Origin of the sequence: Paenochrobactrum gallinarii (assembly GCF_014205685.1) — a bacterium.
Classification (GTDB): domain Bacteria; phylum Pseudomonadota; class Alphaproteobacteria; order Rhizobiales; family Rhizobiaceae; genus Paenochrobactrum; species Paenochrobactrum gallinarii.
Map to the genome: position 1 here is coordinate 288,157 of NZ_JACIIU010000001.1, position 115,343 is coordinate 403,499.

The 115,343-nt window shown below is 49.7% G+C and carries 103 protein-coding genes, 1 tRNA gene, 2 other RNA genes and 2 pseudogenes (2 of these 108 only partly in view); 39 read left to right on the top strand and 69 right to left on the bottom strand.

Annotated elements, in window-relative coordinates; all coding sequences use genetic code 11:
- The 6 genes from FHS77_RS01375 to FHS77_RS01400 all read left to right on the top strand — a co-directional run.
- Window positions 1-15: the final stretch of a hypothetical protein gene (locus FHS77_RS01375; protein WP_184218876.1), read on the top strand. It extends 357 nt beyond the left edge of the window; only the last 15 of its 372 coding nucleotides appear in the window; the start codon falls outside the window, past its left edge; the stop codon is at window positions 13-15.
- A gap of 133 nt (window positions 16-148) precedes the next feature.
- A complete protein-coding gene (gene secD, locus FHS77_RS01380) occupies window positions 149-2,674 on the top strand; it encodes a protein translocase subunit SecD (RefSeq protein WP_184218879.1) in 2,526 nt (841 codons plus the stop codon).
- Between the two features lie 103 nt (window positions 2,675-2,777).
- On the top strand, window positions 2,778-3,740 hold the full coding sequence (locus tag FHS77_RS01385; protein ID WP_184218882.1) for a lysylphosphatidylglycerol synthase domain-containing protein: 963 nt from the start codon (window positions 2,778-2,780) through the stop codon (window positions 3,738-3,740).
- Between the two features lie 186 nt (window positions 3,741-3,926).
- Window positions 3,927-4,487, top strand: a complete 561-nt coding sequence (locus FHS77_RS01390) for an alpha/beta hydrolase (protein ID WP_184218885.1) — start codon at window positions 3,927-3,929, stop codon at window positions 4,485-4,487.
- Between the two features lie 251 nt (window positions 4,488-4,738).
- On the top strand, window positions 4,739-6,394 hold the full coding sequence (locus FHS77_RS01395) for an alpha/beta hydrolase (RefSeq protein ID WP_184218888.1): 1,656 nt from the start codon (window positions 4,739-4,741) through the stop codon (window positions 6,392-6,394).
- 15 nt (window positions 6,395-6,409) lie between these two features.
- A complete protein-coding gene (locus FHS77_RS01400) occupies window positions 6,410-7,159 on the top strand; it encodes a class I SAM-dependent methyltransferase (protein WP_184218891.1) in 750 nt (249 codons plus the stop codon).
- Here the strand turns inward: FHS77_RS01400 and FHS77_RS01405 are convergent, their stop codons facing one another.
- From FHS77_RS01405 to FHS77_RS01415, 3 genes are all read right to left on the bottom strand, one after another.
- Entirely contained in the window at window positions 7,160-7,345 is a 186-nt protein-coding gene (locus tag FHS77_RS01405; protein ID WP_184218894.1) for a hypothetical protein, read from the bottom strand.
- Between the two features lie 189 nt (window positions 7,346-7,534).
- On the bottom strand, window positions 7,535-9,091 hold the full coding sequence (locus tag FHS77_RS01410; protein ID WP_184218897.1) for a TerC family protein: 1,557 nt from the start codon (window positions 9,089-9,091) through the stop codon (window positions 7,535-7,537).
- A 456-nt stretch (window positions 9,092-9,547) separates the two neighbouring features.
- Entirely contained in the window at window positions 9,548-10,225 is a 678-nt protein-coding gene (locus tag FHS77_RS01415) for a DedA family protein (protein WP_184218899.1), read from the bottom strand.
- Window positions 10,226-10,723: 498 nt separating this feature from the next.
- Here FHS77_RS01415 and FHS77_RS01420 point away from each other — a divergent pair.
- The 3 genes and pseudogenes from FHS77_RS01420 to FHS77_RS01430 all read left to right on the top strand — a co-directional run bounded on the left by FHS77_RS01420 (window position 10,724) and on the right by FHS77_RS01430 (window position 12,067).
- Window positions 10,724-10,799: transfer RNA gene (locus FHS77_RS01420), tRNA-Lys, on the top strand.
- Between the two features lie 139 nt (window positions 10,800-10,938).
- The gene (locus tag FHS77_RS01425; protein ID WP_184218903.1) at window positions 10,939-11,496 is read left to right on the top strand and encodes a P-loop NTPase family protein; all 558 of its coding nucleotides are present in this window, start codon (window positions 10,939-10,941) and stop codon (window positions 11,494-11,496) included.
- A 7-nt stretch (window positions 11,497-11,503) separates the two neighbouring features.
- Window positions 11,504-12,067: pseudogene (locus tag FHS77_RS01430) on the top strand (AAA family ATPase).
- On the opposite strand, the gene FHS77_RS01435 reads toward FHS77_RS01430, so the two are convergent.
- On the bottom strand, window positions 12,064-12,273 hold the full coding sequence (locus FHS77_RS01435; protein WP_184218906.1) for a hypothetical protein: 210 nt from the start codon (window positions 12,271-12,273) through the stop codon (window positions 12,064-12,066). The pseudogene FHS77_RS01430 and the gene FHS77_RS01435 sit on opposite strands and share 4 nt — an antisense overlap.
- 161 nt (window positions 12,274-12,434) lie before the next feature.
- Between FHS77_RS01435 and FHS77_RS01440 the strand changes: the two genes are divergently transcribed.
- Window positions 12,435-12,734 carry a helix-turn-helix domain-containing protein gene (locus FHS77_RS01440; RefSeq protein ID WP_184218909.1) on the top strand — a complete coding sequence of 100 codons (300 nt, stop codon included), beginning with the start codon at window positions 12,435-12,437 and terminating at the stop codon, window positions 12,732-12,734.
- Between the two features lie 53 nt (window positions 12,735-12,787).
- Here FHS77_RS01440 and FHS77_RS01445 read toward each other — a convergent pair whose 3' ends face one another.
- The gene (locus tag FHS77_RS01445; RefSeq protein ID WP_184218912.1) at window positions 12,788-13,267 is read right to left on the bottom strand and encodes a nucleoside deaminase; all 480 of its coding nucleotides are present in this window, start codon (window positions 13,265-13,267) and stop codon (window positions 12,788-12,790) included.
- A gap of 220 nt (window positions 13,268-13,487) precedes the next feature.
- Between FHS77_RS01445 and FHS77_RS01450 the strand changes: the two genes are divergently transcribed.
- Together FHS77_RS01450 and FHS77_RS01455 are read left to right on the top strand one after the other, a co-directional pair.
- On the top strand, window positions 13,488-14,024 hold the full coding sequence (locus FHS77_RS01450) for a hypothetical protein (RefSeq protein WP_184218915.1): 537 nt from the start codon (window positions 13,488-13,490) through the stop codon (window positions 14,022-14,024).
- A 165-nt stretch (window positions 14,025-14,189) separates the two neighbouring features.
- Complete coding sequence (locus FHS77_RS01455; protein WP_184218918.1) at window positions 14,190-14,633, top strand: universal stress protein; 444 nt, start codon at window positions 14,190-14,192, stop codon at window positions 14,631-14,633.
- A 58-nt stretch (window positions 14,634-14,691) separates the two neighbouring features.
- On the opposite strand, the gene FHS77_RS01460 is transcribed toward FHS77_RS01455, so the two are convergent.
- The 6 genes from FHS77_RS01460 to FHS77_RS01485 all read right to left on the bottom strand — a co-directional run bounded on the left by FHS77_RS01460 (window position 14,692) and on the right by FHS77_RS01485 (window position 21,446).
- Window positions 14,692-15,606, bottom strand: coding sequence for a PhzF family phenazine biosynthesis protein (locus FHS77_RS01460; protein WP_184218921.1), 915 nt, complete (start codon window positions 15,604-15,606; stop codon window positions 14,692-14,694).
- Window positions 15,607-15,728: 122 nt separating this feature from the next.
- Window positions 15,729-16,439 (bottom strand): NUDIX hydrolase, encoded by a 711-nt coding sequence (locus FHS77_RS01465; protein ID WP_184218924.1) that lies wholly within the window; start codon window positions 16,437-16,439, stop codon window positions 15,729-15,731.
- Between the two features lie 220 nt (window positions 16,440-16,659).
- A complete protein-coding gene (ilvC, locus tag FHS77_RS01470) occupies window positions 16,660-17,679 on the bottom strand; it encodes a ketol-acid reductoisomerase (protein ID WP_184218927.1) in 1,020 nt (339 codons plus the stop codon).
- A 62-nt stretch (window positions 17,680-17,741) separates the two neighbouring features.
- Entirely contained in the window at window positions 17,742-18,416 is a 675-nt protein-coding gene (locus FHS77_RS01475) for a TetR/AcrR family transcriptional regulator (RefSeq protein ID WP_184218930.1), read from the bottom strand.
- Between the two features lie 134 nt (window positions 18,417-18,550).
- Complete coding sequence (locus FHS77_RS01480; protein ID WP_343060927.1) at window positions 18,551-20,470, bottom strand: potassium transporter Kup; 1,920 nt, start codon at window positions 20,468-20,470, stop codon at window positions 18,551-18,553.
- A 235-nt stretch (window positions 20,471-20,705) separates the two neighbouring features.
- The gene (locus tag FHS77_RS01485; protein WP_184218936.1) at window positions 20,706-21,446 is read right to left on the bottom strand and encodes a pyridoxine 5'-phosphate synthase; all 741 of its coding nucleotides are present in this window, start codon (window positions 21,444-21,446) and stop codon (window positions 20,706-20,708) included.
- Window positions 21,447-21,625: 179 nt separating this feature from the next.
- Between FHS77_RS01485 and FHS77_RS01490 the strand changes: the two genes are divergently transcribed.
- The gene (locus FHS77_RS01490) at window positions 21,626-22,018 is read left to right on the top strand and encodes a SpoIIAA family protein (protein ID WP_184218939.1); all 393 of its coding nucleotides are present in this window, start codon (window positions 21,626-21,628) and stop codon (window positions 22,016-22,018) included.
- Window positions 22,019-22,020: 2 nt separating this feature from the next.
- Here the strand turns inward: FHS77_RS01490 and FHS77_RS01495 are convergent, their stop codons facing one another.
- The 5 genes from FHS77_RS01495 to miaA all read right to left on the bottom strand — a co-directional run bounded on the left by FHS77_RS01495 (window position 22,021) and on the right by miaA (window position 27,468).
- Window positions 22,021-23,148, bottom strand: a complete 1,128-nt coding sequence (locus FHS77_RS01495; RefSeq protein ID WP_184218942.1) for an ATP-dependent DNA helicase — start codon at window positions 23,146-23,148, stop codon at window positions 22,021-22,023.
- A 59-nt stretch (window positions 23,149-23,207) separates the two neighbouring features.
- Window positions 23,208-23,804, bottom strand: a complete 597-nt coding sequence (locus tag FHS77_RS01500) for a LysE family translocator (protein ID WP_184218944.1) — start codon at window positions 23,802-23,804, stop codon at window positions 23,208-23,210.
- 76 nt (window positions 23,805-23,880) lie between these two features.
- Window positions 23,881-24,453 carry an acetolactate synthase small subunit gene (gene ilvN, locus FHS77_RS01505; RefSeq protein WP_184218947.1) on the bottom strand — a complete coding sequence of 191 codons (573 nt, stop codon included), beginning with the start codon at window positions 24,451-24,453 and terminating at the stop codon, window positions 23,881-23,883.
- Window positions 24,454-24,470: 17 nt separating this feature from the next.
- The gene (locus tag FHS77_RS01510) at window positions 24,471-26,276 is read right to left on the bottom strand and encodes an acetolactate synthase 3 large subunit (protein ID WP_184218950.1); all 1,806 of its coding nucleotides are present in this window, start codon (window positions 26,274-26,276) and stop codon (window positions 24,471-24,473) included.
- A gap of 304 nt (window positions 26,277-26,580) precedes the next feature.
- Window positions 26,581-27,468, bottom strand: a complete 888-nt coding sequence (gene miaA / locus FHS77_RS01515) for a tRNA (adenosine(37)-N6)-dimethylallyltransferase MiaA (RefSeq protein ID WP_184218953.1) — start codon at window positions 27,466-27,468, stop codon at window positions 26,581-26,583.
- Between the two features lie 15 nt (window positions 27,469-27,483).
- Here miaA and serB point away from each other — a divergent pair, with 15 nt between their 5' ends.
- On the top strand, window positions 27,484-28,383 hold the full coding sequence (serB, locus tag FHS77_RS01520; RefSeq protein WP_184218956.1) for a phosphoserine phosphatase SerB: 900 nt from the start codon (window positions 27,484-27,486) through the stop codon (window positions 28,381-28,383).
- Window positions 28,380-28,955, top strand: a complete 576-nt coding sequence (locus tag FHS77_RS01525; RefSeq protein ID WP_184218959.1) for a GNAT family N-acetyltransferase — start codon at window positions 28,380-28,382, stop codon at window positions 28,953-28,955. Before serB ends, FHS77_RS01525 begins: the two co-directional genes overlap by 4 nt.
- 84 nt (window positions 28,956-29,039) lie before the next feature.
- Here the strand turns inward: FHS77_RS01525 and FHS77_RS01530 are convergent, their stop codons facing one another.
- From FHS77_RS01530 to FHS77_RS01560, 7 genes are all read right to left on the bottom strand, one after another.
- On the bottom strand, window positions 29,040-30,584 hold the full coding sequence (locus tag FHS77_RS01530) for a Do family serine endopeptidase (RefSeq protein WP_374786191.1): 1,545 nt from the start codon (window positions 30,582-30,584) through the stop codon (window positions 29,040-29,042).
- A gap of 350 nt (window positions 30,585-30,934) precedes the next feature.
- On the bottom strand, window positions 30,935-31,120 hold the full coding sequence (locus FHS77_RS01535) for a DUF2065 domain-containing protein (protein ID WP_184218965.1): 186 nt from the start codon (window positions 31,118-31,120) through the stop codon (window positions 30,935-30,937).
- Window positions 31,121-31,138: 18 nt separating this feature from the next.
- Window positions 31,139-32,098, bottom strand: a complete 960-nt coding sequence (hflC, locus tag FHS77_RS01540) for a protease modulator HflC (RefSeq protein WP_184218968.1) — start codon at window positions 32,096-32,098, stop codon at window positions 31,139-31,141.
- 1 nt (window position 32,099) lies between these two features.
- Window positions 32,100-33,221 carry an FtsH protease activity modulator HflK gene (gene hflK / locus FHS77_RS01545; protein ID WP_184218971.1) on the bottom strand — a complete coding sequence of 374 codons (1,122 nt, stop codon included), beginning with the start codon at window positions 33,219-33,221 and terminating at the stop codon, window positions 32,100-32,102.
- Between the two features lie 190 nt (window positions 33,222-33,411).
- Window positions 33,412-33,936 (bottom strand): dihydrofolate reductase, encoded by a 525-nt coding sequence (locus FHS77_RS01550; protein ID WP_184218974.1) that lies wholly within the window; start codon window positions 33,934-33,936, stop codon window positions 33,412-33,414.
- Window positions 33,933-34,727 (bottom strand): thymidylate synthase, encoded by a 795-nt coding sequence (locus FHS77_RS01555; RefSeq protein WP_184218977.1) that lies wholly within the window; start codon window positions 34,725-34,727, stop codon window positions 33,933-33,935. The genes FHS77_RS01550 and FHS77_RS01555 overlap by 4 nt, the downstream gene beginning before the upstream one ends.
- A gap of 141 nt (window positions 34,728-34,868) precedes the next feature.
- Window positions 34,869-35,183: a DUF2853 family protein gene (locus FHS77_RS01560; protein WP_184218980.1), complete on the bottom strand. Its 315-nt coding sequence runs from the start codon at window positions 35,181-35,183 to the stop codon at window positions 34,869-34,871.
- A 195-nt stretch (window positions 35,184-35,378) separates the two neighbouring features.
- On the opposite strand from FHS77_RS01560, the gene ssrA reads away from it, so the two are divergent.
- Window positions 35,379-35,743: a transfer-messenger RNA gene (gene ssrA, locus FHS77_RS01565) on the top strand.
- Between the two features lie 14 nt (window positions 35,744-35,757).
- On the opposite strand, the gene FHS77_RS01570 is transcribed toward ssrA, so the two are convergent.
- Complete coding sequence (locus FHS77_RS01570; protein WP_184218983.1) at window positions 35,758-36,975, bottom strand: multidrug effflux MFS transporter; 1,218 nt, start codon at window positions 36,973-36,975, stop codon at window positions 35,758-35,760.
- A 350-nt stretch (window positions 36,976-37,325) separates the two neighbouring features.
- On the opposite strand from FHS77_RS01570, the gene FHS77_RS01575 reads away from it, so the two are divergent.
- The 3 genes from FHS77_RS01575 to FHS77_RS01585 are packed head-to-tail and all read left to right on the top strand — an operon-like array spanning window position 37,326 to window position 38,374.
- A complete protein-coding gene (locus FHS77_RS01575) occupies window positions 37,326-37,898 on the top strand; it encodes an SspB family protein (protein WP_184218986.1) in 573 nt (190 codons plus the stop codon).
- A gap of 30 nt (window positions 37,899-37,928) precedes the next feature.
- Window positions 37,929-38,129 carry a DUF4169 family protein gene (locus FHS77_RS01580; protein ID WP_184218989.1) on the top strand — a complete coding sequence of 67 codons (201 nt, stop codon included), beginning with the start codon at window positions 37,929-37,931 and terminating at the stop codon, window positions 38,127-38,129.
- Window positions 38,126-38,374 (top strand): ribbon-helix-helix domain-containing protein, encoded by a 249-nt coding sequence (locus FHS77_RS01585; protein WP_184218992.1) that lies wholly within the window; start codon window positions 38,126-38,128, stop codon window positions 38,372-38,374. The genes FHS77_RS01580 and FHS77_RS01585 overlap by 4 nt, the downstream gene beginning before the upstream one ends.
- Window positions 38,375-38,382: 8 nt before the next feature.
- On the opposite strand, the gene FHS77_RS01590 is transcribed toward FHS77_RS01585, so the two are convergent.
- Together FHS77_RS01590 and FHS77_RS01595 are read right to left on the bottom strand one after the other, a co-directional pair.
- Window positions 38,383-42,129 (bottom strand): AsmA family protein, encoded by a 3,747-nt coding sequence (locus FHS77_RS01590; RefSeq protein WP_184218995.1) that lies wholly within the window; start codon window positions 42,127-42,129, stop codon window positions 38,383-38,385.
- Window positions 42,130-42,253: 124 nt separating this feature from the next.
- Entirely contained in the window at window positions 42,254-43,048 is a 795-nt protein-coding gene (locus FHS77_RS01595; RefSeq protein ID WP_184218998.1) for a glycosyltransferase family 2 protein, read from the bottom strand.
- A gap of 248 nt (window positions 43,049-43,296) precedes the next feature.
- Between FHS77_RS01595 and FHS77_RS01600 the strand changes: the two genes are divergently transcribed.
- Together FHS77_RS01600 and FHS77_RS01605 are read left to right on the top strand one after the other, a co-directional pair.
- On the top strand, window positions 43,297-45,828 hold the full coding sequence (locus FHS77_RS01600; protein ID WP_184219001.1) for an ATP-dependent helicase: 2,532 nt from the start codon (window positions 43,297-43,299) through the stop codon (window positions 45,826-45,828).
- 185 nt (window positions 45,829-46,013) lie between these two features.
- Window positions 46,014-47,390, top strand: coding sequence for a dicarboxylate/amino acid:cation symporter (locus tag FHS77_RS01605; protein ID WP_184219004.1), 1,377 nt, complete (start codon window positions 46,014-46,016; stop codon window positions 47,388-47,390).
- A gap of 73 nt (window positions 47,391-47,463) precedes the next feature.
- Here FHS77_RS01605 and FHS77_RS01610 read toward each other — a convergent pair whose 3' ends face one another.
- Window positions 47,464-47,955 carry a CreA family protein gene (locus tag FHS77_RS01610; RefSeq protein WP_184219007.1) on the bottom strand — a complete coding sequence of 164 codons (492 nt, stop codon included), beginning with the start codon at window positions 47,953-47,955 and terminating at the stop codon, window positions 47,464-47,466.
- Between the two features lie 85 nt (window positions 47,956-48,040).
- A complete protein-coding gene (locus FHS77_RS01615; RefSeq protein ID WP_184219010.1) occupies window positions 48,041-48,709 on the bottom strand; it encodes a DapH/DapD/GlmU-related protein in 669 nt (222 codons plus the stop codon).
- Between the two features lie 224 nt (window positions 48,710-48,933).
- Between FHS77_RS01615 and FHS77_RS01620 the strand changes: the two genes are divergently transcribed.
- From FHS77_RS01620 to FHS77_RS01630, 3 genes are all read left to right on the top strand, one after another.
- The gene (locus FHS77_RS01620) at window positions 48,934-49,518 is read left to right on the top strand and encodes an SCO family protein (RefSeq protein WP_184219012.1); all 585 of its coding nucleotides are present in this window, start codon (window positions 48,934-48,936) and stop codon (window positions 49,516-49,518) included.
- Between the two features lie 74 nt (window positions 49,519-49,592).
- Window positions 49,593-50,450 (top strand): 50S ribosomal protein L11 methyltransferase, encoded by an 858-nt coding sequence (locus FHS77_RS01625; RefSeq protein ID WP_184219015.1) that lies wholly within the window; start codon window positions 49,593-49,595, stop codon window positions 50,448-50,450.
- 18 nt (window positions 50,451-50,468) lie between these two features.
- On the top strand, window positions 50,469-52,301 hold the full coding sequence (locus tag FHS77_RS01630) for an aminopeptidase P family protein (protein WP_184219018.1): 1,833 nt from the start codon (window positions 50,469-50,471) through the stop codon (window positions 52,299-52,301).
- 64 nt (window positions 52,302-52,365) lie between these two features.
- On the opposite strand, the gene ligA is transcribed toward FHS77_RS01630, so the two are convergent.
- The 25 genes from ligA to FHS77_RS01755 all read right to left on the bottom strand — a co-directional run bounded on the left by ligA (window position 52,366) and on the right by FHS77_RS01755 (window position 81,476).
- Window positions 52,366-54,525 carry an NAD-dependent DNA ligase LigA gene (ligA, locus tag FHS77_RS01635; protein WP_184219021.1) on the bottom strand — a complete coding sequence of 720 codons (2,160 nt, stop codon included), beginning with the start codon at window positions 54,523-54,525 and terminating at the stop codon, window positions 52,366-52,368.
- 96 nt (window positions 54,526-54,621) lie between these two features.
- Window positions 54,622-56,301 carry a DNA repair protein RecN gene (recN, locus tag FHS77_RS01640; RefSeq protein WP_184219023.1) on the bottom strand — a complete coding sequence of 560 codons (1,680 nt, stop codon included), beginning with the start codon at window positions 56,299-56,301 and terminating at the stop codon, window positions 54,622-54,624.
- A 13-nt stretch (window positions 56,302-56,314) separates the two neighbouring features.
- A complete protein-coding gene (locus FHS77_RS01645) occupies window positions 56,315-57,178 on the bottom strand; it encodes an outer membrane protein assembly factor BamD (RefSeq protein WP_184219026.1) in 864 nt (287 codons plus the stop codon).
- 330 nt (window positions 57,179-57,508) lie between these two features.
- Window positions 57,509-58,378, bottom strand: a complete 870-nt coding sequence (gene lpxC / locus FHS77_RS01650; protein ID WP_184219029.1) for a UDP-3-O-acyl-N-acetylglucosamine deacetylase — start codon at window positions 58,376-58,378, stop codon at window positions 57,509-57,511.
- Window positions 58,379-58,659: 281 nt separating this feature from the next.
- Entirely contained in the window at window positions 58,660-60,393 is a 1,734-nt protein-coding gene (gene ftsZ / locus FHS77_RS01655) for a cell division protein FtsZ (RefSeq protein ID WP_184219032.1), read from the bottom strand.
- An 82-nt stretch (window positions 60,394-60,475) separates the two neighbouring features.
- Window positions 60,476-61,798 carry a cell division protein FtsA gene (gene ftsA / locus FHS77_RS01660; RefSeq protein ID WP_184219035.1) on the bottom strand — a complete coding sequence of 441 codons (1,323 nt, stop codon included), beginning with the start codon at window positions 61,796-61,798 and terminating at the stop codon, window positions 60,476-60,478.
- Window positions 61,795-62,727 carry a cell division protein FtsQ/DivIB gene (locus FHS77_RS01665; protein WP_374786185.1) on the bottom strand — a complete coding sequence of 311 codons (933 nt, stop codon included), beginning with the start codon at window positions 62,725-62,727 and terminating at the stop codon, window positions 61,795-61,797. The genes ftsA and FHS77_RS01665 overlap by 4 nt, the downstream gene beginning before the upstream one ends.
- The gene (locus FHS77_RS01670; RefSeq protein ID WP_184219041.1) at window positions 62,715-63,641 is read right to left on the bottom strand and encodes a D-alanine--D-alanine ligase; all 927 of its coding nucleotides are present in this window, start codon (window positions 63,639-63,641) and stop codon (window positions 62,715-62,717) included. Before FHS77_RS01670 ends, FHS77_RS01665 begins: the two co-directional genes overlap by 13 nt.
- 280 nt (window positions 63,642-63,921) lie before the next feature.
- Complete coding sequence (gene murB, locus FHS77_RS01675; RefSeq protein ID WP_184219044.1) at window positions 63,922-64,902, bottom strand: UDP-N-acetylmuramate dehydrogenase; 981 nt, start codon at window positions 64,900-64,902, stop codon at window positions 63,922-63,924.
- A 4-nt stretch (window positions 64,903-64,906) separates the two neighbouring features.
- The gene (gene murC, locus FHS77_RS01680) at window positions 64,907-66,313 is read right to left on the bottom strand and encodes a UDP-N-acetylmuramate--L-alanine ligase (protein ID WP_184219047.1); all 1,407 of its coding nucleotides are present in this window, start codon (window positions 66,311-66,313) and stop codon (window positions 64,907-64,909) included.
- Window positions 66,310-67,437: an undecaprenyldiphospho-muramoylpentapeptide beta-N-acetylglucosaminyltransferase gene (murG, locus tag FHS77_RS01685; protein ID WP_184219050.1), complete on the bottom strand. Its 1,128-nt coding sequence runs from the start codon at window positions 67,435-67,437 to the stop codon at window positions 66,310-66,312. The genes murC and murG overlap by 4 nt, the downstream gene beginning before the upstream one ends.
- A gap of 9 nt (window positions 67,438-67,446) precedes the next feature.
- A complete protein-coding gene (gene ftsW, locus FHS77_RS01690; RefSeq protein WP_184219053.1) occupies window positions 67,447-68,595 on the bottom strand; it encodes a putative lipid II flippase FtsW in 1,149 nt (382 codons plus the stop codon).
- A complete protein-coding gene (gene murD, locus FHS77_RS01695) occupies window positions 68,595-69,998 on the bottom strand; it encodes a UDP-N-acetylmuramoyl-L-alanine--D-glutamate ligase (RefSeq protein WP_184219056.1) in 1,404 nt (467 codons plus the stop codon). Before murD ends, ftsW begins: the two co-directional genes overlap by 1 nt.
- A 9-nt stretch (window positions 69,999-70,007) precedes the next feature.
- Window positions 70,008-71,090, bottom strand: a complete 1,083-nt coding sequence (gene mraY, locus FHS77_RS01700; RefSeq protein WP_184219059.1) for a phospho-N-acetylmuramoyl-pentapeptide-transferase — start codon at window positions 71,088-71,090, stop codon at window positions 70,008-70,010.
- Window positions 71,091-71,136: 46 nt separating this feature from the next.
- Window positions 71,137-72,564 (bottom strand): UDP-N-acetylmuramoylalanyl-D-glutamyl-2,6-diaminopimelate--D-alanyl-D-alanine ligase, encoded by a 1,428-nt coding sequence (locus tag FHS77_RS01705; RefSeq protein ID WP_184219061.1) that lies wholly within the window; start codon window positions 72,562-72,564, stop codon window positions 71,137-71,139.
- Between the two features lie 2 nt (window positions 72,565-72,566).
- On the bottom strand, window positions 72,567-74,027 hold the full coding sequence (locus FHS77_RS01710) for a UDP-N-acetylmuramoyl-L-alanyl-D-glutamate--2,6-diaminopimelate ligase (RefSeq protein WP_184219064.1): 1,461 nt from the start codon (window positions 74,025-74,027) through the stop codon (window positions 72,567-72,569).
- A gap of 66 nt (window positions 74,028-74,093) precedes the next feature.
- Window positions 74,094-75,857 carry a peptidoglycan D,D-transpeptidase FtsI family protein gene (locus FHS77_RS01715; protein WP_184219066.1) on the bottom strand — a complete coding sequence of 588 codons (1,764 nt, stop codon included), beginning with the start codon at window positions 75,855-75,857 and terminating at the stop codon, window positions 74,094-74,096.
- A 2-nt stretch (window positions 75,858-75,859) separates the two neighbouring features.
- Window positions 75,860-76,258, bottom strand: a complete 399-nt coding sequence (gene ftsL / locus FHS77_RS01720; RefSeq protein ID WP_184219068.1) for a cell division protein FtsL — start codon at window positions 76,256-76,258, stop codon at window positions 75,860-75,862.
- Window positions 76,259-76,262: 4 nt separating this feature from the next.
- On the bottom strand, window positions 76,263-77,312 hold the full coding sequence (gene rsmH / locus FHS77_RS01725; RefSeq protein WP_184219071.1) for a 16S rRNA (cytosine(1402)-N(4))-methyltransferase RsmH: 1,050 nt from the start codon (window positions 77,310-77,312) through the stop codon (window positions 76,263-76,265).
- Window positions 77,313-77,600: 288 nt separating this feature from the next.
- An RNA gene (gene rnpB, locus FHS77_RS01730) (RNase P RNA component class A) lies at window positions 77,601-78,024 on the bottom strand.
- Window positions 78,025-78,150: 126 nt separating this feature from the next.
- Window positions 78,151-78,783: a lytic transglycosylase domain-containing protein gene (locus FHS77_RS01735; protein ID WP_184219074.1), complete on the bottom strand. Its 633-nt coding sequence runs from the start codon at window positions 78,781-78,783 to the stop codon at window positions 78,151-78,153.
- 322 nt (window positions 78,784-79,105) lie between these two features.
- Window positions 79,106-79,906 carry an N-acetylmuramoyl-L-alanine amidase gene (locus FHS77_RS01740; protein ID WP_184219077.1) on the bottom strand — a complete coding sequence of 267 codons (801 nt, stop codon included), beginning with the start codon at window positions 79,904-79,906 and terminating at the stop codon, window positions 79,106-79,108.
- 12 nt (window positions 79,907-79,918) lie between these two features.
- Window positions 79,919-80,626, bottom strand: coding sequence for a J domain-containing protein (locus FHS77_RS01745; RefSeq protein ID WP_184219080.1), 708 nt, complete (start codon window positions 80,624-80,626; stop codon window positions 79,919-79,921).
- 50 nt (window positions 80,627-80,676) lie between these two features.
- Window positions 80,677-81,045 (bottom strand): antifreeze protein, encoded by a 369-nt coding sequence (locus tag FHS77_RS01750; protein WP_184219084.1) that lies wholly within the window; start codon window positions 81,043-81,045, stop codon window positions 80,677-80,679.
- Between the two features lie 170 nt (window positions 81,046-81,215).
- The gene (locus FHS77_RS01755; protein WP_184219087.1) at window positions 81,216-81,476 is read right to left on the bottom strand and encodes a hypothetical protein; all 261 of its coding nucleotides are present in this window, start codon (window positions 81,474-81,476) and stop codon (window positions 81,216-81,218) included.
- A gap of 221 nt (window positions 81,477-81,697) precedes the next feature.
- Between FHS77_RS01755 and FHS77_RS01760 the strand changes: the two genes are divergently transcribed.
- From FHS77_RS01760 to FHS77_RS01770, 3 genes and pseudogenes are all read left to right on the top strand, one after another.
- Window positions 81,698-82,531: a glycoside hydrolase family 25 protein gene (locus FHS77_RS01760; protein WP_184219090.1), complete on the top strand. Its 834-nt coding sequence runs from the start codon at window positions 81,698-81,700 to the stop codon at window positions 82,529-82,531.
- Window positions 82,532-82,654: 123 nt separating this feature from the next.
- A pseudogene (locus tag FHS77_RS01765) lies at window positions 82,655-83,895 on the top strand (lytic murein transglycosylase).
- Between the two features lie 20 nt (window positions 83,896-83,915).
- Window positions 83,916-84,851, top strand: a complete 936-nt coding sequence (locus FHS77_RS01770; protein ID WP_184219092.1) for an AEC family transporter — start codon at window positions 83,916-83,918, stop codon at window positions 84,849-84,851.
- A 447-nt stretch (window positions 84,852-85,298) separates the two neighbouring features.
- On the opposite strand, the gene metF is transcribed toward FHS77_RS01770, so the two are convergent.
- Window positions 85,299-86,201 (bottom strand): methylenetetrahydrofolate reductase [NAD(P)H], encoded by a 903-nt coding sequence (gene metF / locus FHS77_RS01775; RefSeq protein WP_184219094.1) that lies wholly within the window; start codon window positions 86,199-86,201, stop codon window positions 85,299-85,301.
- 119 nt (window positions 86,202-86,320) lie between these two features.
- Window positions 86,321-87,289: an ArsR/SmtB family transcription factor gene (locus FHS77_RS01780; protein WP_184219097.1), complete on the bottom strand. Its 969-nt coding sequence runs from the start codon at window positions 87,287-87,289 to the stop codon at window positions 86,321-86,323.
- A gap of 193 nt (window positions 87,290-87,482) precedes the next feature.
- Between FHS77_RS01780 and FHS77_RS01785 the strand changes: the two genes are divergently transcribed.
- Together FHS77_RS01785 and FHS77_RS01790 are read left to right on the top strand one after the other, a co-directional pair.
- Window positions 87,483-87,803: a DUF2293 domain-containing protein gene (locus tag FHS77_RS01785; protein ID WP_184219100.1), complete on the top strand. Its 321-nt coding sequence runs from the start codon at window positions 87,483-87,485 to the stop codon at window positions 87,801-87,803.
- A 102-nt stretch (window positions 87,804-87,905) separates the two neighbouring features.
- Window positions 87,906-88,820 (top strand): metallophosphoesterase, encoded by a 915-nt coding sequence (locus FHS77_RS01790; RefSeq protein ID WP_184219103.1) that lies wholly within the window; start codon window positions 87,906-87,908, stop codon window positions 88,818-88,820.
- On the opposite strand, the gene FHS77_RS01795 is transcribed toward FHS77_RS01790, so the two are convergent.
- The 4 genes from FHS77_RS01795 to FHS77_RS01810 form a co-directional block, all read right to left on the bottom strand.
- Complete coding sequence (locus FHS77_RS01795) at window positions 88,806-89,414, bottom strand: hypothetical protein (RefSeq protein ID WP_184219106.1); 609 nt, start codon at window positions 89,412-89,414, stop codon at window positions 88,806-88,808. The two genes, FHS77_RS01790 and FHS77_RS01795, sit on opposite strands and share 15 nt — an antisense overlap.
- Window positions 89,415-89,585: 171 nt before the next feature.
- Window positions 89,586-91,298, bottom strand: coding sequence for a 2-isopropylmalate synthase (gene leuA / locus FHS77_RS01800; protein ID WP_184219109.1), 1,713 nt, complete (start codon window positions 91,296-91,298; stop codon window positions 89,586-89,588).
- 367 nt (window positions 91,299-91,665) lie between these two features.
- The gene (locus FHS77_RS01805; RefSeq protein WP_184219112.1) at window positions 91,666-92,574 is read right to left on the bottom strand and encodes a cation diffusion facilitator family transporter; all 909 of its coding nucleotides are present in this window, start codon (window positions 92,572-92,574) and stop codon (window positions 91,666-91,668) included.
- A gap of 219 nt (window positions 92,575-92,793) precedes the next feature.
- A complete protein-coding gene (locus tag FHS77_RS01810; RefSeq protein ID WP_374786192.1) occupies window positions 92,794-94,971 on the bottom strand; it encodes an anthranilate synthase component I in 2,178 nt (725 codons plus the stop codon).
- 63 nt (window positions 94,972-95,034) lie between these two features.
- On the opposite strand from FHS77_RS01810, the gene FHS77_RS01815 reads away from it, so the two are divergent.
- A complete protein-coding gene (locus tag FHS77_RS01815; RefSeq protein WP_184219118.1) occupies window positions 95,035-95,451 on the top strand; it encodes a hypothetical protein in 417 nt (138 codons plus the stop codon).
- A gap of 265 nt (window positions 95,452-95,716) precedes the next feature.
- Here FHS77_RS01815 and FHS77_RS01820 read toward each other — a convergent pair whose 3' ends face one another.
- Window positions 95,717-96,679 (bottom strand): small ribosomal subunit Rsm22 family protein, encoded by a 963-nt coding sequence (locus tag FHS77_RS01820; RefSeq protein WP_184219121.1) that lies wholly within the window; start codon window positions 96,677-96,679, stop codon window positions 95,717-95,719.
- A gap of 20 nt (window positions 96,680-96,699) precedes the next feature.
- On the bottom strand, window positions 96,700-97,971 hold the full coding sequence (locus tag FHS77_RS01825) for a DUF2333 family protein (protein ID WP_184219124.1): 1,272 nt from the start codon (window positions 97,969-97,971) through the stop codon (window positions 96,700-96,702).
- A 503-nt stretch (window positions 97,972-98,474) separates the two neighbouring features.
- Between FHS77_RS01825 and FHS77_RS01830 the strand changes: the two genes are divergently transcribed.
- From FHS77_RS01830 to choV, 3 genes are all read left to right on the top strand, one after another.
- Window positions 98,475-99,374 carry a choline ABC transporter substrate-binding protein gene (locus tag FHS77_RS01830; RefSeq protein ID WP_374786193.1) on the top strand — a complete coding sequence of 300 codons (900 nt, stop codon included), beginning with the start codon at window positions 98,475-98,477 and terminating at the stop codon, window positions 99,372-99,374.
- A 106-nt stretch (window positions 99,375-99,480) separates the two neighbouring features.
- Complete coding sequence (choW, locus tag FHS77_RS01835; protein ID WP_184219130.1) at window positions 99,481-100,314, top strand: choline ABC transporter permease subunit; 834 nt, start codon at window positions 99,481-99,483, stop codon at window positions 100,312-100,314.
- 4 nt (window positions 100,315-100,318) lie between these two features.
- Window positions 100,319-101,359 (top strand): choline ABC transporter ATP-binding protein, encoded by a 1,041-nt coding sequence (gene choV, locus FHS77_RS01840; protein ID WP_184219134.1) that lies wholly within the window; start codon window positions 100,319-100,321, stop codon window positions 101,357-101,359.
- 175 nt (window positions 101,360-101,534) lie between these two features.
- Here choV and FHS77_RS01845 read toward each other — a convergent pair whose 3' ends face one another.
- The 5 genes from FHS77_RS01845 to FHS77_RS01865 all read right to left on the bottom strand — a co-directional run bounded on the left by FHS77_RS01845 (window position 101,535) and on the right by FHS77_RS01865 (window position 106,832).
- Entirely contained in the window at window positions 101,535-102,386 is an 852-nt protein-coding gene (locus FHS77_RS01845) for a dipeptide ABC transporter ATP-binding protein (RefSeq protein ID WP_184219136.1), read from the bottom strand.
- On the bottom strand, window positions 102,383-103,234 hold the full coding sequence (locus tag FHS77_RS01850; protein WP_184219138.1) for an ABC transporter ATP-binding protein: 852 nt from the start codon (window positions 103,232-103,234) through the stop codon (window positions 102,383-102,385). Before FHS77_RS01850 ends, FHS77_RS01845 begins: the two co-directional genes overlap by 4 nt.
- A gap of 2 nt (window positions 103,235-103,236) precedes the next feature.
- Window positions 103,237-104,145 carry an ABC transporter permease subunit gene (locus FHS77_RS01855; protein ID WP_184219140.1) on the bottom strand — a complete coding sequence of 303 codons (909 nt, stop codon included), beginning with the start codon at window positions 104,143-104,145 and terminating at the stop codon, window positions 103,237-103,239.
- A 7-nt stretch (window positions 104,146-104,152) separates the two neighbouring features.
- On the bottom strand, window positions 104,153-105,160 hold the full coding sequence (locus FHS77_RS01860; protein ID WP_184219643.1) for an ABC transporter permease subunit: 1,008 nt from the start codon (window positions 105,158-105,160) through the stop codon (window positions 104,153-104,155).
- Between the two features lie 67 nt (window positions 105,161-105,227).
- Window positions 105,228-106,832, bottom strand: a complete 1,605-nt coding sequence (locus FHS77_RS01865) for an ABC transporter substrate-binding protein (protein WP_184219142.1) — start codon at window positions 106,830-106,832, stop codon at window positions 105,228-105,230.
- Window positions 106,833-107,213: 381 nt separating this feature from the next.
- Here FHS77_RS01865 and FHS77_RS01870 point away from each other — a divergent pair, with 381 nt between their 5' ends.
- From FHS77_RS01870 to FHS77_RS01880, 3 genes are all read left to right on the top strand, one after another.
- Window positions 107,214-107,978 (top strand): HugZ family pyridoxamine 5'-phosphate oxidase, encoded by a 765-nt coding sequence (locus FHS77_RS01870; protein ID WP_184219144.1) that lies wholly within the window; start codon window positions 107,214-107,216, stop codon window positions 107,976-107,978.
- Between the two features lie 138 nt (window positions 107,979-108,116).
- Complete coding sequence (locus FHS77_RS01875; RefSeq protein ID WP_184219146.1) at window positions 108,117-108,452, top strand: ArsR/SmtB family transcription factor; 336 nt, start codon at window positions 108,117-108,119, stop codon at window positions 108,450-108,452.
- A 160-nt stretch (window positions 108,453-108,612) separates the two neighbouring features.
- The gene (locus tag FHS77_RS01880) at window positions 108,613-109,434 is read left to right on the top strand and encodes a TrmH family RNA methyltransferase (protein WP_184219148.1); all 822 of its coding nucleotides are present in this window, start codon (window positions 108,613-108,615) and stop codon (window positions 109,432-109,434) included.
- A 148-nt stretch (window positions 109,435-109,582) separates the two neighbouring features.
- On the opposite strand, the gene mnmA is transcribed toward FHS77_RS01880, so the two are convergent.
- Window positions 109,583-110,779 (bottom strand): tRNA 2-thiouridine(34) synthase MnmA, encoded by a 1,197-nt coding sequence (gene mnmA / locus FHS77_RS01885; protein ID WP_184219150.1) that lies wholly within the window; start codon window positions 110,777-110,779, stop codon window positions 109,583-109,585.
- 423 nt (window positions 110,780-111,202) lie between these two features.
- Here mnmA and sciP point away from each other — a divergent pair, with 423 nt between their 5' ends.
- A complete protein-coding gene (gene sciP / locus FHS77_RS01890) occupies window positions 111,203-111,478 on the top strand; it encodes a CtrA inhibitor SciP (protein WP_184219152.1) in 276 nt (91 codons plus the stop codon).
- A 508-nt stretch (window positions 111,479-111,986) separates the two neighbouring features.
- Here the strand turns inward: sciP and FHS77_RS01895 are convergent.
- Entirely contained in the window at window positions 111,987-112,376 is a 390-nt protein-coding gene (locus FHS77_RS01895) for a flagellar export protein FliJ (RefSeq protein ID WP_184219155.1), read from the bottom strand.
- 457 nt (window positions 112,377-112,833) lie between these two features.
- Between FHS77_RS01895 and ctrA the strand changes: the two genes are divergently transcribed.
- Window positions 112,834-113,532, top strand: coding sequence for a response regulator transcription factor CtrA (gene ctrA, locus FHS77_RS01900; protein WP_184219158.1), 699 nt, complete (start codon window positions 112,834-112,836; stop codon window positions 113,530-113,532).
- A 190-nt stretch (window positions 113,533-113,722) separates the two neighbouring features.
- Here the strand turns inward: ctrA and chpT are convergent, their stop codons facing one another.
- Complete coding sequence (chpT, locus tag FHS77_RS01905) at window positions 113,723-114,364, bottom strand: histidine phosphotransferase ChpT (RefSeq protein ID WP_184219161.1); 642 nt, start codon at window positions 114,362-114,364, stop codon at window positions 113,723-113,725.
- 450 nt (window positions 114,365-114,814) lie between these two features.
- Between chpT and FHS77_RS01910 the strand changes: the two genes are divergently transcribed.
- A protein-coding gene (locus FHS77_RS01910) for a DUF1134 domain-containing protein (RefSeq protein WP_246431201.1) crosses the window boundary here: on the top strand, window positions 114,815-115,343 show its 5' portion. 2 nt of this gene lie beyond the right edge of the window; the window shows 529 of its 531 coding nt (coding positions 1-529); its start codon is at window positions 114,815-114,817; only part of the stop codon is in view: it crosses the right edge, with 1 base visible at window position 115,343.

Here is a 115,343-nt window from a genome sequence, read left to right on the forward strand (position 1 = left end):
TTTTTCGCGCGGTAATTATTCTTCTGTACTAACCGTTCAAGCAAGCCTGACACGTTTTTCTGACAATTGTCATTCATTCAAGCTTGCAGCCACCCATAAGCTGTTATCCTGAACCGTTCAGGCTGACAGCCCTATCCGGATAAAAACTATGCGCACATCCAAATGGGCCATTGCCTTTTATAGTCTGATCGTCCTGATCGGGCTTATTATTGCATTGCCTAACTTCTTTACCCAGCAACAGCTTGATGCAATGCCAAGCTGGTTCCCTAAAAGACAAGTCACACTTGGTCTTGACCTTCGCGGCGGCTCCTATCTTGTGTTGGAAGTTGATGCAGCAGGTTTGAAAAAAGACCGTCTGCGTTCCATGCTTGATGATGCGCGTTCAAAACTGCGTTCAGAACGTATCCAGCCACAGTCCATCCGCATTGCCGGTGATTCTGTAGTGGTGGTTATCCCTGATGCAGATACCCGCCAAAAGGCAGACACAGCACTGCGTACGCTGATTACTCAGGTTAACTCCAACAGCTTTGGTGCTGCGATCAACGATATCGAAGTTGTTCAGTCAGACAACCAGATCCGCCTTAATATGACGGAGGCAGGCTTCCAGTATCGTCTGGATGCCGCACTGCAACAGAGCCTTGAAATCATTCGCCAGCGTGTGGATCAGGTCGGCGTTGCCGAGCCTTCCATCCAGCGTGTTGGCGCTGACCGCATTGTGGTTCAGCTTCCAGGCTTGCAAGATCCGGCACATTTGCGCCAGTTGCTTGGCTCCACCGCAAAAATGACTTTCCATATGGTCGCTGATGCTCCGGTTAATGACACGCCGCCTCCGGGCGTTTCCATCCTCCCTGATGCAAAAGACGGCATGCAATATCCGATCGAGGATCAGGTTGCACTCAGCGGTGAGCGTCTGACTGATGCCCGCGCCGGTTTTGACCAGCGCACCAATGAACCAATTGTCTCATTCCGGTTCGATTCTCTGGGCGCACGACAATTCGCCGAAATCACCACAAAAAACGTTAATCGTCCTTTTGCCATCGTGCTTGACGGTAAAGTTTTAAGTGCGCCGGTTATCCGCGAGCCGATCACCGGTGGCTCAGGCCAGATCAGCGGTAATTTCACGGTTGAAGAATCCGTGGTTCTGTCTGCACTTCTGCGTGCCGGTGCGTTGCCTGCACCTCTCACCGTGATTGAAGAACGCACCGTTGGCCCTGATCTTGGCGGCGATGCCATTAAAATGGGTCTCTACACGGGTATTGCCGGCTTCTTGCTCGTTGCCGTCCTGATTATCGCTCTTTATGGTGTATGGGGGCTGATTGCCAATGTGGCACTCATTCTGCACACTATCTTGACCCTTTCAGCACTCAGCCTTCTTGGTGCAACGCTGACCTTGCCGGGTATTGCCGGTATTATTCTGGGTATTGGTATCGCCGTTGACGCTAATATTCTGATTAACGAACGCATTCGCGAAGAAACCCGTAAGGGTATGGGAGCGATGGCCGCTCTCGATAAGGGCTTCAAAATTGCCTATTCCACCATTGTGGATGCCAACGTCACCACTTTGATTGCCACTATCCTGCTATTTATGTTCGGCACGGGGCCCGTACGCGGCTTCGCAGTCACTATGATGCTGGGCATTGCCATTTCCATGTTCACCGCGATCACCATCGTACGTGTCATCATGGAATGGGTTGTTCGCCGCCGTAAAATCAAAGTGCTGAATATCCAGCCAGTTATTACTTTCGTACCTGAAAACACGAACTTCAAATTCATGAAGGCTCGCTTCTTCGGCATTGGTGTTTCTATTGTACTGTCGCTTACCTCGATCGGCTTGTTTATTGCACCGGGTTTGAATTACGGCATCGACTTTAAGGGCGGCATTCAAGCGGAAATAATTACCTCGCAGCCTGCCGATCTGGCACAATTGCGCTCAACGCTCACCGATTTGAAACTCGGTGAAGTCGCGCTGCAAACAGCCGGCAGCCCAAACAATGTACTGATCCGCCTGCAGCGTCAGGATGGCGGCGAAGAAGCTCAGTCAGTAGCCGTTGCCAAAATGCGTGAAGCGGTTCAGACGCTTTATCCGGATGTGAAAATCGAACGTACAGAAGTTGTGGGGCCAAAAGTCTCCGGCGAACTGGCACGCTCCGGTATCATTGCGGTTGTTCTGGCAGCCATCGCGATGCTTTTCTATATTTGGTGGCGTTTCGAATGGTATTTTGCTGTGGGTGCGATTACCACTCTGGTGCTGGATACCACCAAGCTCGTCGGCTTCTTTGCGCTGATGCAACTTGATTTCAACCTTACAGCCATTGCTGCCCTCCTCACCTCCATCGGATACTCCGTCAACGATAAGGTGGTGGTATATGACCGTATGCGCGAGAATATGCGCCTCTACAAATCCAAACCACTGCGTGAAATCATTGATATGAGTATCAATCAGGTGCTTGTCCGTTGTGTTTACACCTCGATGACCACCTTCCTCGCAATGGCTCCAATGGCAATTTGGGGCGGCAGTGCTGTCGAAAACTTCGCCCTGCCAATGCTGTTTGGTATCTTTATCGCAACCAGTTCTTCCATCTTCATTGCAGCACCAATTCTGCTGTTCTTGGGTGACTGGTCGATTAAGCGTCAGAAAAAGGCTGAACAGGATCAGGCTGCTATTGCATCCTGATTTGATATCCGCGGGGCTGAATTAATCCTCAGCCCCGCCACAATTTAAGAATTTATGTTCGGGAGGGGAAATAGATGATTGTTATGAAATTGGCGAGCAGGGCATGAAATTTAAAGACTATATATGGCCGGTCATCGGTCTCATTGCTGTCGTTGTATCTGCATGGCTGCTTTATAAAGAATTGCGCAGTATTTCGCTGGATGATGTCATAGACAGTCTCTATGCCATCCGCGTTCATCACTGGGTTCTGGCTGCGGCTTCAGCGCTTGTCGCTTATAGTTCGCTGGCCGGTTACGATCGTATCGCGCTTTTACATCTGCATCGCAAAATTTCGTGGATTTTCATCGCCCTTTGTTCTTTCACCACTTATGCCCTCTCCCACAATATCGGCGCTTCGGTTATATCGGGTGCAGTGGTGCGTTATCGCGCTTATTCCTCACAAGGTCTGCCGGGCAGCGAAATCGCAGTTCTGATTGCCTTTTGCTCCTTCACATTTATTCTCGGCGTCATCATGACATCCAGCATCGTCTTGCTGCTGGAGCCGCATATTCTGCAACGTTTTAGTGAAGATCTTCCGCCACATCTGGCCGTCGGCATCGCCATTGTTATGCTGGCTTTTGTGCTTCTTTATGTTTTTGGCAGCTGGCTGCAACTGCGCCCGCTCAAAATCGGCAAGTTCCGCCTTGAATATCCGCGTTTAAGCGTTGTTGCCCAGCAATTAATTGTAGCACCTGTCGAACTCATCGGCGCGGCTGGTATCATTTATTTCGCACTTCCTGAGGCTGGAAATCCGGGCTTTTTGATCGTGCTTGGTATTTTTCTGGTGTCTTTTTCTGCAGCTCTGATTTCCCATGCACCGGGCGGCCTCGGCGTGCTGGAGCTCGTTTTCATGACCGGCCTACCAGATATGGATCCCGCCGATGTGCTGGCCGCCTTAATCGTCTTCCGCCTGCTTTATCTGCTCATTCCCTTTGGCTTGTCACTTATTGTCGTACTGGTATTTGAGAAATCACAATTTTCCAAAAGCTACTACAAAACACAAACACCTGAAAAACACGATCATTAAACCACCTTCTTTCGAGCCGTATATTCAAAACACCTTTAATATACGGCTCAATAGAATATAATTTAATTATTTTACCAATTATTAGTTTTATAATCCTTATTTACCCCAGCAAATCCCCCTAGAATGAAATCATAATTCAACAACCAATATTTTTGGCTGTGTATTTTTCATCCAGAGGGTTAAGACATGTCGGCTACTTTAATTATTCCCGGTTTCAAGGGATCTGAAGCAGGTCACTGGCAGCGCCAATGGCTTGAAGATGATGATAACGCACAAATTGTCGAGCAGGATGACTGGCATTATCCGGTTCTCTCCGAATGGCTTTACAAGCTGGAAGCAAAACTGGTTGAAAATCCGGGCGCTGTGCTTGTTGCCCATAGTTTGGGCTGCATTCTGGTCAGCCATTTGAGCGGCCGCCCTGCTGCCTCTCATGTGGCAGGTGCGCTGCTGGTGGCACCCGCTGACGCAGAAACCATGGCAAAAAAGGATGCTCGTTTTGCAAGTTTTGCGCCATTGCCGCGTGAGCAGCTAAGCTTTCCGTCCATCGTGGTAGCGAGCCGCAATGACGAATATATGAGCTTCAATAAGGCACAAGCCCTGTCAAAACTGTGGGGTACCGGTTTTATTGATCTGGGTTTTTCCGGCCACATCAATCCCGCCAGTGGTTTTCATCATTGGCCGGAAGGTGCCATTCTGGCGGCAGGCCTTCATAATGCGCAACCAGAACAGCAATTGCGTGCCGGTTAAAACTTGTGCTGTCCGGCGGATAAAACAAACTGCCGGACACCATCATATTATCTGATAATAATAATCCAACACATCAGCCCTACCCCATTGCAAGCGCTGCTTTTTCATGTCAATTCACGTTTGTGATGACAAAACAGAGCAGATTACGCTTGGCAAACACGCACTAAGCACCGCTCCTGTTCTTTATTATATGCATTGTCGTTTCGGCTTTAAGTGCTGTCAATAAGACCAAATGCAACAAGGGGTGTGCGATGCGCCATTGGCTCTTAAGACTCTGGAACTCGTTTAATGCAATCGGGCTGCTAATCGGCACCCTGTTTTTTGCCGCTTCGCTAACCCCGAGCCTGTTGCCGCGCACCTATGTCATGCAAGGTCTGCTGTCAGGTGTAACACTTGCTGCCGGTTATGGTCTGGGCGTATTTTTTACAGCCCTCTGGATCAAGCTGGAATTGCCACGCTTCCAACCGAAAGTCCGCCGTTTCTTGAAAATCACCGGCAGTTCTTTCTGTATACCCGTACTGATTATTTTTCTATGGCGCACCGCCGAATGGCAAAATTCGATCCGTGCTTTAATGCAGCTAGAACCGGTGGAAACAGCACATCCGTTTTATGTCGCGATTATCGCCTCGATCAGCTTCACATTTTTAATCGGCATTGCACGTTTATTTAAATGGGTAATGCATATTTCCTCACGCAACGCACAGCGCTTTGCGCCAAAACCTATGGCTTATCTGCTTGGCGGTTTCATCGCTGTCACCATCTTTTGGAGTGCGGGCGAAGGTATCTTATTCCGCGGCGCCCTGCATTTGGCCGACTCCTCCTTCCGCGCACTTGATGAGATGATGGAACCGGATACCGCCCAACCGCTTGATCCGCTTAAAACCGGCAGCAAAGCATCGCTTGTAGCTTGGCGCGATCTTGGCCGTGAGGGGCGCGAATATATCGCCAATGCGCCAACGCAAGAAGATATCAGCGCTTTCCGCCATCAGCCGGCACTGGAGCCTATCCGCGTTTATGTTGGCCTGAATGCTGCTGACACGGTCGATGAACGCGCTAAACTTGCCTTAAAAGAGCTCATTCGCGCAGGCGGCTTTGAACGCTCCTCACTGGTGGTTGTCACCCCGACCGGCACCGGCTGGGTGGATGCCGAAGCAATGGATCCGGCTGAATATTTGCTCAATGGTGATGTCGCCAGTGTTGCCGTCCAATATTCTTATCTGGCGAGCTGGCTGTCGCTGTTATTTGAGCCCGATTATGGCAGTAAAACCGCACGCGCTTTATTCCGTGAAGTTTATGGCCATTGGACAAAACTGCCTAAAGACAAACGCCCGAAACTCTATCTTTATGGTTTGAGCCTTGGCGCATTAAGCTCCGAACGTTCGGCAGAATTGTTTGAAGTGATTGGCGACCCTTATCAAGGCTCGCTATTGGCCGGTCCGCCATTTCCAAGCAGTGTCTGGCACGCGATGACAGAAGCCCGCAATCCCGACAGCCCGTCATGGCTGCCGGTTGTGGGGGATGGTTCCTATGTGCGCTTTACTGCGCAAAAAGATGCGCTTGACCACGCTGCGGCACCTTGGGGGCCAATCCGCACCGTTTACTTGCAATATGCCAGCGATCCGATTGTATTTTTTGAATATTCGTCGCTCTATAGCAAGCCGACATGGATGGACGATCCGCGCGGGCCGGATGTTTCGCCGGAATTTCGCTGGTATCCGGTTGTCACTTTCCTGCAACTGGCGCTTGACCTTGCTATGGCAACCACAACCCCCATGAGCTACGGTCATGTTTATGCCGGAGAACATTACATTGATGGTTGGCGGGAAGTGCTTGATCTGCAAGATTGGAACACGGACGATTTAAAGCGTCTCAAAGAAAAATTCAGAGCCGATCGCGGCTCATTATAATATCTGAGTGAAAATATGAATAATCTTTATGGCCGCCTCGCCTCATGGGTCTATGAAGTTGATAAGCCAATCGGCAAATCATTTGGTGATGTCGAATTTTACCGTGACTGCCTGAAAGATATTGATGGCCCGGTGCTGGAACCAGCCGCCGGCAACGGCCGCATTCTTATTCCACTGCTGGAAGCCGGTATTCAAGTTGATGGCTATGATCTGTCACAAGATATGCTTGATTTATGCGAACAAGCACTGGAAAAACGCAATCTCAAAGCGGATTTGAGCAAAGCCGCCTATGATAACTATCAGGCAAAGCGCCAATATTCTGCACTCATCATTCCGGCCGGTTCTTTTCAGTTAATGACAGACACAGCAGAGATTGAGCGCGCCGTGCAGAATTTTGCCTCATCCCTCAAACCTGGTGGCAAACTGATTGTCGATATTTATCCGCGTCTTGATGAGGAAGAAAAACCGCGTGTGCGCCACTGGCAGGTTGGTGACGATCTGTTGGTTCTAAGCGAAACGCCTTATTCAATTGATTATTTCGCACAGAAAACTGTTTCACAATTGCGCTATGAACACTGGCACAAAGGCGAACTGCTCAAAACGGAACTGGAGCTTTTCAGCCTGCGCTGGTGGGGTGTTTATGAGTTTGAACTGCTGCTCAGACAGGCAGGCTTTCAACATATCAAACGCTCAGCAGACTACCAATATGGCGTCGAGCCAACAGATGGCTCATCATGCGTGACATTTGAAGCGGTGATTGAATAGTCACCAGATGCCGCGGTGCTTCCAGCACCAAAGCATATGTTCTTCACTTGGATTTTCACGGCGTTGCTTTCGTCGTTCAACTTCTTCTGCACTGGCTTTCAGGCGGGCAATTGCGCGCATCACAGCACTGTTCTGCAATGCCTGCAAGCCCAAAGCTTCATGAAAAAACGACGATAAAGGACGCATGAATCCCCTCAAAACTCATGAGTAATTAAGAGCGAACCTGCGGTTTTTGCCCGCTATTAGAAGCATCTGCCGCAGGTTAACAAGTTCTTAATCATCATAGTTTTCCGGCTTTTTGTCAATAACCCCACTAATTTTATCGATTTCATAACAGTGGTTTTACAAAAAAAGCCGGAAAATCAAAGGCTTCAATTATTCGTATTCTGAAGCAACCGGTGTGATGCGCACCTTGCCGACATGGCGTCCGTCCATGCTGACAATTTCAAACAGTAAATTATCAGCTGTGATTTTCTCGCCACCTTGCGGCAGATGTCCCAGATGCCAGATCAGATAACCTGCCAATGTGGTGTAACGATCATCTTCATCCACCAGATCACGACCAACAACACCGCTTAAACGACGAATATCGCTGAAACCATCTGCCAGCCAGCCACTGCCATCTTCAAGACGGCTCATCGAGCTTGTTTCATCCTCATCAGGAAATTCACCCGCAATAGCTTCCAGAATATCGGCTGGTGTCGCCACACCTTCAAACGAACCATGCTCATCCACAATCAATGCCATCTGAACCGGTGATGCACGCAATTGCTCCATCACCCGCAAAACATTGGCATTTTCATGTACGACCAATGGCTGTTTGATGTGTTTTTCCCAATTGATTATTCCGTTTTCACTCAAATCAATCAACAGATCTTTGACCAGTGCCACCCCCTGAAATTCATCAATGAAACCATGGGCTACAACCACGCGTGAATGATTAAGATTCTTGATCTGCATAAGGATTTTTGCCTCGTCCTGATCCAGATCAAGCCATTCAATTTCATTGCGCGGTGACATGATTGAGCGCACAGGACGCTCACCCAAATCCAACACCCCGCGGATCATTTCCTTTTCTTCCGGACGGAAAACATCACTTGCCGCCGTATGTTGGGCAATCACATCCACGGTTTCGGACAAGGCATCATCGCCACGGCCACCACCCAGCAAACGCAACACCGCTCCGGCAGTACGCTCACGCAAGTCATTGGTCGTAACCAGTTTTTCACGGTTGTGACGTGCCATCTGGTTAGCAGCTTCGATCAGTACCGAGAAGCCGATAGCTGCATAGAGATAGCCTTTCGGAATATGATAGCCAAAGCCTTCGATTACTAAGCTAAAACCAATCATCAGCAAGAAACCGAGACAGAGGATAACCACTGTCGGATGGCGATTGACAAAATCCATCAGCGGGCGCGATGCAACCATCATCACCCCCATCGCGATAATAACGGCAATGATCATCACCGAGAGATGCTCGACCATACCAACTGCGGTAATCACACTATCGAGCGAGAAAACGGCATCCAGCACAACAATCTGCGCAATGACCTGCCAAAACACGGCATGACCAATGCGGCCGCTCTCATGTTTGTTTCCGCCTTCAAGCCGCTCATGCAGCTCCATCGTGCCCTTGGCCAGCAAGAAAGCACCACCCAGCGCCATGATCAGATCACGGCCGGAGAAGGAGAAACCAATCGCGCTGAACAGAGGCTGTTTCAGCGTCACAATCCAGGAAATTGAAGCAAGCAGCACTAGACGCATTAGCAATGCAAGCGACAAGCCCAGCAAGCGGGCACGATTGCGCTGATGCGGCGGTAATTTATCAGCCAGAATGGCGATAAACACCAGATTATCAATACCAAGTACAATTTCCAGCAAAATAAGGGTCGTAAGCCCCAGCCATGCGTTTGGGTCTGCAATCCATTCCATGGCTGTTAAATCCTGCCGTAGCGGTTACGAGGGGAAGAGTACCGGATGCTTTGCGCCGGCACGTGAGACAATTGACTTGAATAATACGCAGCATTATCCGCGCATTGCTGCGGTGAAAACCACGCACGCAAAACAGCCGGCAACCATAATAATGCCTGCCCGCTTCCAAGGAAACTCAATTTTAAAGGAGAAATGCGCAGGTTAACATCAAATGCAACCTGCCTACTTCGCGGTAAAGATTCGTCAGAACTATCGTCTGGCATAAAGCGTAACACACCTTAAAATTTCAGGAAAAACAGCAAATTTAAGTACTTATCTTCCTTAAAAGAAGCAGAAAACGGTTATCACCGCTGTTGCTGCAACTGATTTTCCATAGGCTCCGGCACTATTGCCGGAGTTCGTATTATGAATAGTCGGCCTGTCACAATCAAGACCTGACCATGAAAATGACTTCACTTATTCAGAGCCGGTCTTTTCAGGCGTAGATTTGCGCAAACCACGTTTGCGCTCACTACGTGGCTGGTTCTTGAAATTTTTGACTGCAAAAACAGAAAAAACTGTGGTGACAACTGTAATAATAACGGTCAGCCAGATCATTGAGCTGCCATTCATATGCGACAAGACTCCGGCGCTGCGTGCAGCCAGCCAGCCCGGCAAGAACATTGCCGGCGCCCATACTACAGCCGATAAAATATTGGCTGCCTGAAAGCGCTTCTGATCCATTGACATAATGCCTGCAACAAGCGGCACAGTGCAGCGCACCGGACCAAAGAAGCGACCTAAAAACACTGCCCAGAAACCATAACGGCGGAAGAGCAAACGCGCGCGGGCTACACCGCTACGATGCTTATTCAACGGCCATTTATGAATGATGCTGCGGCCGACCCACCAGCCGAGAAAATACGAAATAATATCGCCTAAAACCGCGCCGACAATTGCACCGATGATAACAGGAATAGGATCGATCACGCCTGTGCCGATCAGGCCACCTATTAACAGCATGATTGCTGTTGCGGGGAAAAACATACCAATAATGGCCAGTGATTCACCAAACGAGATAATCCCGACGATAGGCCCCGCCCATTCTTTGTGCGCAGAGATAAAATTTCCCAGATCGCCAATAATGCTTTCCATACAGCCCTCAATGCATACAGCCCAAACGCGTGCTTTGAGTGCACTATCAGACAAATATCACGTTTACCTGACACAAACACAAAAATCACCCGATGCTCGGGCTGAGAATCATTCAACATTCGCTATATAAGCACCAAAGTTTAAAAACCTGAGCGATTTATATCGCAAATCACGCCTGTTTTTTCTGCAGACGGTTTTATATGGCATTCTGCATAAACCCTTACAAGCAGCTTAGAAAATAAACTTTAAATAGTTTAAGACTCACAAGCGCTGCATGACTGTTATAAGCTGGCTTTAAAATATTTTTCAGCAGTTACGATATCTATTTTATTAAAAATGTCATCCCAACAGGCAGTTTTGAGACAGATGCACGCTTAGTTTTCAAAAAAATATCAATCATCTGTCAAAAAATGCAAAAAAATGAAAGCTGAGGGTAGACAGGCTAAAAACATGTGTTTATAGAACCGATCACTTCTTGAGGCTGCGGCCTTGATGAGTGGGTGCGTAGCTCAGTTGGTAGAGCAGCTGACTCTTAATCAGCGGGTCACAGGTTCGATCCCTGTCGCACCCACCAAGCTTATCTAAGACATTGACAATCAACCGGCTCTGCCGGAAACTATTACTTACACATCGGATTGTAATCCTTTGTCTTTATATTCCCCCTGTCTTTCGCAATCGCCCTATATGTAACCGCATATTTTACATGGTGTATTATGCTGCCTTTAAAGTCTTTAGGGGAGCGAATTGTCATTATCGGCCCCTCCAACGCTGGTAAATCAACTTTAGCTGTCAGCATCGCACAGAAAGTTAATGCGCCTGCAATCCATCTTGACCAATATCATCACCTGCCCAACACAAATTGGCAAAAGCGCCCCGATGAAGAGTTCAGAGCCCTGCATGATCAAGCTATTTTAGCAGATAAATGGGTGATGGAAGGCAATTACAGCCAGTTGATGCCACAACGTATGGAGCGGGCAACTGGCGCCATACTGCTAACATCAAACCGCTGGTTGCGGCTTTACCGTTATTTCAAGCGCACACTCATTAATAATGCTGATCGTGCAGGACACTTGCAAGGCGCGCATGATAGCGTCAAACGGAGCATGATCGATTGGATCATATTCAAAACCAAAGACAGCGACAAAAAATACGCCAAACTATTGCAGGCATCCAGACTTCCTCTCGTGGAAATACACTCAGCCAAAGAGCTTAACGCACTTTACCAAACGTGGAATTTAAGCCGCGGGCATTGCATAACCCAACAAAAATAGATTTTTCATGAACCACATCTCAGATCAATTCATCATTCTGACCGGTGGCCCCGGAGCCGGAAAAACCAGTCTTTTAGAGAACCTCAAGAAAGAAGGGTTTCAATGTTCCGATGAGGCCGGCAGAGGAATTATCCAATCTCAAAACCTGATCAATGGCCCATTTCATCCATGGCTCGATCCGAGCGGCTTTGCCTAGCAAATGCTAGGTTGGGAAATGCGATCATGGCATATGGCAGAAAAAGACGAGCTGCCCGTTTTCTTTGATCGGGGCGTTCCCGATATTATCGGTTACCTGCACTTATCTGGACTGACGATCCCTCAGCATATTTTGAGAGCCGCAGAGCACTACAGATATAATCGTAAGGTTTTCATTCTTCCGCCGTGGCAAGAAATTTATGTTCAGGATGCCGAACGTAAGCAAAATTTTGATGTGGCGGTCAGCACCTATCAAGCCATGGTTAGAACCTATACTGATCTTAGCTATGAATTGATCGAGGTTCCCACCGGCACTATTGAATCACGCACACGCTTTATTCTTAACCAGACAGCTGCAATTTTTGGCGCATTTTAAGTTTGTTTACCTGCCATATAGCCAACCCAGATCAGTAATAGTCCGATGGCAGTGGGAATATAAAATACAATCACCGCCCAGTCAGAAGTGAATTCCAGACATTCAAAAATGCCTGCATTGCACCAAAAATTGCTCAAATAATAAAAGTAAAAAATGCTGCACGCACAGATGATCAAGCCAAGTGCAATTAAAATAATTCGGATCATCAAAACTCCAGCACAGCAATGACTATTTCGCGATGTAAGCGCAATAATAGCTTGAAATTACACGCAGCCCTAGCAAGATTATAAAAAAGGCGGAACCAAGCCGGTTTTCAATCATTACAATAACAGACATGAATCATTTCAATAACCGGAAGGAGATCCCAATGATAACCGGCCCGCTTTGCCGTGCAGCACGCGCCTTAACAGAAATCTCGCGCGACAGATTAGCATCTGTTTCCGGTGTGGATACCAAAATCATCGAGCATTTTGAACGCCAATTGGACACCCCCGATGATGCCACGATTGAAAAGCTGCAAGAAACACTGGAAAATTTAGGTGCAGTCTTCATCCCTGAAGACACACGCGGCGTCGGTGTACGCCTGAAATTCACCGCCTCTGAAACAAAGCGCCTGTCAACGCTTGAAAGCGAAGGCGGCATCGTCCGCCCAGATGATGTCCCTTGATCGGCCACCTCCAAAGCGCCCCTTTCGGGGCGCTTTAAAATTAAATCAACACCTCATTTTGCGCTATGAAAGCGAATATGCAATTCGCGCACCTGACTGGCAAAAGGCTCAACCGGCCCTTCAACTACAGTATCGCTGATTACATCAGTTATACGTAATGGCTTCACTTTTCCTGCCTTCACGCCAAGTTCGGACAGCCAGACGACCAATTGCTCAGTGGAACTGGCATAAACAATCCGGCCAAGCTGTGCCCAGCCATGCGCCGCGGCACACATCGGGCAATGTTCGCCTGATGTATAAACTGTTGCACCCTGACGTTCTGCCAAAGTCATGTTTTGCCCTGCCCAGCGCGCAATCGCAAATTCAGGATGCTGAGTGTGATCTCCGGCTGCCACATGATTGTGATCTTCAAACAGAATTTTACCTTCCGATGAAACCAGCACAGAGCCAAATGGCTCGTCGCCCGCATCAACCGCAGCCTTTGCCAGCTCCACACAGCGCTGAAGAAATTGATGATCTTTTTCCGTAATCATGTCAGTTCCCTTTCCCATCCATGTGCAGGCACAGTTTTTCATCAAAAAAACGCGGCATGCATAATTCTGCCGCAGTCATCTATTTCATTAAATGAAACAAAATCAATTTTTTAGCTTGAAGTATATAATTGCTCATTGAATAAATTATATTCAATAGATTTATCATTAATAAAAGTGATAAATTGAAGCGTGCATCAACTGAACGGAAAGGAATTTAATAATGGCCATTACCCGTAAAGATGAAGATCGTGCCCTGAATAAAGATGAGCTTGAGCTTGTTACAAAATCTCGTCATCCGGAGCTTCAAGACCTTTCTGATGCCGAGCTTAAATCTTTGATTAAACTGATGCGTGAGCGCCGGGAAAAAGCAAAAGGAGCAGCCAACCAGCGCCGTCGTGAAATGAAAGGGCGCAGCAGCCCGCGGGGGGCAACGGCCTCGACAGCAGATGACGGTTCACGTTTGAAAGTTCGCGTTCTCGCCATGGCCATGAGCCGCCTGAATGCAGAAAACCAACGCCGACAGCAAATGGCCGCTCATCTTGAGCTTGTTGCCAATGCCGAACATGCATTAGAGCTCAAAAAAGCAGCCGCAGACAGCAAAGTGCCTTTCAACACCCGCCATGCTCATAAGGGCGTAAAAAACACGGCTTCCATCCGTGCGCAAAACCTCATCAACCCGATGGAGCGTGGCCGCCAGAAAAAAGCTGCCAGTGTTGCGCAGGCCAAAAAAGATACGCGTCAACAAAACGCGTCCTGATAATTTTAAAAGCGAGGCCAGCGGCTTCGCTTTTTTTCTTGGCCAACGAATGAAGTCCCGCAGACTTTACATGGCCGGTTAAAATATATTAGTGGCCATTGATTATGATCATTGTCCCCCCTCTCCAAAGGCAGCATTTTATCCAAGCGATAAAAGGGTACTCACATGTATAATCATATTCTCATCACCACAGACGGTTCCGCTCATTCTGCAAAATCAGTTGATCAGGGCTTGAAGCTGGCGCAAAAGCTAAGCAGTAAAGTAACTATTGTTACCGTGACTGCTCCTTATACTATTTCTGGTCTGCCTGGCGGCTGGACAGACACGCAAGCCTTCATTGACCAATATGAAGAAGAGTGGAAAAACTTTGCCGAAAAAACCTTGAGTGAAGCAAAAAAGCGTGCTGACGAGCTCAATGTTACGGTTGAAACTCTGCACACCAGCAATGTTTCTGCTGCTGACGCTATTCTCGCCGCATCAAAAAAACTAGGTTGCGATCTCATCGTTATGGCATCACATGGCCGCACTGGCTTGAAGCGTATGCTGCTTGGCAGCCAGACCAATGAAGTGATCAATATGAGCGAAGTACCGGTTCTAGTCGTTCGCTGATTAAAGTATATTCATTACGATAAAAAGAGCAGTTTATTAAGGCTGCTCTTTTTTATTCTCAGATATAAAGATGTCCTTCGGCTACTTTTACCGCACTGCCGCCAATGCGCGCATTGGTAATTTTTTGCTGTTTAATATCTAGTTCGAGCCGGATGCGCGACTGGCGCTCCATTTCAATGCCCTGCTCAATCCAGATCTGCGTCTCGCCATCAAGCGGCTGATCAAATTTATGCACCACACCCGAAAAAGCCGCTGCGGCTGATCCTGTTGCCGGATCTTCATAAACATTGCCCTCGGTCACAAACATCCGCGCATGATAGTCACTGTCAAACAGCCGTGTGTCGCGGCAATAAATATAGATCGGCAGTGAGCGGCCATTCACATTGGTGAGATTTTCGCGCACAAAAACCGGATCAACCGAAACTTTGGCAGCGGCAATCATATTGGCCACAGGCACCATCAGATAAGGCGCACCAGCACTCCACACACCGGGTACATGGTTTTCAAAGCCGATTTCATGCGCACCAAGCCCTATGGCTGCGGCGGCTTCCTCTTTTTCAACCTTGATGTCCAGTTGTTTTGGCAATTGCGGCAGATCAAACTCGGCAAAGCTGACTTTACCTTGACTATTGACCACACAACGCACTAAACCGATTTTTTCTTCCAGCACGACAATCTGATCGACTTCCGTTTCGCTCTTCAGCTTTGCAGCCAGCGAAATTGCCGTGCCAACGGTCGGATGACCTGCAAAAGGCAGCTCAAAATTCGGGGTGAAAATGCGCAAAGCAGCCATATGCAGCGGATTTTCAGGCGCAGAGATAAAAACCGTCTCAGACAGATTAAATTCACGCGCAATGGAAAGCATCGCAGCATCGCTCAAATCTTGAGCATCATGAACAATCGCCAACGGATTGCCAGCCAAAGCCTTATCGGTAAAAACATCATAGACTTCATAAAATCTTGCAGATGACATCCGGTAATTGCCTCACAGAGCTACCAAAACCTAAGGTTTCTGCCGCTCGGTTTTTTCAGCGGCACCTCATTGCGCCTCTATAGATAACCAATTTTATTACAATGTCATCTGCTGGTTACAGTTTATTTGCCACTAAAATGCCAGTCAGCAAATGCCCTCACATATGTGGGCGTCACCTCTCCCATCACACCTGCGGCAGAAATCGCAATAACATCATCCAGTTCCGGTTCGGCTTGCTGTGATAATGTCTCACGAATTGCTATTATCAATTCAGCGGCTGTCTTCTCAAAATAATGACGTTTGAACAAAGCGATCGAGCGATTGCCGGTCACAAGTGCATAGCCCTCCTCTACGCGTGCATCCCGCAAATCGAGCCCCGTCTCTTCTTTCACCTCGCGCTGCATATTATAATCATAATCAACTCGCCCCTGTTTCACATCATGATCATCAATTGACCCAGCCGGAAAATAAATACGTGAGGCACCCGCCGTTGAGCCTGCCATCCGCGCAGCGATCAGCACATTATCTGATGAAACAATGACGCCGATGCCGAAAATATGCCAAGGACGTACTGGTTCTGAATCTTTGCGCCAATACATCAAGGTCGCATAAGCATCGCGGATAAACCCTGCTTCAAGCACACCATTGTTAAAACGTGCTTCAGGTGCCAGATAAAGCTCACCATTAAAAAGCGTAGGTTGTTTTTGTATGTCCTGCCGCCAGTTTTCTGCAATGGCCTCACGATGTTTTACCGCATAATCAAGTGGCCCGTCGATAATGCGCACATCAACCTGTGTGGCTCGGTAAACAGTATTCTCACGACATTCATTCATCGGCTTGCCCCATTTAACGCATGTCGCACCATAGCGCACAGCACTTGCAAGTTTAAACAGCGGATGATCAAAAAATATCAGCCAATAAAAAACCGCCCTGCCTTATTTAAAAGACAGGGCGGTTTTTAATCATACGGCCATTGCCAAATGAGTTGCCCGCCTTACCGGCCAGCTTGTTATTAGCAATCGCCCACGCGACCAAAGCCGCGAAAATAATAAATTAGTTGCGTGCCTTGTCGACCAGCTTATTCTTGGCAATCCAAGGCATCATACCGCGCAGTTTTTCGCCAACTTCTTCAATCTGATGATCGTCGTTCATGCGACGGATGCCCTTGAAGCGGGATGCACCGGCTTTATATTCCTGCATCCAGTCAGAGGTGAACTTACCGGTCTGAATGTCGTGCAGAATGCGCTTCATTTCCTGCTTGGTTTCAGCAGTGATCACACGTGGGCCGGAAACATACTCACCCCACTCAGCGGTGTTGGAGATCGAGTAGTTCATGTTGGCGATACCGCCTTCATAGATCAGGTCAACGATCAGCTTCATTTCGTGCAAGCACTCAAAGTAAGCCATTTCAGGTGCGTAACCTGCTTCAACCAGAACTTCAAAGCCAGTGCGGATGAGTTCAACAACACCACCGCAGAGAACTGCCTGCTCACCAAACAAGTCGGTTTCGCACTCTTCCTTGAAGGTGGTTTCGATAACGCCGGAACGACCGCCACCAACGCCTGAAGCGTAAGACAGAGCCAGATCATGGGCATTACCGGAAGCATCCTGATGGATCGCGATCAGGCAAGGAACGCCGCCGCCCTTCTGGTATTCACCGCGTACGGTGTGGCCTGGGCCCTTAGGCGCGATCATGACAACGTCAACGGTCTTTTTGGTTTCGATCAGGCCGAAATGAACGTTCAGGCCGTGCGCGAAAGCAATTGCAGCACCATCACGCAGATTTGCGTGGATGTGGTCTTTATAGATGTCGGCCTGCAATTCATCAGGGGTCGCCATCATCATCAGATCAGCCCATTTGGCTGCATCTGCAACATTCATCACTTCAAAGCCGTCAGCTTTAGCTTTAGCAACGGTTGCTGAATCTTCACGCAGTGCAATGCGGATTTTTTCTGCACCGGAATCTTTCAGGTTCAGTGCGTGTGCACGACCCTGTGAACCATAACCAACAATAACAACATTTTTGGTTTTGATCAGGTTTACGTCGGCATCACTATCATAATAAACGCGCATTTCGAGTTTCCCTTATGTTAAAGCGTGTTATTTTTTAAGGCGTCCTTGCGGTTGCCGTTCCTCTATGCCCCGTAGAGAGCAAAAAACTGTCGTGTTGCCCGTCGTGCATCACGAATAACTTCTGCATCACCCAATTTGCGCTCATCCCCCAGCAACAAACGGATTTGCATATCGCGCACAACCAGACCGAAAAATGTCCGGAAGGCTTCTTCAATATCATCAAAGGCCAGCAAACCAGCCTCCTGCCCCATGGTCAAAACTGGGTTAAGACGTGCAGCCATGGCTGCCGGCCCATTGGCCACCACAATGCGTCCCAAGGCTGATTTTCCCGACCCTGCATGACTGACCGCTAAACGGTTCAAAGCAATGGAGGTTTCGCCAGACAAAACCAGCAACCAGTCACGGGCAAAATGTTCCAGTGTGGAAAACAGCGCTTCCGCGTCCAGTTTTTCACGCGCCACTGGCACAACCCGCACTTTGGACGCTTGCCAGCGCACCATTTCGGTCAGCAAGCCGTCACGGTCACCAAACCATTTATAGAGGCTTTCCTTCGAGCAGTTGGCAGCGCGCGCAATGCCGGATGTGGTCAGTGCACGGTCGCCCCCTTCCACCAGCAAACGCAACGCCTGCTCCAGAACATCGTTCTGACGCGGCGACAAACCTTGCGGGAACTCAGCGCGCACATCGGCTGCTGCTTCATCCTGCAATGGGTTGTGATGCGTATTTTCTGCTGACATGACGGAATAAAGCTCCTCCAGATTCCAAACCTGTACCGTACGGTACGGTTCTTATTCATAAGAGCAGATTCTATAACCGTCAAGAGTGTTTTACATTTCCTCTGAATTTTGAAATTTAATTACGCAAACATGCTTTAAATATTCACCTGCGTCCCGATTTCCACCACGCGCCCTGTCGGAATATGGAAATATTGTGTGGCATCGGCAGCACTACGTGCCAATATGATGAAATATTTTGATTGCCATAATGGCATCTCTGATTGAGGTGATGCTTTTAAACTACGCCGTGACAGAAAAAATGACGTGGTCATAATATCGTATTTCCAGCCAAGCTTACGACAAGCACCCAAAGCGCGCGGAATATTGGGCTGCTGCATATAACCAAAGCTCAAAGTCACCTGCATAAAACGCTCGTTAAATTGCGACACGCGCGCACGATCTGCCGCCTTCACCCATGGCTTATGCGCTGTCACGATGGTGAGAAACACATTGCTCTCATGCAAAACTTTGTAATGTTTCAAACTATGCAACAAGGCTGTGGGCGCAGATTGAAGATTGCTGGTCAGAAAAACTGCCGTTCCAGGCACTAATAAAGGTGGTTTCTTATCAAGCTGCTTCACAACAGCTTCCAGCTCCACCTCGCTTTTTCGGGTTTTAGCAAGCAATAAACGCGAGCCGCGCACCCATGTCCACATCGTCAAGCCGACAAGTGCTGCCATCAGCAGAGACACCCAACCGCCTTCCAGCACTTTAAAAATATTGGCTGTGAAAAACAGCAGATCAATTACTAGAAATCCGGCAATCAACGGCACGACAACAGCCAGGCGCCATTTCCACACTTTGGACATCACAAAGAACAGCAGGCTGGTGGTCACCAGCATATTGCCTGTAACGGCAATCCCATAAGCAGAAGCCAGATTGCTGGATTTTTCAAAGCCTAAAACCAGCAAAATGACCGTCACCCCAAGCACCAAATTCACTTTAGGAATATAAATCTGCCCATGCAGCTTTTCTGATGTGTGCTGAATTTCAAGCCTTGGCAACAACCCCAATTGCACAGCCTGACGTGCCACAGAAAAGGCACCACTTAAAACAGCCTGACTGGCAATCACGGTTGCGAGGGTTGCCAAGATCACCATCGGCCAAAGCGCGAAACTCGGCAACATCTGATAAAATGGCAGATCAGGCACGCCGCCCAACTGGCCCATATGCGACAATACGAATGCCGCCTGCCCAAAATAATTGAGCAGCAAGCACGGAAACACGATCCAAATCCACGCCCGTACAATCGGTTTGACACCAAAATGTCCAAGATCGGCATAGAGTGCTTCTGCCCCTGTCATCGCCAGAAACACCGCCCCGACCGTAATAAAGGCAGTCGCAGGGCTGGAGGTTAAAAAGTGAAAGGCAAAATAAGGGTTTAACGCCGCCATGACGCTTGGATCATCAAAAATATGCAGCAGTCCAAAACCGCCTAAGGCCACAAACCAGATAAGCATTACAGGACCGAAAATAATCGCGACTTTGCCGGTGCCGTATTTTTGAATAGCAAACAGGCCGAGCAGAATAGTCACTGTAATCGGCACAACAAAATGGTTCAGATCGGGAGCGACAATCTCCAAACCCTCCACGGCGGAAAGCACAGAAATCGCTGGCGTTATCACCGCATCGCCAAAAAAAAGTGCCGCACCACAAATGCCGACACCTAAAATAATATCCGGATGTTTTTTAACACCGCTTTGCACCAGCGCCATCAGCGATAAAATACCACCCTCACCATTATTGTCGGCGCGTAAAACGAAAAACACATATTTGACGGTGACAACCAGCGTCAAAGCCCAAAAAATCAGCGAAACAACACCTAAAATATCGGCACGTTCAATCGTACCACCGCCACTGGCAGCGCGCAAAGCTTCACGAAAGGCATAAATAGGACTGGTGCCTATATCCCCATAAACCACGCCCAAAGCGCCGAGGATCAAGAGCCGCATCGAATCCGGCTTCGGATCATCTATCTCCAGATCATCATTTTCAAAACGTGAGTGTTGAGACATATGCGAAAAGCTGCTTCCGCCGTTCATGCTCTGACGCCTTATAAATTAAGTGATGCGGCCTGCTTGGAATAAGGCACCATATTTACTGCCTGTCTGCAAGCGCAAAAAACGTAAACTAACGACATGAAATGCGTTCTGTGTTAAAATGGTATTATTCTAAAGAAATAGCCTGCACTTTACTACAACGTACAGGCCATATCAAACAAACCCAGTTAATTGGGTGAAAGTTTAAACTTCAACTTTCCAAAGCGGCAATAAAACGCTTAACGCTTGCCTCCATGCCGTAAATCAACGCATCTGCCGTGAAGCCATGACCAATGGAAACTTCCTTCAAAGACGGTATCACCTTGGTCAGTGCCGGAATATTCTCGACTGTCAAATCATGCCCCGCATTGACCTCCAAGCCAAGACTGTCTGCTTTAGCAGCAGCCAGACGCAGTTTTTCAAGTTCTGCCGCAGCCTTTTGCGGCTCATCATAAAAAGCACCATAAGGGCCGGTGAAAAACTCTACCCTGTCAGCCCCCAATTGCTTGGCAATATCCAAGCCCTTTTCGGTCGGGTCAGCAAACAGCGACACACGCATATTTTGTGCCTTGAGGCGTGCAATAACGGGTGCCAGCATGGGTGCGCTTTTGTCAAAATCCCAGCCGTGATCAGAGGTCGATTGCGCCGGATCATCAGGCACCAGCGTCACCTGCTCCGGCTGATGCTTTTCCACCAGATCAAGAAAATGTTCGCTTGGAAAGCCTTCGACATTAAACTCGGCATGGGGAAATTCATCATCCAAAACTGCGCGAATATCAGCCAGATCGCTAAAGCGGATATGACGCTGATCGGGGCGCGGATGCACGGTCAAACCACAAGCACCAGCAGCCAAAGCAATGCGCCCAAGTCCGGTAACACTTGGCCACGGCAAATCACGACGATTGCGCAACATAGCGATAGCATTCATATTTACAGATAATTTTGCCGGCATGGCCGCCCCTGTCTTTATCAATTCAAGTAGGGATTGATTACAAACCCCGCATCCATTGGTCAATGATGCTATATTAGAGCAAGGTTTTTAGCCAAAGCCGGTTTTCAGCCGTTTTGCTATGCCACGAGAATGCCATTTCCTGCGCTCACACTAAATCACTCAGCACAAGGAGAAGCTTCATGCGCAATGACACTGTTTCAGCCATCCGCAAAATTGAAACCAACCGTGATGATTTATTTGCCTATGAAATAACCGGCCATATCACCAGTGCGGAAGTTGAGAATATTTATGGCTTACTCACTGGCGCTTACAGCCAGTACGAAACAATCGATCTCTTGATCCGGCTTGTCGACTATGAGGGCATGGATTGGCCAACGCTGTTTTCACAAACAACGCAAGACCTGCGCAAAGATGCGCTCAAACATTTGAAAAATTATGCCGTCATCAATGGCCCATTATGGCTTGAAGCCAGCATCGCATTGGTGCAGCCATTTCTGGATGTCAAAATCAGAGCCTTTGCCGCCGATGACGAAGGCGAGGCTTGGGCTTGGCTCAATGCCAAACCCCTTTGAGCCTATTTAACGATGATCAGACTTTCAGCCGCGCGTGTGATGGCGGTATAAAGCCAGCGCTCGCGTGTATCACGGAAAGCATAGCTCTCGTCAAACAACACTACATTGTTCCACTGCGAACCTTGCGCCTTATGGGTGGTCAAAGCATAGCCATAATCAAAATCATCAAAGCGCTTTTTGGTGCTCCACGGAACTTCTGTATCCGGATCTTCAAACTGCGCTTTCAGCAATTTGATCTTGGCAACGCCACGACCCGGCTCATCATCTTCCGGCGAAACCAGCAAATTAATGCCAGGTTTCACTGTTTCGCGTGATGAAGTCATCACTTTCCACAAGGAACCATTGAGCAGGCTTTTGGCCGGATCATTACGCAAACAGACAAGCTTATCACCCGCTTGCGGATAATCGGCGGTAAACCCCTTTAATTCACGCAGACGCTGATTATAGCGCTTGCGCGTTCTGTTGGTGCCAACCAGCACCTGATCGGCTGCCAGCACTTCGGCCTGATCGACTTGCGATTTAGAAATAACGCGCGCACGGCCATAGTCACCATACTCAAGATCGCGCCCTTCCCGCACATCCAGCGCCATCTGGATAATCGGGTTATCGCGTGCCTGACGGTGAATTTCGGTCAGCAAAAAGTCCGGCTCATGTTCAGTAAAGAAACCACCGCCGGAAATCGGCGGCAACTGACCCGGATCACCCAGCACCAAAATAGGTGTGCCGAACGACATCAGATCGCGCCCCAGCTGCTCATCAACCATCGAGCATTCGTCAACGACGATCATGCTGGCTTTGGCGACAGGGCTTTGGCGGTTTAATGAAAATGTCGGAGCAATGGATGTTTTGCCCGTTGTTTCATCTTCCACTGCTTCTTCGCCGCGCGGACGATAAATCAATGAATGAAGGGTGCGGGCATTGCTCGCACCTTTGCTGCGCAAAACCTGCGCGGCCTTACCTGTAAAGGCTGCGAACTGAACATCGCCATCGACATGTTCAGCAAAATAGCGCGCCAATGTTGTTTTACCAGTCCCCGCATAGCCGAACAGGCGAAAGATCGGGCTACGACCCGCCTTCAACCATTTTTCGACTTCCTGAAGAGCCTGATCTTGTTCCGGTGAAAACTGCATACCCCTTCAGACAGGATTCGGCGCGGAAGGGCAAGGCCAACCGGAACAAAGAGTGAAGATTATTTTAACATTGGCCAAAGACTGGCCACTAAAAGCAATGCCATCACAATATTAAAGAGTTTCAGTTTGGCCGGATCGGAAAGCCAGTTACGCATCAATGTGCCAAAACCTGCCCACACCGAAACGCTTGGGAAATTAACCAGCGCGAAAACGCCACTGACCAGAAACAGTGACAGCCAGTAATTGTCATGACTGACATAAGTGGCAATGCCGGTAACGCCCATCACCCATGCTTTCGGGTTTACCCATTGAAAAGCGGCCGCCTGCAAAAAACTCATCGGCTTGCTATCCGCCTTTTTGCTTTCGCCAACACTGGTGGAGGTAGCAATTTTCCATGCCAGATAGAGCATATAAGCCCCACCGGTAAATTTTAACGCCAGATAAAGCACCGGCACCATTTCCAACAAAGCGCCAAGCCCCAAACCAATGCCAATCAGCAGCACGAAAAAGCCAACACCAATACCGATCATATGTGGCAGCGTACGGCGAAAACCAAAGTTTACGCCCGATGCCAGCAGCATAAGATTGTTTGGGCCCGGTGTGATTGAAGTCGCAAAGGCAAAAACTGCAAGGGTCAAAAATATTTCAGCAGACATAGGCGCTGATACCCTCCCGCGGGCGCAAAAGGGTGGCTGCATGAAACATGCACATACAGCCACCTTTTATAAAAAATTACATGCCTTGCGGGCCGCGGTTCATCGCAGAAACACCGGTGCGGCAAACCTCAACCAGCCCAAGCGGTTTCATCAGCGAGATAAACTGATCCACCTTGGCAGTCTTGCCGGTAATTTCGACGATGAAATGCTCGGTCGTTGCATCAACGATTTTCGCATTAAACGCATCGGTCAAACGCAAGGTTTCAGCGCGGGATTCACCTTTGCCAGCCACTTTAATCAGTGCCAGTTCACGCTCGATCGGGCGATCATAGCCAAGCTCAATCGCGCGGTGGCTAAGATCAACTACGCGGTGAACCGGTACAATGCGCTCCAGCTGATGGCGGATCTGATCAAGCACATGCGGCGTACCGCGTGTGACGATAGTGATGCGCGACAAATGCTGCTCGTGCTCGGTTTCCGACACGGTGAGGCTTTCAATATTGTAGCCACGTCCCGAAAAGAGGCCGATAACGCGGGCCAGAACGCCCGGCTCGTTGTCAACCAGAACAGCCAAAGTATGGGTTTCCGGTGTTTGTGTTTCGGTCGCAATGAAATATGCGGAACCGGATGCTAGATTTTGTGCATTCATAATATCTTCCCTCCGGCTCAAACGAGCAAACGACCTTCAGCATCAATGGCATTGGCGACAACTTCATCCGTTGCTTCATCCGGCAACAGCATTTCATTATGCGCTTTACCAGATGGAATCATCGGGAAACAGTTGGCCAGATTGGCCACGCGACAATCAAAGATCACCGGCTTATCGATGGCAATCATTTCTTCAATAGCAGCATCAAGTTCCGATGGCTTGCTGCAACGGATACCATGTGCACCATAAGCTTCTGCCAGCTTAACAAAATCAGGCATTGCTTCGGTGTAAGAATGGGACAAACGGTTGCCATGCAGCAATTGCTGCCATTGACGCACCATACCCATATATTGGTTGTTCAGGATGAAAATCTTGATCGGCGCGCCATGCTGGATAGCAGCAGACATTTCCTGAATACACATCTGAATAGAAGCATCACCCGCAACATCGATAACCAGCGCATCGGGATGTGCAATTTGCACACCAAGCGCTGCCGGCAGACCATAGCCCATCGTGCCCAAACCACCCGATGTCATCCAGCGGTTTGGCTCATCAAAGTGGATAAACTGTGCTGCCCACATCTGGTGCTGGCCGACTTCAGTGGTGATAAAGGTTTTGTGCTTTTTGGTCAGCGCGTTCAGGCGTTCCAGCGCATATTGCGGCATGATAACATCATCATTCGGCTTGTAAGCCAATGAGTTACGCGCGCGCCAACGCTTGATCTGATCCCACCAGCCGCCAAGTGCATCTTTATCTTGGCTTATGGAGGATGCACGGATCTGACGGTTCATGTCTTCCAGAACATGCGCCACATCACCAATGATCGGCAAATCAACACGAACGGTTTTATTGATGGAAGAAGCATCAATATCAATGTGAATTTTCTTCGAAAACGGCGAGAAAGCATCCAGACGTCCGGTGATACGGTCATCAAAACGCGCACCAACGCACAGCATGACATCACAATCATGCATGGTCATATTGGCTTCATAAGTGCCGTGCATACCAAGCATACCGAGCCAATTATCGCCCGAAGCCGGATAAGCACCCAAGCCCATCAATGTGGAGGTGATCGGGAAATTGCCCAATTCAACCAGTTCACGCAGCAGTTTGGAAGCAGCAGGGCCAGAATTGATAACGCCGCCACCGCTATAGATAACAGGCTTTTTCGCGCTTAACAGCATTTCAACGGCCTGCGCAATGTCATTCGTGTCGCCGTTCAAATTCGGACGATAGCTGGTGCGCGGTGATGTTTGCGGCGGTGTGTAAATACCGGTCGCAAACTGAATATCTTTAGGAATATCAACCAGAACAGGCCCCGGACGACCCGTAGTCGCCACATGGATGGCCTCATGCAGAATACGCGACAGATCATTAACGTCCTTCACCAGCCAGTTGTGCTTGGTGCAAGGGCGGGTAATGCCGATCGTGTCAGCTTCCTGAAACGCATCGGTACCAATCAAGCTCGTCGGCACCTGACCGGAAATGCAAAGCAACGGGATGGAATCCATCAAGGCATCCTGCAAAGGTGTTACCGCATTGGTGGCACCAGGCCCCGAGGTTACCAGCATCACGCCAAGTTTGCCGGTGGAACGCGCATAGCCTTCCGCCGCATGACCTGCACCCTGCTCGTGGCGCACCAGAATATGCTGCACCTGATCCTGCTGGAAAAGCTCGTCGTAAATAGGAAGGACAGCGCCGCCGGGATAGCCGAAAATATGTTCCACACCATGGTCGATCATAGCCTGAATGACCATTTCCGCTCCGGTCATTTCCCGTTGCTCTGTCGAGCCTGTGCCCGCCTCGCGTTTACCTGCAGTCATTTCCTTAGTTCCTGTCTGTGTTCACTTAATCTGCCGTTGTATTTTGATAATAAAAAAGGCCCCCTTTAGGGAGCCTGTCTTTCGCGCATGGGAGCTTTCGCCGGATGGTTACACCACCCTGCCCATGCGCCTTACCACCACAAGAATAATAAACTTTTTCATAGGAAGAACCCTAACCACGGCCTTTGCGAAGGTCAACGCATAAATTCAAATAAATATTAAAAAAATCGCAAAATTCGCATGAAAATTACGTCAGCATTGCTGCATCATTGCATTCTGACCTTCAAAAGTCATGCTAAATTGCTCAAGGCCGATAAATTTTCCAGCTTTCATCCAACTGATTGCGGAACCATGTGCTCTGACGTTTGGCATATTGGCGCGTTGCGGTTACAGCCAGTTCAATCGCGCGCTCACGGCTTAAATGCCCTGCCTGATAATCCGCAATTTCACGCACACCAATGGCTTTCATGGCAGGCAGGCTCGGATCAAGCTGTAAAGCCATCAGTTTTGCAACCTCTTCCTGCGCACCGCCATTCCACATCAAAGCAAAACGATCAGCAATCCGCTGACGTAAAACCGGACGCTCCTGCGTCACCACAAATTTCTGCGCTGATTTTTCATCCACCAGCGCTGTGCCTGTCGGCTTTTGCCAAAAACTAAGCGACTTGCCGGTCGCTTTCATAATCTCAATACTACGCAAAATCCGCTGCCCGTCAGCAGGTTTCAGGTTCGCCGCCATTACCGGATCAATTTCTGATAAAATTCTGTGCAGGCTTTCCGCGCCCTCTTCTTCCATCCGCGCCCGCCAATAGTGGCGGATATCATCCGGCACATCAGGAATTTGTGACAAACCGCCAACAAGAGCACGAAAATAAAGCCCTGTACCACCAACAAAAACCGGTACCCGCCCTTGGTTTTCAGATTTCGCCAACAGTGTTTTGACATCATCAAACCATTTACCGGTTGAATAAGTGACGGATGGCGCCACATGACCGTATAAATAATGTTCTGCCTGACTCAAATCTTCTTCTGGCGGACGCGCGGTCAAAAGGTTCAGAACATCATAGACCTGCATGGAATCTGTATTTACAATGAAGCCCTCATGTTCTTTTGCGAGTTTGAGTGCAAGAGCTGACTTGCCGCTGGCCGTTGCTCCGGCTATCAGGATTGCATTCTTAACTGCTTCACTCATTACAGGTATTGCTCCATGTCATCGTCTGCGCCACTTGTTGCTACTCTGATTTCCAACCCTGAAGCACGCGCTCTCAGCGCAAGCCTTGGCAGTAAAGCGTCAGAAGCAGTAAAGGCAAGTGGTCTTTACTGGCTGGCAGATGGCATTGCTTGTGATCTGGCTTTACCCAAAGATATCACCATTGAACAAGCCAAAAGTGAACTCGCCCTGATAATCGGCGACGAACCGGTCGATATTATTGTGCAACCGCAAGAAACCCGACGCAAGAAATTGCTGCTGGCGGACATGGATTCAACCATGATCCAGCAAGAATGCATTGATGAGCTGGCCGAAGAAGCCGGTTTTCGCGATCAGGTGGCTGGCATTACAGCCCGTGCCATGAATGGTGAAATTGCTTTTGAACCGGCATTGCGTGAACGCGTGGCGCTTCTTAAAGGCCTGTCCTTTTCCGTGATTGATCACGTCATTGCCAATCGCATCACCCTGATGCCGGGTGGCACTGAGCTGGTGCGCACGATGAAAAAACATGGCGCTTATACGGCGCTTGTCTCCGGCGGCTTCACAGCATTCACCAATGTCATTGCTGAGATGATCGGCTTTGACGAGCACCGCGCCAATACATTGCTGACCCATGAAGGCCTGCTCACCGGTGAAGTCAGTGATCCGATTTTAGGCCGCGAAGCAAAAGTTGAGCGTTTGGAAGATATTTCCGAACGCCTTGGCATTTCCGTGGCTGACGCGATTGCCGTGGGTGATGGCGCTAATGATCTTGGCATGTTGCAGCTTGCGGGCAGCGGTGTCGCACTGCACGCCAAACCATCCGTTGCCGCACAAGCAGAAATGGTTGTCGATCACGGCGATCTGACCGCCCTTCTTTATATTCAGGGCTACCGAAAGACAGATTTTGTAAAATGATTATTCTTGAAACCGAACGATTGATTGTCCGCAACTGGCGCGAAGAAGACCGTGAACTGGTTCATCGTATCAGCCATGACGAACAGATTATGGAGTTTTTTCCGTTTCGTTTGAGCCGCGAAGAATCCGACAAGCTCTATGACCGCCTTTATACGATGATCACCGAAACCGGTTATGGTTTTTACGCGTTAGAGCGTAAAGACACCGGCGAGTGCATCGGCTTTTGCGGCCTTGTTGCCATGAGTATGGAGCCTTTTTTCAAAGAAGGCACCGTCGAAATCGGCTGGCGCCTGATACCTGAAACATGGGGCGAAGGCTATGTCAGTGAAGCCGCTAAGGCATTGCTCGAATATGGCTTTATGGAAAAGAAACTACCTGAGATCGTTTCTTTTGCCGTGCATAATAATGAGCGCTCCACCGCTGTGATGCAGCGCATCGGCATGAAGCATGATCAATCGCGCGATTTTTCACACCCGAAAGTCAGCGATGAGTATCCGCATTTGCAGCCACACGTCACCTATGTGATGAGCCGCGATGATTTTTTGCAAAAACATGAATCACATTCTGAGTAATCAGGCTTAACGCACTGTAAAAACAATAAAAAAGCCGCCGGAACATGATTTGTTCCGGCGGCTTTTTCGTTAAAATTATCAAAATCAATCGATACGGATGGTCACAAAACGCAATTCACCACTGCGCGAGGCCAACATAATCAAAGCATTTTTACGTCCCTGACGCTGTAAGGCTTCGATGCGCTTTTTCACGTCCTGCGGGGTTTTCATCACTTCCTGCCCGATATCGACAATCACCTCACCGGCTTCAATGCGCTTTGTGGCTGCGGCTGAACTTGGTGCCACATCCTGCACCACGACACCTTCCACCTCTTCATCAATGCCATAAATGCCGCGCATATCATCATCAAGCACACCAAGTTTCATGCCCAGAACTGTTACGGCTGGGACTGCCGCTGTATCCGGCTTGGCTTCATCCGCAGGCTTGTCGCCCTTGTCGGTTGCGCCCTCTTCTGTAGAAGGTGCAAGGGCTGGCGGCGGAGCCTGATCTTCTGTTTCCAGCTCTTGGTCATCCATCATCTCTTCATCTTCTTCATCAGCAGATGAGGATGCTTTTTCTGTTTCGGCCATACGGCCAAGCTTAACTTTGACGGTCTGTTCTTTACCATCACGCTGAATGACAATATCAACCACATCATCAACTGCACTTTCTGCCACAAGCCGTGGCAGATCACGTGCAGTGTCAACCACTTTGCCATCAAAACGCAGGATCACGTCACCGGCTTTCAGCGCTTTATTGTCAACTTCCGCACCATCAATCAAGCCTGCAACCAGTGCGCCTTTGGCCTCCTTGAGGCCAAGATTTTCCAGCATATCATCGCTGATCGGCTGGATACGCACACCAAGCCAGCCGCGACGCACTTCGCCAAACTCTTTCAGCTGATCCATAATGCTGCCGGCAATTTCAGATGGAATCGCAAAGCCGATCCCGATCGAACCACCGGACGGTGAAATAATCGCCGTGTTGATGCCAATAACATTGCCATCCATATCAAACAGCGGCCCGCCGGAATTACCACGGTTAATCGCCGCGTCAGTCTGGATAAAACTATCATAAGGGCCGGAATTAATGTCGCGTTTACGCGCCGAAATAATCCCAACCGTCACTGTGCCACCAAGACCGAACGGGTTGCCGATGGCCATCACCCAATCACCAATGCGGGCAGCTTCCGAATTGCCAAATTTTACCGCAACCAGTTTGCGTTTTTTCGGGTCAACTTTCAAAAGTGCGATATCGGTTTTTGTATCCGTGCCGACAAGCTCGGCTTTCAATTTGGCACCGTCATTAAAATTGACGGTAATTTCATCCGCATCAGCAATCACATGATTGTTGGTGATGATGAAACCCTTCTCCGCATCGACTACAAAGCCGGAGCCCAAAGACTGCACCTTGCCGGAGCGCTCATCGCCGCCCTCTTCGTCTTTTTTCTTAAAATAATCGTCAAAAAATTCCTGAAACGGCGACCCTTCCGGCACATCCGGCACCTGAACAGTACCGTCACCTTCGCCTTTAATTGTTTGCGAGGTGGAAATATTGACCACCGCATCAATTAAGCCTTCGGCAAGATCCGCCACCGAGGCAGGGCCTTTGCCTTTGGCATGGAGCTCCGCAGCTGTTGACTGCGCCACAGCCTGATTAAAACCAACATCAAACGGCAGTGCCAGAGCGGTCAGGCTCAGCACAAGCAACGTGTTGCGAACCAGTCCTGTTTTAAATGCGGATACCATCAAGCCCTGCTCCAATATTCAAATCCAATATTCAATCACTGACACGCTAGCTGAATGCTAAAACTTTAACAAAGCTACATTCAATAATCAGCAGCCATAAAGTGCATAAATTAACAATGCCTCACTCTATGCACAACACATTGTCATGAGAGCATGTCCTGAGGCATTTTAATTTTTAAGTATTTTTCTGATCCCGCATTCCAGCAGGATTAAGGCGTATCGGCAAAAGCAGGGTAGAGCGCGGCAAAAAATCAGCCGCGCACCCACCAGACAATACCCACGCCCATTGCAATGGCAACAATACCGGCAAAGCGCAGAACCTGTTCCGGCGCCTGGCTCACATCCCAAGCCATCCGCTTGGCGATTAAAGGAAAGCCGCCGTAGAGCAGCCCCTCAAAAACAAGGAGAAGTCCTACGGCGGCTAAAAAGTCATTCATTACTTAAACCTGACGCTCTTATTGTGCAGGAGCGGCAGATGTTTCACCGGCAGCATCACGTATAGCTGGTGCAGCTTCTGCACCAGTTGCAGGTTTTGCAGCACCTGCATCACGGAAGAAGCGGAAGAACTCTGAATCAGGTGAGATCACCATGCTGGTATCCGGTGTCTGCAAGGCATGGCCATAAGCTGACATCGAACGATAAAATGCGAAGAAATCGGCATCACGGGACGCAGAATCTGCAAAGATTCTTGAACGCTCTGCTTCACCCTCACCACGGAGGATTTCTGATTCCTTACGTGCTTCAGCAATTGTTTCCACAACCTGACGATCAGCCACCGCACGAATACGCTGTGCAGCTTCACGACCACGCGCACGCAGACGCTCAGCTTCTGCCAGACGTTCAGCCTTCATACGCTCAAAGGTCTGCTGTGAGACTTCTGCGGTCAGATCTGTACGACGAATACGCACATCTTCAATGGTCAGACCAAGTGATGTTGCATCCGGGCGCAACTGGTCACGCAATTCGCGCATCATGCCTGAACGCTCTTCAGAAAGAGCAGCCTCAAAACCACGCTGACCGTAAACGCTACGAAGAGCTGCGTCCAAACGTGTACGCAAACGCTGTTCGGCCAAAGTCGTATTACCCGACACTGTCTGACGGAATTTGCGGGCATCAGTAATGCGGTAAACGAGGAACGCATCCACATCATAGAACTTACCGCCAGCAACCTGAACGCGGATATCTTCCAGATCAAATCGCAGCAGACGATCATCAATCATCTGCACATTATCGGCTTCCAAAAAGCCGAATGGCAGCTTGAAATAAATACCCGGCTCTTCTTTCACATCAACAATCTGACCAAAACGCAGAACAATAGCCTGCTGGCGTTCGTTGACGATAAAAACGGACGAGTAAATCAGTACACCAATAATTGCGATCAGACCTGCAATGAAAGGAAATCTGTTCTGAGCCATCTTATTGTGCTCCTTCATTACTGCGAGCCTGACTGTTGGAACGCGTCAGTTCATTCAATGGCAGATAAGGCACAACATTCTGACCCGGCTCTACGATAACTTTCTTGGTGTTTTGCAGCACTTGTTCCATAGTTTCCAGATAAAGACGCTTGCGGGTCACTTCCGGTGCCTTGGCATATTCGTCGTAAACCGAGATGAAGCGTTGTGCCTCACCCTCTGCTTCCTGAACGATACGGTTTTTATAAGCAGCCGCATCTTCACGAACCTGAGCCGCCTCACCGCGTGCCTGACCAAGCTTCTGGTTAGAATATTGATTGGCTTCTTCTACGAAGCGATCTTCATCCTGTTCAGCACGCTGAACTTCATCAAAAGCATCAGCCACTTCGCGCGGAGGCGCTGCATCTTCGATGGAAACTGCATTGATCTGAATACCGGCTTTATAATCATCCAGTGTTTGCTGAACGATGTTACGGACATCCTGCGCAATCACACTACGATTATCACGGAAGACGTCCTGTGCCGGACGGCGGCCAACGACTTCACGAATGGCACTTTCAGAAATCTGCTGCACCATGCTGTCAGGATTTTGCACATTGAAGAGGTAATCACGCGGGTTTTCCACGCGGTAAAGCACGGAGAACTGAACATTAACAATGTTCTGGTCACCGGTCAGCATCAGGCCTTGTGTGGCTGTGCGTGAACCCTGCCCGCCAATATTGATCTGCTTTTCAACGATCTGAGCTTTTTCATAAGTTTCAATCGGCCAGAGATGGAAGTGCAAACCCGGCTCGGAAATTTCTTCCTTAGGCTTACCAAAGCGCAATTCAACCGCCAGCTCATCCGGCTGGACGGTATAAACCGCCTGAAAAATCCAGAATGCAACAGCAACAATAGCAATCAAAACGATAAAAAAGGAATTACCGCCAGAGCCTGCTCCGCCGCCGCCACCCGGAAACGCCTTTTTCAAGCGATCCTGCCCTTTACGCAAAATGTCTTCCAGATCAGGCGGGGTATTAGGGCCATTACCCTTTGGCTTCTGCGGGCCTTGGCCCCACGGTCCGCCATTATTATTATTATCGCCGCTTCCCCACGGGCCGCCGCCATTTTGATTGCTCCAGGGCATCCTTACCTCTCGTTTGATATGCAAGAGGCATCCAATACCTCCCGACTTCAAATGGACTTACCCCGTTTATAGGGATCAAACTACGCTGTTTCAACGCAAAGCCTGCAAATTAAAGCTATTCCTGATAAATATATGGCTGAAATGGTTCATTTTTATACAAGAAATAAATTTGAAAGCTTGCCTTAGCTCATCAGACAGTCTTTTTGCGCTGATAAACACAATAATTTGTCGGGTGACTATCCTTCTCACCGGCGGGCACATTTTCCGATGAAATCACCTGCCATTCAGCAGGATCAAGATCAGGAAAGGTGGTATCACCCTCAATGTCAGCCAGCACATGGGTCAGATGTACGACATCCGCCACCGGCAAAGCCTGAGCATAAATATTGCCGCCGCCGATGATGCAAATTTCATCAATTTGCTCATTTTCCGCATGAGTTTTGGCCAATGCAACCGCTTCTTCCAGCGAATGCACGACACTTGCACCTTCCGGCGCAAAATCTGCATTACGGGTAATCACGACATTGAGACGACCAGGCAAAGGACGCCCGATTGATTCCCATGTCTTGCGTCCCATAATCACCGGCTTGCCTAATGTCAGTGCTTTGAAGCGCTTCAGATCAGTAGACAAGCGCCACGGCATATCATTTTCTCTGCCGATGACACCATTTTGTGCCGCAGCCACGACCATCGATATTTTAATGGCTTTACTCATACTGCTATCGGCGCCTTAATGCTCGGATCAGCTTCATAGCCTTCCAGCTTAAAATCATCGAAAGTGAACTCAAACAAGTCTTTCACCTGTTTGTTCATTGTCATCACCGGCAGTGCTTTCGGCGTGCGGGTCAGTTGCAATTTCGCCTGTTCAAAATGATTTGAGTAAAGATGCGCATCACCAAGTGTATGAACAAAATCACCGGCTTCCAGATCGCAAACCTGCGCAATCATCATGGTGAGCAGCGCATAAGAAGCAATGTTGAACGGAACACCTAAGAAAATATCGGCTGAGCGCTGATAAAGCTGACACGACAATTTACCGTCCGCCACATAAAACTGGAACAGACAATGGCATGGCGGCAGCGCCATTTCATCCACCAATGCAGGATTCCACGCCGAGACAATCAACCGGCGTGACTGCGGATTGGTTTTAATCATATGCAAAAGATTGGCGATCTGATCAATTGAGCCACCATCGGGTGCCGGCCATGAGCGCCACTGCGCACCATAAACCGGCCCCAGATCACCGTTTTCATCGGCCCATTCATCCCAGATCGAAACGCCGTTTTCTTTCAGATAGGCGATATTAGTATCGCCTTTAAGAAACCATAAAAGCTCATGAATGATCGAGCGCAGATGCAGTTTTTTTGTCGTCAGCACCGGAAAACCATCTGCCAGATTATAGCGCATCTGATAACCAAAAACCGAACGCGTGCCTGTACCGGTACGATCACCGCGATCAACACCGTTTTCTAGCACATGGCTTAACAGATTAAGATAGGTTTGCATGTTAGGCTCTCCTGCATGAACAAACATGCATCAATTCGCAGTCAATTATTAAAGCAACAAAGCCTTAGCCGATTCTCACGGCTAAGGCTTTTTAAATATCATATATAAGCCATCACGAATGAAAGCTAAAAATGCACCCGATTAAAGGGAGCCGAGCAGACCCAGCTGTTTTGCAGTCAGGTAATAGAAGGTAACGCGATCTTTGTTGCGGTCGCCTTTCATCACTTCTGCGACATGGGCAATCGCTGCATCAGCAGCCGCATCATCGGTTACGCCGAGCTTACGGCCAATCCAGCTTTCACGCACGCGCTTCAGCTCTTCCGGATCGCTCACAGCAACCAGAGCAGCATCGCGGCTGGTACGCAATGCAATACCCAAATGCTTGACGATTTTATCTACAATCGCTTCATCTGCTGCCGCATCATAACGGCGCACATCGGCAAGATGGTCACTCATAACCCACTCTCCTGTAATCATCGCTTAAATTTCCGCACCATTTGCGGCATCATAAGCGCAAAGCCCGTGATTGTTTGAAGATTGACCAGCCTGTTATTTCTGTCAATGAAAAAAGCCCTGACTTTCGCATAATCCCGCGGCTCGTCAAGTTTTTCCAGCATTATCATTTAAAAAATGACGCGGATATGAAACTCAGCCCTTCCATTCGGCTAAAATCCTGACTATATACATTCTGCTGGCTCAGGCCAGCTATGGTAATAAACGGACGGTGTAATAAACCATTTGGACCCGGGGGCGGTACCCGGCGCCTCCACCAGAACATAGCTCATCCAAAGGCTATGCTGTGGCGGGGGCGAAATAGGATCGACAAGGGTGTAAAGATCGCTCTTTTACTCGGCATGATACCACCGTTATCGGGTCAAACGAGTAGTTGCAAATGACAACAAAGCTCAGGGTTACGCTCTCGCTGCTTAATCGCGGTGCGGGAAACCCAACCTAAGTCCTTAGGGTTAGCACCTTAAGGCGGGGTCCGGAGGCACCTGGCAACAGAAGCCTCCACTTTTTCCCTTTAAAATCAGCCGGCCACAGATGATTGCAAATCGTGCATCGTCGGTTTGTTGCGCAATACGATCAGTGTCAAAACAAAGGCTGCCACAATGCTCAGTGTAATGCCGGCAACCATTGGTAAAATGGTACCGTCACTGAACATTGACGAAACTCCGATGGCAATTGCTGCCATCAAAAACTGCAATGTTCCCATCAGAGCAGAAGCGGTTCCGGCAATTTTGCCGTGATCTTCCAACGCCAGCACGGCTGTTGTCGGAATAACCAACCCTAAAAAGCCAAAGCCGACAAACAGAAAACTGGCAATAACCGGATAAGAATGCGCACCCGAGAGCACCGCAACCAGCATTGCGGTCAGGATAAATGCTGCACAACTGACCGAGAACAACACCACCCGCTTCAAGCCAAAACGGCTTGCTAACAAGCCATTAAGCTGTGACATCCCGATAAATGAAATTGCATTGACGGAAAAAGCCAATGCATATTCGCGCGATGTGAAACCATATTGCTGGATGAAGACAAAAGATGAATTGGCCAGATAAACCATAAAGCCGGCCATGCACATGGCGCCGATCATCACCAGACCAATGAAATTCCAATCTTTCATCAATCGACTATAACCCGCCAGTGCAGAGCTCAGGCTGCTTTCGACGCGTGCCGCCACAGGCCGCGTTTCCTTCTGCCACAAAACCAGCATCACAATGCCGATAAGGGTTGCCAGCAACACAATCCAAAACACCATGCGCCAACTGTAATAGTCAATAATCAGCGAACCGGACAAAGGTGCCATGATCGGCGAAACAGAGAACACCAGCATCAAAAGCGACATCAGACGTGCCGCATCAACGCCGGTATAAAGGTCGCGTACAATCGCGCGCGGGATAACCATACCAGCAGCTGCGCCGATGCCTTGCAAAAAGCGGAAAGACACCAGCATATCAATGCTGGTGGATAAAGCCGCCCCCACACAACCAATACCAAACAGCACCAACCCGCTATAAAGCGGAACTTTGCGACCGTACATATCGGACAAAGGGCCGTAGAAGAGCTGTGAAATTGCAGCAGCAATAAAAAAGCTTAACAAGCTCATCTGCACAGCCCCGCTTTCGGCGTGCAGATCCGCTCCGATATTCGGCAGAGCGGGTAAATACATATCAATAGCAAAAGGCCCGATTGCAGAAATCAGGCCGAGAATAAGTGCATTTCGCAAGAGTCCAGCGGGGGGCATAGGACAAACTTTCAACAGATTGGAAACAAGAAAGAGCTGCAATATCGCCCTATTCTCACGGATTTGTGAAATAAGAAATACTGATCCGCACGTCAAGTGAGGCAGACTCATAAAACTAAAGTCTGATACTCAAATTTTAAAAAACAGACAGTTTCGCCACATCCTTCCAAAGGCCGCTCTGGCGGCTCATGAAACAAACAACGGCATCGCAATTGAACAGAAATACGTATATTCTTGAAAATAGAAATATATTTTTCACGACAATCGGATTAGTAATATGTGACGAAATTCGCACTCACTTATGAAATCCACCTTGACATCCAAGGCCGAATCCGTGGGATAAGGAACTTATGGTTCAGGATATGCTGCGTTACGACATTCTTGCTCAGGAAGCCTTGAGAGGCGTCATCCGTAAGGTTCTTGCGGAGGTGGCCAAAGCTGGCCTGCCGGGCAATCATCACTTTTTCATCACCTTTCTGACAGGTGCACCAGGCGTGCGCATTTCGTCAAGATTGCGGGAAAAGTACCCGGAACAAATGACTATTGTCATCCAACATCAATATTGGGAATTGGTCGTCACCGATCACCTGTTTGAAGTTGGTTTGTCTTTTGGTGACATACCGGAAAAGCTGGTCATTCCTTATTCGGCAATCCGTGGCTTCTATGATCCTTCGGTTAACTTCGAGCTCGAGTTTGATGTTTCCATCGCCGAACCTGAGGGTGATAATGATAGTGAAGCTGTCATTGCTGAGCTGGAAGTGCTGGAGCCGCAACCAGCCAAAACAGAAACACCGAAAGCGCCTCGCAAGCCTTCCGCAAAAGCCAAAAAAGCTGATGCTGAGAAGACCGAAGAAGCACCAGAAAGCACCGAAAATAAACCAAGTGCCGATGTTGTTTCCCTCGATGCTTTCCGAAAGAAATAAGCAAAGCGCTTTAAACTGGATCCATTGGATATGAGCGACATCGTCAATCTCAAACAGTTTAAAAAACAAAAAGCCCGTAAGGAACGTGAAGATATTGCTCAGCAAAATCGCGTGACTTTCGGGCGCACGCTTGCACAAAAACAATTTGACAAAGCGCAAACTGAAAAAGCCAACCGCTTTCTCGATCAGAACAAGCTGGAAAAAAACGATCAGGACGATCAGACGTCTTGAGCAAGCTTGGCGCCCATCAGCTCAAAAAACACTCCGTCACCATTCGCGGCCATTCCACCAGCTTTACGCTGGAAGATGCGTTTTATCATATTATCTGCAATCTGGCAGAACAGCGCAAAATGGCATTGGCAGCACTGATTGCCGAAATTGACGGCCTCAGACCGGAAGGCTGCAACCTCTCCTCTGCACTGCGCCTTTATGCGCTGCAAAGTGTTTTAAGAGAAGAAACGGCACAAGCCGATTAGCCGGCGATTTAGCGCGGCATATCCAGATCTTTCAGAAAATCTTCCACCGACTGCCCCATACGGCTTGCTTCATCAGCCTTATTAGCAGCTTTGCGCCGTTCTTCCTCTAACCGTTGTTGCTCGCGTTTTTGCGCTTCCGCTTTGTTACGGGCTTCAGTTTCAATCAGAGCTTTTTCACGCGCTTCTTTAAGTGCTTTCAAACGCTCCGTCTCACGACGCAGGTTTTGTTTTTCACGCAGAGCTGATTGCATCGCCTCAACGCGCTCTTGCTCACGCTCTAAAGCACGCTGCGTCAAAAACTGCACCAGCGGCTGATGGTCAACACTGACATGTGGCTCATCATAAGTGCCGGAAAGTGCAAAGTTAACACCGGCGAAGCCGCCAGAACCAGCATCTTCGCTTAAATTTTTATAGGTAAAGCGACTGCTGCCATTAAGTTGCATTGAGCTTAAATCAAGCTGCAAATCACTTTCCAACAGTGCCTTGCTATTTTCCAAACGTGTCAGCCCCATGCGCGCAACGCCACCCGCAAGGGTGAAATCAAACTGCGCATTGCTCACTTCAAATAAGCCGTCATGGGTTGCCTGACTGGCAATTGCGTCAAAGCGTTTGCTGCCACTTGAGGCTTTTGCCGCTTCATCACTATCGGCTTCTGCCAACATTTGTGCCAATTGACCAGCATTCAAATTCTGAACAGTGAAACTGTCGACCAAAAGCTGTGCCGATCCTGATAGCGACTTCATCGCCTCGGCGACATGAGTACCACTGCCCTGCAATTTGGCCGTTAAAGATGCCTTACCACCCAAAGGCGCTGCTTCGCCTGACGCAGTGCTGATCTGATAGGCCGAGCCCAGATCAAAGTCTTTCCAGCTCATATCAGCGGAGAAAAGCGCATTACCCTCGCTATTGCGCAATTGTGCCAAGCCTGAAAGCTGACCGCCCTTCCAGTTGCCTTGCAGATCGCTCAGTCCAAGCTGATCATCTGTCTTGGTCATTTTAGCCGAAAAATCACGCACGACACCATATTGACCGGCATCAGCAACGGCCGCTTTCATTTTCAGATCAAACGAAAACGGCAGCAATGGCAATTTGACAAATTTCTGCTGCGGCCACCCCTTTTTCTGACTGGTAAAAGCTCCAGTCCCAAGCATGATTTCGCTTAAAGACTGCAAATCCACTTCATCTGCTTCTGCTTCACCACGAAGCAGCGGGCTGGCATTTTCCGGCTGCAAAGCTTCCAGTTTAGCGCTGATTTTATTATCCGAAATTGTGCCCTGTAAATTCGGCAAACGCACAATACCCTTGGCAAATTGCACATCACTGGTGAGTGCAACAGCAAGCCCGAGCCCGAAACCTGGCAGACTATACCCGCTTGAGGCTAAAAACGGTTCCAGATTGCCGGCCTTTATCTGTGCCTTACCGCTCGCCGTGACATCATCAGCCAATACCGTTACCACACCGTCAAAATCGGCATGGGCATCAGGCGCTTTTAACTGCAATTGTGTGCGCACACCCATATTAAGCGCGCCTTGTAATGTCACATCGGCTTCCAGCTCTCCAGCGAGCCCCAACGGCAAAACCGGCACACCAAGCAGCGCTAAAATCTGTTCGCCTTCTTCTGATTTGGCACTGCCATTCAATTGAATTTGCAAGCCTTCATCACTGTTCCACTCACCTGCAGCCGTACCGGAGAAATCAAGCACCATGCTTCCGGCTTTACCATTCACACTAAACGAGGTTTCACTATGTAAAGCACCCGCAGCAGGCTTCACCTGATCTTGGTCTTTTGCCTCTGGCTTTTTCTTAAGATTAGGCACTACAGTGCTGCCGATAAAATTAATCTCGCTCTCAGCCAGCAAATCCGGATAAGATTGGCTGCGTTTATAAAGTGCCTGCACCACCGGCTGTTCAGGCGCCACATCATGCAGCCAATTGATAAAACCGGATAAATCATCACTCAGCAAAGTGGCATCCACCTTGCCGGTCAATTCGTCCTGATGCGGTTCAAAATTACCCGCCGCCATGATGGTCGCGCCATTCAAATCCTGCAACATGAAGCGGTCAAAATCCATGGCTGCGTTACTGAACCGGAAACGTGTATCAAGTGCGCCGGTTTCCGTTGTGCCCAGCACCAGCGCATCGGCTTTCAGTGAGACATTCAATGCCTGATTGCCAAAAGCTGTAATGCCTTCAACACTTGATAAGGGCGACAACATCAGTTGCAGCGCCGCATTGCTGATTATCTCGCTTTCCAGCTCCACATCAATTGACGGCACACCGCCTGTCAAAATCTGACGGTGGAATGAGCCTTTCAATATTGTATCATCAAGGCCGATTTCCAATTTATCAATCTGCTGAACGCGGTCATTGAGAACCACCTGACCTGAAATACCAAGCCCCGACAATTGACGAACGGTTTCATCAACCTCTTGCGTCAACCAACCGGCTAAGCCTGAAGGCTGGCGCGAAGCAATCAGCAAATTACCTTCGAAACCAAACTGATCGCCCAAAGCCAAATGGCCTTGTGCTTCAACACGTGTGCGACCCGGCAGATCAGCAGAAAATTCTTTAATCTTCCAGCCCTGCCCCTCCGGCACAGCACTGATGGTGATGGTACGAATTGTCGTGCCGCCTGCAATAATGGCCGGCAATCTTAAATCCACATTACCCGGAATAGTAGGCACCGGAATATTACCCATCAGCTCACGAAAAGCTGTCAAAGGTTCTTTTAGCGGAACCGCTTCGCCACTTTGTTCAGTGCTGCTGTCACCAAAAAAGAATTGCTGACCATCGGCATTAATTTCAAAACGCGGATTTTCGCCAAAGACAAATTGTGCCTTGCCATTCACCACATAAGGGTCATCGGCAGGCCCCTGCTCCATACGAAATTCATCAGCCGAAAACTGCTGATCGGTTGCTGTAAAAAGCCCGTGAATGCGCAAATCGGTCAGCAAACCAGATTTTTCATTCTGGATACGATCGCCTTTGCCGTCTTTTTTCAGCGGCGCTTTTTGGCCGATCGTTTCCGGTGTGCGGAAATTAAAGCTGCCGGTATAGTTCAGCAAGCCGTCTTGCAGCGTAACATCACCGTCTGTCTCGAATGTAACCGCCATTTTTTCAGGCGTAATCCGGTTACGTACTCGCAAACTGCCATCCGGCTTTAACTCGCCGGTGGATAAATCAAGCTTGAACTTCTCGCCCGCACTTTCAAGCGAGCCGTTCATTTGCCAAGGGCCGGTAATGTTGCGTGCCGATAAAACCGCTTCAATATTTTGTAATTGATGCTCACGGCCGCTGCGGCCATCAGCAATCAAAATGCGTCCATCACGGACGGTGAGTTTTTCGACTTTGACCTGCGCATTATTAAGCAATGCGTCTTCATCTCTTGTCCAGTCAACGCGGCCTTTTTCATCCACTGCGATCTTCAGCACCGGCTTTTCAACCTGCATGTCAAAAATCAGCACCTCACCGCGCAAAAACGGCATAAGTTCCGCATCAATTGAAAATTTGTCGATGCTCAATGTGGTCGTATCATTGGTGCCGCCCACATAAACATCAGAAAATGTGACCGATGGAAAAGGAAGAAGCCGCGCATTTGCGGTGCCGCGCACATGCACTTCGCGCCCCATAATCCGGCTGGCCTCACGCTCAAAATCTGCGCGATATCCTGTCCAGTTAATGAAAGGAGGAACAACCAGCGCCGCAGTAAGCAGCAAAACAAGGAACCCACCAACGATGACGAAAATGCGTCCCAAAATCTGGCTCCATTATTCTTGATTCACGGCTTTTCAACTTCATGCAACATAGCGGCAACAGGCGCGAAACGACAAGGCAGTAAACCACCGCCCTGTCTAATAATCACATGATTTGAGGCAATTTCTATTTCCATACCCCATAATGTTCACGGAAATAATCAACAGCCGCCTGATTGGAATCGTTGCGGTCATTACCTTCGTGCACCATCGTCAACAATGCGGATATACGCCTGCTAGCCCCATCATGACGTCGCGGTGCATTTGCATTAACCCAAATCGGCACATTATTGGCTGCCAGATTACCCGAAATCCAATAATCATCCACTGTCCACAACAGCCCCGGAATATCAAAGACTTTTTCATCAAAATAGGTCGGACGAACCATCACGCCACTTACACCAAGCAATGTATCACTATAGCCGCTTTGGGTATAATAAGAGGCACGGCGCTGGCGATATTTCAGCATCGAACCTAAGCGAAATAATAAATCACGGTTTTGATTGCTCACACGCGGCAAACGATCTTGGGGACGACTGGCCGGATCGATGTCTTTAAGATCATACCCACCTTCTGCCAGACATGTACGCTGATGTGTCAGACGCAATTTAGCATAGCGTTCCGCCCAATGCGCATCATAATAGACATCATCGTCGCAGAACAAAATATCTCGTTCTTTGCCCCAATTGTCTTTCACAGCAGGCAGCACTTTTGTCGCAGGACCATAATCAAAATCCGTTCGGCAAATCGTCACCCCTTCCGGCACTTGCGGCAGGGTGCCGGTCCACTCCGGAAATCTTTTATAACTCTGAGGGATATAAAGATTGATCTGATCCGCATGATGTTTCTGGTTTAACAAAGATTTAAGTGTCGGGGTAATCTTGTCAAAACGAGGCGGAATAGTCGTCAGCGTAATAATCATTAAAAACCTGAAAAAGGCGAGAGAAACGATACTATTATCTGCATCTATAAAGTGGATGTTATAATTAAACAATAAAGACTGTAACGCATCCGAACATATGAACGGGTCGTGTCCAGTTTTGAGAGGGAAACAAATTCACCCTTGCAGAACAGTCGGAGAACAAGCTATACCCGTACCACTCAGGAAAAGCGCACATAGTACCTGATGCCATCCTTGATCTTTTATTTATATGAGTACACTCTCAAGCAATGTCTGATTTTCCTGACGATATGCCCTTTTTTGGTGAACCGGATGCCCCACGCAAACCGCAGGAGCGGCCAGCAGGTGCAGAGCCAGGTGGTATTGCAGCGCGCGCTATGGCTGCGCGCAATCAACAACGCGGCGAACCAACATATCTGACAGGGTTAAATCCGGAACAGCGTCTGGCAGTGGAGACAACCGAAGGCCCTGTGCTGGTTCTTGCAGGTGCGGGAACAGGTAAAACACGTGTTCTCACCACCCGTATTGCACATATCATCAATCAGGGGCTTGCTTATCCGAGCCAGATTTTGGCCGTTACATTTACCAATAAAGCAGCGCGCGAAATGCGTGAGCGTATTGGCGTCTTGCTCGGTGACTCAGTTGAAGGCATGCCATGGCTCGGTACCTTCCACTCCATCGGCGTCAAACTTTTGCGCCGCCATGCAGAGCTTGCACATTTGCGCTCTGATTTCACCATTCTTGATACCGATGATGTTATCCGCCTCATCAAACAGCTGATACAGGCTGAAGGTCTGGACGATAAGCGCTGGCCTGCCCGCAGCTTCGCCAATATGATTGATGGATGGAAAAACAAAGGCTTAAGCCCTTCGGAAATTTCTGAAGGTGATGCCCGTGCTTTTGCAAACGGCAAGGGGCGCGAACTTTACGAAGCCTATCAGAACCGCCTGCGCACGCTTAATGCCTGTGACTTTGGCGATCTGCTGCTGCACCCGATCCGTATTTTCCGTACCCATCCCGACATTTTGCGCGAGTATCATCAAAAATTCCGCTATATTCTGGTTGACGAGTATCAAGATACCAATACGGCGCAATATATGTGGCTGCGCCTGCTGGCACAGCGCCCGCAGAGCAAAAATCGTCCCGATAATCCGGATGGTTTTTCTATCCAGCAAGGCGTCAATCTGTGCTGTGTTGGTGATGATGACCAGTCCATTTACGGCTGGCGCGGTGCGGAAGTTGACAATATTCTGCGCTTTGAAAAAGATTTTCCGGGCGCTGCCGTTATCAAACTGGAGCGTAATTACCGTTCCACCGCTCATATTCTGGGTGCTGCCGGTCACTTGATCTCCCATAATGAAGGACGGCTTGGCAAAACGCTTTTCACCGATGCGCCGGATCCGGATGATGCTCGCGTGCAAGTCCATGCGGCATGGGATTCGGAAGAAGAAGCCCGTGCTGTTGGTGAAGCCATCGAGCAGGCACAGCGCCACGGCCACAAGCTGAATAATATGGCGATTTTGGTGCGTGCGTCATTTCAGATGCGCGAATTTGAAGATCGCTTTGTCACGCTTGGCCTCAATTACCGCGTCATTGGCGGCCCACGTTTTTATGAGCGGCTCGAAATTCGTGATGCGATGGCCTATTTGCGCGTCGTGGCACAAGGCGCGGATGATCTGGCCTTTGAGCGTATTATCAATACGCCGAAACGCGGCCTTGGCGATGCATCAATGCGCCAAATTCATGATTATGCGCGTGAGCGCGGGATTCCGATGCTGGAAGCTGCCCATGATCTGGTGCAGACGGAAGAATTGAAGCCAAAACCACGCTCGGCGCTGCGTGAAGTGGTTGAGAACTTCTATCGCTGGCAATCGCTGATCGACATCACCCCGCACACGGAACTGGCCGAAATGATTCTTGATGAATCCGGCTATACTGCGATGTGGCAAAATGACAAAACCGCGGAAGCACCGGGCAGACTGGAAAACCTGAAAGAATTCATCCGCTCGATGGAAGATTATGAATCTTTGCGCGGATTTCTCGAGCATGTCGCCCTTGTGATGGATGCCGACAAAAACGAAAACATGGATGCCGTCAATATTATGACGCTGCACTCGGCCAAAGGGCTTGAGTTTGAAACCGTGTTTTTGCCAGGTTGGGAAGAAGGTCTGTTTCCGCACCAGCGCTCACTTGACGAAGGCGGGCGTTCAGGGCTGGAAGAAGAACGGCGTCTGGCTTATGTCGGGGTCACCCGCGCCAAGAAAAACCTGCATATCTGGTTTGTTTCCAATCGTCGTATTCATGGCATGTGGCAATCCACCATTCCGTCCCGCTTTTTGGATGAACTACCGGAAGCCCATGTGGAAATTGCTGAAATGGACGGCAATTACGGCGGTTATGGCTCCGGCGGCGGCTACGGCCAGTCCCGCTTTGAAAAAGCCGACCCGTTCCAAAATTCCTACTCCACACCTGGTTGGCAGCGCGCCCAGCAAAACCGCAATGATGCCACGCGCAATAATTGGGGCTCGCGCTCAGGCGCCAATGTCGAACGCATCGGTTATGGGGAAACGGAATCCTCCTTTGGCGCCGGTCGCGGCTCCGTGAAGGGTCGCACCATTGATGGCGAGGTCGTCAGCAAATCGGTCAATGTCAGCAGCTCTGATTTTAAAGTGGGCGCCCGCGTCTTTCACATTAAATTCGGCAATGGCACCGTCGCCGTCGTAGACGGCAACAAGCTGACAGTGGAGTTTGACAAGGCAGGGCAAAAACGTGTTCTTGATAGCTTCGTGAAGCCGGTATAATTTTCTAATATTTTCAGTATTAGAAAATATTTTCTCAAAAATCTGATTCATCAGAACAAACGCATCGCTTACAAATAATAAGCCGGAATAGCATAGCTTACTCCGGCTTAAAGACTGAGATATTTTCTGCGGCAATGAATAGTGGTTTTTTAAACCTTCCCCTTGCTGTCTTTGAAAGTAGCATCATGTCTCAGTCACAAAGTGTTAAAACCTCAGGCGCACAGCCGCCTAAGCCGCTTTACCTGAACTTTGGTTTTCAGGTTATTGCAGCGATGATCATCGGCCTGATCTTAGGCTTCATCGCCCGTAATATGGGGCCGGATGCAGCCGGTAATGCCAACTGGCTCGCTGTCACCCTGCAAACAGTCGGCTCAATTTTCGTGCAAATGCTGCGTGCATTGGTACCGCCATTGGTATTCACCGCAATCGTTGCATCGATTGCTAATCTGGCAGCCCTCAACAATGCCGCCAAACTGGTATGGCAAACCCTGTTATGGTTTGCGATCACCTCTTTTGTGGCCGTTTTGATCGGCATTGCACTGGGTCTGATCATTCAGCCCGGCATTGGTTCCGGCGTGCTGGAAACAGCAGCAAAAGCCCCTGCTTCATCAGGCTCATGGCTTGATTTCCTCAAAGGCCTGGTGCCTGCCAATATTCTGGGGATCGAAGCTTCAACCCGCCTGAACGGCACTGCTGCTTCCACATCGCTTAACTTCAACGTGCTGCAAATCCTCGTGGTTGCTATCATTGTTGGTGTTGCAGCGCTTAAAGTGGGCGAAGCTGCCAAGCCGTTCCTCACCTTCAACCAGTCGCTTCTGGTAGTGGTCAGAAAAATCCTCTGGTGGGTTATCCGCCTCACCCCGATCGGCACCATTGGTCTGCTTGGCCGTGCAGTTGCGCAATATGGCTGGGAAACTCTATCACAGCTCAGCTGGTATGCCGCCGCTATTTATATCGGCCTCGCCATTGTGTTGTTCGTGGTCTATCCGGTTGTGCTGATCATTCATGGCCTTAAGCCTTCGCGCTTCTTTGCAGGTAGCTGGCCGGCTATCCAGCTCGCCTTTGTCTCCCGCTCGTCCATCGGCACATTGCCGGTAACCGAAACCGTGACAGAGCGCAATCTTGGTGTGCCGCGTGAATATTCAGCCTTTGCTGTGCCGCTTGGTGCAACCACGAAAATGGACGGCTGTGCTGCAATTTATCCGGCTATTTCCGCCATCTTCATTGCCCAGTTCTTCGGCATCCAGTTAGGCTTGCAGGAATATGTACTGATCGCTTTTGTCTCGGTCCTGGGTTCAGCAGCCACTGCTGGTCTCACCGGCGCGGTTGTCATGCTGACACTGACCCTCTCCACATTGGGTCTGCCGCTTGAAGGTGTTGGTTTGTTGCTGGCAATTGATCCGATTTTGGATATGGGACGCACCGCCGTCAATGTTGCCGGTCAGGCGCTCATTCCAACCATCGTTGCCAAGCGCGAAGGTATTCTGAACGAAGAAATTTATAATTCCCCTAAGAATATCGACAGCGCCGATCCATCAGAATTAAGCGCACAACCTGCTTGAAATAACTATAATACCAACAAAAAATGCCGGGCTTAATGTCCGGCATTTTTATTTAAGTCACAAGAATAATTGATTATTGCGGCTTGCCTTTTTCCCACATCACATCGCCACGATAAAGCGGCACAGTGGAAAGAGACGTTTTAGCCGAGCCATCCTGCACCTGCGCCGCATGTGCCAGATAAAGCAATGTATTGTTCTTTGGATCGTAAATACGGGTAATAATCAGCTTTTTCCAAATCAGGCTGGTGCGCTCGGAAAAAACCCGCTCACCACCTTTGCCAAGCTTGATATCACCAATGGTAATCGGCCCTGTCTGCTCGCATGAAATCGACGCATTGGACGGATTTTCAAACCAATTGCCCTTTTGCAGCCGATCAATAATCCCGCGCGAAAAAGAAGCCAAATGACAGGTGACACCCTGTACCTTCGGATCAGGCACGGCATCAATCACAATATCATTGCCCAGCCAGTCTACGCCGACTTTACCCACTTCTTCCGCTTGTGCGGGAAAAAGTCCTGCCGTCAAAAGTGCCGCGACCAATCCTGCCTGAAATAATCTACGCATCTGCCAGCGCCCTTTTTACTGATGGTTCACTTTAAAAATATAGATCAAAGCTGAGCGCTTGCAAGAAGGCAGACAAAGCCTCAGCTCATTCTTGCGGTGTGCTTAATTCATTGACCGCAATCACTTCCCATTTGTCCAGAAAATCAGAGATTTCCAGCACCTGAATATCCGGCATTGCACGGTAGATCATCGCCACCGGCCAGTCCCACCATTGCAACTTCAACAAGCGTTCAACAATCTCAGCCGGAAAGCGCGGGCGGATAGGGCGCGCCGGAGAACCGGCAACAATGGTATAATCCGGCACATCACGCGTCACCACGGCATTCGCACCGACAACCGAACCATGACCGATGGAAATACCCGGCATAATCACTGCACCATGGCCAATCCACACATCATTGCCGATTGTCACACGTTTGCTCTGTCGATAAGCGCGATAGTCCATATCAAGGCCGATATGGCGGAAATATTCATTCGGGCGATAGGTCATTTTGTGCGACATCAACCGCTCGATCGGGTGCTCCAGCGCGTTGATGCGTACATTGGCGGCAATAGAGCAGAATTTGCCGATATCAGCATAAATCCCTTCGCCATGCCGTTCCATATAGGTGAAATCGCCGATTTTCACATCACGCAAAACAACCCGCTCACCAATATCAGCATAGCGGCCAAGTTTAACCCCTTGCAATTTTGCATTGGGGTGAACCTTTGGCTCTCTGATCTCAAGGCGTTCAAAATCATCAGGTATCGTCAATTATAAAAACCTCATCAGCCGAAACAGCTACTACAAAACAATGAACCGATTGCGCGCTTTTCTTCTTATTTGTTTTAAGCCTATAACCTTGTTAGATTTTGCTTGCACGGCACTTTTTGTCACCCTCCATGACAATTAAATGCTATAGCACTCTCAAGCTCCCCCAAGCTTCAGGAAAAGCTGGTAAAATTTGTAATAGATTTACGCGTGAAGGCTTGTACTTTATGAAAAAACTCCTCCCCCTCCTTATCATTGCAGTCGTTGCGGCAATCGTCGGTGTCGGCGCCTATACCTATATTCAGGACAAACAAGCAACCAGCAAACCATTTGGCGGCCCGCTTGATCTGATCGCTATGGACGGCTCAAAATTTACCGAAGCTGATTTGCGCGAAACACCTGCTGTAATTTTCTTCGGCTTTACTCATTGCCCTGACGTTTGCCCGACAACACTTTTTGAACTCGACGGCTGGCTCAAGGAAATGGGACCGGATGCAAACAAGATCAAAGCTTATTTCATCACTGTTGATCCGGAGCGTGACACGCAGGAAATTATGCAAACCTATGTCAGCAATGTGTCAGACAAAATCATCGGTATTACCGGCACACCGGAAAAAATCGCTGAAGCTGTAAAATCTTACCATATTTACGCGAAAAAAGTACCGGGTGAAGGTGACAATTACAATATGGATCACACTGCATCGCTGTTTTTGCTCGACAAGGGCGGGATGTTCCGCGGCACCATTGCATATGGTGAAAATCCTGATACAGCGCTTGAAAAGCTGAAAAATCTGGCCAAACGTAATAGCTAACCAATGACCGGAATGAGGGCTTCATTTTAAAGCCCCGTTCCTGCTCACATTATTCCCGAAAGTGTTTTTGCACCATGTCCCAATTTCGCCTCTGCTATGTCACGGAAAAAGTCGAAGCTGAACAGATTTATGCCCGGCTCGAGCCTGTTTTTGAAGATGACGGCTATCCGATCGCCATTACAGAAGTAGACGAAGACAAAGAAATCTTCGAAGTATCGCTTTACATCGAAGACGGTGCGGAAGACCTCCTTAAGCGCGTTGAAGCAGTCGTTGGTACAGGTAAATTCCAGATCGAAGAACTGCCGGATATCGATTGGGTTCTCCATTCACTCGAAGGTTTAAAGCCGGTACGCGCCGGACGTTTCTTTGTGCATGGTTCGCATGACCGCGATAAACTGGGCGCCGATGATATCTCCATCGAAATTGATGCAGGGCTTGCTTTCGGCACCGGCCATCACGGCACCACTGCCGGCTGTTTGGAAATGATCACCGAACTGGTTGAAAAAGAACACCCGACCAATGCGCTTGATCTTGGCACCGGCAGCGCCGTGCTTGCCATTGCTATTGCCAAGCTTGCCCCGATAGAAGTGCTTGCCACTGATAATGACCCGATTGCCGTAACAGTTGCTGCCGAAAATACCGTTAAAAACGGTGTTGCAGAACATGTGACCACTGCAACGGCTGAAGGTTTCGACCACGCAATTTTCCGTAGCCACACTCCGTTTGATCTGATCGTTGCCAATATTCTGGCACGCCCTTTGATGGATCTGGCACCAGCTTTAAGCAGCCATAAAGCCGAAGGTGGTTCGATCATCTTGTCCGGTATTCTGGAAAGCCAGCATGATGCGGTGGTTGAAGCCTATGAAGCGCAAGGTTTGAAGCGCCAAAACACCCTGCACCGCGAAGGCTGGGTCACCATTCATCTGAAATAATTTTTCAAAGAGGCAATTATGAGCCAGACATTTCAGTCATTTGAAGTGAAATCAGATCCTTCATATGCCAAGCCGCGCGTTGCGAATTTGCGCAAACTGATGGCAGAAAACCAAATTGATGGTTTTCTGGTGCCGCGTGCTGATGAACATCAGGGCGAATATGTGCCGGAAAGCGCACAGCGTCTTGGCTGGCTCACCGGCTTCACCGGCTCGGCAGGTGCAGCCCTTATTTTGAAGGACAGCGCCTATCTGTTTGTGGATGGTCGCTATGAATTGCAGGCGGCAACTCAAACCGATCCGGCAATTTTCACTATTGAAAGCCTTGTTACCAATCCGCCAGCCACATGGCTAAAAGCCAATGGCAAGGGTCTGGTCATCGGCTTTGATCCATGGCTGCACACCATCAATGAAGCAGCAGCTTTGCGCAGTAGTCTTGAAGCCAATGGCGGGCGTCTGGTAGCGCTTGAGCACAATCTGGTGGATCAGGTCTGGCAAGACCGCCCTGCTGCACCATTGGCGCCGGTTACCATTCAGCCGGCACGCTATTCGGGTCAGGAGGCATCCGAAAAAATCGCCCTGATGCAAAAAGCACTTGGTCAAACGGCTGCCACGGCCACTGTTTTGACCGATCCGTCATCGGCGGCTTGGGTTTTCAACATTCGCGGCAAAGATGTTTCCAACACGCCTTTGCCGCTGTGCTTTGTCATTCTCTCAAGCACTGAGGCACCGCAGATTTTCATTGATGAGCGCAAACTTGCCATTGAACCGCGTGCCTACCTCACCCAGCTTGCCACCTTATGCGAGCCATCAAGTCTTGAAGCAGCCTTGACCAAACGCGCACAAGCCGGCGAGATTTTCATGTTTGATCCGGCGCTGGCCGCAGAAAAATTCCGCCTCATCATTGAAGGCGCTGGCGGCTCTTTTATCAACGGTAAAGATCCGGCACGCCTGCCGCGCGCCATTAAGAATAAAGCCGAACTTGACGGCAGTCGTACTGCACATGAGCGTGACGGCGTTGCGATGGTGCGCTTTCTCTCATGGCTGGATGCACAAAAGCCAGAAGATTTGAACGAAATTTCTGCCGCACAAAAATTAGAAGAGTGCCGCGCCGAAACCGGCAAAGACTTCCAGATGCCGTTGGAAGAATTATCCTTCGACAGCATCTCCGGCAGCGGACCCAATGGCGCGATCATCCATTACCGCGTCAATACTGATACCAACCGTCAGTTTGAAAATGGCGACGTCTATCTGATTGATTCCGGCGGCCAATATCGTGACGGTACCACCGACATTACCCGCTCGGTTGCCATCGGCGATGTCAGCCAAGAGAAAAAACGTGCTTTTACGCTCGTGCTGAAAGGCATGATCGCCATTTCAACAGCACGTTTTCCGAAAGGCACCCGCGGGCAGGATATCGACGTGCTGGCGCGCATCGCGCTTTGGAAACAGGGCTTCGATTATGGCCACGGCACCGGTCATGGTGTCGGCTCTTATCTTTCCGTGCATGAAGGCCCGCAGAGCATTTCCAAGCGCGGTGATCAGGAGCTGATGATTGGCATGATCTGCTCCAATGAACCGGGCTATTACAAACCGGGCTCATTCGGTATCCGCATTGAAAACCTGATTATCGTCACTGAAGCAACGACACCTGAAGGCGGCGATCTGCCGATGCTGGGCTTTGAAACCCTCACCTTCTGCCCGATTGATCTGCGCCTGATTGATAAAGCTCTGCTTTCGCCTGATGAGATTGAATGGCTCAATCATTATCACCAGCAGGTACGCGAAAAGCTGACACCACATATGGACAAGTCAGCCAGCGAATGGCTCATTGAGGCAACCAAACCTCTTTAGATAAACAAAACACCGGCTCTGCTATCAGAGCCGGTGTTTTCATATCTGAAGCTGAAATATGCTTTTAAGCTTCGCCAACCAGCACAAACCACGCATCTTCATCAATCACTTCGATGCCCAGTTCCTGTGCTTTGGCAAGCTTGGAGCCAGCGCCAGGGCCCGCCACCACCAGATCGGTTTTCTTTGAAACTGAACCGGCCACTTTGGCACCATAGCGATCAGCCATGGCTTTTGCCTCATCACGCGACATTTTCTCCAGCGAGCCGGTAAAGACAATCACCTTGCCTTCCACCGGTGAGCCGCTCGCAACAGGGGCTGCTTCATCAAGCGGAGTGACTTCCGCAAGCAAAGCATCAAGCACTTCGATATTATGCGGCTCATGATAAAATTCGACAATCGCTTCAGCAACAATCTGGCCAATGCCTTCAATATTGGTCAATTCCTGCCATGCTTCATTGCCCTTGTCGCCTTTGACACCTTCGCGCGGTGCTTGAGCAGCTTTCACACTTTCTGCAAAAGCCTGATAAGAACCATAGCCACGCGCGATACGCTTGGCGCTCACCTCACCGACATGACGGATACCCAGACCAAACAAAAAGCGGCTTAACGCGATCTCGCGCCGCTCATTGATCGCTGCATATAGTTTTTTGACCGAAACCGCACCAAAGCCTTCGATATGCTCAAGCTTTTTCAGCAGTGACTGGCTCTGGCGTTTTTCCAGCGTGAAAATATCGGCAGGTGTGCGGATTTTTAAATTTTTATCTTCAGCATGGAAGAAAAACTCCACCTGCTTTTCACCCAAGCCTTCAATGTCGAAAGCATTACGTGAAACAAAATGGCGGATCCGTTCCACTGCCTGCGCTTCACAAATCAAACCACCGGTGCAGCGCCATGCGGCCTCGCCTTCTTCACGCACGGCATGGCTTTTGCAAACCGGACATTGATGCTCGAACTCAAAAGGTACAGAATCGCTCGGACGTTCGCTCAGTACCACATCGACAATCTGCGGGATAACATCACCGGCGCGCTGCACAATCACCGTGTCACCAATGCGAATATCGCGCCCTTCACGCAGCGGTTCGCCCTTCTGGCCGATACCTTTGATATAGTCCTCATTGTGCAATGTAGCATTGGTTACTACCACACCACCCACAGTGATTGGTGTGAGACGCGCCACGGGGGTCAGCACGCCTGTGCGCCCTACCTGAATATCAATGCCGCGCAAAATGGTGGTTGCCTGTTCTGCCGGAAATTTATGGGCAATTGCCCAACGCGGGCTGCGCGAACGGAAGCCCAGACGCTCCTGCAATTTCAAGTCGTCGACCTTATAAACAACGCCGTCGATATCATAATCAAGCTGAGCGCGTTCCAAGCCAATATGATTATAATGCGCAATAATAGCTTCAATGCTCGTCAAACGCTTGGTCAGCGGATTGGTGCAAAAACCCCACTCTTGAAACAATGTCACCATGCCGGATTGCGTCTGTGCTGGCATCACCGACATCTCGCCGCAAGCATAAGCAAAAAAGCGCAACTTACGGCTGGCAGTTACTTTCGGATCAAGCTGACGCAATGAGCCGGCAGCAGTATTACGCGGATTGACATAGGTCTGCTTGCCTTCCGCCGCCATTTGTTCGTTCAGTGCCAGAAAGTCGCTTTTCGCCATATAAACTTCGCCACGCACCTCAACAATGTCGGGTGCTGATGCTGGCAGTGTTTGCGGAATTTCTTTAATCGTCAGAATATTGGCAGTAACATTTTCACCCGTTGTACCATCGCCGCGCGTGGCGGCCGTTACCAGTTTCCGGCCTTCATAACGCAGCGAAAGGGAAAGCCCGTCAATTTTTGGCTCTGCGGTAAATGCAATTGAATTATCCGGCAAACGTCCCAAAAAGCGATAAACACTCCCGACAAAATCACCGACATCCTCATCCGAAAATGCATTGTCGAGTGACAACATCGCGCGCGCATGGGTCACTTGAGTAAAGCCTGCTGCTGGTACAGAACCTATCTTACGGGACGGACTGTCAGCGCGGATAAGTTGCGGATAAAGCTTTTCAATCGCCTCATTACGGCGCTTAAGCGCATCATAATCGGCATCTGAAATTTCCGGCTGATCTTTCCCATGATAGCGCTCATCATGATAAGCTATGAGCTTTGCCAGCCGCTCCAGTTCCAAAGCCGCATCTTGTTCGCTCATCTGATCAAAAGAAATTTCACTCATTACCGTTCCGCAGGAATCAATTGGATATGGGGCGAAGCTTATCGGACAATGCGTTTATCCGATACGCCGCGACACGAATATTTAGCTGTTGTGAATTCAGGCTTTTGCCTTGCTCGTTTCGCCCAGCAGACGCTCGGCCGCAGCGCGGGCTTCATCCGTCACGCTGGCACCTGCCAGCATACGGGCGATTTCTTCCTGACGCTCGGCCGTTTCCATCACACGGATGGATGTGCTGACGCGGTCGCTCTTATCTGCTGATTTAGCAATCAGGAAATGCGTTGAAGCGCGTGCTGCCACTTGCGGAGCATGTGTGACAGACAAGACCTGCACACGTGAAGACAAGCGCGATAAACGCTGACCAATCGCATCAGCCACCGCACCGCCGACACCCGTGTCAATTTCGTCAAACACCAATGTTGGTGCAGAACCACGATCAGCAAGTGCAACCTTCAAAGCTAGCAAGAAACGCGATAATTCACCACCTGACGCGACCTTCATCATCGGCCCGGCGCGGGTGCCCGGATTGGTGCGCACCCAATATTCCACAATATCAATGCCTTCAGCACTGCGGGCGTCTGCATCGGTGGTCATTTCAACGATAAACTCGGCGCGTTCCAGCTTCAAAGCTGGCAGTTCAGCCATCACGGCAGCTTTCAGATGTTCGGCTGTTTCATGACGCGCAGCCGACAAAGCTCCGGCCACATCATCATAGACTTTCTTGGTAGTCACTGCTTCTGCTTCAAGCTTTTCAAGCTTTTCAGCGCCTGCATCAAGATCAGCCAGATCAGCATCCATTTTATCGCGCAATGCTGGCAATTCGCTGACCGGCACCGAATATTTGCGCGCTGCTGCACGAAGCGCAAAAAGGCGCTCCTCCACCTGCTCCTGCAAGCGCGGATCAAAATCAATTGCACGGATAGCCGCTTCAATACCGTCTTGCGCCAGCGCCAGCTTGTCCAGCGCTTCATCAATCGCATTGATAACCGGTTCTAACAACTGCGGTGCTTCAGGCGCTTTACGCTCCAAGCGGCGCACAAGACTGGCAAGTGAGGGAACGGGGGAACCCTGCCCCGACAATAAATCATTAGCCTCATTGACATCACTGGCAATGCGCTCGGATTTCATCATCACTGCACGGCGTTCTGCCAGCTCGTCTTCTTCGCCAATTTGCGGATTAAGCTTATCCAGTTCTTCAACAGAGGCGCGCAAATAATCACCTTCGCGCTCGGCCGCTTCCACTTTGGCACGATAGCGGTTTAAAGCCTGTTCGGCATCACGCCAGCTCTTAAACTTCTCCCGCACCACTTCCGTCTGGCTATCCAAACCACCAAAAGCGTCAAGCAAACTGCGGTGAATATCAATATCGACAAGCGCACGATCATCATGCTGACCGTGTATTTCAACAAGTCTGCGGCCAAGTTCACGCAAAAGCGTTACGCTTGCAACCTGATCATTAATGAAAACACGGGTACGACCATCACCCGACTGAACGCGACGCAAGATAATATCGCCGTCGTCTTCCAATCCGTTTTGGCTCAAAAAAACACGTGCCGGATGGTTGGCCGGCACATCAAAAACGGCTGTCACCTGCCCCTGATCGGCACCGTGACGCACCAGTGATGCGTCACCACGCGCCCCAAGTGCCAGGGACAAAGAATCCAGCAGAATAGACTTCCCCGCGCCGGTCTCACCGGTAAGCACAGAAAGTCCGCTGCTGAATTCAATATCAAGCCTTTCAATCAGAACTATATCGCGGATCGAGAGGTGCGACAGCATGAGGTGCTTTTCTTTATGCGCCGCCGCCGGTAATCAGCGCGCCGGCTTTCGACAACCATGAACCAGTATTGTTGCGCGGCTCCAAACCACCCGACTGCAACAGCTTGTAGCTGTCTTTATACCACTGGCTGTCCGGATAGTTCTGACCAAGCACCGATGCAGCCATCTGCGCTTCACTGGTCAGACCCAGCGCGTAATAGGCCTCGACCAAACGGGCAAGCGCTTCTTCAACATGGCGGGTGTTGGAATATTCTTCCACCACACCACGGAAACGTTTAACCGCTGCCAGATAATCTTTACCCTCTAGATAATAGCGACCGACCTGCATTTCTTTACCGGCCAGCTGGTCGCGTGCAAAACGGATTTTCGTTTTAGCATCTTCGACATATTCACTATCCGGATAGCGGTCGATCACTTCCTGCATCGCGGCAATAGCACGCTTGCTTGCAGCCTGATCGCGGGTAACATCAGGAATCTGACGGAAATAGCTCAAACCGATAATGTAATAAGCATAAGCTGATTCAGGCGATGTCGGGTAAAGCGTGTTGTAACGCTTCGACATGCTGATCGCTTCTTCATAATTACCCTGACGGTAATTGGTAAATGCACCCATTACGAGCGATTTACGCGCCCATTCGGTGTAAGGGTGCTGACGGTCAATGGCCGCAAACTTCTTCGCCGCTTCGCCCAGTCGTCCGCCATCAAGATTGGCCAGAGCTTCATTGTAAAGCTTATCCGGCGCATCAATGGTTTCGACATATTTTGACAGATCAATAGCGTCATCTTTGCTGGCGCAACCTGAAAGGATTGCAACCACGGCAACCGTTCCCACAAGCATTGCGGTTGCTCTGTTTACCGGGAATTTGAAACTCGTCATGTGGTCTCCGGCCTTCTGGCAGCGTCATTACGACAAGAATAGTGCACCATCACAAATTTCATCGCTCGGTGCATCATATGGTCTGATTACACCCTTAACACGAAATTCGTGAAAATATAAAGGATGCAATATTGAATCTATTGGATGTCCATAAATCACAAGCCAACTCATTCAGCAATGATATTAAAGACATCCTTACCTTTGCATAGCGGATTTTTCGCTCAAAAACTCTGTTTTTAACAGTTAGATGAGTGAAACAAAACGCAATTATTCATAAACTCAGCACAAGCACCATCAGAAAGAATAATCTGCCGGTCTTGTCCGGAGCGATTAAACCTCAACAATTTCATGGGTCGAAGGATCAGCCAATAGCGCCTTCACCACATGCGAATTCATTTTGTGTCCGCCACGAAAAGAGCTGAAGCGGCCGATAAAAGGCGCGCCCAGCATAGCCAGATCACCGATAGCATCCAATGTCTTATGGCGGACAAATTCATTTTTCAGACGCTGACCGCCTTCATTGATGATCTTATCATCATGCCCGATCACCAGAGAATTTTCCAACGATGAACCAAGCGCCAAGCCTGCCGCCCATAAAGCTTCAACATCTTTCATGAAGCCAAAAGTACGCGCCGCTGCAATGTCATTTTTGAAAACGTCGGCATTAAGATCAGCAGAATATTTTTGCCGTCCGATGACAGGAGAGGCAAACTCAATCTCCACCTCATAATGCAAACCGTCATACGGGGTGAACTCTGCCCATGAGCCATTATGCTCAATTCGCACAGGTTTTAAAACACGGATGAACTTGCGTTTCGCAGTTTGCGTTTCAATGCCCGATGCTTCAAAAGCATTGACGAAATCCAATGACGAACCATCCAAAATCGGCACTTCTGCACCGTCCAGCATAATCTCCAGATTATCAAGACCAAGCGCCGAGACAGCCGACATCAGATGTTCGATCGTATGGATACGAATGTCACCTGCTCCAAGTGTCGTTGACAGATCGGTGGAACCAACCTGATCCGCATGGGCTGCAAATCGATGCTGATTGCCTTGCGCATCTTCGCGAATGAACACGATACCACTATTTTCAGCAGCCGGAATGAATTCAACATTGGCGACCTTGCCGCTATGTACGCCCACACCGGCCAGCATTACCGGCTTTGCAAGGGTTTGTTGAAATGGCTGTAAGGTCATCACTCGTCATCCGAATTTTCGTGTCATCATTCTCAGACAAGCCTCATAAAGCACCTGTCCGATATAAGCTACCTGTAGGCATAAACCATATTACGGCTAAATCATGCCCGTGGACGATAAAGCAGTATAACTTTTCTACAAATATAAAAATACAGCCTGTCCACTCACAAGAAATAACGCATTTTTTATCTTTGTCAGAGACGCACTTTTTCCCACCACCGACATAAAAAAAGCCCTTCCGATCTGCACCGGAAGGGCTTTCGATTTAAATCTGCGTCTGCTTAGTTTGACTGACGACGCAGGAATGCCGGAATTTCCAACTGGTCTTCTTCAGACACAGGACGCTGCTGGCGAGGAGCCTGCTCGTTCAGCTGAGCGCGGCGTGGAGCGTAGATCGACGCATCCTGCGACAGCGGACGACGGGTTTCCTGCTGGCGCATACCTGGCTCTGCACGACCCTGTGCCGGTTCCAGACGAGCAGCCGGCTGCTCTTCTTCACGACGGGTCAGACCGCTCATCAGACGGTTAAGCAAGCCTTTAGGGCTGCGCTCTTCCTGAGCAGGTGCCGGTGCACGGCGTGCATTCAGTTCCGCTTGAACCACCGGAGGAAAGTCAGACACCGAAGGCATGCGTGGAGCTTGGCGCGGCTGTGGCTGCGCGGCTGGCTGTTCCATCTGCGACTGATGGTACTGCGGCTGAACCTGCTGCTGTTGCTGTGTGTGCAGCTGAACCTGCGGCGCATGCTGAGCCTGAGGTGCCTGCTGACGTGGAGCCTGTGCACGAGCATCCATGCTTTCTGGTGTCGGAGCCTGGAAAATACGGCTTGCCGGACGGAAAGACTGGTCGTCTTCACCCTGATAGAAAGGCATTTCAGCCTGTGCTGTATGGGTGTTTTGCGGAGCAGCGGCAGCTTCTACAGCACGTGGCTGAGCTGACTGCTCAACCTGTACAGGCGGACGCAATGCGCCGTGCGGTGCAGGCTTAGGTGCAGCTGGCTTTACTGGCTGTTGTTGACGAAATTCCAGCGGCGCAGGCGCCGCATCTCCGATCTGCTTATCAATGCCGGTCGCCACAACAGAAACGCGGATAACGCCTTCAAGACCTTCATCAAATGTTGCACCGAGGATAATGTTTGCATCCTGATCAACTTCTTCACGGATACGGGTTGCTGCTTCATCCACTTCAAACAGGGTCATATCACGACCACCGGTGATGGAGATCAACAGACCGCGTGCGCCGCGCATTGATGTTTCGTCGAGCAGCGGATTAGCAATCGCTGCTTCAGCAGCTGCAATCGCACGGCCTTCACCGGAAGCTTCACCGGTACCCATCATCGCTTTGCCCATTTCACGCATAACAGCGCGAACGTCAGCGAAGTCGAGGTTGATGAGGCCTTCTTTAACCATCAGGTCGGTGATGCAGGCAACGCCTGAGTAGAGCACCTGATCCGCCATCGCAAAAGCGTCAGCAAAAGTGGTCTTGTCATTGGCAATGCGGAACAGGTTCTGGTTCGGAATAACAATCAGAGTGTCGACGTTCTTCTGAAGCTCTTCTATTCCCAGATCTGCGGTTTTCATGCGACGCTGACCTTCAAAATGGAAAGGCTTGGTCACAACGCCAACAGTCAGAATACCACGATCACGGGCAGCACGTGCAACAACAGGAGCCGCACCTGTACCGGTACCACCACCCATACCGGCGGTGACAAAGCACATGTGGGTGCCGTTCAGGTGATCAACAATTTCATCGATGCACTCTTCAGCAGCTGCGCGACCGACTTCCGGCTGCGAACCCGCGCCAAGGCCTTCAGTCACAGCAGCACCGAGCTGAATGATCCGGTCTGAGCGTGACATTGTCAGCGCCTGAGCGTCTGTGTTGGCAACCACAAAATCAACGCCACGAAGACCGGCATTGATCATGTTGTTGACTGCGTTACCGCCGCCACCGCCAACACCGAAAACGGTGATACGAGGCTTCAGCTCTGTAATATCTGGCTTTTGCAGATTGATGGTCATTGTTCTTCGTTCCTCTTAAGCCTCTCACCGCCATTGCCGCTGCGGTGTTAAATTGTTCTGAACCGATAATACGCCCGGCTACTCAAAAACTCTCTCTCAGCCATTGGCCGACACGCTGTATTCGTCCACCCGTCCCGGTCAGCCGGCCTGAACCTGCTGCCTTAATTGACCGCTCTTCGACACCCGCAACCTGCGGGTAGATCAACAAGCCAACGGTGGCGGAAAAAGCCGCTCCTTTGGCCGCATCCGGCAGGCCCGAAATCCCCAGCGGCCGCCCGATACGAGCATTGCGCGCCAGGATACGTCGCGCAGCTTCCGGCATACCCGGCAGCTGGCTGGCACCACCGGTCAGCACAACACGTTTTCCAACGATTGTGCCAAAGCCGGACTGATTCAGCCGGTCACGTACCAGTTCCAGTGTTTCTTCAACACGGGCACGGATAATACGCGTCAGGACTGAGCGTGGATACTGATTTGGCATGTCTCGCTCATCATCACCAATCGGGGGAACGCTGATCAGATCGCGTTCATCCGCAGCGCTTGGGAGTGCTGAACCATACATAACCTTCAAGCGTTCGGCGTCTTCCATACGGGTGGAAAAGCCGCGCGCCACATCCATGGTCACGTGATTGCCACCAATGGCAATCGCATCCGCATGAATAAATTTACCTTCTGAGAAAACAGAAATAGTTGTCGTGCCGCCGCCCATATCGATGCAGGCAACACCCATTTCCGCTTCATCATCCACCAATGCAGCCAAACCGCTGGCATATGGTGTTGCAACCATCGCTTCCACTGATAAATGGCAACGATTGATGCATAATTCCAAATTACGCAATGGTGCGCTATCGGCTGTTAACACGTGCATGTCAACGCCTAAACTGTCACCCAGCATTCCCATCGGATCACGAATGCCGCGCTCACCATCAAGGGTGTAGCCAATCGGCAGCGAGTGAACCAGATTGCGTTCTGCAGCCAGCGCTTGTTTGGCACCTGCGGCCAAGACACGGCGCACATCAGAGCGATCAACTTCATGGCCGCCAAGATTGATGCTGGCCGACAAAATTTCGCTTTTCAAACGACCGGCAGAAATATTGACGATCAGACTGTCGACCGTCAAACCGGCCATACGTTCTGCCGCATCAACAGCCAGACGAATGGATTGTTCCGCAGCATCCAGATCAATAATCACACCGGATTTAACACCGTATGATTTCTGATGGCCGATGCCGAGCACTTCCATACGATGGGTGCGACCTGGCAACATCGCGCTTTCTTCACGCGGCGTCAGCCGCGCGATGACGCAAGACACTTTGCTGGAACCCACATCAAGAACAGTTAAAAGACGCACCTTGCGCCCTGCTGATCCTGAATTTGCTGCCGACTTGTTACCAAAAATACTCATGCGCGTTTCCCCGCACGTGCGGCCTGCTGGCGTTCTTTTAATAGTTTCTCACGTGCGACCTGTCCGGTCTCCGTCAACAAAACAGTAACGCGGTCATTCAACCGCATATCGACGGAAACAATATCGCGGGACAGCAGATGCTGATCCCGATCCAATTGTTCAATCTGTGCCAATGCTTTTTGCGGTTCGAATTCCGGCAGCAGCACCCGCACGCCGTTTTCCAAAAGCAGATCCCATCGCCGGTCGGCGACACGAACATAGGCACGCACTTTGGATGCAAGCGCCGGATAGGCACTGACATCGGTAATAAAATTCTTCACACGGGTTTCCGCACCCTCACCTACCACCAATGGCAGCTGAGCATAACGACCTGAACGGTAAGGCACGATTTCTTTGCCGTCAGCATCAATCAGCGACAGGGCATCATCGCTCTGCCAGATAGCATGTGCTTTGCGCTCTTGCAGCGACACCAGCACAGTGCCCGGATAGATTTTGCGCACTTCAGCGCTTTCCACCCAAGGCAATTGCGAAATTTCTTCACGCGCACGCTCGACGTTCAATCCAATCAGCGAGGTTGAGCCATCAAGGTTCAATTGTCCCAGCACATCGATATCAGACGTTTCGGCGTTACCAACAACTTCCACACGCTCGATTGCAAAACCAAGCGTTGAGGTTGTTACTTTAATGACATCTTCAGAATGTCCTCCGGCCACCATGCCATAAGCACCGGTCGCCGCGAAAAAGCCTGCCAAGCCAATAGTGCCGGCAAAACGCGGGATATGGATGCGCCCCTGAAACAGACGGGCGATAAAACGAAAAGGTTTACGCAAGAATTTAGGCAATACAAAAGCAATACCCTGCACCGACGATGCGTGACGCACCGACTGAGCACTGTACTGAGCTTTAGCCTTTTTCTTTAACGCAAGCACGACGCGTCCTCCACCATCCAACTCAATAACGCACCAAAGGAAATACCTTCTGCACGCGCAATATCAGGCACAAGAGAGGTTGGGGTCATGCCCGACTGGGTATTAACTTCCAGCCAAACCAGCTCGCCATCCTCTGAAAAACGATCATCATACCGGAAGTCCGAACGACTCACACCTTTACAGCCAATTGCCCTATGTGCCTCAAGCGCCATTATTTGAATTTTTTGGTAAATATTTGGTAAAATTTTTGCCGGACACTCATGTTTTGATGCGCCAGCAACATATTTTGAATCGTAATCATAGAACTGATGACCAACCGGAATAATCTCGCAAACACCAAGCACCCGATCACCCATGACGGCGCAGGTCAGCTCACGGCCGGCCACATAATGCTCAACCAGCACTTCATCGCCATATTTCCAATCAGGTGACGAGATGACCTGAGGCGGATGCGACTGATCTTCCTGAACAATCACCACGCCAAAGCTTGAACCTTCACGCACCGGCTTCACCACATATGGTGGCTTGATCGGATGTTCATTACCTAATTCAAAACGGTTCATCACTACGGATTCAGCAACATTCACTCCGGCAGCAGCGACCACTTTTTTGGCGCGCGCCTTATCCATTGCCAAAGCCGAAGCCATCACGCCGGAATGGGTGTAAGGAATTTGTAAAAATTCGAGAATGCCCTGAATAGAGCCATCTTCGCCAAAAGGACCGTGTAACGCGTTAAACACCACATCAGGACGAAGCTCCGCCAGAACGGCCGCAACATTGCGATCCATATCAACGCGGGTGACGCGGTAACCTTCAGCTTCCAACGCATCAGCACAAGCTGCGCCAGATGACAAGCTGACAGGGCGTTCTGATGAAAAACCACCCATCAATACGGCAACATGTTTTTTAGCCATATGATAACCCCTCTCTTGTCATAAACGACGCAAAATACAAAAAGCCGTCACCGGCAAAACTCGCAACAGAAAATACATATGTTCGAAACGAGAAAACCTCGTCGAATCAAATCACTGAACGCTGTACCCTAAAGAATCAGATCGTTGATTCTGTGGCAAGCCCCCAGATAGATTAGTTATTTATTAGATATGCCGGAAACATCAGAAAAGACTCGGTTTCCTGGAAAACAAGCATCAAAAAAATATTTATTTTTACAAAATAAATTGAAGCCCGTGCCAATTAAGCGAGAAACACCGCATCATCTGCAACCTGAAGTTCAGACAAGCTCTGACCAGAGGCAAACAGGCCAATACGCTTAATTTCCCATTCCAGCAAAATACCGGAATTTTCCAATACCTTTGCCCGCACCGTTTCGCCCAAACGTTCCAGATCAAAGCCGCTGGCCGCACCATTATTGATCATGAAATTGCAATGCATGACCGACATTTGCGCATCGCCAACTCGCAAGCCACGACAGCCTGCCTTATCAATTTCTTTCCACGCGGATGTGCCTTCAGGATTTTTAAACGTCGAGCCGCCGGTTTTTTCACGTACCGGCTGTACGGTTTCACGATGATGCAGCACATCGTCCATCGCTTGGCGAATAGTTGCCGGATCGCCCTTTTCACCTTCTAAAATAGCGGAGGTGAAAATCAAATCAGCAGGTACCGCGGAATGACGATAGGTGTAACCCATATCGGCATTGCTCAAAACGTGCAGATTGCCTTTTCTGTCGAGCGCGCGCACTTCGACCACGCGCTCGCAGGTCTCAACACCGTTAGCACCGGCATTCATCCGCAGCGCACCACCAAGACCACCCGGAATACCGCTATAGAAATGAAAACCGGTAAGCTGCGCTTCCAGTGCTGAGGCAGCAAGACGTTTATCTGTCGCTGCCGCACCGGCCTTCAGGCGCGTATCACTCACCTGCTCAACAGTGCCAAAGCCTTTAGCGCTCAAACGCACCACAAAGCCCGGTATGCCGCCATCGCGCACCATCAGATTGGAGCCGATGCCCACCACCATTAACGGAATTTCTTCCGGCAGGACTTGCAGAAATAAAGCGAGATCTTCTTCATCAGCCGGCTGGAAAAACACTTGTGCCGGACCACCGGTGCGAAACCAGGTGATTTTGTCCATTCCGGCATCAACCGTCATCTTACCGCGCAGACCTTTTAACCGGTCACCCAGACGCGCCAGAAGAAGCTCACCGCTTTCCATGATTTTATGCCTTATCCAATGCTGCCAATTCGTCCGGCAATGCGTAAGCCCATTGGGTAATGTTACCGGCACCCAGGCAGATAACAAAATCACCCGGGCGCGCGATTTCATGCACCATCGGCGCCAAAGCTTCAGCACCACTGGCAAAACGTGCATCGCGGTGACCGGCCGTTTTAATGCGCGACACCAGATTTTGTGAATCAACACCTTCAATCGGGTCTTCACCAGCCGTATAAACCGGCGCTACAATCACAGTATCGGCATCATTGAAGCATGATGCAAATTCATCATAAAGGCTATGCAAACGTGTATAGCGATGCGGCTGAACGATAGCCACAACGCGACCCTTGGTTGCAGCCCGTCCGGCATTCAGCACCGCGCGGATTTCCACCGGATGGTGGCCGTAATCGTCAAAAACTTCAACGCCGTTCCAGGTGCCGGTATGGGTAAAGCGACGCTTCACACCACCAAAGGCCCCAAGACCTTTCACAATATCGTCTGCCGAGATACCAAGCTCATAGGCCACAGCAATCGCAGCCGTCGCATTGGACACATTGTGCATGCCCGGCATTGGCAGACGCAGACCTTCGATCAGCACCATATCACCCTTGCGGGAGCGGATCTGGACGTCAAACACACTCACCGCACCATCCATATGATGGTTGATATAGCGCACATCAGCTTGCGGATTATGGCCATAAGTAATGATGCGACGGTCTTCAATACGGCTGACAAGTGCCTGCACTTCAGGATGATCAAGGCACATAACGCCAAAACCATAGAAAGGCACATTCTCAACAAACTGCCGGAAGGCTGCACGCACATTGTCAAAAGAACCATAATGATCCAGATGCTCAGGATCGATATTGGTGATCACGGCAATATCAGCAGGCAGTTTTAAGAAAGTACCATCACTTTCATCGGCCTCAACCACCATCCAGTCACCATCGCCCATACGCGCATTGGTGCCATAGGCATTAATGATGCCGCCATTGATAACGGTCGGATCAAGCTTACCTGCATCAAGCAGAGCTGCAACCATGGATGTCGTGGTGGTTTTGCCATGGGTACCACCAATGGCGATAGCATGACGGAAGCGCATCAGCTCGGCCAGCATTTCAGCGCGGCGCACAACCGGCAACAACTTCTCACGCGCTGCAATCAGCTCAGGATTGCTTGCTTTAATTGCGGTTGAAACAACAACCACATCCGCATCGCCTAAGTTTTCAGCCTTATGGCCGACAAAAACTTCAATGCCCTTTTCACGCAGACGCTGCACATTGGCACCATCTGCCTGATCTGACCCCTGCACTTTATAACCAAGATTGTGCAGCACTTCGGCAATACCGCTCATCCCAATGCCGCCAATACCGACAAAATGTACGAGCCCGATATTTAACGGCATCTTCATGGACGCAGTCCTTCCTTATAATCTTTCACTGACTTGCCCGCTGCAATAACCTCTGCCAGATCGGCAAGCAACCGTGTTGCATCAAGTTTACCGACAGTTTTTGCAGCTTCAGCCATTTTCGCCAATCGCTGCGGCTCATCCATAGCCACTTGAATAAGTTCCGCCAGCTTCTGTGGTGATAGTTCTGTTTGTTTGATGACCTGCGCTCCGCCCACAGCAGCCAATGCTTCAGCATTTGCGGATTGGTCATGGTCAAGCGCGTGCGGAAACGGCACCAGAATAGCCGGACGGCCAATGGCGGCAATTTCCGAAACAGTGGAAGCACCAGAACGGGCAATGATAAATTGCGCATCGGCCTGAAGTGCAGGCAGATCGCTGAAGAAAGGCTCAACCTGCGCACCAACGCCCAGTTTTTCATAAATCGCAGTGACAGTTTCCTGATCTTCAGGACGCGCCTGCTGGGCAATCAGCAAGCGTGCCTGATATGTCTTTGGCAATAAAGCAATGGCCGCCGGAACCGCCTGGCTAAAATATTGTGCGCCTTGACTGCCGCCAAAAACCAGCAAATGAAAGCGGTCATTGTCACTTGAAAGCTGATAGGGTTGCTTGGCTGCTGCCACCACCGGCGGACGCACCGGATTGCCGGTCGTGATAATTTTATCGGCAAATGTACCTTTGCCTTCCGCCAAAAAACCACCGGCAATGGCTTTAACCCGTGCAGCCAAACCTTTATTGGCGCGCCCCATCACGGCATTTTGCTCATGAATAAGGGTCGGGATATTCATGCGATGCGCAGCATAAAGCGGTGGCAAGGTCGGATAACCACCAAAGCCCACCACCAGTTTCGGCTTTAACTTTTTAAACAAAGCCCGGCTGTCGAGATTACCGCGCCACAATTCCCACATGGTGCGGGCGATGGCGACAGGATTGCGCCCCGACAAAGTGGCCGAGCGGATCACATGCACATGATCAGCGGCAAAGGCACCGGAAAAACGCTGTGCTCTGGCATCCGTTGCCAGATGCACATCATAGCCGCGTGCGGTCAGTTCATAAGCCAAAGCTTCGGCCGGAAACAGATGTCCGCCAGTACCACCCGCTGCAAGCACGATTACATCTTTTTGCATCTTTTTTTCTCACAGAGCCGGTGCCTGTGTCCCCATACGTACCGTTGCCGACATGCGCCCTTCAGGGCGGCGGCGTGTTAAGGCCAGCAGAATACCCATCGTGATGGCAATCGCGATCAGGGACGAACCACCATAGGAAATAAACGGCAGCGTCATACCTTTTGCAGGCATCAGGTGCAAATTCACCGCCATATTGATGACCGACTGAAAACCGAACAGGATCACCACACCGGAAATCGCTAAACGGCTGAACGGATCATTCTGGCGTTGCGCAATCAACAAGCCGCGCACCACGATAAATGCAAAGAGCAGCATAATCAGCAGGCACAGGATAATGCCGTATTCTTCTGCGGCGACCGAAAAGATAAAGTCAGTGTGACTATCAGGAATGATGCGCTTGACTGTACCCTCACCCGGGCCTTGGCCAAACCAGCCACCGCGCAAAATAGCTTCGCGGCCGCTATCCACCTGAAACGTATCTCCCTCACCTGTCATAAAGCGGTCAATACGACCGGCCACATGCGGGAAAAACATATAAGCGCCAAAAGCACCGGCAGCACCGACAAGACCAAGCAACAAAATCCAGAACATGTTCAAGCCGGCCAGAAAGAACATGCCACCCCAAGTGCCTGCCGTCAGCATGGTTTGCCCGAAATCCGGCTGCAATACCAACAGAGCAACCACAAGCCCGCACAAAAGCATCGCAAATAAATTGCCCGGAATATCGGACCGGCGCTGCTGCTCAGCAAAAAGCCAGGCGCAAATCACCACAAAAGCAGGCTTCATAAACTCAGATGGCTGAATGGAAATGCCCAGAATAGAAATCCAGCGCCGCGCACCCTTCACTTCAACCCCGATAAACAAGGCTGCCACCATCATCAGCAGCGCGCCCATCAGCAGGATCAGCGAATAACGGCGAATTTCACGCGGCGAACAAAAAGACACGCCAATCATGATAATCACGGCCGGAACCATGAAAAAAGTCTGGCGCTCCACAAAGTGGAAACTATCAAGGCCGATACGTTCGGCAACCGCAGGGCTTGCCGCAAAAGACAGCAAAATACCTAACCCCATCAGGCTCAAACAGGCAGCGAGAAAGTAGCGATCAATCGTCCACCACCAATTTGCAACAGGGCCACGGTCAACACGACTTACCATCAGTTTGCCCCTTCAATCTTTGTCGTGCCTGCCAAAGCAAACACAAAATCTCGAAATGCATCGCCACGCTTTTCAAAATTTTGAAACTGATCAAAACTGGCGCAAGCTGGCGACAACAGCACAACCGGTTCATGTGCGGCATCAGCGCCTGCATCATGTGCCGCATGGGTCACGGCAACTTCTAATGTATCAGAAATTTCGTAAACAACATCATTACCTAACGTGGCGGCAAAAGCAGCGGCTGCTTCACCGATCAGATAGGCTTTGGCAACACGTGGGAAAAATTCGCGCAATGCTTCAATGCCACCCGCTTTTGGCACACCACCGACAATCCAGTAAATGTTTTTAGCAAATGAGGATAAAGCCGGTGCGGTGGCTTCTGCATTGGTGGCTTTGGAATCGTTGACGAACAGCACTTTGCCACGACGCGCCACCTGTTCCATGCGATGCGCAAGCCCTGGAAAACTCTGCAAGCCCGCTTCAATTTCGGTGAAGCTCAGGCCAACACTCATGCAAGCTGCAATTGCAGCCAAAGCGTTTTGCGCATTATGGCTGCCGCGCAGCGAGCCGATGGATTGCAGCGAGCCTAATGATTTCACATCACCGGAACGCGCATAAAACAACTCTGATTTTATAGCAAAATAGCCGTTTTGCAGCGGCTTATCTTTCGAAATGCGAATAAGTTTATCGGTTTTTGCTGCCAGACTATCAGCAATTTTCACGCAATAATCATCATCAACCCCGACAATCGCTACATCGCTTTGTGCGACCAACCGCGCTTTGATGGCAGCATAGTTTTCCATCGCTCCATGACGGTCGAGATGATCAGGTGTTAAATTAAGCAAGATACCGGCACTTGGATTAAGCGATGGTGCGAGATCAATCTGATAAGACGAGCACTCAACCACATAGAACTTATTTGCCGCCGGAGCATCAAGGGTTAAAATCGCAGTACCGATATTGCCGCCAAGCTGCATGTCGCGGCCGGATGATTTTAAAATATGGGCAATCAGTGCTGTGGTTGTCGATTTACCATTGGTGCCGGTAATAGCAATGAACGGGCAATCCGGCGCCAAAAGCTTACGCTCGCGCACAAATAATTCCACATCACCGATGATTTCAACACCTGCCTCATGCGCCAGTTGCACTGTCCAATGCGGCTTTGGATGCGTCAGTGGTACGCCCGGAGACAAAACAAGGGCAGAAAACTGCCCCCAGTCTGCCAGACGTAAATCGCCTGTTGCAATGCCTTCGGCCTGCGCCTTGGCAACACTTTGCGGATTATCATCCCATGCAATAATCTGCGCGCCCCCCGCCACAATGGCTTTGGCCGTCGCAAGACCCGATCCCCCTAAACCAAAAAGGGCAATGGTTTTATCTTTTAAAGCGGTGATCGGGATCATTGCAAATGCCTAGCGAAGCTTCAGAGTTGAAAGACCAATCATGGCCAGAATGATAGCCACAATCCAGAAACGGATAACGACCTGACTTTCCGTCCAGCCTTTTTTCTCAAAATGGTGATGGATCGGCGCCATCAGGAAAACACGTTTTCCGGTTAGTTTGAATGACGCAACCTGAATGATGACGGAAAGTGCTTCTACCACAAACAAGCCACCAATAATCGCCAAAACAATTTCGTGTTTTGTCGCAACTGCCACCGCACCCAACATACCGCCAAGCGCCAGCGAACCGGTGTCGCCCATGAAAATCGCGGCAGGTGGCGCGTTGAACCAAAGGAAACCAAGGCCGGCACCAATAACAGCACCAAGCACCACGGAAAGTTCACCAGTGCCCGGCACAAAATGAATCTGCAAATAATCAGCAAAAATCGCATTACCGGAAAGATAGGCGATCAGGCCGAAAGAGGCCGCAGCCACCATCACCGGCACAATCGCCAAACCATCCAGACCATCGGTGAGGTTAACCGCATTACCGGCACCAACCATCACGAAGGCTGCAACCGGAATAAAGAAAAGACCCAAATTCAAGACGAATGTTTTCACAAACGGGAATGTCAGCGATGAGGAAAATGGTTCCTGACCTGCATTCATGATGAACCATGCAGCCACACCGGCAATCAGAAATTCCAGTCCCAAACGGGATTTTCCGGAAAAGCCTTTATCTGTCTGCTTGGTAACTTTCAGATAATCATCATAAAAACCAATGGCGCCGAAACCAACAGAAACCATCAGCACAACCCAGACATAGACGCTGGAAAGATTGGCCCAAAGCAGCGACGAGGCCAAAATACCGGTCATGATCATCAGGCCGCCCATTGTCGGCGTACCGGCTTTTTTGAAATGGGTCTGCGGGCCGTCTGCACGGATCGGCTGCCCCCGCCCCTGACGCACTCGCAAGGCATCGATAATACGCGGACCGAACAAAAACACGATCAGTGCCGAAGTTATCATCGCGCCGCCGGTACGAAACGTAATATAGCGGAACACGTTAAACGGCGCCACATGGTCAGCAAACAACGTCAAAAGCATCAGCATGGGCGGGTCATCCTTACAGGCATCATTCTTTATTTATTCCCTAAACTTATTCCGCTGCCTCAACCGGCGGGTAGCGGGTAATCAGGGCTTTCACAATTTTAGAAAAAGCAATCGACATCGATGATTTAATCATCACCACGTCACCGGCACGTACCTCATTGAGGACAGCCGGCAATAATTCATCAACGCTCTGCCCGTATTCGACATAAATTTCAACAGGCATTGCAGATTTCAGCACCGCCATTTCAGCGCCGCCAATATAAAGTGCATTCACATCCGCATCCACAATCGGGCGCGCCAGATCAGCATGAAGTTTGCCCGACTGGCGGCCAAGCTCCAGCATATCGCCAAGCACCGCAATGCGACGACCGCCTGCCTGCGGCTCAACTGATTGCAACAGCACAAGTGCCGCCCGCATTGAGGCCGGATTGGCGTTGTAGCTTTCATCAATCAGCGTGAAATGACCATCGCCGCAGCGCAGTTGATAGGTCGCACCGCGCCCCTTTTCTGCTTGTAAATCAGCCAAAGCTGCAACGGTTTTTTCCATGTCTGCGCCAACAAGATGAGCCGCACCGATAACGCCCAGCATATTCTGTACAATATGACGACCCGGCGCACCAATTTTGACCGCCACAGTCTTTTTGCCAATACGCATTTCAATATTGGAATAAGTCGCATACAATTCGAGCTTGTTAAGGCGATAATCTGCCTGCGCGTTTTCGCCAAAAGTCACCACATGCTCGACACCCGCCTCTTCAGCCAAGCTTTCCAGCTGTTTGAAACGCTTGTCATCACGGTTGAGCAGCGCATAACCACCCGGCACAATGCCTTCAAAAATCTCGCCCTTGGCTGCAGCAATCGCTTCCAGATTGGCAAACTGGCCTAAATGCGCCGGAGCAATCAGCGAAATCATCGCCACATGCGGACGCACCATTTTCACCAGCGGGCGGATTTCATCGGGATGGTTCATACCGATTTCAAAAATACCGTAATCAATATCACGTGGCATCCGTGCCAAAGTCAGCGGCACACCCCAGTGATTATTGAAAGACGCGACAGAAGCATGCACTGTGCCGGACTGGCTCAACACATGGCGCAACGCTTCCTTGCTGGTGGTTTTACCAACAGAGCCGGTCACGGCAATGATTTGCGCTTCCGAGCGTTTGCGCGCAGCAATCCCCAAACGGGTCAGCGCTTCCAGCACATCTTCCACGACAATCATCGGCACCGGCAGATTGCCGAAAGCTGCCAGACGTTTTTCTGCAACCACCATCAGGCTTGCACCTGCGGCCATTGCATGGGTGGCAAAATCATGCCCGTCGAATTTATCACCTTTAATGGCAAAAAATGCCTCGCCCTCTTTCAAAGTGCGGGTATCGATCGAAATGCCTGTAATGCCTTTTGGAAGGGTGCCAAACGGACGCCCTTCCATTGCCTTGACCATTTCATCAGCTGTCCACAGCCACTGGCTCATTCTTATACTTCCTTCTGACGAGCCTGAAGCGCCAATGCAATTTCAGCATGATCAGAGAACGGCAATACCTGATCTCCGACTGTCTGGCCTTCTTCATGCCCCTTACCGGCAACAATCAATGTGTCGCCTGTATTCATCATCGCAACGGCTGCCTGAATTGCTTTTTTACGATCGCCGATTTCTTGTGCGTTGGGCGCTGCCGCCATAATTTCCTGACGGATCACTTCCGGCACTTCTGTGCGTGGATTATCATCGGTCACAATCACCACATCCGCCAGCCGCGTTGCAATTTCACCCATGATCGGGCGTTTACCCTTATCACGATCACCGCCGCAACCAAAAACAACGATAATGCGGCCGGTGGTGAACGGGCGAACCGAAGCCAGCACATTTTCCAGCGCATCAGGTTTATGAGCATAATCGACATAAGCCAGGGCACCATTTTCAGCCGAACCCACCAGATCAAGACGACCCGGCGCACCTTTGAGGCGTTCAAGTGCCTTCATCGCAGCCTGTGGCGGCACACCGGTTTCAATCGCCAGCGCCGCTGCCATCAAAGCATTAGCCACCTGAAATTCACCGGCCAATGGCAGGCTGACTTCATAAATCTCGTCATTGACCGCCACTTCCAGATGCTGACGGAAGCGCTCATGTTCCAAGCGCTTCAACTTGATGAAAGCACTTTTGCGGCCAACAGTTTTGATATTGGTCAGGCCGGCATCGCGCGCAGCCTCAATCGCCTGTTCGGAATAAACATCATCGGCATAGAAAATTGCAGGCGCGTCTTTTGGCAGAAGCTCTGTAAAAAGGCGCATTTTTGCAGCCAGATAATCATCAACGGTCGCATGATAATCCATATGATCGCGGCCAAGATTGGTGAAAGCAGCTGCCGTCAGCTTCACACCATCAAGGCGGCGCTGATCGAGACCATGAGATGAAGCTTCCATCGCCGCATGGGTCACACCTTCATCAGCAAGCTCTGCCAAAACACGATGTAACTCCACCGGATCAGGGGTAGTCAGCGAATTATAATCGCTGCGGGTCGGCGAAAAAACACCGGTTGTGCCGATATTGGCCGCAGCAAAACCTGCATATTCCCAGATCTGGCGGGTGAAAGAAGCAACGGATGTTTTACCGCTGGTGCCGGTGACGGCCACCATCACATCCGGCTGTTTTTGATAAAAAGCCGCTGCCGCCTGCGCCAAAGCGAGGCGCGGATCCGGGCATTTAATTTGCGGCACGGTGAGGTCTGGAAGATGATTGTCATCGGTTAGAATTGCCGCCGCGCCACGTGCAACCGCATCGGCGATAAACTGGCCGCCATCGGCCTTCACACCTTTCAGCGCTGCAAACAAATAGCCTGGCTGAACCTTACGCGAATCTGATGTTACCCCCGTAATAACGACATCGACGTATCTCGGGCTTAAAATTTTCGAAAAGGCCGCGATTTCTTTCAGCTTCATAATGTTCCAGACCCTGTTTGTTTACAGCCTCATCATGGCCTGTAACTTTTTTGTTACTGCCACGAATCAGTCATTACCATATGAGACAACTTTTGAAGTGATATCTTGATTAAAATCAGGCTTTACACCCAAAAATGACGCAGAACGTCGAATAATATTGGCCACCATCGGTGCAGCGTTCAAACCAGCGGTCGCACTATACATGCCCTCTTCCGGTTTTGGTTCGTCAATAATGGTCAAAACCACATAGGTCGGATCATCCATCGGGAAAGCCGCCAAAAAGGCGTTAAAACGCACGTCATTGGCATATTTACCGTTCACAACCTTGTTGGCCGTACCTGTCTTACCGCCCACACGATAGCCTTTCACTTCCGCACGACGGCCGGAGCCGATCTCGGAGTTAAGACGATAAAGATAGCGCATGTCTTCACTGACTTTTGGCGAGACAACCTGCGTTGCCACCTGATCAGCTTCAGCCTGTGTGCGTTTTAAGAAAGTCGGCTGAATAAGCTTGCCACCATTCATCAAAGCTGCCGAACCAACTGCCGTTTGCAAAGGTGTTGTCATCATACCATGACCAAAAGAAATGGTCATCGAATGCACTTTCTTCCAAACGCGCGGCTCAACCGGACGTGCGACTTCCGGCAGTTCTGTCTGCATACGATCAAGCAGACCAATACGTTTTAAGAAATTTCGGTGCCCTTCAATGCCGACAGCATCTGCTTCTTTACCCGAACCGATATTGGAGGAATAGATAAAGACTTCCGCCAAGGTAAGCCAGCGCGCTTTACCGTGGAAGTCACGAATGGTCTGACGGCCAAACACCATCGGACGCGTCGCATCAAATTTGGAGTTCAGGTTAAAAAGCCCTGAATCCAGCGCCATTGCCGTGGTGAAGGTTTTAATGGTCGAGCCCATCTCGTAAGTACCGGCAGACATACGGTTGAGACGGTCTTTTTCCAGTGCGTTGACGGGATTATTCGGATCATAATCCGGCAAAGATGCCATCGCCAGAACTTCACCGGTTTTCGCATTCAGCACAACGGCACCGGCGGCAATAGCACGGTATTTCTCCATCGCTTTTTCCAGCTCGTCACGCATAATGTGCTGGACGCGAATATCAATCGATAGTGTGATCGGCTCTAAACTTTGCTCGCTCACCATGCCAGCCGAGCGCAGATCGCTCAAACCGGCTGAATCAATATATTTCTCCATACCGGCAATCCCCTGATTGTCGATATTAACGAGACCAAGAATATGTGAAGCGGTCGGGCCGCCCGGATAAAAGCGCTTGGTTTCAGTTCGAAAACCAATACCAGGCACACCAAGCGCCATAATCTGGCTTTGCTGACGCGGAGTCAGACCGCGCTGGATCCATGCAAAACCAGAACCGCTCTTTAATTTTTTATAGGTCGCTTCCCAATCAAGATTAGGTAAAACGGTGGAGAGAAGCTCAATCGTTTCATCCGGATCGACAATGCGTTTTGGCTCCGCATAAAGCGAAGCGGTTTTAATGTCGGTGGCCAGAATTTCGCCGTTACGGTCGAGGATGTCAGGGCGTGCTGCCAGATTCAGTGCAGCCGACGCGCGGTAGCCCTCTTCTTTTTCGCTCTGCAAACCAAAATAAATCAGCTTACCGCCAATAACACCATAAATGGCGATGAAGCAGCTCATCGCCATTATTAAACGGTTACGGGCACGGTTGCCATGTTTTTTGCGATTGCCGTCAAAAGCCATATTGCCAGCAACTTTTACTTCCTGACCTTCGGCTGAAAAATCAGTATAACTTGCAGCAGTTGCCTTATCTTTTTTAGAGCCTCTCCAGCGCATGCTTACTGCCTCCCTCTCGAAGGCTTCACGCTGCCGGTAGCCATCTGATCAATGCCTGTTGCATTATTGGCCATCACAGTATCGCTACCTGAAATCAGCTTTTCAATTTCATCAACAGGACGCTCCGGAATTTCATTGAACTGAACAATCTGCTTGGCGTCGATATTTTCCAAATGCAGTTCCTGAGCATATACATCCACCAGATTTTGCAAACGTCCCGGCTGCGTCATCAAGCTCCAATCCGCGCGCAACAGCGTGATCGTATCTTTTTCAGATGCGATCTGACGCTTGAGTTTATTAATGACAACAATCTGTTTTTCGGCATCATATTTGATTTTATAAGTGACGGTCGCCGCCACCAACATTGCCGCAATCAGAATAAGGTCAAAAGTGCGCAGCACTGGCTCAACTCCTGCTTAAGTCTTGGGTGTCAGGCAATTTCGGCAAACCGAACAACGCGTAGTCAGCCGCCATCGGCGGCTCGTCTGTACGCATACCGGCGCGCAATTTTGCAGATCTGGCCCTTGGATTACGGTCTGCTTCTTCTTCACTGGCGCTAACGGCACCCTTCACAACAGCTGTGAAGCTTGGCCGGCGCTCATACACTTCCGGCATATGGCGCGAACCACCGCTGCCACCGGCACGATCAGCAAAAAAGCGCTTAACAATACGGTCTTCCAGCGAGTGGAATGTCACCACCACCAGACGACCACCCGGCTTTAAGCGCTCTTCAGCCGCAATCAGTGCATCCGCCAATTCGTTCAGTTCTTCATTGACGTAAACACGCAAAGCCTGAAACACGCGGGTTGCCGGATGAATACGATCTTTAGGATGGCGTCCCACCAGCGTTTCAATCGCATTGGCAAGATCAAGTGTGCGGGTGAAAGGCTCAACCGCACGGCGTTTTTCAATCATGCGCGCAATGCGTCCGGCATGACGTTCTTCGCCCAGAAAATTAAAAATACGTGCCAGATCGCCTGCCTTCAACCGATTGACCACATCGGCAGCACTTGGGCCCGAAACCGACATGCGCATATCAAGCGGCCCGTCTTTTTGAAAAGAAAAGCCGCGATCTGCTTCGTCGATCTGCATAGAAGATACACCGATATCAAGCACGATACCGTCAACTTGTTCGCCCTCGCCCAGCACCTGCTCAATGGCAGCGCCCAATTGCGAAAAGCGGTTTTGCACCAGCGTAAAACGGCCGGCAAACTCCTGCTCCATGGAGCGGCCATTGGCGATTGCCGTCGGGTCACGATCAATACCGATCAGCCGCGCACCTGTTTGCAGGATCGCGCGTGAATAACCACCGGCACCAAAGGTTCCGTCAACAAACACACCCGTTTGGCCAGCTTGCAAAGCGTCCAGCACTTCACGAAGCATCACCGGAATATGACGCGAATAATCGCCTTCAGCCTGTACAGCCTGAGACTGCTTTGCGTCAGTGTTCGCCATCACGGTCTCCCTTTCTTTCGCGTTATCGCCATTAAATCCGGCTCTAACTATGTTTTTGCTGTCGTTTGAAGGCATTTCACTTCCGAAAGCATCGGCATATTGAGCAATTGATCAGGCACAAGCGGCATTTTTAAGCGCACTTGTCCCCCTGCATTAGTTATCCATCATTAAGCTTAATGAAGAGTTAGCCTTTTGCTGCACTCAGGCTTTTCAGACGCGAATACACAAAAAAATTTGGTATAATTTTTCACGAAATATGAATGACAGGAAATAATGGTATTTAAGTAAAATGTCAGTCGGTCTGTAAGCCGGGTTCTGTATGGCTGAGCAAAAGCTCAACGTGGCAGCCATTCATCTGGGACGGATGTCGCCACCCGCCTCGTGCAACCCACCCGGACGGCTATCCGGAAACTGATTGCTGTTTCTTACGAAACAACGCGCCGTCCCTATTCGGTCTTGCTCCCGGTGGGGTTTACCTTGCCATTCCTGTTACCAGCAATGCGGTGGGCTCTTACCCCACCCTTTCACCCTTACCCCGTCACCGCTTATGTCCGTTACGACACAACCGGAGACGGGGCGGTTTGCTTTCTGTGGCACTATCCCTGAGGTTACCCTCGCCGGGTGTTACCCGGCACCGTGTTTCCATGGAGCCCGGACTTTCCTCACTTGCCGTCTTTCGACATATGACAAGCGCGGCTGCCCGACCGACTGACATCTGCCTTAAATGCTCTTTCGCAACAAAAGGCAACAAAAAAGCCGGATCACACCAAGCAATCCGGCTTTTTTGTTAACTCAACATCTTGAAACGCTGATTAAGCCTTCAAGAATGCAACAAACCTTAGAACGAGCGCATATAGGCCTGCACATTGCTGCAATATTTAGCAGAGATCGGGTTCATGCGCTTGGCACCATGGCCGGCATTATATTTGAGAATTGTGCCGCAAACACTGCCACCGCCAAGTTTCTGTGCCTGTGCCAGATATTTCATGCCATATTGCACATTGGTGCTCGGCTCATACAGCCCCTTGGCAGAACCCGTATAACCTAACCCCCGTGCTGTGGAGAGCTTGATCTGCATCAGACCGATTTCACCGGCACTACCGCGAACTTCCGGACGGAAATTGCTTTCATGACGCACAACCGCATGGGCAAGTGCTGAGCTGACACCATAGGTGCTGGCATAGTGGTTGATGATGCTCGAATAGCGGGTGCTGGTCGGTTTGCTCTGCTTTTTCGCAGATTTTTTAGCCGCTTTAGGCTTCGGCAGATATTTAGCCTTAGTGGTTGCTTTTTTCTTCTCTGCTTTTTTAACCGGCGCCTTTTTGGCAACTTCGGCTTTTTTCACGTCCTTGGCATCTTTGGTCTTCAAAAGCTCCACCAAGTTTGAGGGACTTGATGCCTGAGCCGCATTTAAGTTAAAACTAGCCACGGCGCCAATGAGGGCGCAAGCAAAAACAAATTTTAATTTCATAATGTACCGTTCTAAAAGAACACCCGCACCTTGGGAGGGCGTACGAGTGTTCAGTCCTTCTGAAAACATTCCGGTCAGTGATTGAGCATAAAAGCTGCAATCACGAGGAATATCCTTGCTGATTGAAACTGCGCATTATCCATTCATCGCAGTGTATGACTGGCCCCACGAGAACCTCACAAACTCAATTGGATACTCTCAAATGATCGGGGTAAGATTTGCCGTCAAAATGCAGCCGAAGATTGATCGGTAAAGTAAAATTACCTTACAGATTGTAACATTTGACCCTTTGAACGTGATTAAATCGTTATGAATCAAACAACTAAGCTGTCAGATTTTTTAACGAAAAAAGTAGTTTGTAAAGCGTCTCAATAGTTGAAACGTCAGCGACTCCGTCAACTTTGTGGCGACGAAAGTGCCGCTGGAACGCATTTACGACACTTTCTGTCTCTTCACCGAACACGCCATCAATGGTAATTTGATAGCCGACAAGCGCCAGCATCGACTGTAAGGCCTCGACCGGCTGACCTGATTCTCCGCGTGCAAAAAAGCGTCCGCCCTTGATGGGCGCAGGCTCCACATAATGACCGACATCTGCAGCGTGCAACCTTTCCCATGGGAAATTCTGACCCGGATCAATTTTGCGATCCGGCGCAATATCGGAATGCGCCAACACAAAATGCGGCTCGATATAGTGACGTGCGGTTATGTCCTGACAAAGACGGATCACCGCTTCGATCTGCTTCAACGGATAGGCCGGAAAATCATGCAACACGCCTGCATTGACAATCTCAATACCGATAGAGGCAGAGTTAATATCTGTCTCGCCCTTCCAAAAGCTCTTGCCTGCGTGCCATGCGCGAGCTTGTTCTGAAACCATCTGCACGATGCGTCCGTCTTCATGCACCAAATAATGCGCAGATACCTCGCGCGCCGGATCTTTTAAAATCTCGGCGGCCTCCTGCGCTGTTTCCAAGCCAGTGTAATGGAGAATGATAAAACGAGGTGTCTTGCCCTCTTTGCGCACACCAAAATTGGGGGATGGATCAAGCTCTGCACCAGAAAAATCCGCTTGAACAAGTTTCAGTTCTTCAAGCTCTCGCGCCATGTCCTGCCCACTCATTTTACACTCACTTTATGACTTTAAAATTTTTTCAATCTCTGCCCAGGCCGCGTTGATATCAGCTAAGCGATGATTGGCAATGGAAACAAATTCCCGCGGCAAACCTTGCGCAACCAGACGATCGGGATGGTGCTCTTTAACCAGCGCACGATATTGTGCCTTTGCCTGATCAAAACTGGCACTGCGCTCCAGACCCAGCACCACATAAGGATCACAGTCACCACGCACGATATGACGTATAGTCATGCGCTCGAATTCAGCCTCGCTGAATCCGAAAATCTGCGCCACATTGGTTAAAAACTCCATCTCTTTTTCATGCACATAGCCATCGGCTTTGGCGATATGAAAAAGACCTTCAAGAATATCTTCCAGCAAGTGGCAATTGGGCTGATCTTCACTGCAAAGTCTGGCCAGCTGGCGTGCATAAGCCTCATAACCCGCCACATCCTGCTTGGCCAAATTATAAAGCCTTGCAACATGGCTGGCCTCTTCGGCAGGAATTTCAAAAATTTCCTGAAAGGCCGCAATCTCCTGCTCGTTGACCATACCATCAGCTTTGGCCATTTTCGCGGAAAGCGCGATCATCGCGATAGAAAACGCAACGCGACGTCTGGTATCCGCATCGCCTTCAAATAATGTGCGTACAGCTTCAATGACGCTCATCAGCGCATTTGTAGCTGTCTCACTCACAAATTCTCCAAGGCGAACCCAGATAGACATATGCGCTTTCTAAAACTTAAACGCTTGATAAATCAGCCAAAAGGACATGATTATTGCGGCAAGACACTCTGTTTAGCTGCCAGAAACTGTTTGGCAGAGGCTTCTGCTCTGTCACCGGCCAGTTTAATCTGCTCGTTATTTTGACCCACTGATTTCGCGGCTGCTTCCGCATTCTGGCGCGCACGGGCTACAATTTCGGCCTCTTGTTCCGGCGTCAGAACACCAGAATTTTCTTTCAAGGTTTCCAGCAGGTCCGGCGCATCCACAGGCGCTTCAGGCTCTTGTACCGCAGGCGCAGTTTCAGCAGGCTGCACCGCTGGTGCAGGCTCTTGCTGAGGTGCCTCAGCATCGTCTTTGCCGCAAGCCGTTAAGGCCGACAATGAAAACAGGATCAAAAAAGGCAGGGCGTAAGGTTTCATGTAATGATCTATAGACCAGTCAAATGATTGTTGAAATATCTAATTAAAAATTTCTCAAGCCATTGTGCAGCTTTCACAACAAGTTTGAACCATAATAAAATATGTGGTGACCGAAAACCGTTTCCGGCCACCACACAAGCGCCCCATCAGGAAGCTTCAGGGTGCCAAATTTAGTTAGCCGGTGCCGGAGATGTCGGGCTTGGTGAAGCCGGTGATGTAGTATCCGGCGCTGTTGGCGCTGGCGATACAGAAGGTGCAGGTGCGGCCGGAGGTGTCGCAGAAGGTGGTGTTGCCGGTGCAGTTGGTGCCGGATCAGCAGGAACTGTTTCTGCCGGATTGCCGCTGCCGGTATTTTCCTTCTTGCTGTCGTCACAAGCAGCCAGACCCAACATCATAACAATTGCCGATGACGCGATAATGAGCTTTTTCATGATAGTCTCCTTCCGATGAAATTGCTTCGTCAGATGTTCAACTCGCGAAAAAGAAAAAAGTTCTCTCAACTAATTCAACACCTCGTAACAATCAGAGAGTGCGTCTTTTTATTGCTCGTCATTTTTAAATGGCAAATAGTTGTGTGCCCGATGGTGACGGAGCGATTCTGATCGCGTAATCCTAACGCTTCAAGTGATTCTCTTTCTATTCGGGCCGGACAATGAAACGACTTGCAGTCACATTAACATTTCTTGCAAGTGCAGCGCTTTTGAGCGGCTGCACCACTGTTGACTATGATTTTTCCGATGTGCGCAAGCCTTCTGCCCAGAATTCCCAGATCACTCCGCCATCCGGCAATGTGCGTGCGCCGCGCTTCGGTGACCGCAAGCCGCATGAATGGGCAGGCAAGACCCCTTGGCATTATCCGATCCACGGCACGGATGTTTCCAAATATCAAACAACGGTTGATTGGAACGCTGCCCGAAAGAGCGGCATTTCCTTTGCCTTTATTAAGGCAACTGAAGGCGGCGACCGTTTCGACGAGCGCTTTACTGAGCATTGGGGCGCTTCACGCGCCGCCCATGTCAAACGTGGCGCCTATCACTTCTATTATTTCTGCCGCACCGCAGCCGATCAGGCACGCTGGTTCATCAAAAATGTGCCCAACGACCCGTCCGCTTTACCACCGGTTTTGGATATGGAATGGAACGCCAGTTCGCCAACCTGCAAATTGCGCCCCAATGCGGCCATTGTCCGTAAGGAAATGCTGACTTTCCTCAACATGGTTGAAAAACATTACGGCAAGCGTCCGATCATCTATACAACTGTGGATTTCTTCGACGATAATGATCTGCGTCAATTGAAACATTATCCATTCTGGCTCCGTTCCACCGCCGGACACCCCGATGAAAAATACGGGCCGCACCCTTGGACATTCTGGCAATATACCGGAACCGGCAGCATACCGGGCATCTCGGGTGATGCTGACATTAACGTCTTTGCAGGAGACGCCAGCGCATGGAAAAAGTGGCTGGAAAGCAACAATGTCCGCTGAGTCTTCGTATCACGGGCATTTTTAGCAAGTTTTGCTTCATTTTATAGGTTTGATAGGGCAATAGATTAGGTCATTGTTGCTGACAGATTACTCTCAGCTATTTTTGAACGAGCTTGTCTTCCTATGAAAATTGTACTCGGCCTTTGCGCATCATTGCTTCTGGCATCCACCAGCCTGTCCTTTGCTCAAGCTCCGGCTCCGGTGCCGGCGGCAAACGCACCTGCTTCCACGGCCGAGGCGATTCCGCCAAAGCCTGCCTGCGAAACGGATTTCAAGCAATGGATTGAAGATGTTGCGGCAGAAGCCCGCGCAGAAGGTGTTAGCGACAAAGGCATTGCCGAGCTGCACAAAGCATCATTGGATGAAAAAGTGCTGGCGCGCGATCGTTCCCAATCCGTGTTCAATTTAACCTTCATCGAATTTTCAAAACGTCTGATTTCAGAAACACGTCTGAAAAAGGGTAGAGAAAACCTTATTAAACACGCTGATGTTTTCCGTAAAGTTGAAGAAACTTACGGCGTACCAGGGCCGGTTTTAGCGGCTTTCTGGGGGCTGGAAACAGATTTCGGCGCTATTCAGGGTGATTTCGATACGCTCAATGCGCTTGTCACTTTGGCTTATGATTGCCGCCGTCCTGAATTGTTCCGTCCTCAATTGATTGCTCTGTTGAAGCTTTTTGATCAAGGCGTTGTTGATGCAGGCACCACAGGTGCATGGGCTGGCGAAATCGGCCAGATGCAATTGCTGCCGAAAGATTATCTGGAACGCGGCGTTGACGGCGATGGCGACGGCAAAGTGGATCTGAAAAACAGTGTTGCAGATGCCATGATGACCGCCGGTCGTATGCTGAGTGAACTGGGCTGGCGCAAGGGCGAGCCATGGCTGGAAGAAGTCCGTGTCACCAGTCAGGATTTGCCGTGGGAAGAATCCATTCGTGAAAACAGAAAGCCGCATTCGCAATGGGCTGAATGGGGCATTACCGGCCGTGATGGCCCGCTTGGTGCAGATGACGGCGAAGCCTCATTAATGCTGCCGCTCGGTCGCAATGGCCCTGCTTTCCTCTCTTATCCTAATTTGACATTTTCGTGGAGTGGAACAAGTCCATCGTTTACTCGACCACCGCTGCATATTTTGCAACACGTCTGGCCGGTGCTCCTGCCTTTGATCCGCGTAATCCCGACTTAGGCCTCAACACCGAGCAGATGAAAGAACTGCAAACGAAGTTGCAGGCACGCGGTTATGATATGGGCAAAATTGATGGCGTCTTTGGTTTCCGCACCCGCGATGCGGTGCGCACCGAACAACTGCGCCTGAAAATGCCTGCCGATTCATGGCCGACACCTGAACTGTTGGAAAAACTTTAACAACAAAACTGGCAAGTCCAATGTTATCAACATTACTGGTTGTGCTACCCATTTTCGCATTGATTTTTGCGGGATGGGCAGCCGCCAAAACCCGCATTTTGGGCGGGCAAGCAAGCACAGAACTCAACCGCTTCGTCGTTTATCTGGCATTGCCCGCACTACTTTTTGACATCACCGCCACCACAAACTTACATGAAATCTGGCAACCGGCCTTTATTGGTGCCTTTTGTCTGGCAAGCTTCATCATCTTCGGCCTTGCCTTCCTCTCGCCCAGCAATAAAGGCCAAGACCTGACCACCAAGGCCATTGACGGTCTCAATGCCAGCTATCCTAACACCGCCTATATGGGTTTTCCGCTTTCGATGCTGGCTTTTGGCAGTGCCTCCATGCCGCTGGTTGCGATGGCAACGATCATCACTGTTTGTGTCATCTTTGCCGTTGCCATCACCCTGATTGAACTGAGCCGTCAAAAAGCCAGCCATAAAGCAAAGCTTATCTTTAAAACTATCATTTCGCTGGCACGCAATCCGCTGCTTTTCTCACCCGCACTTGGTATTGCTTATTCTCTCTCCGGTCTGCCGCTACCGGAATCCGCGCACACATTTTTAAAATTGCTGGGTGGTGCAGCCTCCCCTTGCGCATTGGTGGCGCTCGGCCTTTTCTTAGCTGCCAGTAAGCCACTGACACGCAGCAATATCAGCAGTATCTCCTATCTGGTCAGCCTCAAACTGGTAGCTCAACCGGTACTGACCTATATTGCTGCGGTTTATATTTTTCAGTTACCTCCGCTCCTCACCCATACGGCTGTGCTTATAACTGCACTACCGACAGGCACCGGCTCCTTCATGCTGGCGGAATATTACCGCACAGATGCGACGATCACCTCCAACACTATTCTGGTTTCCACCATGATTTCGGTGCTGACCGTCTCTGCCTATCTTTCACTGATTGCTTGATAAAACGCTTAGTCAGAATCGAACCGGAACACAAAAACGCTGCCACAATTCTGAATTTCCGTTAATTCAGATGGCGTTTTTGTGTCTTTTCCATGAAGAATTTTTCATAAAATTAGTATTTAAATTCATAGACTTACGAAATTTGGGGCAATTAATTCTCTTAAATAGCCACAAAAATGCATGAATTTGCTTTGTTTTTACCCATAAACCCACTAGATTCATGGTATCTGCCAACGCATATGCGCTTGCTCTTAAAGCCAAGTACAATCATGAAGGAGACAGACCTATGGGACTGACAAGACCTATGAACGTCCTGATGTTCTGCGCAGCATTTGCTTTTGTTGCAGCTATGATTGTAGGCGTTTTTCCTTGAGCTGGGGTGCTTAAGGGAACGAATAAAAAAACCGGGGCTTGCCCCGGTTTTTTCTTATCTCATTTTGCAGATTATTATGCTTCAGCCGCATGTTTGGGGCGAACGCCCAGCATATGACAAATCGCATATGGCAGATCGGCACGGTTCATCGTGTAGAAGTGGAAGTCCTGTAAGCCACGCTCAATCAGATCCATAACCTGCTCGGCAGCAATAGCGGCCGCGACCAGCTGATGGGTATGCGGATCATTATCCAACCCTTCAAAACGCTCTGCTAACCATTCCGGGATATGCTGGCCGGAACGCGCACAAAAACCAACCAATTGTTTGAAACTGTGAACAGGGAAAATCCCAGGCACAATCGGAATATAAATGCCTGCACGGCGCACACGCTCGACATAACGCTCATAAAGATCATTATCGAAGAAGAACTGCGTGATTGCGCGCGTTGCACCATTATCCACCTTGCGTTTCAGCATCTCAATATCGGTCGCAAAGTCAGGGCTTTCAGGATGTTTTTCCGGATAAGCAGAAACAATGATATCAAAGTCATCGATAGTTTTCAGGCCAGCAACCAATTCTGAACCATTATTATAGCCGCCCGGTGTCGGCACATAAGCATTACCCACACCACTGGCCGGATCACCGCGCAGCGCCACAAAGCGCTTCACACCCATCGCAGCGAAATCACGGATCACCTGATCTACTTCCGCCCTGGTCGCATCAACGCAGGTCAGGTGTGCCGCCGGTGTCACATTGGTTTCGGTTAAAATACGCTGCACAGTGCGCGCGGTACGTTCACGCGTTGAACCACCTGCCCCATAAGTAACCGAGAAAAATTCAGGCTCCAATGGTGCCAGTCTTGTGACTGTTTCCCAAAGACGATTTTCCATCTCTTCGCTTTTTGGCGGGAAAAATTCAAATGATACCCGAAGGTTTTTGCCGACCTCAGAACGTCGGGAAAGCCCGTTAAAGCGCATGAAAAAGTCTCCATCAGTGTCATGGCGATAATGCGGCCATCTGGCCGACGCAACACCACTTATTCTTGCATAATATCCAGAGCGCGATTTTTACCGCTCCTCTGTATTTGTTTAAATCTTTAAGAGATCAATTGACGCGGATCACGCGCCAGCCACAGCTTCACTGTCAGCGCTTTCGCATCCTCATCAGCTTGCTTCAGCTCACGAATATCAACCATTTCCAAGCCTGCTTCACGCAGCCAGCCGGTCATCTGCTCGTCACTGAAACCAAGACGCAAATGCGCATGATCTTCGCGCAGGAATTCAAGCATATGCGGCGCGAAATCGACAATCAGCAACCGCCCGCCAGCCCGCACCGAACGCGCTGCTTCACGAATAGCAGCCTGCGGATCATCCAAAAAGTGCAGCACCTGATGGATCGTCACCAGATCAAAACTTTCACGCTCAACCGGCAGCGCATAGACATCACCCTGGCGCACCTGCGCATGGGCAATATTGGCCTGATCGAGATTGGCACGCGCCACCATCAGCATGTCACGGTTAATATCCACGCCAACACCGCGCACATAAAGCGGCGATAACAGCTCCAGCAAACGCCCCGTGCCGGTGCCCACATCAAGCATAGCCTGAAAAGGCACATCACCGACAATATCTTTCAGCGCGGTTTCCACGGCACCTTCGGCAATATGCAGACGGCGGATTTTGTCCCAGCTTTGTGCGTTGCTGCTGAAATAAGCGGTTGCCTGCTCCTGACGCTGTGTTTTCACTTGAGCCAGACGATCAAAATCACGCTCAATCAGCGGATCACTTTCATCCAGACGCTGCAAAGTTTCACGTATAATGGAGCCAAATTCATTATCATCGGCAAGGCGAAAATAAGCCCACGCACCTTCCTGATAACGCTTGATAAGCTGGGCTTCACTCAACAGCTTCAAGTGGCGCGACACGCGCGGCTGTGACTGACCAAGGATAAGGGTCAGATCAGAAACCGTCAGGTCACCACGGGTTAAAAGCGTCAAAATACGCAAACGACTTGGCTCAGCCGCCGCCTTCAACACATCAACCATTACATCAAGCTGCAAGCTCATATCGCCACATCCTTTATAGACATAAAGATATGTTTATATAAAAATTACAGATTGCGCAAGTTGATTATCATCTATTTGTACTGACTGTGGACAAAATCCTGCCAGCCCGAACGCCATGAGAAGCGGACATAAGCTTGCAATTCAAGCTGCTTAATGGTCAATAAACGCAGACAAGCAATAAAAGCAGAGCGTTATGCAGGCCAAAACCAACCGGCAAAAACTAATCGCCAAATCTCTGACCCTCTTGATACCGGGGGCACCTTACAGCGATGCCGAGCCTATTCGCGCTGCCGCTCTTAGCCCGCACATGCGCGAACTGACGCCGCCAGTGGCGATATGGCTGGCAACAGTAGCCTATATCCGCCATCAATTTACCGATTACGATGCTTTGCGCGACGAAGGTTACGACAAGGAATCGGCGCGGTTTTTCGTGCTTGATGCCATTAATGACAAGCTGACCGAATGGCGCGCAACCCGTCTTCTCTCACCCGATGATGATGAAATGCTTAGTTAAAATGCAGTTTTCTTTAGCAAGCAAAACACGCTAAACTAGCTTCAGCACATTGAGTACGGCAAGCACAAGCCGCAACATATTCCATTGCCAGCAAAGTTTATAATGTTCAGATTAGCGCATATTTCCGACATCCATCTCAGCCCTTTGCCGCCGGTTCGCTATCGTGACCTCGCTTCAAAGCGCATCACCGGCTATGTCAATTGGGTGAAGAACCGTAAAAATGCGTTGGAATGCTCGGTTTTAGGTGATCTGATTGATGATATGAAAGCCCAAAAGCCAGATCACATTGCGTTAACGGGCGATCTGGTCAATCTGGCCTTAAATGCGGAAATCGACATTGCCCGCGCATGGCTGGAAAAACTTGGCAATCCGCATGATCTGTCCGTCGTGCCGGGCAATCACGATGCTTATGTACCCGGCGCATTGCAGAAATCCTGCCGCGCATGGGAGCCGTGGATGCGGGGCGACGACATTGACAACGGCGGCAGGGCACCACAATTTCCATATCTGCGTCAGCGCGGCGGTATCGCCATTATTGGCGTATCATCAGCGCGTGCAACAGCACCCTTTATGGCAAGCGGTGACTTTCTGCCAGCGCAAGCACACAGACTGGCATTGCTGCTTGAACGCACCAAACAAGCAGGGCTTTGCCGTGTGGTGATGATTCATCATCCGCCTGTCCGCGGCGCAACACCCAATTATAAGCGCTTATTTGGCATTGGCCGTTTTCAAAAAATTATTAAAAACTATGGCGCTGAGCTCGTATTGCATGGCCATACGCATCTGGCCACGCATTATGAGATTGAAGGCACCAATGGTGCGACGGTACCGGTTATCTGTGTGCCATCGGCCAGCCAGTCTTTTGGCGGCCACAAGCCACCGGCACGCTATAATATGTTTGATATCAGCAAAAGTGAAAACGGCTGGTCTTGTGAATGGAGCCAACGCGGGATTTTAACGCAAGACAATGAAATCACCGCCATTGGCACGCATCTATTGGCACTACCCAGCCATTAAGACCTGAAGTGCTGGCATCAGCTGATCTTGAAAAAACAGGAACAAAAGCACAGCGCCCACTAAAGCACCGGTGACAAACCACGCCAATGCCTGCAAGAAACCACCGGAGCCCTTGGGCTCATTTTGTGGCTGGGCAGAAGGCTGCACTTTCACAACCGGCTTATTGTCGCCCAGTAACTGCTCGCGCTCCACCAAACGATCAGCAATATAAGCTGTAACAGCTTCGCTCACCCGCTTCATGTCGCTTGATTGCGCCATCACCACCCGCCCCTGACGGGTATCACGAACAAATTGATAGCTGCGACGGTCATTTCCCATCATCACAAAAGCGGTCGTATCGAGCCACAGCCGCGGCTGCATACCCGATGAGATGGTAAAATCAAACAGATCAACATGTTCCGGCACCGCATCAAAAACGGTTTTCAAATCCGCAGCCAGCAGATCCAGCCGCGCCAGCTCTGCTTGCCTTACATCCACGATGCTGTCACCGCGATCAGCTGCGGCTAGCTTGGCTTGCCGCATAGCATTGGCCAAACGCAATGCGCCATCCGTTTGTTGCGCATCAGCTTCTTTCGCAAGATCATTTTCACGCATGACAGATCCTTTTGTAAGAATTGATGAAAGCGGTCACTTCAGACTGTCAGATTAATTATAGCAAGCTCACTCAAATCATCCAATAGAAGCAACAATACGGCAGCCTACATTGTGTTTAACACAAAAAAGGCGACCCGAAGGCCGCCTCTTTTTTAATATGCAAGTCAAATTTTATTCTGCAAGCAGACGGTTAGCCGCTGAAACAATGGCTTCCAGCGAGGCAGACACGATGTTGTCGTTAATACCGACGCCAAATATTTTACCATTCGGATGGGCAATTTCCATGTAGCAGATCGCAGTTGCATCAGAGCCCTGCTGTAGCGAATGCTCCGAATAATCCACCACCGACAATTTAATGCCGGTATGGCGCGAGAGCGCATCGACAAAACCATCGATCGGACCGGTGCCCGTGCCTTCGATATTTTTGATCATACCATTATCATGAATTTCGGCGGTCAGAACACGGCGTGCTTTATTAGCCGGATCAGTCACGGTGTGATGATCGGCAAATTTGAGCCGTGCGCTTTCTTGTGTCACATAGCGCGCAATGAACTCGTCATAGATGCGCTTGGACGGCAGTTCCTTGCCTTCATCATCCGTGATTTTCTGAATAATTTCGCGGAATTCCACCTGCAGGTTGCGCGGCAGGTTCAAGCCGTAATCCTGCTGCAGAATATAGGCCAGACCACCCTTACCGGACTGCGAGTTGATGCGGATAATCGCTTCATAAGAGCGACCGACATCCTGCGGGTCAATCGGCAGATATGGTACTTCCCACAATGGGGAATTAGCGGTTTTCTTGGCTTTCATGCCCTTATTGATCGCATCCTGATGCGAGCCGGAGAAAGCGGTGTAAACCAGCTCACCCACATATGGATGGCGTTCCGGAATAACCAGCTGGTTGGAATATTCGTAAACTTCTTTCATGCGGTTGATGTCGGAGCAATCCAGTTCCGGATCAACACCTTGGGTGAACATGTTCAAAGCCAGTGTCACCACATCCACGTTACCGGTGCGCTCGCCATTACCAAACAATGTGCCTTCAACACGATCAGCACCAGCCATCAGGCCCAGCTCAGTGGCAGCAATGCCTGTTCCGCGGTCATTATGCGGATGCAGCGAAATAATCAGGCTTTCACGATTATCCAGCTGACGGCACATCCACTCAATCTGGTCAGCATAGACATTCGGCGTGTTCATTTCGACCGTGGACGGCAGATTGATAATCAGCTTGTTATCCGGTGTCGGCTTCACAATTTCTGTGACCGCATTACAGATTTCCAGCGCCACTTCCAGCTCAGTACCGGTAAAGCTTTCCGGCGAATATTGGAAACGATAGCCGCCGCCTGCCTTTGCCGCCATATCGGTGATCATTTTGGCAGCGTCTGTAGCAATCTGTTTGATACCGCTGACATCTTTGCCAAATACCACGCGGCGCTGTAATTCACTGGTAGAATTGTAGAAGTGGATGATCGGGGTTTTTGCGCCTTCCAGCGCTTCAAAGGTACGGATGATCAGTTCAGGGCGGCACTGCACCAGCACCTGCAAGTCCACCTCATCAGGCACATTTCCCTCTTCGATGCACCAGCGACAGAAATCAAAATCTGTTTGCGATGCGGAAGGGAAACCAATTTCAATTTCCGGAAAGCCCATATCCAGCAACAGCTGGAACATACGCGCTTTACGATCATGCCCCATCGGATCAACAAGCGCCTGATTGCCGTCGCGCAGATCAACCGAGCACCAGATCGGTGCCTTTTCAATACGCTTTGACGGCCATTGGCGGTCTTGCAGCTGTGTCAGCTGAAACGGCGCATATTTTGACTGCGCTACCGGCATACCTTTTTTGGTGGAAGCAACTGTTTTATCTGCAATCTGAGTCATAGCTATTCTCGTTCTTCGTGACGATCTGACCACCATCCGCGGCTCAAACCGTTATTCGTTAACTACTAAAATTTCTGGATAACCGATGAAAAGATTATCAAAATTCAGACTATAAGGAGCATGGACCAGCCTGGTCTCTTGTCGACCGCCGGACGCTCCTCTTTAACGAGCCCAGCGATCGCCGCTAAGGCTAAGAAGAAGCGAGTTTAAAACACAAACATGTACAGCACCGCTTTCGCGATTGCCGGAAAAAAATTTCGCCATGTTTAAGGTTTTACAAGTCATAGATGTATTTCTAGCGATTCATCGCATCAGTTGCAAGCCTGCAATCACTGATTTTAAAGTAAAATTTTGCAATGCCCTTCGCTCACGCAAAAGGCACCGCACAAGTGCCAGGAGGAAGTTTAGCTTCATCTTCCGGTTCGACATGGATAACCACCACCGCATTATCAATCTGATCACGTAATGCATCTTCAATGCGGTCGCAGATGATATGCGCGTTCCCCACGCTCATTTCAGCCGCCACAACCAGATGAAACTCGATAAAGGTCGCACGCCCCGCTACACGGGTTTTAAGATCGTGTACCTCAATCGCACCTTCCGCATTGGTGGAGATAATGTCACGAATATTCATCGTCTCATCAATATCGGTGCCGACATCCATCAAGCCCTGCACGGAAGAATTGATCACCTGCCAGCCCTGCCACAAAATATTGAGCGCAACGATAATGGCAAGCAGCGGATCAAGAATAGCCCAACCGGTAACAATCGAAGCCACCAAACCAACCAGCACACCGGCGGAAGTCACCACATCTGTCATGATATGCTTGCCGTCGGCAGTCAATGCCGGTGATTTGTCACGTCGTCCGACACGGATCAGAATTGTTGCCCAAATAGCATTAAGCGCACCAGCGGCGATATTGATGCCAAGCCCTAACCAAGGCTCTTCCATCAGGCGCGGCGCACGTAATGCATGCCATGCTTCATTGAAAATCAGCAATGCCGCAACGATAATCAGCACGCCTTCAATGACAGCAGAAAAATACTCAGCTTTATGATGACCATAAGGGTGATTGCGATCCGCCGGCATATAGCTGACACGAATAGCCCACCAGGCAGCAACAGCTGCGATCACGTTGACGATGGATTCGAGCGCATCCGAATAAAGTGCCACCGAACCGGTCAAATGATAGGCTAAATATTTCAGCGCAAGAACAGCAAAGGCGACAGGGATCGACCATGCAGCCAATCGTTGAATCTTTTTCTTCGTATCCATAGTCAACCCTTTGACGTTTCACATCATTTTAATGTGCAACGCGCCATCAATCAGGCATTACACATGCCTGAAAACGCTTTAAAATTGTCATTAATTACGTGCTTCGAACTCGATAAGCACATTCTCTATAACGAAACAAACTGAAAACCGAAACCCCCGCCGCTCAAAAGCAACGGGGGATAACAGATTTATCAGCGCTTTATTAGTTTAAACTAATATTTAAATACGGGCTTTAGTTACCAGACCCGACACGACATTTTCAATCATCCGCATACCGGCTTCATCTTCAAAAGTCATGATGGATTCCGGATGGAATTGCACCGCCGCAATCGGCTCATTTTTGTGCTCGATACCCATAATGATACCGTCTTCCGTCACTGCCGTAACATCAAACACATCCGGTAAATGTTTCGGATCTGCATGGAGAGAATGATAGCGACCGACATTAAAGCTTTGCGGCAATCCGGCAAAAACCGTGCCAGCCTTCAAAATATTGATCGGTGACGGCTTACCATGCACCGGAATATCCAGCTGATTAAGCTTACCGCCAAAGGCCTCTGTCAGCGCCTGAAGCCCTAAGCACACACCAAATATTGGCAGTTTGCGCGCGCGTGCCGCTTCGATTGTAGCCGTGCAATTAAAATCGGAAGGTGTACCAGGTCCTGGTGACAGCACAACCAGATGCGGCTTCACTTCATCAAAAACCGCATCAGTGATCGGTGCACGAACGGTGGAAACTTTCGCGCCTGTCTGCCGGAAATAATTCGCCAATGTATGCACGAATGAATCTTCATGATCCACCAGAAGAATATTGGTGCCCTGCCCGACCATTTCCGTTTCCTGTTTTTCTGTTTCCGCCTGCACTTTATGTGCGTCACGAATGGCTGCCAGCATAGCAGAAGCCTTCAATTCAGTCTCGGCTTCTTCTTCCTGCGGATTTGAATCATAAAGCAATGTTGCACCGGCACGCACCTGTGCAACACCATCTTTAATCCGCACTGTGCGTAAGGTCAGGCCGGTATTCATATCGCCATTAAAATGCATCATGCCAACCGCGCCGCCATACCATGCACGCGGGCTTTTTTCATGATTCTCAATAAAGCGCATCGCCCATAATTTAGGCGCACCGGTGACTGTCACCGCCCATGCGTGGCTCAGGAACCCATCAAAAGCATCCATATCAGCGCGCAAGCGGCCTTCAATATGATCAACCGTATGAATAAGACGCGAATACATTTCAATCTGACGGCGTCCGATCACCCGCACCGAACCCGGATCACACACGCGGCTTTTGTCGTTGCGATCCACATCCGAGCACATGGTCAGTTCGGATTCGTCCTTTTTCGAATTGAGCAGTTTCAAAATCTGCTCCGAATCCGAAATCGCATTATCACCGCGCTTGATCGTGCCGGAAATCGGGCACGTCTCAATACGACGGCCATTAACACGCACGAACATTTCCGGTGATGCGCCCACCAGATATTCATCTTCACCTAAGTTGATGAAGAAGGAATAAGGCGACGGATTGGTGCTTTTCAGACGACGGAAAATTTCAGACGGCTGGCTTTCGCAGCGCTCATAGAATGTCTGCCCCGGCACCACTTCAAACAGATCACCGCGCTTGAAACTATCTTTAGCTTTTTCAACAAGCTGCGCATATTCGCCAGGCTGATGATCACCACGTCCCGGATTTTCAGTTGAAGGCTCAAAGACTTTTGACGGTGTTTCACGCGCCAAGCCGTGTGTACCCTTGCCATCAACGCTAAATTCGTAAGAATCTACCCATGCCTTGGTGGAGTAATGGTCAACGATGACAATCTCATCAGGAATGAACAGCACCAGATCACGCTGATCGTCCGGACGCTTCATCTTGAAATCAATTTTGTCGAACTGGAAAGCCAGATCATAACCAAAAGCACCATAAAGACCTAAATTGGCATCTTCTTCAGAGAAGAACAGTGCAACAATCGCACGCAGTACAGTGAAAACCGATGGCATACGGGAGCGTTCTTCTTCAGAAAAAACGCCCTTCGGTTCCGCAACGGTCAGATCAATACGGGTGGCATTTTGCTGATCGATGGTCACAGTATGTATTGCCTGCAACACTTTTAAAATCGGTGTCAGCAGCACTTCGCCGCGCTTGTTCAAAGCTTCGATACGCATGACACGGCCATTGGCGGTGATGACAACAGGCGGATCGATAATGGCGGTATCCCAACGGGTATAGCGACCCGGATATTCATAGTTAGACGAAAAAACCGCACCGCGGCGCGTGTTCAAAACATCAATACGCTGCTCGATGGCACCTTTATAATCGATCAGCCGGCGCACGCGCTCAACCGTAATGCCACCTTGGCTCAGATGTGTATGTGTTTCGATCTTCGACATTTTAGTCATAGTCATGAACCGTTCTGTTTGCCTTGATCAGCCTTTTAAAAAAGCTGATCTGATCCTGTCCGCATGTCTTCAAATCATGCATTTTTCTGGCAGTCACTTAAAGGATACGGGCAAACAAAAAGGCCGCCCGGATTACCCGTTGCGACCCCAAACTTCACTTTCGCTTATGCACAAGTGTTCTCACGGCCGCTGTTAACGGACCCACCACCAACCATTCATGAGGATGTGCGACTTGTTCATGCCGGTTTGATAGCTCGTGACAAGCATGAAGGCAACTGCAAAAATGCACGAGCAAAAAGAAAGTTAACAGTCCTGTCAGAGATGACAGTTTTCACGCCATCTGCTGATCTTTATAAAGCTAACCCTGCAAGAACAGAAATTAAGATTGCAAACAGTACTCAATCACCCGCTCCATCGGCGGCGCATACTTTGAGGCACATAAATAAAAAGTCCGGCTTGTTAAACAAGCCGGACGTATAAAAGCTCAAAGGTTGAGCAAATCAGGCTGCGAATTCCCGAATGCTGCTGCCTGCATGTGAAGACGTTATTGGTATTAAAATGCAACGTCATCGAAGTAATGAATACGTATAATATAAATTAAGTACACCCAATAACTACTATAGGTTGCATGTTATTGCAACAGGTAATTCCATCAGGTTGTATTATTATTCTATCTTCAAATTAAGACATTGAAATAACAACAGAATATATGTTTCTGAGCTTGAAAATTCAACACAACCTGCATTTACAATACATCGCCCCAATCAGCACGACGCGCTTTCTTGAACAAATCGCCGTCCCGTTTAGTAATGATTTGCTGAGCAATCCCCCCATCATGGCGGCAAAGCTTAAGTTCCGCCTTGCCACTGCTGGTTTTAACCGGTGCCAGCACACGGTTTTGCGCTCCTTCGCCTTCATAGCGTGACACAGCAAGATAGATATATTTCTCATCTTCCCACGGCACATCCGCCTGCTTAGTCAGGCGATGCAATTTCGAACGGGCCACACGTCTGGAAAAGTGACACCAGTCAGAACCTTCGATCGCGCAAGCTTGATGATGCGGACATGGTGCAACAATAAAAGCGCCTGCTTCTGTCAACTGCGAACGGGCATCCTTAATCCGCTGCCAGCCGGCAGGTGTTCCCGGTTCAATGAGCACAAACATATTTTCACAAGCAGACCAGAGACGCGCAATCAGATCGCTGCGTTCAGCAGCCGACAACTCATCCAGCACATAGGCCAGTGTGACCAGATCAGCTTTTGGCAAAGGGTCACGTTCTTTGACGATATCACGCGCCACCCAGTCGACTTTATCGAGCCCTGCGTCATCCGAGAGTTTAGAGCCCACTGTGCGGATAGCATTACTTGCTTCCATCAATGTCGCTTGACGTAAGTCCGGCCAGCATTGTGATGCAGCCCATAAAACAGTGCCCGGCCCCGCCCCCACATCCAGAAGTGAAACCGGACTAAATTCAGGACGCAGCTCCGCCGCATAATCAAGACTTGAAAACACGGCCGCATAGGTGGCAGGCAAACGGGCTGCCAGATAAGCATAGGCTGCCATCTCGTCCGACAAATGCAACCGCCCGTCACGCGTTTCAGCACGATAGCGCTTCGATAAAATATCGGAAGCGCGCTGCAAATCAGTCAATGCTACCCCGTTCAGGAGGCTATCCACCCCCTGACGTAACCGTGCCGGTAGTTCCATGAAGTCAAATCACCTTAAAATCAACGTTCCAGAACCTGTCTGATATCAACCAGATTGGAGCGGACACGCAAAATGTAAAAGCCCATTGTGGTCAGATGTGATGGTGTAAACCATGCATCCTGACGGCCATTGGAAACGATAGTCGGCTGCATATCCAAAGCATCGCGCAACTGCTTTTCCATCGAATCCCAGATACTGTCGAGATGCTTCTCTGACAGAACCGAACGGAAATCGGAATGCGCTGCACGCAACAAACCATAATAAGCGTATAGCTGACCATAGGAGAACCAGAAGCGGTCATCGGCACGGGTATCAAACCAACCGGCATGATAATTCTCAGCGCGGTCTTTCAAGATTGCCGAGGTTGAGCCCAGATCATTGGCAATACGGTCAATATACTGGATCAGATTGTCAGCGCGTGCATCAAATACGGCTTCACATTTTTCCAAACGCTTATTGAAATTACGGATATCTTTGATCGCCGAGCGATAATAGCTCGGTGTCGGTGTTTTCGGGCCAAACGGGCTCAACCCGAAATACCAGGAATCTTCGGCAAACTGCATATTGCCACGGGCTTTTTGCAGATCAGAATCCACCTGTGATGTGCCACGCAGACGACCCAGATTATCGACCAGCTCAACAGTTGTACGGCGAACGGCCGCATTAATACCACGCTGGAAGGACGCTTTATTATCAAGAAACGGCGTTCTGTCCCAATCAAGACCAAAGAAGCCTGCTTTATAAAGCACCATAGATGAAATCCACGCATTCTGATTGACGTTGAAATCAGTCAGATCGGCGGTCACTTCAGCAATCGCCGAAATTGCGCAAGACTTTTCACTCACCGGCAAGTTTGCCGCCTGCATCGGCATGTTTGTTGTGTCCGGCTTTGGCTCATCAGCGGTATCGGTTGGTGCAATATCTGAAGTTGGTTCAGATGCCGCATCCGTACTCTCTTCCGGCTTAACTGGTTCAGTTACCGGAGTTTCTGGTGCCGGCTGGATTAAAGGTGTGATCGTATTATTAATCTTTTCGCCCGGCGTGGTTGCGGTCTGATAGGTATATTTTGCCGGATAGTCGGGATCAAAATTTGTCCAGGCCTGGGTCTGCCAGATAAAATAGCCGTAGAGAAAAACACTGCCCAGCACGACAACGCCAATAGCTGCCTTCCATAGCAAGCCAAGGCGCAAGTAAAGCCGCCACAGCGCACCAAGCGGCACTGCAATAACCCGACCAATCGCTGCCAGCAAGCGCCAGATGAAAGAAACGACGCCAACAATACCATTCCACATACTGCTTCTTCCTTCTTACACGCCACGCTGAAGCCAAACAGCCAAGCCCGATATCAAGCACCTAAATATGCTCACAATTTGTATGTGAGCATTATATCTTTACATTCAATTGAAATAGAAACTAAATCCGTTTTCAACAAGCAGCCACATGAAAATAACCGAAAAATACCCAGCAAAAAGGATGTTTTTCAATAAAAACTTGCGATTACGCACTTAATCCGTAACATCTCCCTGTTTTCGCAAGCCTTCATGCGGGTGCAATCCCTGCATTCGCAGGCAATCCATCTGTTTTCAGTGCGCATCATTTCTGCGTGTAAAACAGGAACATTTCCGTTTTGGGGTCAAATCCCTCGTAGAACTAAAGCAATTCATCTGTTATTTGCTACTCAAACGGAACCGGAAAAATTAAACTGAAAAACCGGATAATGGAGAGATTAACAATGAAATCCGTAACTGACTATGCAGTGTCGCTCGGCCTGTGCGCAATCGCCTTTACCAGCCTGATGCCTGCCAGCGCAGCACTTGCAGCAGAACCGGCCAGTTGCTCGACCATACGTTTTTCTGATGTGGGCTGGACGGACATTACCTCCACCACAGCGGTGACAACCGAAATTCTCAAGACCCTCGGCTATAAACCTGAAGTGAAGGTTTTATCCGTACCTGTCACCTATGCGTCTTTGAGCAAAAAAGACATTGATGTGTTTTTGGGCTACTGGAACCCGTCCATGACTGCCGATTTGCAGCCATATCTTGACAATAAAACCGTTGAAACTCTTCGCGTTAATCTGACCGGCGCGAAATATACCTTGGCTGTGCCACAAGCAGCTTATGATGCCGGTTTGAAAGACTTTTCTGATATCGCTAAGTTCAAAGATGAGCTCGACGGCAAAATTTACGGCATTGAGCCAGGCAATGACGGCAATCGTCTCATTCTCGATATGATAGAGAAAAATGCCTTTGATCTTAAATCCTTCTCACTGGCAGAATCATCCGAGCAAGGCATGCTGGCGCAGGTGGCCAAAAATATCAAAGCCAAAAAACCGATTGTCTTCCTTGGATGGGAACCACATCCGATGAACAGCAATTTTGATATGGTGTATCTCACCGGCGGCGATGACTTCTTCGGGCCAAACCTGGGCGGCGCCACGGTAGAAACCAATATCCGTGCGGGCTACGCTCAGGAATGCCCGAATGTCGGCAAATTCCTCACCAATCTGGAATTCCAGCTTGATATGGAAAACCAGATCATGGGCAAAATCCTTGATGATGGTGAAGATCCGGCCAAGGCTGCCAAAGCATGGATTAAAGCTAATCCGGCTTCGCTTGACAAATGGCTTGATGGCGTAACCACTATTGACGGCAAAGATGGTTTGAAAGCTGCCAAAGCAGCATTCGGCCTCTGAGTTAAATTATAGGATTGCAGGCGGGGTGCATTTTTGCTTTAACCCCGCCGATTTCAATTATCGTTTAAGCTTTTTTTATGATAAAAACGCAGCAGGAGACATTTCGTTGGACTGGCTGACGGACAATAAAATTCCGGTGGGTCGTACCGCCAAAACAATCGTAGACTGGCTCACAAATAATCTGGGCGGTCTGTTTGATGCACTTGCAGCAGTGATGCAAACACTGATTGATGGTTTGCTTTTTGCGCTCAAAGCACCGCATCCTTTCATTCTGATTGCCATTTTTGCACTCATCGCATGGGGGCTGCAACGCCGCATTACCGTGGCGGTGCTGACAGTGCTCGGCTTTCTTTTCATTCTCAACCAAGGCTATTGGGATCAGACCTTAGAGACACTCACCCTTGTGCTCTCGGCCTGTTTCTTGTGCATGGTTATCGGGGTGCCGCTGGGCATTGCTGCCGCGCATCGCCCGACGCTTTACGCCTTCATGCGCCCTGTGCTTGATCTGATGCAAACATTGCCGACATTCGTTTATCTTATTCCGGCAATTGTGTTTTTCGGCATTGGCATGGTGCCGGGTCTTTTGGCGACAGCCATTTTTGTGCTGCCCGCCCCGATCCGCCTCACCCATTTAGGGATCTCTTCCACACCGGAACATCTGATTGAAGCCGGTGAAGCCTTTGGTGCTACAAGACGCCAATTGCTATGGAAAATTGAACTGCCATACGCTATGCCGCAAATTCTGGTCGGGCTGACACAAACCATCATGCTTTCTTTGTCGATGGTTGTGATTGCTGCACTGGTTGGCGCTGACGGCTTGGGTGTACCAGTGGTACGCGCGCTCAACTCCGTTAACACCGCACTCGGCTTTGAGGCAGGATTGGTTATCGTTGTGGTGGCCATCGTGCTTGATCGGATTTTCCGCTCGGTGAAGGAATAAAAGAATGAGCATGATAGACCTGAACGATGTTTCTATCGTGTTTGGCAAACAGCCGCAAAAGGTTCTGACCCTTGCCGATGAAGGTCTGTCCAGAGCAGAAATTCAAAGTGCAACCAATCAGGTTTTGGGCGTTCACAATTGTGATTTGCAAATTGCCGAAGGTGAAATGCTGGTGCTGATGGGTTTGTCCGGCTCAGGCAAGTCCACGCTTTTGCGCGCGATCAACCGCTTGATACCGGTGGCACGCGGCCATGTCTCGCTGCAAGGCAAAAACGGCCCTGTCGATGTGGTCAATGCTGACCGCAAAACCTTGCGGCAACTGCGAACTGAAATCGTCTCAATGGTGTTTCAGCAATTCAGCCTGCTGCCTTGGCGCACTGTCGTTGAAAATGTCGCTTTCGGCCTCGAAATCAACGGCATCAAAAAAGCCGATCGTCTGGCTCTTGCTCATGAACAGCTGGAGCTGGTTGGCCTGCAAGACTGGGCGTGTCATAAGGTCAGTGAATTGTCCGGCGGCATGCAGCAGCGTGTGGGTCTGGCTCGTGCCTTTGCAACAGGCGCACCGATTTTGCTGATGGATGAGCCGTTTTCTGCCCTTGATCCGCTGATCCGCACCCGCCTTCAGGATGAATTGCTGCTTTTGCAATCCCGCTTGAAAAAGACCATTGTCTTTGTCAGCCATGATCTTGATGAAGCGATGAAACTTGGCAATCGTATTGCCATTATGGATGGCGGGCGGATTGTTCAATGCGGCACTCCGCAGGATATTCTGCTTAATCCGGCCAGCCAATATGTGGCGGATTTTGTTACCCATATGAACCCGCTTGGCGTGTTGCGTGCGGCCGACATCATGTCTCCGCTTGATCGTAACAGCCCGGCGCGTCCGTTTGCGGCAACTGCCAGACCAGAAACACCGGTGCGTGATCTGATGAATCCAATTGCACAAAATGGCGGCGATGTCGGCATTGTCGACAATGGCAAAATTTTGGGCAAAATCTCATCGGATGAAATTGTCCGCGCCTTGGCATGGCACCAGCAATCTTAAAAATTTTGCTAATCAAGCAAAAAAGACCGCCGGAGCAATCCGGCGGTCTTTTTTGTTTAGAGCGCCATGTGCCATACTTGGCGCACAAAGGTCGCTCTAACACTTTAAAATTAGAGCATAATTTTACCTTAAACTGATCCAAGTTTAAGGAATTATGCTCTAACGCAATGCCTGTTTACGCAGAAGCAGCCAAAGCGCGCGCTCTGGCGCGTGCAGCCACACGTGCTTTGATGGTTTCCACATCAGCACGCGGAGTCGCAGAAAACAGCTTCTTGGTGTAATCATGCTGCGGATTGTTGAACACGTCATCGCGTGAGCCATATTCAACCACTTCACCGAAATACATCACCATCACATCATCAGCGATATAGCGCACCACCGAGAGATCATGACTGATGAAAACGTAAGTCAGATTGAACTCTTCCTGCAAATCAGAAAGCAGGTTGAGAACCTGTGCCTGCACAGAAAGATCAAGTGCCGATACCGGCTCATCCAATACCAGCAGGCTCGGGCTCAGCATTAATGCACGGGCAATCGCGATACGCTGACGCTGACCACCGGAAAACATATGCGGATAGCGGTTGAAATGCTCACGTCCCAAACCGACCTTCAGCAACATTTCCATCGCTTTTTCACGGCGTTCTGCTGCGCTCATATTAGTGTTGAGCAGCAAAGGCTCAGCCAATACATCGCCGATTTTCTGGCGCGGATTGAGCGATCCATATGGATTTTGAAACACGATCTGCACCTTCTGGCGCATTTCCGGCGTCAAACCGTCGCGTTCAATATTCACATCCTTACCGTCGATCAGCAATGTGCCGGAAGTTTGCGGGTCAATAAGCGTGAGGATACGGGCAAGCGTTGACTTGCCGCAGCCACTCTCACCAACGATTGCAAGCGTTTTGCCCTTTTCAACGGTGAAATTGACACCCTTAACCGCATGCACGGTTTTAGCTTTGCCGAATAAACCGCCCGGCACATGATAGTCACGCACAATGTCGCGTGCTTCTAAGACAACTTCACTCATGCCGCACCTCCTGCGCGCGGTGCATCAAAGACGAAATCCGAAACAGTCGGCAAACGATCGCCTGTTGCGTTTTCCGGCAATGCCGAAAGAAGTGCGCGCGTATAAGCACTCTTTGGCGCTGTAAACAGCGAGAGCACATCCGCATCTTCCATCTTGTGGCCTTTATACTGCACGATCACACGATCAGCGGTTTCCGCCACCACACCCATATCATGGGTGATCATGATTAAGCCCATGCCGTGCTCGGTCTGCAACCGCATCAGCAAATCAAGGATCTGCTTCTGGATGGTCACGTCCAAAGCGGTGGTCGGCTCATCGGCAATCAACAGCTTCGGATTACAGGCAATCGCAATCGCGATCATCACACGCTGGCACTGGCCGCCCGACATCTGGTGCGGATAGCTGCCAAGACGATCACCCGCATCACGGATGCCAACTAATTCCAAGAGTTCAATCGAGCGGGCACGGGCGGCCGCTTTATTCATGCCCATATGCTGGCGCAGCACTTCCTGCAACTGGAAACCCACGGTGAAGCACGGGTTAAGGCTGGCAACCGGCTCCTGAAAGATCATCGAAATTTCACGGCCGATAATCGAGCGGCGCTCGCTATCGCTGAGCGTTAAAAGATTGCGGCCTTCAAACTCCATCTTGTCAGCAGTGACCGTTGCGGTTTTTGGCAACAAACCCATCACCGCCAGCATGCCTACCGATTTACCGGAGCCGGATTCGCCGACAATCGCCAGCACTTCGCCTTTATCAACCCTAATATCGATACCATCAACTGCACGGAAAGGGCCGGTCGATGTTTCAAAAGAAACGGTCAGGTTTTTAATATCCAACAGAGCCATCATCAGCTCCTTTTCAGCTTCGGATCAAGCGCATCACGCAAGCCGTCACCGATCAGATTAATTGCCAGCACTGTAATCAGGATAGCCAGACCAGGGAAAGTCACCACCCACCAGGCGCGCAAGATAAACTCGCGGGCTTCGGCCAGCATTGTACCCCATTCCGGAGTCGGCGGCTGCGCACCCATGCCTAAAAAACCCAGAGCGGCCACGTCCAAAATCGCATTGGAGAAAGACAAAGTTGCCTGCACGACCAATGGTGCCAAGCAATTTGGCAAAATGGTTCTGAACATCAGGCGCAGTTTTTTGGCACCGGCCAGCTTGGCCGCGATGACATATTCGCGCTCTTTTTCAGCCATCACCGCAGCACGCGTCAAACGCGAGAAGTGCGGCAGCAAAACAAGAGTAATCGCAATCACCGCATTGATGAGGCCAGGCCCCAAAATGGCAACCATCACCAGCGCCAGCAGCAAAGACGGGAATGCAAGCATCACGTCCATAATGCGCATGAAAATATTATCGACTGCACCGCTGAAAAAGCCGGAAAGTAGACCAATTGTGATGCCGACGCACATGGCGATCACCACGATGACAAAGCCTACGAGCAGCGAATATTGCGCACCATAAATCAGGCGCGAGAGAATATCACGACCCACCGCATCTGTACCGAGCGGAAAGCTCCATGAGCCCCCGTCCTGCCAGAATGGCGGACGCAACATAAATTCGCGATATTGTTCGGTCGGACTATGCGGAGCAACCAGTGGTGCAAAAATCGCCACCAGAATGATTGCCGTAAACACAAACAGACCGATCACCGCACCGCGGTTGACACTAAAATAAAACCAGAAATCCTTCAAACCGCGCATAGTTGATGGCGCATCTGAGGTTTCCGTCTGAACAGTTACTTCACTCATAACAGCCTCACTTATGCCGGATACGCGGATTGATCAGACCATAGAGAAGGTCAACGATCAAGTTAACGGCCATAACCATCATCGCAATCAGCAGCAAACCGCCCTGCACGACCGGATAGTCACGACGCGAAATGGAATCGAGCATCCATTTACCGATACCAGGCCATGAGAAAATCGTTTCGGTCAAAATCGCACCGGCCATCAACACGCCAACCTGCAAACCGATGGTGGTAATCACGGGTATCAGCGCATTGCGCAGTGCATGAAGACCGATGACACGGCGCAGTGGCAAACCTTTGGCGCGGGCTGTACGGACATAATCCTCACCCAGCACTTCCAGCATGGCTGAACGTGTCTGACGGGCGATCACCGCCAGCGGAATGGTGGCCAGCACAATAGTCGGCAAAATCAGATGCGATGCAGCTGATGCAAAAGCGCCCTTCTGACCCGACAGCAGGCTGTCGATCAGCATGAAACCGGTGACGGAAGGGAAATAATACAACAGTGAAATACGACCCGAAACCGGTGTCCACTGCAATATCCCTGAAAACAGGATAATCAGCAACAGGCCCCACCAGAAAATCGGCATCGAATAACCAACAAGTGCGACACCCATTGATGTCTGATCAAACCATGATCCGCGTTTGACAGCTGCCAGAACGCCTGCCGGAACACCGATCAGCACGGCCACGATAATCGCACAAATGCTAAGCTCTAATGTTGCGGGAAAAAGTGTAAAAAACTCTGTCAGTACCGGCACTTTCGTCACGATTGACGCGCCAAAATCGCCGTGCAGAAGCTTCCAGACATAATCTAAATATTGTTCCCACAAGGGACGGTGAAATCCGAACTGCTCCAGCAGCTGCGCATGGCGTTCGGGCGAAAGCCCGCGCTCACCGGCCATCAGCAAAACCGGATCCCCAGGCAAAACACGCACAAAGCCGAAAGCGACGATCGTGATGCCTATGAAAGTTGGAATAAGATATAAAATCTTGCCAAGAATGAAACGTATCATTGTCCAATTGAAAACCGGGCGCTGAACCATTTGACAAGTTCAACGCCCGGTATTTCCCCTTTACGGATTACTCGGAGAGATCAACACCGTCAAATCGGTGTGCTCCCAGCGGGCTCATCTTATAACCAACAACCTTTTTGGACATTGGCATATAAACAGTCGAGTGAGCGAGTGTGTTCCACGGAGCCTGCTCTTTGAACAGAACCTGTGCCTGTTCGTAAAGCTTGGTACGCTCTGCCTGATCCGAAGTTACTTTCGCTTTAGCGATAATGGCGTCAAACTCTTCGTTACACCACTGTGCACGGTTGTTGCCGCCAACGCCGGCGCATGAAAGCAATGCACCAAGGAAGTTGTCCGGATCACCATTGTCACCGGTCCAGCCAAGCATCACAGCACCATCACGTGCCTTGTCGGATGCCTTCTTGAGGTATTCACCCCATTCCATCGATACGATTTCAGCCTTAACACCGGCCTTCGCCAAGTCAGCCTGAATGAGCTCTGCTGCACGACGCGCATTTGGCATATATGGACGGCTGACCGGCATCGCCCAAAGCTTCATTTCGGTCAGACCAGCTTCTGCCAGAACCTTTTTAGCGGCTTCCGGATCATATTTGTCGTCTTCGACAGCGTCATTATAGCTCCACATTGTCGGTGGAATCGGGTTCTTTGCAACCTGACCGGTGCCCTGGAACACGGCTTCAATGATCGCGTCTTTGTTGACGGCCTGATTAAGCGCACGACGCACTTCCGGCTTATCAAAAGGTGCAACAAGTGTGTTGTAAGCCAGATATGCAACGTTCAGACCAGCCTGTTCGTCTACAACCAGATTGCTGTCGGCTTTCAGACCTTCAATATCAGCCGGTGCCGGATATGGCGCAATATGGCACTCACCCGCTTTGAGCTTCTGCATACGAACGCCCGGATCGATAGTGATGGCGAAAACCAGATCATCGATCTTTTCTTTGCCTTTCCAGAAATCAGGGTTCGCTTTATATCGAATAACCGCATCTTTCTGATAAGCTACGAATGTGTAAGGTCCGGTACCTACAGGGAACTGGTTGAGGTTTTCTTTCTTGCCATCAGCTTCGAGCTTGTCTGCATATTCTTTGGAGACAATAGAAGCAAAATCCATGCCAAGGTTAGCAATGAAAGGTGCTTCCGGACGTGTCAGCACAAATTTAACTGTGTGGTCATCCACCTTTTCGATCTTGTCGATCAGGGTGGTCATATCCATCGAGTTGAAATATTCGTAAGAAATACCTGCGGTATATTCATACCAAGGGCTGTTTTTGTCGCGCTGACGTTCAAAAGAGAAGATCACGTCATCAGCGGTAAATTCACGGCTTGGTGTAAAGAAATCTGTTGTCTGATACTTTACGCCCTTACGCAGATGGAATGTATATTCCTTACCATCTTCGCTGACATCCCAGCTTTCAGCCAATGCCGGCACAACCTTGGTGCCACCTGGCTCAAACTCTACCAGACGATTGTAAATCGGATGGGAGGAAGCATCAAAGGTGTTACCTGTGGTGTAAGGTGCAGGATCAAATCCCTCAGGTGAAGCTTCTGAGCAATAAACCAATGTTTTTGCGGAAGCCGCGCCGGTCATCCCGATGACACCTGCCATTGTTGCAAGTGCTGATGCTGCTAACAATTTTTTATAAAGTTTCATATGTAAATCCGCCTCCACGGAAATGTCGGTTTGCTGAGCCCCCATTGCTCGGCAATCAAGCCCTATCGAAACCTGTGCTACTAAACTTTGCAAGCTCCGTCTGTAGAACTAAATTACAATATCAACCATTTTCCAGTCGATTTAGTAGATTTTTCTTCTAACTTTCTTATTTTTGAAAGAAAATTACGTTCAGGTCAATTTATTATCACTAAAACATCATAAAAAAGCTGTCTGCATCAGAGTCGTAAAAATTCTTTTCTAAATCAATCCGATGCGCCACAGCTTTAAAAAAATCCGCCTCTAAAATATGATTTAAATTCTCCATTTTATAGAAAAAAGTGTAAGCTATTTTAATCATCCGATTTCAACACTGTGGACAGAATGCAAAAAGCCCCTGAAACGACCAAAGACGTCATCCGCACGACCACCCCGCAAGCCATCCAAATCGCCAAAGGCTTGATGCGCACTGCGCGTTTTGCGGCACTGGCCTGTATCTCCGCCACCACGCAGCGTCCCAATGCCAGCCGCGTCGCCCTTGCCACCGACAATGACGGCACACCGCTTATTCTGGTTTCAGCGCTTGCCCCGCATACTGCAAGCCTTATCGCGCACCCGTACTGCTCATTGCTTGCGGGTGAGCCTGGTAAAGGCGATGCGATGGCGCATGCCCGCATCACGCTTCATTGCACTGCACGGCAAATTACCCGTGAACATGAAGCCTATCAGCGCCTGCGCATCCGTTATCTGAGCCATAATCCTAAAGGCGCGCTTTATGTGGATCTTGGCGATTTCAGTTTTTTCCGGCTGGAGGTGGATGGTGCAAGCCTCAATGGCGGTTTCGGCAAGGCCTTCAATCTGACCACCGCTGATTTGATTTGTGATTCTAAATTCAGCGAAGCGATTGCTACTTATGAAGCGGAAACACTGGCAGCGCTTAATGCTGCATATAAAGATCACATCCGAAAGCTAGCGACTCAAGTCACCAAAAATGAAGCTCCTTCATCACCATGGATCATCAGCGCCATTGACCCTGACGGCTTTAATTTGCGCAGCAATGAGAGTGTTGAAAGAGTGTGGTTTGAAAATAATGCAGCGGACGGTTTATCAGCAAAAACTCAAATAATATCAACCTTACAAGCCTTATAATTGCGGATAATTTCAAAGAAATACCGTCAATTATTCGTTTAATTTCAAGAAAGGCTTGCAAACAGAACTTTTCCTCGCTACTTATTTTGGGATAAAAATAGTTATTAATCATGTTGTCTTACGGGGGTGGAGCGCGGCATGAAGCATCAAATTAACTTTAATAATCTCGAACAACACATAGACTATGCTGCTGATTTTCTAACAGCACTGGCAAATAATAAGCGTCTGCTTATTCTCAACAAGCTATTGCATAATGAAATGTCGGTGGGTGTATTGGCTAAGGAAGTAAACTTAAGCCAGTCAGCCTTGTCACAGCATTTGGCTAAACTCAGAGCGATGAACCTTGTTTCAACACGCCGCGATGCACAGACTATCTATTACATGGTCTCTTCGCCGCATATTGAAACTATGCTCTCAACATTGGCCGGCATCCATCAGGTACCGGAACATCAGCGCGTCGCCGCTTTTGCTTGAGTTCTGCTTAAAACCTTAGCTTCAAGAAACGAACATCTGATTTTTAATAACCCTGCCATTTCAAATGGTGGGGTTTTTTGCTGACATAAGCTGTTCAATAAATGTGTGGCAGCTGTTAAACAACCAACAATACTCCCTCCCCTGATTGATATGAAATCCCATGACCACTGCTTTTCCAAACAATAGAATTATTCATGTGAGTGATGCCGATGATGAACGTCTGGCAGCCTATCGTTCCATCAAAGAAAAAGATCTGGTCGGTCGTCAGGGGTTATTCATCGCCGAGGGAAAATCGGTTTTAAATGTTGCTCTGCGCTCGGAGCGCGTCGGGATACTCTCATTATTGATTTTGGAAAACCGTTTGGCCGGACTGGAGCAGCAATTGGCGCTTTGTCCGCCGGAACTGCCTGTCTATGTCGTGCCCTCCGCCGTGATGGATCAGGTAGCTGGTTTCCATGTTCACCGTGGCATTCTGGCTGTTGGCCGTCAGGCAGAAGTGCTCAACCATACGCAACTGATTGCCAGTTTAAACCAAGAAGCTTTGGTCGTGGTTTTATGCGGCCTGACCAATCACGATAATGTCGGCTCCATCTTCCGCAATGCGGCAGCTTTTGCAGCTGATGCTGTTTTGATGGATCAAATGTGCTGCGACCCGCTTTATCGCAAAGCCATCCGGGTTTCAGTCGGTGCCAGTTTAAAAACCCCATATGCGCGTGGCGGCACCATTGATGAGATTATCGCAGAGCTGGTCAAAGCCGGTTTTGAAATTCTGGCGCTCAGCCCGTCTGGGCAGATGAATATTCATGATGTCAAACCCGTCAAGCGCCGTGCTTTGCTGCTCGGCACCGAAGGCCAGGGATTACCGGCGCATATATTAAACCAGCTGCAATCTGCGCGTATTCCGATGGCAGAAGATTTTGACAGCCTCAATGTCGCAACCGCTTCCGGCATCGCATTAAGCCGATGCAGCCGCTTCTCATAAAGCAAGCTTCTTAGAGCATAATTTTAAAGTGTTAGAGCGTCCTTTGTGTGCCAAGTCTGGCACACGGCGCTCTAGACGACTTAAAACCAGACACAAAAAGGCTGCCATTTTCTCAAATGACAGCCTTTTAAATATAAAAGTCAGTATTTTAAGCAGCAGTTACCACTGTTTCACCGCTCACCAGACGACGCAGCATTGCTTCTGCTTCTGGCTCACGCTCTGAGCGCTCAATAAAGCCACCGCCAAACACGCGTGCTGTGTTGCTATCATCGGAATAGAGCACGCAGGCCTGACCTGGCGCGATACCGCTTTCTCCGTCAATCAGCTCAACCCAGACCTCGCCGTCTTTGCTGTGCAAAACAGCAGGACGCGGCGCACGGGTAGAACGCACTTTCGCAAAAACTGAGACACCCTCTTCCGGAAGACCATCGAGCGCCTGATCGCCAAGCCAGTTCACATCACGTAAAAAGACTTTATGCGTTTCCAGCGCCTCACGCGGGCCAACGATAACGCGGGAGCGCGCTGCATCCAGATGCACCACATATAAAGGATCGCCGGTTGCAACGCCAATACCACGGCGCTGACCAACAGTATAATGCACAATACCTTCATGCTGGCCGATAATACGGCCATCAATGTGAACAATCGCGCCCGGACTTGCAGCAGCAGGGTTCAACCGTGAAACGATATCGGAATATTTACCCTGCGGAACAAAGCAAATGTCCTGACTGTCCTGTTTTTGCGCAACAGTCAGTTCCAGCTCTTCGGCAATTTTACGCACCTCTGATTTAGGCATACCGCCTAAAGGAAAGCGCAAATAATCAAGCTGTTCCTGCGTTGTTGCAAACAAGAAATAGCTCTGGTCACGATCGGTATCAACCGGACGGAACAATGCGCGATGCTCGCCATTGGCACGGCTGCGGATATAATGGCCGGTTGCCAAAGCGGCAGCGCCCAGATCACGCGCTGTTTGCAGCAGATCGGCAAATTTCACCGTCTGGTTACAGGTGACACAAGGGATAGGCGTTTCACCAGCAATATAAGAATCAGCAAATGGATTAATCACCGCGTCACGGAAACGTTTTTCATAATCAAGAACGTAATGGGGGATACCAAGAGCTTCGCAAACGCGGCGCGCATCTTCAATATCCTGCCCTGCACAACATGAACCCGCACGATGCACAGCTGCGCCATGATCATAGAGCTGCAATGTCACGCCGATGACATCGTAATTCTCTCGTTTAAGAATGCCGGCCACAACAGACGAATCAACACCACCAGACATGGCAACGACTATTCGCGTATCTTCCGGTCTACCCGGCAGGTCCAAGCTATTCAGCATCATTTTGGAATCCAGTCCTAGGGCAACAGCCCTCGTTTCCAGCAAATTCAAATTAATTACTGCCTATATAGGTCATAGTGCGGCATTTTGCCAAGCCCTGAGCCTATCATTGCACGAGAAAACTCGCATTGCTTAATCAACTTTATATGAGATTCTTAAAACATGCTGCTTTTGCATCGCACATGCGTGCAAATATTAACATAATGGCGGCCAATTTTAACACTTTCGCCGCCAACCAAATAAAAAATATGATTATTTGGCGAAATGAACAAAAAAATTAATCATAAAAAGCCCAGAAATCTGGGGGTTTCACGCATATTTTTCAATTCGTTACCAAGGCGTTACCAGGTGCTTAGCTCTTTTTTAAAGCTGTGTGTCTAAAGTGAGACTTGATTAGGTCCTTGAGTGAATTGTGTAGAGAGTACAATGACCGATCTGGTAAGACCACGAATAAAATATGTGATCGGCCCTGATGGCAGCCCGCTGACCATTGCCGATCTCCCGCCCGCTAATACGCGTCGTTGGGTTATACGTCGCAAGGCAGAGGTTGTCGCCGCCGTTCGCGGAGGCCTCCTTTCTCTTGACGAGGCATGCCAACGTTACACCTTAACGGTCGAGGAGTTTCTGTCCTGGCAGTCTTCAATCGACGAGCATGGTCTCGCCGGTTTGCGGACAACCCGAATTCAGCAATACCGCCACTAGGCTGTATCGTTTTTCGGGCGGTTAATTTTAACTGCCCTCTGGTCATGGCAGGTTTTTAACAACCGCGCCTGAACAGCTCAAAACCTATAAAGCCGGCCTCGTGCCGGCTTTATCTTTACTTGAAAATCAATATTTTAAGCTCTGCCCAAACACGAATCTTCGTGAGCCGCAACGCGACTTACATACCGACTATTCCGGTTCAATATTTTACAAAATTTTGTCAATCAATGAGATTGCGCTCCAGCAAGCCACATAGCTTGCGAGCCTTATCAGTCCGATCTCTACAGACAGACTAAATCCGCCATGCAAATCATGTTCAAACAAAAACTGCCGCTATAGCGACCGGGATTTGATCGCTATCAGCTAACCATTAATTAATGGCCGGCAACAGCCAAGATGCCGGAAGAATTCCGGCAATCATTTTGATTCGTTTTGAAAGCCATTGATGCTGATCCCCCACCAGCCCCCTCGCCGCTTTGTCAGCGAGGGCAATAGTTTTAAAAAATCATCAGCCAATCATCATACGACGGTCAAATGCAGGACGTTCATCCATATCACGCATCACTTTGCCGTCGCGCTCTTCCAAAGCTTCCGCTTTGGCCAGATCCGCTTCAGCAACCACCAAATCAGCTTCTGCCGCTTCTTTCTGCACTTGCAGATCGCCAATCGACACCATCAGGTTGTCACGACGCTGGCGGGCAGCTTTTGCAAATGTCGGATAAGCAAAATGCGTTAAATCCGTAATGCCTGCTTTTTTCTCTTCAGAAATGATTTGCGCTTCCAGCTCACTGGCCATGCGTTCAAATTCACCCATCATGAGATCAAGCTGCCCGAGCTGACGACGCTTTTCTTTAACCTGAAAAAGCTTCAGTCGAACAAGACTTTCACGTGGTTTCATACGCAATACTCCTTGAAAACCAGCCCTGCGAAAACTTCCATCAGGGTGACCCCACACAACACACTTAAACTCTCAAACCCGTCACTGGTCACCAATTACGAAAAATAAGTTAAGATTTTTTACGTTTGGTAACCATTCCTTTACGAGCTTCCTTAATCATAAGCGTTAGGAATTAAGGCTCGGTAAATATGATGTGATTTTTTGGCAACGGTCAAAAAGATAGAGTCGTATGAGTCACTTAGCGGTGTTTCTTAAAGTGATTTGCGAACAATCACTGAAGGACACTTATGCTTTGGATTCAAATAGATACGATATATCTCTCAATGACAAATAAATGTGCTTGCCAAAGGGAATCATATTTTGTTAACCATTTGCTGGCACCTTCACAATAAGGCAACGACAGTTCCGTGTGCTGCTTTGAAGGACAATTGGTCAGCTGCGGAAAGGGGATATTAAAATGCGCGTCCTATTGATTGAAGACGATAGTGCAATTGCACAGAGCATTGAATTGATGCTTAAATCAGAGAGTTTTAATGTCTATACCACCGATCTGGGTGAAGAAGGCATCGATCTGGGTAAGCTGTACGATTACGATATTATTCTGCTTGATTTGAATCTGCCGGATATGTCCGGTTATGAAGTATTGCGCACATTGCGTCTGTCAAAAGTTAAAACCCCTATCCTGATCTTGTCGGGTATGGCTGGTATTGAAGACAAGGTTCGTGGCCTTGGCTTTGGCGCAGACGACTACATGACCAAGCCTTTCCATAAAGATGAGTTGATTGCGCGTATTCACGCAATCGTTCGTCGCTCAAAAGGTCATGCGCAGTCCGTTATCACCACCGGTGAACTCATCGTTAATCTGGATGCGAAAACCGTTGAAGTTGCAGGCCAGCGCGTGCACCTGACCGGCAAAGAATACCAGATGCTGGAACTGCTTTCGCTGCGCAAGGGCACAACCCTTACCAAGGAAATGTTCCTCAACCATCTCTATGGCGGCATGGATGAGCCTGAATTGAAGATCATCGACGTCTTCATCTGCAAACTGCGCAAAAAACTGGATGCAGTTTCCGGCAATCAAAGCTTCATCGAAACCGTTTGGGGCCGTGGCTATGTATTGCGTGAGCCAGATGGCGAAATGCGTGAAAGCGCATAAAAAATATTTAAGTTCAGATTAGTCTGAATTCTATTTAAAAAACCCGCCTATGGCGGGTTTTTTCTTATCCAAAATCGTAAAGACCTCGAAGGATCACCAAACATCGAACTCAAAAAGCGGCTTTGATATCATCAAGGCCGCTTTTAAATCAGTTTGCTAGCGCTCAAAATCGCTTAATAAAAAGCTTTTATTAAGCGGCTTTTTCTGCCGCCGAGAAGACGATCTCTTCTTCACGTACATCAATGCCGATTTCCATATTGCTTTCCTGTGCCAAAAGCAGAGTGTAATATGGCTGCACCGCATGAGCATCAATCGGATCTTCCGGGATATTGCCCGAATAAAGCTCCTGGAATTTAGGTGCAACGCGCAGCATACGACCTTTAACCGTGATTTTGAAAACCGGATTAACATCGCCGTTTTCCAGCACCACATCTAAATTGCCACCCCGCGGAATAGCCGAATTTGCCACCAAAATCAGGTTGAGCAACAGCTTAACTTTATTCTTCGGCAGCAGAACACGCGCACCTTCCCAGGATAATTCCGCTTTTTCATTCTTAAAATATTCACGCGTCACGCTATGCGCGTCGCCGGTATCGATCTGAACACTGGCCGAACCAGCAGCACCAAAAGCAATGCGTGCAAATTGCAATCGGGCAGAAGCATTGCGCGCACTGGCTTTAATCAGTTCCATTGCATCTTCATCAGCACCACCCTCTTCGAGCAATTCCAAACCATTATTGATCGCACCGACCGGGGAAATAATATCATGGCAGATGCGGCTGCATAATAATGCACCAAGATCGAGAGCTGAAATAACCACAGGCAATGACATAATTGATCTCCGAAATTTTAGTTTTCGCGGCGGCACGGGTTAAATGCCTGCCGGAATGTAAAGGGCAGAACGAAAGATTGAACACGGATACGCCAAAGCGAATCACTTGATTGCACTATCGATACAATTCCCCAGTTCAGCCCACAATAGAGTGGATAAACACACGGAATTTTGTCGCTTATCTTACAAGCAAGATGTTTGCATATGTTTACGAAATGCCACTTCACGGTATTTTTTTCAGTCACTTTGGCAACAATTTTATTTTGTAACCATTTAGCAAATGATTCGCTTTTATCATGGCGATGATTCTGCTCGCAGCTTTAAGGGCTGCGATGCTTATAAAATTAACAGGGTCGTATGTCAGACAGAGATGCGAGTAGCCAGAAGGAACCAAATATGGCCAGCTTTCCCCTGTCGGGGCGCTTCGCGCGCTTCAAGACAATCACTTTCATGCTGTTGGCATTCGTTTTTGCCTCAGCCCAAAACGCATATGCGAACAACACCTATACTGCCGCTGAGATCGTTGACTCAGGCCATCGCTTCTTTGGCTCGACCAGTGGCGGCATCGCATCGGCAATTGAAAAAATCTTCCAGAGTTACGGCCTGCCCAACGGCTATATTCTGGGCGAGGAAGGCTCCGGTGCATTTATTGGCGGCCTGACTTACGGTGAAGGCACATTGTTCACCAAAAATGCAGGTGACCATAAAACATTCTGGCAAGGCCCGTCGCTTGGCTGGGATTTTGGCGGTCAGGGTTCACGCGTTATGATGCTGGTTTATAATCTGGATGACATTCAGAGCCTCTACGGTCGTTTTGCCGGCGTTTCAGGTTCAGCCTATGTCATTGCAGGTGTTGGCTTCAATGTCGTCAAGCGCGGTAACATCCTGCTTGTTCCGGTACGCACAGGCGTCGGGGCTCGTCTTGGCATTAATATCGGATATTTAAAGTTGACCAATACTCCGACCTGGAATCCGTTTT

Bases quoted from the DNA above. Each gene is read 5' to 3' on its own strand.
- secD (WP_184218879.1), top strand. From the start codon at position 149: ATGCGCACATCCAAATGGGCCATTGCCTTTTATAGTCTGATCGTCCTG.
- FHS77_RS01385 (WP_184218882.1), top strand. From the start codon at position 2,778: ATGAAATTTAAAGACTATATATGGCCGGTCATCGGTCTCATTGCTGTC.
- FHS77_RS01390 (WP_184218885.1), top strand. From the start codon at position 3,927: ATGTCGGCTACTTTAATTATTCCCGGTTTCAAGGGATCTGAAGCAGGT.
- FHS77_RS01395 (WP_184218888.1), top strand. From the start codon at position 4,739: ATGCGCCATTGGCTCTTAAGACTCTGGAACTCGTTTAATGCAATCGGG.
- FHS77_RS01400 (WP_184218891.1), top strand. From the start codon at position 6,410: ATGAATAATCTTTATGGCCGCCTCGCCTCATGGGTCTATGAAGTTGAT.
- FHS77_RS01405 (WP_184218894.1), bottom strand. From the start codon at position 7,345: ATGCGTCCTTTATCGTCGTTTTTTCATGAAGCTTTGGGCTTGCAGGCA.
- FHS77_RS01410 (WP_184218897.1), bottom strand. From the start codon at position 9,091: ATGGAATGGATTGCAGACCCAAACGCATGGCTGGGGCTTACGACCCTT.
- FHS77_RS01415 (WP_184218899.1), bottom strand. From the start codon at position 10,225: ATGGAAAGCATTATTGGCGATCTGGGAAATTTTATCTCTGCGCACAAA.
- FHS77_RS01425 (WP_184218903.1), top strand. From the start codon at position 10,939: ATGCTGCCTTTAAAGTCTTTAGGGGAGCGAATTGTCATTATCGGCCCC.
- FHS77_RS01435 (WP_184218906.1), bottom strand. From the start codon at position 12,273: ATGATCCGAATTATTTTAATTGCACTTGGCTTGATCATCTGTGCGTGC.
- FHS77_RS01440 (WP_184218909.1), top strand. From the start codon at position 12,435: ATGATAACCGGCCCGCTTTGCCGTGCAGCACGCGCCTTAACAGAAATC.
- FHS77_RS01445 (WP_184218912.1), bottom strand. From the start codon at position 13,267: ATGATTACGGAAAAAGATCATCAATTTCTTCAGCGCTGTGTGGAGCTG.
- FHS77_RS01450 (WP_184218915.1), top strand. From the start codon at position 13,488: ATGGCCATTACCCGTAAAGATGAAGATCGTGCCCTGAATAAAGATGAG.
- FHS77_RS01455 (WP_184218918.1), top strand. From the start codon at position 14,190: ATGTATAATCATATTCTCATCACCACAGACGGTTCCGCTCATTCTGCA.
- FHS77_RS01460 (WP_184218921.1), bottom strand. From the start codon at position 15,606: ATGTCATCTGCAAGATTTTATGAAGTCTATGATGTTTTTACCGATAAG.
- FHS77_RS01465 (WP_184218924.1), bottom strand. From the start codon at position 16,439: ATGAATGAATGTCGTGAGAATACTGTTTACCGAGCCACACAGGTTGAT.
- ilvC (WP_184218927.1), bottom strand. From the start codon at position 17,679: ATGCGCGTTTATTATGATAGTGATGCCGACGTAAACCTGATCAAAACC.
- FHS77_RS01475 (WP_184218930.1), bottom strand. From the start codon at position 18,416: ATGTCAGCAGAAAATACGCATCACAACCCATTGCAGGATGAAGCAGCA.
- FHS77_RS01480 (WP_343060927.1), bottom strand. From the start codon at position 20,470: ATGTCTCAACACTCACGTTTTGAAAATGATGATCTGGAGATAGATGAT.
- FHS77_RS01485 (WP_184218936.1), bottom strand. From the start codon at position 21,446: ATGCCGGCAAAATTATCTGTAAATATGAATGCTATCGCTATGTTGCGC.
- FHS77_RS01490 (WP_184218939.1), top strand. From the start codon at position 21,626: ATGCGCAATGACACTGTTTCAGCCATCCGCAAAATTGAAACCAACCGT.
- FHS77_RS01495 (WP_184218942.1), bottom strand. From the start codon at position 23,148: ATGCAGTTTTCACCGGAACAAGATCAGGCTCTTCAGGAAGTCGAAAAA.
- FHS77_RS01500 (WP_184218944.1), bottom strand. From the start codon at position 23,804: ATGTCTGCTGAAATATTTTTGACCCTTGCAGTTTTTGCCTTTGCGACT.
- ilvN (WP_184218947.1), bottom strand. From the start codon at position 24,453: ATGAATGCACAAAATCTAGCATCCGGTTCCGCATATTTCATTGCGACC.
- FHS77_RS01510 (WP_184218950.1), bottom strand. From the start codon at position 26,276: ATGACTGCAGGTAAACGCGAGGCGGGCACAGGCTCGACAGAGCAACGG.
- miaA (WP_184218953.1), bottom strand. From the start codon at position 27,468: ATGAGTGAAGCAGTTAAGAATGCAATCCTGATAGCCGGAGCAACGGCC.
- serB (WP_184218956.1), top strand. From the start codon at position 27,484: ATGTCATCGTCTGCGCCACTTGTTGCTACTCTGATTTCCAACCCTGAA.
- FHS77_RS01525 (WP_184218959.1), top strand. From the start codon at position 28,380: ATGATTATTCTTGAAACCGAACGATTGATTGTCCGCAACTGGCGCGAA.
- FHS77_RS01535 (WP_184218965.1), bottom strand. From the start codon at position 31,120: ATGAATGACTTTTTAGCCGCCGTAGGACTTCTCCTTGTTTTTGAGGGG.
- hflC (WP_184218968.1), bottom strand. From the start codon at position 32,098: ATGGCTCAGAACAGATTTCCTTTCATTGCAGGTCTGATCGCAATTATT.
- hflK (WP_184218971.1), bottom strand. From the start codon at position 33,221: ATGCCCTGGAGCAATCAAAATGGCGGCGGCCCGTGGGGAAGCGGCGAT.
- FHS77_RS01550 (WP_184218974.1), bottom strand. From the start codon at position 33,936: ATGAGTAAAGCCATTAAAATATCGATGGTCGTGGCTGCGGCACAAAAT.
- FHS77_RS01555 (WP_184218977.1), bottom strand. From the start codon at position 34,727: ATGCAAACCTATCTTAATCTGTTAAGCCATGTGCTAGAAAACGGTGTT.
- FHS77_RS01560 (WP_184218980.1), bottom strand. From the start codon at position 35,183: ATGAGTGACCATCTTGCCGATGTGCGCCGTTATGATGCGGCAGCAGAT.
- FHS77_RS01570 (WP_184218983.1), bottom strand. From the start codon at position 36,975: ATGCCCCCCGCTGGACTCTTGCGAAATGCACTTATTCTCGGCCTGATT.
- FHS77_RS01575 (WP_184218986.1), top strand. From the start codon at position 37,326: ATGGTTCAGGATATGCTGCGTTACGACATTCTTGCTCAGGAAGCCTTG.
- FHS77_RS01580 (WP_184218989.1), top strand. From the start codon at position 37,929: ATGAGCGACATCGTCAATCTCAAACAGTTTAAAAAACAAAAAGCCCGT.
- FHS77_RS01595 (WP_184218998.1), bottom strand. From the start codon at position 43,048: ATGATTATTACGCTGACGACTATTCCGCCTCGTTTTGACAAGATTACC.
- FHS77_RS01600 (WP_184219001.1), top strand. From the start codon at position 43,297: ATGTCTGATTTTCCTGACGATATGCCCTTTTTTGGTGAACCGGATGCC.
- FHS77_RS01605 (WP_184219004.1), top strand. From the start codon at position 46,014: ATGTCTCAGTCACAAAGTGTTAAAACCTCAGGCGCACAGCCGCCTAAG.
- FHS77_RS01610 (WP_184219007.1), bottom strand. From the start codon at position 47,955: ATGCGTAGATTATTTCAGGCAGGATTGGTCGCGGCACTTTTGACGGCA.
- FHS77_RS01620 (WP_184219012.1), top strand. From the start codon at position 48,934: ATGAAAAAACTCCTCCCCCTCCTTATCATTGCAGTCGTTGCGGCAATC.
- FHS77_RS01625 (WP_184219015.1), top strand. From the start codon at position 49,593: ATGTCCCAATTTCGCCTCTGCTATGTCACGGAAAAAGTCGAAGCTGAA.
- FHS77_RS01630 (WP_184219018.1), top strand. From the start codon at position 50,469: ATGAGCCAGACATTTCAGTCATTTGAAGTGAAATCAGATCCTTCATAT.
- ligA (WP_184219021.1), bottom strand. From the start codon at position 54,525: ATGAGTGAAATTTCTTTTGATCAGATGAGCGAACAAGATGCGGCTTTG.
- recN (WP_184219023.1), bottom strand. From the start codon at position 56,301: ATGCTGTCGCACCTCTCGATCCGCGATATAGTTCTGATTGAAAGGCTT.
- FHS77_RS01645 (WP_184219026.1), bottom strand. From the start codon at position 57,178: ATGACGAGTTTCAAATTCCCGGTAAACAGAGCAACCGCAATGCTTGTG.
- lpxC (WP_184219029.1), bottom strand. From the start codon at position 58,378: ATGACCTTACAGCCATTTCAACAAACCCTTGCAAAGCCGGTAATGCTG.
- ftsZ (WP_184219032.1), bottom strand. From the start codon at position 60,393: ATGACCATCAATCTGCAAAAGCCAGATATTACAGAGCTGAAGCCTCGT.
- ftsA (WP_184219035.1), bottom strand. From the start codon at position 61,798: ATGAGTATTTTTGGTAACAAGTCGGCAGCAAATTCAGGATCAGCAGGG.
- FHS77_RS01670 (WP_184219041.1), bottom strand. From the start codon at position 63,641: ATGGCTAAAAAACATGTTGCCGTATTGATGGGTGGTTTTTCATCAGAA.
- murB (WP_184219044.1), bottom strand. From the start codon at position 64,902: ATGGAAAGCGGTGAGCTTCTTCTGGCGCGTCTGGGTGACCGGTTAAAA.
- murC (WP_184219047.1), bottom strand. From the start codon at position 66,313: ATGAAGATGCCGTTAAATATCGGGCTCGTACATTTTGTCGGTATTGGC.
- murG (WP_184219050.1), bottom strand. From the start codon at position 67,437: ATGCAAAAAGATGTAATCGTGCTTGCAGCGGGTGGTACTGGCGGACAT.
- ftsW (WP_184219053.1), bottom strand. From the start codon at position 68,595: ATGGTAAGTCGTGTTGACCGTGGCCCTGTTGCAAATTGGTGGTGGACG.
- murD (WP_184219056.1), bottom strand. From the start codon at position 69,998: ATGATCCCGATCACCGCTTTAAAAGATAAAACCATTGCCCTTTTTGGT.
- mraY (WP_184219059.1), bottom strand. From the start codon at position 71,090: ATGCTGATGCTTTTGACGTTGTTTGCTGACCATGTGGCGCCGTTTAAC.
- FHS77_RS01705 (WP_184219061.1), bottom strand. From the start codon at position 72,564: ATGAGCCAGTGGCTGTGGACAGCTGATGAAATGGTCAAGGCAATGGAA.
- FHS77_RS01710 (WP_184219064.1), bottom strand. From the start codon at position 74,027: ATGAAGCTGAAAGAAATCGCGGCCTTTTCGAAAATTTTAAGCCCGAGA.
- FHS77_RS01715 (WP_184219066.1), bottom strand. From the start codon at position 75,857: ATGCGCTGGAGAGGCTCTAAAAAAGATAAGGCAACTGCTGCAAGTTAT.
- rsmH (WP_184219071.1), bottom strand. From the start codon at position 77,312: ATGGCGAACACTGACGCAAAGCAGTCTCAGGCTGTACAGGCTGAAGGC.
- FHS77_RS01735 (WP_184219074.1), bottom strand. From the start codon at position 78,783: ATGAAATTAAAATTTGTTTTTGCTTGCGCCCTCATTGGCGCCGTGGCT.
- FHS77_RS01740 (WP_184219077.1), bottom strand. From the start codon at position 79,906: ATGAGTGGGCAGGACATGGCGCGAGAGCTTGAAGAACTGAAACTTGTT.
- FHS77_RS01745 (WP_184219080.1), bottom strand. From the start codon at position 80,626: ATGTCTATCTGGGTTCGCCTTGGAGAATTTGTGAGTGAGACAGCTACA.
- FHS77_RS01750 (WP_184219084.1), bottom strand. From the start codon at position 81,045: ATGAAACCTTACGCCCTGCCTTTTTTGATCCTGTTTTCATTGTCGGCC.
- FHS77_RS01755 (WP_184219087.1), bottom strand. From the start codon at position 81,476: ATGAAAAAGCTCATTATCGCGTCATCGGCAATTGTTATGATGTTGGGT.
- FHS77_RS01760 (WP_184219090.1), top strand. From the start codon at position 81,698: ATGAAACGACTTGCAGTCACATTAACATTTCTTGCAAGTGCAGCGCTT.
- FHS77_RS01770 (WP_184219092.1), top strand. From the start codon at position 83,916: ATGTTATCAACATTACTGGTTGTGCTACCCATTTTCGCATTGATTTTT.
- metF (WP_184219094.1), bottom strand. From the start codon at position 86,201: ATGCGCTTTAACGGGCTTTCCCGACGTTCTGAGGTCGGCAAAAACCTT.
- FHS77_RS01780 (WP_184219097.1), bottom strand. From the start codon at position 87,289: ATGAGCTTGCAGCTTGATGTAATGGTTGATGTGTTGAAGGCGGCGGCT.
- FHS77_RS01785 (WP_184219100.1), top strand. From the start codon at position 87,483: ATGCAGGCCAAAACCAACCGGCAAAAACTAATCGCCAAATCTCTGACC.
- FHS77_RS01790 (WP_184219103.1), top strand. From the start codon at position 87,906: ATGTTCAGATTAGCGCATATTTCCGACATCCATCTCAGCCCTTTGCCG.
- FHS77_RS01795 (WP_184219106.1), bottom strand. From the start codon at position 89,414: ATGCGTGAAAATGATCTTGCGAAAGAAGCTGATGCGCAACAAACGGAT.
- leuA (WP_184219109.1), bottom strand. From the start codon at position 91,298: ATGACTCAGATTGCAGATAAAACAGTTGCTTCCACCAAAAAAGGTATG.
- FHS77_RS01805 (WP_184219112.1), bottom strand. From the start codon at position 92,574: ATGGATACGAAGAAAAAGATTCAACGATTGGCTGCATGGTCGATCCCT.
- FHS77_RS01810 (WP_374786192.1), bottom strand. From the start codon at position 94,971: ATGACTAAAATGTCGAAGATCGAAACACATACACATCTGAGCCAAGGT.
- FHS77_RS01815 (WP_184219118.1), top strand. From the start codon at position 95,035: ATGTCTTCAAATCATGCATTTTTCTGGCAGTCACTTAAAGGATACGGG.
- FHS77_RS01820 (WP_184219121.1), bottom strand. From the start codon at position 96,679: ATGGAACTACCGGCACGGTTACGTCAGGGGGTGGATAGCCTCCTGAAC.
- FHS77_RS01825 (WP_184219124.1), bottom strand. From the start codon at position 97,971: ATGTGGAATGGTATTGTTGGCGTCGTTTCTTTCATCTGGCGCTTGCTG.
- FHS77_RS01830 (WP_374786193.1), top strand. From the start codon at position 98,475: ATGCCTGCCAGCGCAGCACTTGCAGCAGAACCGGCCAGTTGCTCGACC.
- choV (WP_184219134.1), top strand. From the start codon at position 100,319: ATGAGCATGATAGACCTGAACGATGTTTCTATCGTGTTTGGCAAACAG.
- FHS77_RS01845 (WP_184219136.1), bottom strand. From the start codon at position 102,386: ATGAGTGAAGTTGTCTTAGAAGCACGCGACATTGTGCGTGACTATCAT.
- FHS77_RS01850 (WP_184219138.1), bottom strand. From the start codon at position 103,234: ATGGCTCTGTTGGATATTAAAAACCTGACCGTTTCTTTTGAAACATCG.
- FHS77_RS01855 (WP_184219140.1), bottom strand. From the start codon at position 104,145: ATGAGTGAAGTAACTGTTCAGACGGAAACCTCAGATGCGCCATCAACT.
- FHS77_RS01860 (WP_184219643.1), bottom strand. From the start codon at position 105,160: ATGATACGTTTCATTCTTGGCAAGATTTTATATCTTATTCCAACTTTC.
- FHS77_RS01865 (WP_184219142.1), bottom strand. From the start codon at position 106,832: ATGAAACTTTATAAAAAATTGTTAGCAGCATCAGCACTTGCAACAATG.
- FHS77_RS01870 (WP_184219144.1), top strand. From the start codon at position 107,214: ATGCAAAAAGCCCCTGAAACGACCAAAGACGTCATCCGCACGACCACC.
- FHS77_RS01875 (WP_184219146.1), top strand. From the start codon at position 108,117: ATGAAGCATCAAATTAACTTTAATAATCTCGAACAACACATAGACTAT.
- FHS77_RS01880 (WP_184219148.1), top strand. From the start codon at position 108,613: ATGACCACTGCTTTTCCAAACAATAGAATTATTCATGTGAGTGATGCC.
- mnmA (WP_184219150.1), bottom strand. From the start codon at position 110,779: ATGATGCTGAATAGCTTGGACCTGCCGGGTAGACCGGAAGATACGCGA.
- sciP (WP_184219152.1), top strand. From the start codon at position 111,203: ATGACCGATCTGGTAAGACCACGAATAAAATATGTGATCGGCCCTGAT.
- FHS77_RS01895 (WP_184219155.1), bottom strand. From the start codon at position 112,376: ATGAAACCACGTGAAAGTCTTGTTCGACTGAAGCTTTTTCAGGTTAAA.
- ctrA (WP_184219158.1), top strand. From the start codon at position 112,834: ATGCGCGTCCTATTGATTGAAGACGATAGTGCAATTGCACAGAGCATT.
- chpT (WP_184219161.1), bottom strand. From the start codon at position 114,364: ATGTCATTGCCTGTGGTTATTTCAGCTCTCGATCTTGGTGCATTATTA.